Origin of the sequence: Brevibacillus sp. 7WMA2 (assembly GCF_010748895.1) — a bacterium.
GTDB classification, from domain to species: Bacteria; Bacillota; Bacilli; order Brevibacillales; family Brevibacillaceae; genus Brevibacillus_B; species Brevibacillus_B halotolerans.
Map to the genome: position 1 here is coordinate 1409118 of NZ_CP048799.1, position 115343 is coordinate 1524460.

Annotated in this window: 56 protein-coding genes, 3 pseudogenes and 1 riboswitch (1 of these 60 only partly in view); of the genes and pseudogenes, 21 read left to right on the plus strand and 38 right to left on the minus strand. The window is 41.0% G+C overall.

Annotated elements, in window-relative coordinates; genetic code table 11:
• Window positions 1–153 precede the first annotated feature (153 nt).
• Together GOP56_RS05265 and mgtA are read left to right on the plus strand one after the other, a co-directional pair.
• Entirely contained in the window at window positions 154–1311 is a 1158-nt protein-coding gene (locus tag GOP56_RS05265) for a 1-propanol dehydrogenase PduQ (RefSeq protein ID WP_121474323.1), read from the plus strand.
• Between the two features lie 62 nt (window positions 1312–1373).
• Window positions 1374–1549, plus strand: a riboswitch (M-box (ykoK) riboswitch).
• A 325-nt stretch (window positions 1550–1874) separates the two neighbouring features.
• Window positions 1875–4478 carry a magnesium-translocating P-type ATPase gene (gene mgtA, locus GOP56_RS05270; RefSeq protein ID WP_163244778.1) on the plus strand — a complete coding sequence of 868 codons (2604 nt, stop codon included), beginning with the start codon at window positions 1875–1877 and terminating at the stop codon, window positions 4476–4478.
• A gap of 199 nt (window positions 4479–4677) precedes the next feature.
• On the opposite strand, the gene GOP56_RS05275 is transcribed toward mgtA, so the two are convergent.
• The 4 genes and pseudogenes from GOP56_RS05275 to GOP56_RS05290 form a co-directional block, all read right to left on the minus strand.
• A complete protein-coding gene (locus GOP56_RS05275) occupies window positions 4678–5052 on the minus strand; it encodes a DUF423 domain-containing protein (RefSeq protein WP_003339480.1) in 375 nt (124 codons plus the stop codon).
• A gap of 320 nt (window positions 5053–5372) precedes the next feature.
• On the minus strand, window positions 5373–6242 hold the full coding sequence (locus GOP56_RS05280; protein ID WP_022584764.1) for a DMT family transporter: 870 nt from the start codon (window positions 6240–6242) through the stop codon (window positions 5373–5375).
• A gap of 187 nt (window positions 6243–6429) precedes the next feature.
• Window positions 6430–7035 carry a GNAT family N-acetyltransferase gene (locus tag GOP56_RS05285; protein ID WP_163244779.1) on the minus strand — a complete coding sequence of 202 codons (606 nt, stop codon included), beginning with the start codon at window positions 7033–7035 and terminating at the stop codon, window positions 6430–6432.
• A gap of 23 nt (window positions 7036–7058) precedes the next feature.
• Window positions 7059–7918, minus strand: a pseudogene (locus GOP56_RS05290) (effector binding domain-containing protein).
• Window positions 7919–8340: 422 nt separating this feature from the next.
• Between GOP56_RS05290 and GOP56_RS05295 the strand changes: the two are divergent.
• Window positions 8341–9060 carry a class I SAM-dependent methyltransferase gene (locus GOP56_RS05295; protein ID WP_371807982.1) on the plus strand — a complete coding sequence of 240 codons (720 nt, stop codon included), beginning with the start codon at window positions 8341–8343 and terminating at the stop codon, window positions 9058–9060.
• A gap of 272 nt (window positions 9061–9332) precedes the next feature.
• On the opposite strand, the gene GOP56_RS24245 is transcribed toward GOP56_RS05295, so the two are convergent.
• The 6 genes and pseudogenes from GOP56_RS24245 to GOP56_RS05325 form a co-directional block, all read right to left on the minus strand.
• Entirely contained in the window at window positions 9333–10523 is a 1191-nt protein-coding gene (locus GOP56_RS24245) for a collagen-like repeat preface domain-containing protein (RefSeq protein WP_163244781.1), read from the minus strand.
• Window positions 10524–10755: 232 nt separating this feature from the next.
• A pseudogene (locus GOP56_RS05305) lies at window positions 10756–11315 on the minus strand (sugar O-acetyltransferase).
• A 170-nt stretch (window positions 11316–11485) separates the two neighbouring features.
• Window positions 11486–11851 carry a glycosyl hydrolase family 18 protein gene (locus tag GOP56_RS05310; RefSeq protein ID WP_254068624.1) on the minus strand — a complete coding sequence of 122 codons (366 nt, stop codon included), beginning with the start codon at window positions 11849–11851 and terminating at the stop codon, window positions 11486–11488.
• Window positions 11852–12546: 695 nt separating this feature from the next.
• Entirely contained in the window at window positions 12547–13440 is an 894-nt protein-coding gene (locus GOP56_RS05315; protein ID WP_163244783.1) for a BclA C-terminal domain-containing protein, read from the minus strand.
• 611 nt (window positions 13441–14051) lie between these two features.
• Window positions 14052–14930, minus strand: coding sequence for a collagen-like protein (locus GOP56_RS05320; protein WP_163244790.1), 879 nt, complete (start codon window positions 14928–14930; stop codon window positions 14052–14054).
• Between the two features lie 455 nt (window positions 14931–15385).
• Window positions 15386–15820, minus strand: a complete 435-nt coding sequence (locus GOP56_RS05325; protein ID WP_163244792.1) for a hypothetical protein — start codon at window positions 15818–15820, stop codon at window positions 15386–15388.
• 411 nt (window positions 15821–16231) lie between these two features.
• On the opposite strand from GOP56_RS05325, the gene GOP56_RS05330 reads away from it, so the two are divergent.
• Window positions 16232–17056, plus strand: coding sequence for an MBL fold metallo-hydrolase (locus GOP56_RS05330; RefSeq protein ID WP_163244794.1), 825 nt, complete (start codon window positions 16232–16234; stop codon window positions 17054–17056).
• 142 nt (window positions 17057–17198) lie between these two features.
• Here the strand turns inward: GOP56_RS05330 and GOP56_RS05335 are convergent, their stop codons facing one another.
• The 4 genes from GOP56_RS05335 to fdhF all read right to left on the minus strand — a co-directional run bounded on the left by GOP56_RS05335 (window position 17199) and on the right by fdhF (window position 23484).
• Window positions 17199–18188 carry an acrylyl-CoA reductase family protein gene (locus GOP56_RS05335; protein ID WP_096885870.1) on the minus strand — a complete coding sequence of 330 codons (990 nt, stop codon included), beginning with the start codon at window positions 18186–18188 and terminating at the stop codon, window positions 17199–17201.
• Window positions 18189–18372: 184 nt separating this feature from the next.
• Window positions 18373–19572 (minus strand): dicarboxylate/amino acid:cation symporter, encoded by a 1200-nt coding sequence (locus GOP56_RS05340; protein ID WP_163246812.1) that lies wholly within the window; start codon window positions 19570–19572, stop codon window positions 18373–18375.
• A 472-nt stretch (window positions 19573–20044) separates the two neighbouring features.
• Window positions 20045–20539: a helical membrane plugin domain-containing protein gene (locus GOP56_RS05345; RefSeq protein ID WP_022584754.1), complete on the minus strand. Its 495-nt coding sequence runs from the start codon at window positions 20537–20539 to the stop codon at window positions 20045–20047.
• On the minus strand, window positions 20539–23484 hold the full coding sequence (gene fdhF, locus GOP56_RS05350) for a formate dehydrogenase subunit alpha (protein ID WP_174250703.1): 2946 nt from the start codon (window positions 23482–23484) through the stop codon (window positions 20539–20541). Before fdhF ends, GOP56_RS05345 begins: the two co-directional genes overlap by 1 nt.
• A 414-nt stretch (window positions 23485–23898) precedes the next feature.
• On the opposite strand from fdhF, the gene GOP56_RS05355 reads away from it, so the two are divergent.
• On the plus strand, window positions 23899–24291 hold the full coding sequence (locus GOP56_RS05355; protein WP_003336318.1) for a hypothetical protein: 393 nt from the start codon (window positions 23899–23901) through the stop codon (window positions 24289–24291).
• 30 nt (window positions 24292–24321) lie between these two features.
• Window positions 24322–25773, plus strand: coding sequence for an MFS transporter (locus GOP56_RS05360; protein WP_163244798.1), 1452 nt, complete (start codon window positions 24322–24324; stop codon window positions 25771–25773).
• A 150-nt stretch (window positions 25774–25923) separates the two neighbouring features.
• Here GOP56_RS05360 and GOP56_RS05365 read toward each other — a convergent pair whose 3' ends face one another.
• The 4 genes from GOP56_RS05365 to GOP56_RS05380 all read right to left on the minus strand — a co-directional run bounded on the left by GOP56_RS05365 (window position 25924) and on the right by GOP56_RS05380 (window position 79405).
• On the minus strand, window positions 25924–38529 hold the full coding sequence (locus GOP56_RS05365; protein ID WP_163244800.1) for a non-ribosomal peptide synthetase: 12606 nt from the start codon (window positions 38527–38529) through the stop codon (window positions 25924–25926).
• Window positions 38530–38704: 175 nt separating this feature from the next.
• On the minus strand, window positions 38705–75277 hold the full coding sequence (locus tag GOP56_RS05370) for a non-ribosomal peptide synthase/polyketide synthase (RefSeq protein ID WP_163244810.1): 36573 nt from the start codon (window positions 75275–75277) through the stop codon (window positions 38705–38707).
• 529 nt (window positions 75278–75806) lie between these two features.
• Window positions 75807–77597, minus strand: a complete 1791-nt coding sequence (locus tag GOP56_RS05375; RefSeq protein ID WP_163244813.1) for an ABC transporter ATP-binding protein — start codon at window positions 77595–77597, stop codon at window positions 75807–75809.
• Between the two features lie 14 nt (window positions 77598–77611).
• Window positions 77612–79405, minus strand: coding sequence for an ABC transporter ATP-binding protein (locus GOP56_RS05380; RefSeq protein WP_163244815.1), 1794 nt, complete (start codon window positions 79403–79405; stop codon window positions 77612–77614).
• Between the two features lie 1266 nt (window positions 79406–80671).
• Here GOP56_RS05380 and GOP56_RS05385 point away from each other — a divergent pair.
• Window positions 80672–81178, plus strand: coding sequence for a DinB family protein (locus tag GOP56_RS05385; RefSeq protein WP_254068625.1), 507 nt, complete (start codon window positions 80672–80674; stop codon window positions 81176–81178).
• A 193-nt stretch (window positions 81179–81371) separates the two neighbouring features.
• On the opposite strand, the gene GOP56_RS05390 is transcribed toward GOP56_RS05385, so the two are convergent.
• From GOP56_RS05390 to GOP56_RS05415, 6 genes are all read right to left on the minus strand, one after another.
• Window positions 81372–82754, minus strand: coding sequence for a ribonuclease H-like domain-containing protein (locus tag GOP56_RS05390; protein ID WP_163244819.1), 1383 nt, complete (start codon window positions 82752–82754; stop codon window positions 81372–81374).
• Window positions 82744–85026: a DEAD/DEAH box helicase gene (locus tag GOP56_RS05395; RefSeq protein ID WP_163244822.1), complete on the minus strand. Its 2283-nt coding sequence runs from the start codon at window positions 85024–85026 to the stop codon at window positions 82744–82746. The genes GOP56_RS05390 and GOP56_RS05395 overlap by 11 nt, the downstream gene beginning before the upstream one ends.
• 186 nt (window positions 85027–85212) lie before the next feature.
• Window positions 85213–85641, minus strand: a complete 429-nt coding sequence (locus GOP56_RS05400; protein WP_003336305.1) for an Rrf2 family transcriptional regulator — start codon at window positions 85639–85641, stop codon at window positions 85213–85215.
• Between the two features lie 176 nt (window positions 85642–85817).
• Entirely contained in the window at window positions 85818–86816 is a 999-nt protein-coding gene (locus tag GOP56_RS05405) for an inorganic phosphate transporter (protein ID WP_003339551.1), read from the minus strand.
• Window positions 86817–86833: 17 nt separating this feature from the next.
• The gene (locus tag GOP56_RS05410; RefSeq protein ID WP_003336303.1) at window positions 86834–87454 is read right to left on the minus strand and encodes a DUF47 domain-containing protein; all 621 of its coding nucleotides are present in this window, start codon (window positions 87452–87454) and stop codon (window positions 86834–86836) included.
• A 36-nt stretch (window positions 87455–87490) separates the two neighbouring features.
• Window positions 87491–88078, minus strand: coding sequence for a TetR/AcrR family transcriptional regulator (locus tag GOP56_RS05415; RefSeq protein ID WP_003336302.1), 588 nt, complete (start codon window positions 88076–88078; stop codon window positions 87491–87493).
• A gap of 360 nt (window positions 88079–88438) precedes the next feature.
• Between GOP56_RS05415 and GOP56_RS23770 the strand changes: the two genes are divergently transcribed.
• The 8 genes from GOP56_RS23770 to GOP56_RS05445 all read left to right on the plus strand — a co-directional run bounded on the left by GOP56_RS23770 (window position 88439) and on the right by GOP56_RS05445 (window position 93513).
• A complete protein-coding gene (locus GOP56_RS23770; RefSeq protein ID WP_068792339.1) occupies window positions 88439–88684 on the plus strand; it encodes a hypothetical protein in 246 nt (81 codons plus the stop codon).
• A 57-nt stretch (window positions 88685–88741) separates the two neighbouring features.
• Window positions 88742–89095 (plus strand): permease, encoded by a 354-nt coding sequence (locus GOP56_RS05420; RefSeq protein WP_254068703.1) that lies wholly within the window; start codon window positions 88742–88744, stop codon window positions 89093–89095.
• The gene (locus GOP56_RS24340; protein ID WP_371807988.1) at window positions 89067–89243 is read left to right on the plus strand and encodes a TIGR03943 family putative permease subunit; all 177 of its coding nucleotides are present in this window, start codon (window positions 89067–89069) and stop codon (window positions 89241–89243) included. The genes GOP56_RS05420 and GOP56_RS24340 overlap by 29 nt, the downstream gene beginning before the upstream one ends.
• 109 nt (window positions 89244–89352) lie before the next feature.
• Window positions 89353–90927, plus strand: a complete 1575-nt coding sequence (locus GOP56_RS05425; protein WP_163244826.1) for an FAD-dependent oxidoreductase — start codon at window positions 89353–89355, stop codon at window positions 90925–90927.
• Between the two features lie 492 nt (window positions 90928–91419).
• The gene (locus tag GOP56_RS05430; protein ID WP_003339562.1) at window positions 91420–92001 is read left to right on the plus strand and encodes an SMI1/KNR4 family protein; all 582 of its coding nucleotides are present in this window, start codon (window positions 91420–91422) and stop codon (window positions 91999–92001) included.
• Between the two features lie 78 nt (window positions 92002–92079).
• Window positions 92080–92484 carry a VOC family protein gene (locus tag GOP56_RS05435; protein ID WP_003339564.1) on the plus strand — a complete coding sequence of 135 codons (405 nt, stop codon included), beginning with the start codon at window positions 92080–92082 and terminating at the stop codon, window positions 92482–92484.
• Window positions 92485–92736: 252 nt separating this feature from the next.
• The gene (gene def, locus GOP56_RS05440) at window positions 92737–93258 is read left to right on the plus strand and encodes a peptide deformylase (RefSeq protein ID WP_003336293.1); all 522 of its coding nucleotides are present in this window, start codon (window positions 92737–92739) and stop codon (window positions 93256–93258) included.
• Between the two features lie 45 nt (window positions 93259–93303).
• Window positions 93304–93513, plus strand: coding sequence for a DUF2905 domain-containing protein (locus GOP56_RS05445; protein ID WP_003336292.1), 210 nt, complete (start codon window positions 93304–93306; stop codon window positions 93511–93513).
• 91 nt (window positions 93514–93604) lie between these two features.
• Here the strand turns inward: GOP56_RS05445 and GOP56_RS05450 are convergent, their stop codons facing one another.
• Window positions 93605–94945 (minus strand): globin-coupled sensor protein, encoded by a 1341-nt coding sequence (locus GOP56_RS05450; protein WP_163244828.1) that lies wholly within the window; start codon window positions 94943–94945, stop codon window positions 93605–93607.
• A gap of 235 nt (window positions 94946–95180) precedes the next feature.
• Window positions 95181–96626 (minus strand): alkaline phosphatase family protein, encoded by a 1446-nt coding sequence (locus GOP56_RS05455; protein ID WP_163244831.1) that lies wholly within the window; start codon window positions 96624–96626, stop codon window positions 95181–95183.
• A gap of 412 nt (window positions 96627–97038) precedes the next feature.
• Here GOP56_RS05455 and GOP56_RS24345 point away from each other — a divergent pair.
• Window positions 97039–97146 (plus strand): annotated as a pseudogene (locus tag GOP56_RS24345) (branched-chain amino acid transport system II carrier protein); the annotation flags it as partial.
• Window positions 97122–97322, plus strand: coding sequence for a tyrosine-type recombinase/integrase (locus GOP56_RS24350; RefSeq protein ID WP_163244834.1), 201 nt, complete (start codon window positions 97122–97124; stop codon window positions 97320–97322). The pseudogene GOP56_RS24345 and the gene GOP56_RS24350, both read left to right, overlap by 25 nt.
• A 155-nt stretch (window positions 97323–97477) precedes the next feature.
• On the opposite strand, the gene GOP56_RS05470 is transcribed toward GOP56_RS24350, so the two are convergent.
• Window positions 97478–98356 (minus strand): thiopeptide-type bacteriocin biosynthesis protein, encoded by an 879-nt coding sequence (locus GOP56_RS05470; RefSeq protein ID WP_163244837.1) that lies wholly within the window; start codon window positions 98354–98356, stop codon window positions 97478–97480.
• 176 nt (window positions 98357–98532) lie between these two features.
• Window positions 98533–101079 carry a winged helix-turn-helix domain-containing protein gene (locus GOP56_RS05475; RefSeq protein ID WP_163244839.1) on the minus strand — a complete coding sequence of 849 codons (2547 nt, stop codon included), beginning with the start codon at window positions 101077–101079 and terminating at the stop codon, window positions 98533–98535.
• Window positions 101080–101455: 376 nt separating this feature from the next.
• Here GOP56_RS05475 and GOP56_RS05480 point away from each other — a divergent pair, with 376 nt between their 5' ends.
• A complete protein-coding gene (locus tag GOP56_RS05480) occupies window positions 101456–102076 on the plus strand; it encodes a pyridoxamine 5'-phosphate oxidase family protein (RefSeq protein WP_163244841.1) in 621 nt (206 codons plus the stop codon).
• Window positions 102077–102213: 137 nt separating this feature from the next.
• On the opposite strand, the gene GOP56_RS05485 is transcribed toward GOP56_RS05480, so the two are convergent.
• The 5 genes from GOP56_RS05485 to GOP56_RS05505 form a co-directional block, all read right to left on the minus strand.
• The gene (locus GOP56_RS05485) at window positions 102214–102456 is read right to left on the minus strand and encodes a hypothetical protein (protein WP_003339580.1); all 243 of its coding nucleotides are present in this window, start codon (window positions 102454–102456) and stop codon (window positions 102214–102216) included.
• A 501-nt stretch (window positions 102457–102957) separates the two neighbouring features.
• Entirely contained in the window at window positions 102958–103287 is a 330-nt protein-coding gene (locus tag GOP56_RS05490) for an antibiotic biosynthesis monooxygenase family protein (RefSeq protein WP_003339582.1), read from the minus strand.
• A gap of 364 nt (window positions 103288–103651) precedes the next feature.
• Complete coding sequence (locus GOP56_RS05495) at window positions 103652–105034, minus strand: glycine--tRNA ligase (RefSeq protein WP_003336280.1); 1383 nt, start codon at window positions 105032–105034, stop codon at window positions 103652–103654.
• A 381-nt stretch (window positions 105035–105415) separates the two neighbouring features.
• The gene (locus tag GOP56_RS05500) at window positions 105416–106744 is read right to left on the minus strand and encodes a hemolysin family protein (protein WP_163244844.1); all 1329 of its coding nucleotides are present in this window, start codon (window positions 106742–106744) and stop codon (window positions 105416–105418) included.
• A gap of 59 nt (window positions 106745–106803) precedes the next feature.
• Window positions 106804–107202, minus strand: a complete 399-nt coding sequence (locus tag GOP56_RS05505) for a MerR family transcriptional regulator (protein ID WP_233882471.1) — start codon at window positions 107200–107202, stop codon at window positions 106804–106806.
• Window positions 107203–107515: 313 nt separating this feature from the next.
• On the opposite strand from GOP56_RS05505, the gene GOP56_RS05510 reads away from it, so the two are divergent.
• Window positions 107516–108397: a YitT family protein gene (locus GOP56_RS05510; protein WP_003339588.1), complete on the plus strand. Its 882-nt coding sequence runs from the start codon at window positions 107516–107518 to the stop codon at window positions 108395–108397.
• A gap of 112 nt (window positions 108398–108509) precedes the next feature.
• Here GOP56_RS05510 and GOP56_RS05515 read toward each other — a convergent pair whose 3' ends face one another.
• Window positions 108510–109781 carry an APC family permease gene (locus GOP56_RS05515; protein ID WP_163244846.1) on the minus strand — a complete coding sequence of 424 codons (1272 nt, stop codon included), beginning with the start codon at window positions 109779–109781 and terminating at the stop codon, window positions 108510–108512.
• A gap of 106 nt (window positions 109782–109887) precedes the next feature.
• Here GOP56_RS05515 and GOP56_RS05520 point away from each other — a divergent pair, with 106 nt between their 5' ends.
• The gene (locus tag GOP56_RS05520; protein WP_003336275.1) at window positions 109888–110769 is read left to right on the plus strand and encodes a LysR family transcriptional regulator; all 882 of its coding nucleotides are present in this window, start codon (window positions 109888–109890) and stop codon (window positions 110767–110769) included.
• A gap of 90 nt (window positions 110770–110859) precedes the next feature.
• Here GOP56_RS05520 and GOP56_RS05525 read toward each other — a convergent pair whose 3' ends face one another.
• From GOP56_RS05525 to GOP56_RS05535, 3 genes are all read right to left on the minus strand, one after another.
• Complete coding sequence (locus GOP56_RS05525; RefSeq protein ID WP_003336274.1) at window positions 110860–111093, minus strand: hypothetical protein; 234 nt, start codon at window positions 111091–111093, stop codon at window positions 110860–110862.
• 111 nt (window positions 111094–111204) lie between these two features.
• The gene (locus GOP56_RS05530; RefSeq protein ID WP_163244848.1) at window positions 111205–112068 is read right to left on the minus strand and encodes a M15 family metallopeptidase; all 864 of its coding nucleotides are present in this window, start codon (window positions 112066–112068) and stop codon (window positions 111205–111207) included.
• Between the two features lie 279 nt (window positions 112069–112347).
• The gene (locus tag GOP56_RS05535; protein WP_003336270.1) at window positions 112348–113613 is read right to left on the minus strand and encodes a Glu/Leu/Phe/Val family dehydrogenase; all 1266 of its coding nucleotides are present in this window, start codon (window positions 113611–113613) and stop codon (window positions 112348–112350) included.
• A gap of 308 nt (window positions 113614–113921) precedes the next feature.
• Here GOP56_RS05535 and GOP56_RS05540 point away from each other — a divergent pair, with 308 nt between their 5' ends.
• Window positions 113922–114260 (plus strand): histidine triad nucleotide-binding protein, encoded by a 339-nt coding sequence (locus tag GOP56_RS05540; protein ID WP_003336269.1) that lies wholly within the window; start codon window positions 113922–113924, stop codon window positions 114258–114260.
• A 101-nt stretch (window positions 114261–114361) separates the two neighbouring features.
• Here GOP56_RS05540 and GOP56_RS05545 read toward each other — a convergent pair whose 3' ends face one another.
• Window positions 114362–115343, minus strand: partial view of an MFS transporter gene (locus tag GOP56_RS05545; protein ID WP_003336268.1) — the 3' portion only. 281 nt of this gene lie beyond the right edge of the window; 982 of the gene's 1263 nt are visible here — the last part of the coding sequence; its start codon lies off the right edge, out of view — the gene reads right to left on this strand; the stop codon is at window positions 114362–114364.

Below are 115343 nucleotides of genomic sequence, written 5' to 3' on the forward strand. Positions count from 1 at the left end.
CTTTAAGTCAAACATGTGTTTATGAAAAAATGGTTAAAATAAATCAAGCTGATAAAAGACAAAATAACACTATGTCTGCTTATTAAAGGAGAAAGCTATGAAATCGGAACCCTACCTTGTGATAGATATAGGATGAGTTGAAAGGAGACAGATATGAACCATTTTCAAATAAAAACGAGCATTCATTTCGGGACAGATGCTTTATCTAGTCTTCAGCGTATAGAGAATAAACGTATTTTCGTGGTAACCGATCCCTTCATGATTAAGTCCGGGATGATTGATAAGGTAAAGCTTCAGCTAGAGGAAAAAAACGAACATATCACCATTTTTCATAATATCGTGCCAGATCCTCCCCTCGAAAACATCGTGAATGGTATACAGGTCATGAGTGCAGCCGATCCTGATGTCGTGATCGCTTTAGGTGGCGGATCAGCAATTGATGCAGCAAAAGCAATTTGTCTGTTTAACAATCGCCTGAATCAAAAAGAAGCGATTACAAAAGAGGTAACATTCATCGCCATTCCAACTACGAGTGGGACTGGTTCTGAGGTAACGAGTTTTTCGGTTGTTACAGATCGGACTAAAAATGTAAAATACCCGCTCGTTTCTGATGAAATGCTCCCAACTGAGGCAATCCTTGACCCGGAGCTCGTAAAAACTGTCCCTCCATTTATAACAGCTGATACCGGAATCGATGTGCTAACGCATGCTCTGGAAGCCTACGTATCTACGCTTGCCTCAGACTTTACGGACGCCTTCTCGGAGAAAGCCATACGACTTGTGTTTGCCTATTTAGAAAAATCATTTCGAAATGGGGAAGATCATCTTTCACGTGAGAAAATGCATAATGCCTCCTGTATAGCCGGACTTGCCTTTAATACAGCCTCACTGGGCATTAGCCACAGTATGGCGCATATTATTGGAGCCAAGTTTCATATTCCTCATGGGAGGAGCAATGGCATCGTGTTGCCGTACGTTATCGAATACAATGCTCACATTAAAGGGTATACAAATCGAAGTTTCAGCATAGCGGCCAGTAAATATGCGGAAATCGCTAAGCTTTTGAATTTGCCCGCCTCTGATACACGGAACGGAGTAAAAAATCTGATTATCGCAGTGAAAAAGCTTCGAAAGGATTTAGGAATGCCCGCGTCTCTAAAAGAAGCAGGAGTAAAAAAAGAGGAGTTTTATCAGGAGCTGGATAGTTTAGCCGAGATAGCAATGAAGGATAAATGTACAATTACAAATCCGCGTTCCCCTAGCATTGGGGATCTAAAGAATCTTTTTGAACAGGCTTTTTTAGGAAATTAGGTACCAATATTAATTTTGCTATTGACAATTTCGAATTGTACCAGTATCATTCACTATAACAATTAAGTCCTCGTTAGGTGAGGCTCCTATACAAACATAGGCCACTGCCCAGAAATATCGAAAGATGCCCATGGGTAGAACAGGAACTGTCGGATTAAGGCTTTTCTTAAGGTGGCTAAGAGATTGTGTTACTCTCTTTACGTTGTATAGTGCCAAAACTCGACTAGGGGGAGCGAAAATGCTTTTTTTGGCTATGCATATTTCCAACCCTCTAGTTATTTCTAGAGGGTTTTTCATTTTGTAAAGGGGGGATTCCACATGGAAGGCAGTCCTAGTAATCAATGTAAACAGCTATATCAATCATCTGTAACAAGAGAGAAGCATATTTTCTATGCCCTTACATGTTTGCTATGCTCTTTTTTTCGCCCTCCTTTACCAACTACGTGGGTGTATTTAAGTATGTGTACATGACATGCGAGTGCATAGAAAAATAGTGCAGCTAGCTCTCTCTTTTACAGGGAGAGTTTTTTTGTGTCTATTTTTCACACTCGGGAGGTACTACCATGAAACAACGTAAACACATTACAAAAGCATCGTTGAACCACGACATTTCTTCTCGTCTCCTTGACGCATCTACCTCGAATATCGATAACCTTATGGAAGCCTTGGCTACATCTATGACAGGATTATCAGAATCTGAGGTCAATAAGAGATTAAATCAATACGGTCAAAATCAAATTGCCCAAGAAAAACAGGCAGCCTGGTACATTCAGCTCCTGTTATGCTTCAAGAACCCATTTATTCTAATATTACTCGGGCTAGATATATTCTCTTATTTTTCAAATGATCTAGAAGCGTCCATCATCATTAGTACGATGGTTTCCATTAGCGTACTTATCACTTTTACCCAGGAGTTCCGTTCCAGACGGACAGCAGAAAAACTAAAAGCGATGGTCAAAACCACCGCAACTGTAACTCGCCAATCCATAAAACAAGAGATCGACATGGAGAAGCTAGTACCAGGAGACATCATTCATCTATCAGCTGGTGATCTTGTTCCAGCAGACGTCCGAATCCTTCATTCTAAAAATCTGATTGTAAGTGAATCGGCTCTCACTGGAGAAGCTTTCCCCGTTGAAAAACAAGCTACTGTTGAACCATCTCTTCACGCATTAGAGTGTTCCAATCTTTGTTATATGGGAACAAATGTGATAAGCGGAGCCGCCACTGCCCTAGTGATATCAACCGGTTCTTCTACTTACTTCGGCTCCATGGCAAAAACATTGGTCGATAAGCGTCCAATGACAAGCTTTGATAAAGGAGTCAACAGTATCACCTTTGTCCTGATTCGCTTTATGCTGATTATGGTCCCTATTATTTTCTTCATTAACGGCTTTACAAAAGGGGATTGGTTGGAAGCCTTTTTCTTTGGATTATCCATCGCTGTTGGCTTAACACCAGAAATGCTTCCGGTTATTGTAACGGCTAATCTAGCCAAAGGTGCAATTAGCATGGCACGCAAAAAGGTAGTCGTAAAGAAACTCAATGCGATTCAGAATTTAGGGGCTATGGATATTCTATGCACCGATAAAACTGGAACACTTACACAAGATAAAATCGTTGTAGAAAAACACGTTGATATTCACGGTAATGATGATGAGAATGTATTGAAATATGCTTATTTGAACAGTTACCATCAAACAGGGTTAAAAAGCTTACTGGATGCTGCCGTCGTAGAGCATGCAATCCATAGTGATGTTACGGGGATCGAGGAAAAGTATCAAAAAATAGATGAAATCCCCTTCGACTTTCATCGTCGTCGGATGTCAGTGGTATTAAAAAACAATGAAGAACGTATTCTCATCTGCAAAGGAGCTGTAGAAGAAGTTCTGGATCATTGCTCTCAAGTATCTAGTAACGGACAGCTCATGCCCCTCACATCACAAGTAGCGGATAACATAAAAAAAACGGTGCATGTTTTAAACACAGATGGTCTACGTGTCATCGCCGTAACCATCAAGTCTTGTGATTCTCGGGATCATGTGTATAGCATGGAGGACGAAAGTGAATTAATTCTGGTTGGATTCCTCGGATTTTTAGATCCACCAAAGGAAAGTGCCGCAAGCGCCATCCAAAAGCTACATGCTAGCGGGGTCAATGTTAAGGTCCTTACAGGAGATAATGCAGTGGTTGCTCGTAAGGTTTGCACAGACTTAGGCCTGCAGGTTGATCAGGTAATTGTCGGGAGCCAAATTGATGATGTAACGGATGAAATGTTAGCTGATTTAGCCGAAAAGACAACGGTGTTTGCCAAGCTGAATCCGTTACAGAAGGCAAGAATCGTTCGTGTGCTACAATCCAAAGGGCATACGGTAGGGTTTATGGGGGATGGAATCAATGATGCTGCATCCTTGCGCGAGGCAGATGTGGGAATTTCTGTAGATTCAGCAGTCGATATTGCAAAGGAATCAGCAGACATCATTTTGTTAGAAAAGAGCTTGTTGGTATTAGAAGATGGAATACTGGAAGGACGTAGAACGTTCGGAAACATTATTAAATATATCAAAATGACAGCTAGCTCCAATTTTGGTAATGTCTTTAGCGTATTAGGGTCAAGTGCATTTCTCCCCTTCCTTCCGATGTTACCCATTCATTTATTAATTCAGAATTTATTTTACGATATTTCACAGCTATCCATTCCTTGGGACAATATGGACAAAAAGTTTTTGCAGACTCCAAGAAAATGGGATGCGAAATCGGTAGGGCGTTTCATGCTTTTCATTGGCCCTATTAGCTCAATCTTCGACTATGCTACTTATTTCGTCATGTATTATGTATTTGCAGCCAATACCATTGCCGATCAATCTTTATTCCAATCCGGCTGGTTTATCGAAGGCTTATTGTCGCAGACGCTTATTGTGCATATGATTCGTACAGAAAAAATACCATTTATTCAAAGCCGAGCTAGTTTACCCGTTTTACTTTTAACTAGTATCGTGATGATAGCAGGTATCTATATTCCATTCTCTACTTTTGGAGCAAGTGTTGGATTACAGCCGTTACCACTTGAATATTTCCCTTGGCTGGTAGGCATCTTACTTTGCTATGCACTTCTCACCCATCTCATAAAAAAATGGTACATTCGTACTTTTAATGAATGGCTATAAGGTAAGTAAATCATTCTGGCAAAGCTACTTACTTCGCTTTGGGTCCACAGCTACCTGTCAACTGGACCCAAAGCAGATAACCTACCTAGTACGTAAATTATTTACGAATATCATTCATTTGAGGAGCTTCTGGTCATTCATCTATTATGTTAGCAGTAAACGAACGTTTGATGAAAGACAAGCTACACCGGTGCTCCTCTTATGATTTCTTTCTCACTGCCAGAACCACAAACAACCAACCTAACAAGAAACAGACACCACCGATTGGAGTGATAGCACCTAGCATTTTGACTCCTGTTACACATAAGAGATACAAGGAGCCTGAGAAAATGAGAATCCCAGCCAATAAAAAAGTACCAGCCCATTTCAGCATAGCAGTTTCCCCTACTTGCTTCCCTAACAGCCCAATGAATAACAAGCCTAGGGCATGATACATTTGGTAACGTACTCCTGTTTCAAAAGTGGCTAAGCTTTTGGCATCTAGCATCTTTTCAAGTACATGAGCACCAAAAGCTCCTAAGGCTACACCTAACAATGCTAGTATAGCGCCCGCTGTTACGTAACGTTTTAGCATAATGTCCCCCTTACTTTTCTCTAACACTTCTCATTTTTTGTCAGAAAGCATGCTTGATCCTATCATAGCATCTCTTCTTGTATGGAAAAAACAGAAGGGACCCATAATCCATGGAGAAAGCGTGACGAAAAAAGAAACTGATTTTGGTCAGCTCTCTTGTTTTATGCATCATAATGTAGTGCATCTCGACATTCGTAAAAGTACCAGTACATCCATTTTACATAGAAAGCGTTTTTTTCTGTATACGTAAGGATTAAAAAGTTGATTGTACACAAAAAAGCTGATCAGCAAGTGACACCGATCAGCTTTTTTCCTGATGTCTATTCTTCACGAATGACTAATAGTACACCAATAAAAATTAATATCGTACCTATCCAAAAAGAGAAACCAATCTGTTCACCTAGTAATAACCACCCTAAAAAAGAACCGACGATTGGTTGGAAAAAGAAAAATAAACCGCCACTTGAAGCATTAAGCAGCTGCAGTCCACGATTCCACAGCAAAAAGGCACATGCAGTCGAGATAAGCCCCAAGTATAAAAGCCCGCCCCAAATAGTTGGATGCGTCATGGTTTGAAAATCGAGCTTAGCTAATCGGCCAATCGTAAAAGGGGTTAGAACAACAATCGCAACAAGAATGGCATAGCTCGTTACGACAATTTGTGAATATTGCTCCGGTACACGTTTAATCAAAACAGACATAAGTGACCACGTCAGTGCAGCAATAAGCAGCGATAAGCCCCCAAGCTGGTGAGACGAATCAATATGTCCATTTCCAACAATAATACAAACTCCAATCGTTGCTAAAAAAATAGAGATTGCCTTTTTATACGTAATTTTTTCTTTTAAAAAAATACGCGCAAATAGCACCATAAATGCAGGTGTGGTTGAAGTGATAATGGCCCCTGTTTGTGCAGTAGAAAGCATCGTACCAACTTCCTGTGTCACGATTGAGAGGGTATTTCCAATAAGGCCAATGATGATAATTAATGGCCAGTCTCGTTTTTCAATCCGCCATGATTGTTTTGTTATAACACCGATCATTAGCAATGCACACATGGCAATTACATAGCGAAACCATACTAATTCAAGTGGTGGCACGAGGTCTACCACTGCTTTTACAACAACATACATCCCGCCCCAAATGCTAGCAGCGAGTGATAAATATAAAGAGCCTAATAATTTTTTCATGTTGTACCCTCCGTTTTAGATGGACAATTCTGTCCTTAACGGAGATGGAATTATTCTACCGTTAAGGAAGAATAACTACAGGTACATCATTTTCAAATAATGGTGACCACATCATCAGCTAACAACTCCCTTTCAAAGCGTTTAGCTTATCGTACAATACTTTTGTTGCGGATGGAATCCGTAATTCTCAGTAATCCTCTTCATTTGAGGTATTCCTTTTGCTACGATTGATGTAGTCCTCCTTTAGTAAACCATATATCTCCAAATCTACTACACCTTTACCAGACCATAAAAAAGCTTGTCTTACTAACCCTTCTTTTATAAATCCATTTTTTACGATAACTTTCTTTGAAATCTGATTTGCAGGCATGATCTCTGCTTGGATTCTATTAACATCAACCTCTTCAAATAAAAATCTTACTAATTCCGCAACAGATTCAGTTGCAATACCTTTTCCCCAGTATTCCTCTGCCAAAAAATAACCAATCGAAACCATATTCACTTTTTGATTAAAATCCATACATTCCATAATTCCAACCAGCTTACTCGCTTCATTTTTTTGAAAAATCCCCCATTTAATTCTGCTTTTCTTATGATAATCCCTATCAAAATGGTCAATCATTTTCCTTACAGTTTGTAAATTATGCTTAGGAATAATCCCACAATACGTAAACACTTTATCATTGTCGTAGATTGTAAAGACCTCTTGTAAATGCTCCTGTTCTATTTTTTTCAATATGAAATGATCAGACTCCAATACTGGAAAATCCCCAAAAATCTTTCCAAAATTCATTTTATTCTTCTCTCCCTAGATTTCTATTTGATTGGTATATATATTTTCATTTTCATGTCATTTGGATATATGGAGTTCAAGACATCTGTAATCTCAAAATCCGGCCCATCTCCTCTCTCATATTTGGAGTTAAGGAACCATGTACCATAAATGTATCTTCTCGTATTTTGGACTAATTCAGCGGGTCCATTGACCTTGAATTTAGCATATTTACCCTCCGGAATTTCAAGATTCACAAAACCCTTTTCTAATGTTGTATTCATCTCCTTCACTTCTTCACCAATAATAAAAGAAAATTGACCTTCATCATGAAAATTTGTCGATATACCAAATGACATAATAGGTGAACTTCTTCTAGGTATCTTATGATAATATCTGTTTTTCCCAAAATCTATATAGAATGTAGGAATTTCCTTAAAATATTGTTCATGATTTAAACTCGTTTTGTACTCATAACCAATAATATGTTTCTTATTTAAAACAACAATTTCAGGTTTATTCATAATTAGATCACCTATCATCTTATTTTTGTCATCCAAAAAGTTTGTTGTTTTATAATAGTTCCCCCTCTTCGATAGTTAGCTGGGGTCAATCCAAAATGATTTACAAATGCTCGGGTAAATGCTTCCTGGGAACCATATTGAAAAAATAACGCTATTTCCAATATGTTCTTTCGTGTTTCCTTTAGTAATACAGCCGCTTCTGAAAGTCTTCTGCTTCTTATATACTCCTGTACAGAAAAACCTGTAATGGCTTGAAAAATTCGTTGGAAATGAAACGCTGAAAAACAAGATTTCGAGGAAATTTCAGTAATTTTTACTTCCTCTTGTAGATTTTTTTCGATAAATTCAATTGAATCTTGTATTCTTTCGAAATAATCCATTCGTCAACACCTCTTGGATATTAATCATACACTTCCTGTAAAAATATTTTTGATAACTTGTGCTATCTTTCAAGGTAAGGGGATTCTTTTTTTATGTAAAATAAAATGGACCCTCTAGGGCTGATAGTTCCCCCAACTCACCCAAAAGAGGTAAGATCGAAACGTAGATCTTAACGGGTTACCTCCGTGATCAGGTCCAAAGGATTCGTGAATTTTGGTACGAATCAAAGAAGAGTGGTACCTCGAAGGTAGAACCTATCGCCTCTTTGTAGGTGATGGGTTTTTTTATTTTTCCAAAAAGGAGGGGAAGAATGTGAACGACGTTATTGAGTATTATTCTAATTTTGATGAGTGGAGAAGGTTGGATAGGGAACTTCTAGAGTTCACTATAAATTGGCATTACTTGAGAAAATACTTACCCTTTGTCCTGTTATTTTCTAGATATTGGCGCTGGCCCCGGTAAATACTCATTTGAATTAGCGAGAAATGGATACAACGTGACTCTTTCCGACATAACCCCCAGATTAATCGATATTGCAAAAGAAAAGGCAAACGAGTTAGGATTAACAAATAAATTTCGGGGGTTCCATGTGCTAAACGGAACTTACTTGGATGGAATTTCAAGTAACTCCTTTGACGCTTCTTTAATGATGGGGCCGTTATATCATCTTCAGAAGGAAGACGATCGAGAAGCTGCGGTTAAAAAGTTACATCGAGTTACCAAGTATAACGGTACCGTTTTCGCGGCCTTCCAAAGTCGAATGAGGATGCTCCTTACATCTTTGATCTACCCACGATTCTGGAAACCAAATGATAATATGGTATCAATAAATAAGTTTATTGAAGATGGAACTTTTAAACATAATGATAAAGGTCGATTTACAGGAGCATATTATTACAATATTGAAGATATAAAACCATTTATGGAGAACAATGGGTTCGAAACCATTGACTTGATTGGATCTTCCAATATTGGTGCATTATTGAACAACGAACAAACACAATATTGGATTGAACAAAGAGAGAAGGATAAATTGGTTAATTTACTTATAAGGATATCTAATGATCCATCAGTCTTAGGGGTATCCTCCCATTTGCTTTATATTAGGGAGAAAGAAATAATCAGTGATTTGCTCAACTAACAGGGTTCGATAGTTCAGGCTGCCTTTCGGCAGCCTGAGGATGACGAGAAATCCATGATCTCCTTGCGGGGCTGGACAAGATTCACGTCGAGTTCGGGATTGTGGCCATGGCCCACAATTTACTGAAAGTGGCAGGCATCCGCCTCGCTACTTTCCTGCAAAAGCAAACGCAGAAAAAAGTTGGGGACTTATTGGACAGCCTCATTGGAATTATAATCTATTTTCATTATAATTCGGTTTTAAATCATAGAACATCAGAACTTTAAATCTTATCACCCCACTCTGACAAAAGTAATATATGCTGCAGCACCTGCAACCTGCGTTAAATTAAAGCTATTGGTACCATCGTTAATAATTCTCACTGTATCCCCTGCTGCTAAAGGTAGCATAGAACTATTAGTCATCCAAGCATCAAGACTGGAAGTAGTTCCACTTTTAAGGGTCGTATCACTACGACCGAATCCACCTGTAAATATAATGGTATTAACCGGCAATAGCGTAGTTGATGCAACGGTATAGTGTATCCCGTAAATGATTAAATAGGTGCCGGCAGTAATGATAGTAAATGTGTCAGATCCTGCTGCATGAGAAACACCAACAGGTGGCACAGGGTTTTGATTAAACGGTATACCCCCACCAACTGGTATAGTTACTGTACCATTTGCTGTGTTAAGGGAAAAAGATGCAAAACCAGCAAGTGAACTAATTGATGGACCAGTGGCTCCGGTTGCTCCGGTTGTCCCTGCCACACCAGTAGCGCCAGTGGCTCCAGTGGCTCCGGTGGCTCCAGTGGCTCCAGTGGCTCCAGTAGCCCCAGTTGCTCCAGTGGCTCCAGTGGCTCCAGTAGCCCCAGTGGCTCCAGTTGCTCCGGTGGCTCCAGTGGCTCCAGTTGCTCCAGTTGCTCCAGTGGCTCCAGTTGCTCCAGTTGCTCCAGTTGCTCCAGTGGCTCCAGTGGCTCCAGTAGCCCCAGTGGCTCCAGTTGCTCCGGTGGCTCCAGTGGCTCCAGTTGCTCCAGTTGCTCCAGTGGCTCCAGTTGCTCCAGTTGCTCCAGTTGCTCCAGTGGCTCCAGTTGCTCCAGTTGCTCCAGTTGCTCCAGTGGTTCCAGTGGTTCCAGTGGCTCCAGTGGCTCCGGTTGCTCCAGTGGCTCCAGTAGCCCCAGTGGCTCCAGTTGCTCCAGTGGCTCCAGTGGCTCCAGTTGCTCCAGTTGCTCCAGTTGCTCCAGTGGCTCCAGTTGCTCCAGTGGCTCCAGTGGCTCCAGTGGCCCCCGTAGCTCCGGTGGCTCCGGTTGGACCCGTTGGACCTGTCGGGCATTCAATACAGGTAATAAACGTAGATCTGCAAGTGGTAGAAGAACTGTGGCTACAATGTTTATGCGCAAACAGTGGATCTTTTCTTAAATAAATATCTAACTCCGATTGAATAATGCTGTCGTAAATCTTGTCAATTTCAAAACGATTGTCCAACGCAATAACACCTTCCTTTCTCCTTTACAGTATTCAAATTAGTAAAAAGTGTATGGTGTAAATAAACTATTTTTAGAAAAATGTGCCTTTTCGTTGTACATGTAAAGGTATGTTCATCACCCTTTAGCCAAAAAAAGAAGCGTCCAAATTCATCATTTAGACGCTTCTTCCCTTATGTATTTAACTCTGTAGCAAATCGTAATGAGGTATTTTAATTTCTATCCTGTAATTTTTAAAGTACAATCTCTTTACTAATCACAGCTGGGTTTCCTCCTACGACAACGTTATCCGGCACGTTTTTCGTTACGACAGCTCCTGAAGCGACTACTACATTATTTCCAATCCTAACCCCTGGATTAATGATAGCCCCCCACCAATCCATACAAGATTGCCAATTACAACTGGTTTCCCATATTCCAAACCACTTGCCCGCTCTAATGGATGGAGAGGATGCATAGCCGTATAAATATGAACACCTGGTCCCAGCATACAATGCTCGCCTATACGTATTTCACAAACATCAAGCATGATGCAATCGTAGTTAGCAAAGAAATGCTCTCCAAGATGAATATTGTATCCATAATCACATCGAAAGCTAGGCTGTATAACACAATCCTCTCCCTTCGTACCGAATAGCTGAGATAATATGTCCTTTCGTTCTTCCTTTTCGGTTTCTAACGACTGATTGTACAATCTCGTCAGCCTACTAGCTTGTTGACGCTCCTTGCTCAGCTCTATATCGGAGGCATCATATAATTCATCGTTTATCATTTTTTGTTTTTCTGTTTTCATAACGCCATTCTCCTTATTCACACATCAACTACAATTACAGCTATGTTAACATGCATAAAAGAAATAATGGTATAACACTTAAGGTTAATAGAGACATAAAAAAATCCATCCCTTCAATGTGAGGGATGGATTTAGCGATTATACATTCCATTTGATAAAAGGATGTACCGTTACATCGCTACAGCCTTTTTCATTTCTAAATAAGTAGGCTCTGTAATTAGCCCTAATCGCCATAGAGAACTGCCCATAGAGATACCTAGGATCAGCTTCTCTTTTGGCACCTGCTTTAACGCAAGCTGGATAGCCTCATTTACTTTGTCCAAATTCTCCGGCTGTCCCTTTTGTCCATAATCATACGCCATGATAATCAAATCGTCTGCCATAGCACTTAATTGTGCATAATCATAGCCTTTATAGGAACCGTTTGGCGAATGCAAGATTAGTGACAGCTTTTTACCTTCCTGATGTAACACAGGAGCTAACTGTCCAATAAATTCCGTGTATAGACGTTTCTCAAGCTCGACATCTCCGCTCAAGCCCAATCCTTCCATATCTGTTAATCTAATCTCTCAGCATTATTAATAGCCCTCAATAAATCTTCTTTCGTTAAAACTAGCTCACAAAGCTTTGTATCGTTAACGTCATTACGTTAATCATTATGTACTCACCATCAGACATCTGGGCTGATGTACTATCAAATTGAAGCCATCTGTTAGACACCTTACAAGGAACAAATCCACGTTGGCATGATAATTCCTCCCTGTTTTTCTCATTCCACTAATCTTAGTGTTAAAATTATGATTATTACTCCCTTAGAAGATGATATTTATATAACTTGCCTTTGAGCTAATAACAGATTATGCAAGTAAATTAGGTATAGTACTTGATTTATACAAAATAAACTATTATTTATGTACATGATAATAAGTTCATTCTATTATTTCTGGGTTCACCGATATTTCCTATTTGTCATATTTAGCTATTCCAAACATAATATTTTGAATGAAAATGACATTCGATATAAAGATTGCAAAAGAAAATCGTTTCCTTAATTCTCAGGGAACGATTTTCTTCATTTTAACTCATCTGTCTTTTCTTTGATTGCATGGATTTGTAAAAAGATAGGTACATGTTTCATTTACCTGACAAGCTTATAACGGGTATGTTCATTGCTAGGCATTAACGGTTTTTTAGTGATCCGAAAAGTTGATTTATTTTTCGAATTTTCTTATCATTCTAGCCGTTGAATGGTTAGAAAAGCCCCTTCTATACCGTTTCCTAAAAAACTAACAGCGACATTATCACCCATTACCTGAAGGGTAATTTTATCTCCTTTGATTAAGTTTTCCTGAGTTTCAGCCCCAAACGTATTTGTCTGTTTTCCTCCACTTTTAGAGGTATTAATTTCAACTGTATTATTTCTTACTAATCGGGTAATAAGAGTAAAAGAACCGGACGTGGTGATATTATATCTGAGAATATAACGTCCATCTTCTGGAACGATGAAGGCTCTGTTCGCATCTTCAACTGTGAAACTATCCAATTTTTGATTGTCAGGAAGAGGGAGATTTATCCCTTCTGGTGGTACAACAATAACAAAGGGATTAGTAGGGGGTGTTAAAGTGGCAGTCATCGTGTTGACGTATAGATTTGGTCCTATTGCTCCTGTTGGACCTGGTGCTCCTGTTTGCCCCATTGATCCGGTAATTCCTGTCGCCCCTGTTGGTCCTGTCGCTCCCGTTTGACCAGGAGGACTAAAAATTCCTGATTGTGTTGGACCTGTCCATCCTCTGTCTCCTACGTCTCCAGTAAAGCCCGTTGCCCCTGTTTCTCCTGTTTCTCCGGTAGAGCCTGTTACCCCTGTTGTCCCAGTTGCTCCAGTAAGTCCCGTTGCCCCCGTTGTTCCAGTTGCTCCGGTAGGTCCCGTTGCTCCTGTTTTTCCAGTTGCTCCGGTAGGTCCCGTTGCTCCTGTTTTTCCACGTATAAATGTACAACAAAATGTAGAAGATGAGGAGGATAAATGACATGAACGCTTCATGTGTATTGGATTTTTTTTAGCAAACTCATCGAGATCAGTATGTTTAATTTCATCCCATATTCTTTTTATATCGTGTAATTCTTTCACGATCTACACCTCACTTTTTATCTCAAGATATTCTACACATAGGAAATACTCTTGTACAAAAAGAACCCTAGCTTAAAATGGTTGTTTTATACAGTAAGTAGTACAACTATCTGCAATTAAAAGAAATCTTCTTTTACAAAATTATGCACTATCTCATATATAACTAAGACTAAGTAGTTTGCTGTTTTTGTTCCACTGTTAATCACTGTTTGTGATATTATTAGCTAGATTGACCTTCAATCAATACAATTAACTTAACTGAATAGTCATAATTCGTTTCATATCCTTCCTTATGCTTAACATGGCATCTCAAACATCACAACTTCTATAAAATAATGGTCTTCATTAAAAATATATCATTTTAATTCTTTTTAATATATGCAGTTTGATTCCTCTTTTCAAATAATCGTTTATAGAAGAAAAATCGTTTCCACATTTCTTAGGAGACGATTTTTCTTCATTTCATCCTTGTTTTAGCTCATGTTGCCAATCGTGTCATTTATCAAGCTCGTAATTGATAGATTTTTGAGATTTCCAATATCTCAAGCTCTTTAGCATGTTCACTCGAAGCATATAACGTGATCTGCTAAACTAGCATCTAAAATTTTTGATTATTCTAGACGTTGAATGGTTAGAAAAGCCCCTTGTATACCGTTTCCAGCGAAATTAAGAATAACATTTTCTCCCATTACCTGAAGAGAAATCTTATCTCCTTTTATTAAGTTTTCCTGAGTTTCTGCAGCAAACTTATCAGTTAATTTCCCCCCACTTTTAGAGGCGTTAATTTCAACTGTGTTATTTCTTACTAATCTGGTAATAAGAGTAAAAGAATCAATTGAGGTGATGGTATATCTGAGTGTATAACGTCCATCTTCTGGAACTATGAAAGCTCTGTTCTCATCCACAGCGATAAAACCATCTAACTTTTGATTGTTAGGCAAAGGAAGATTTATCCCTTCCGGCGGTACAAAGATAACAAAAGGACTAGTCGGGGGTGTTAAAGTAGCAGTCATGGAATTGGCACTTATATTTGTCCCTGTTGCTCCGGTCTCTCCTGTCGCACCAGTAGGTCCCGTTGCTCCTGTTTTTCCTGTGGCTCCTGTAGGCCCAGTTTCCCCCATTGGCCCTGTATTTCCTGTGGCTCCAGTAGGTCCCGTTGCTCCTGTTTCTCCGGTAGGTCCTGTTTCTCCGGTAGGTCCTGAGGCTCCTGTAGCTCCGGTAAGTCCCGTTGCTCCTGCGGCTCCAGTAGGTCCCGTTGCTCCTGTGGCTCCAGTGGGTCCCGTTGTACCTGTGGCTCCGGTAGCTCCTGTTCCTCCAGTGGGTCCCGTTGCTCCTGTTTTTCCACGTATAAATGTCCAACAAAATGTAGACGATGAAGAAGACATACCATATGGTCTCTTCATGTATATTGGATTTTTCCTAGTAAACTCTTCAAGATCGGTATTTACAACTTCGTCCCATATTTTTTTTATATCGTGTAGTTCTTTCACTATTCACACCTCGCTTTTACTACCAAAATATTCAATGCCTAAGGAATTTTCTTGTACAAACAGTACCTCGTCTTAAAAATTGGCACTTTTCTAAAAAACACTTCTTTACCAGGTTTCTCTAACGTAAGACGTACTGTTTAAGACTTTCTACATTAACAACATCTTCTACAGTCATCCATCAAAAATCCTCATCGTTTCTATCTTGATTCATTTAATTTATGTAACAGTGCTTTCAAACTTATCTACCCATCTTATCTTCTAGCGGATCCTATCATGCCTTTACTCTCTTTTGTCTCTTTCTATCGGACAATTGAAAGGCATAATCATACTGTAGAGAGTCAGATAATCTTTGACAAAATTCAGCTAGCTCATCCTCATCAATAATAGGTTTCTCGATCGTTTCTAATCTTCATGAAGCTACTGGAACATCCTTGATCTAGGCAAAATAAATTTTGTTAGTCCTTAGTCATTTTTTTAAAAATAATCATTGTGGCAAGAGATATATGATAGAAAAGTAGTGATCCACCTATATAAACAATATAAGCTTTATAGCAACATATTTTTTGTAGAATATCCCCTTTAGTTAATCCGAAGAAAATCAAGGCTATGGAAATACCTGCTAACGAATATAATCCAAGATGTACAAAATAAAGCTTACTTTTGTTCGATATTCCCATTCTATTTGTAATAAAATCGATTAAGATCGTGCATGGAATTCCAATAAGCAAAAATATTGGAATGGAATACATTAGATAGATAATCAATAAAGTCACAAAAGGAAAATAATAGGTATTTGGCTTGCGTGCTATCATTGGGGTATATTCTGCTACTGCAACAACTAGACAAAAAAGCATTGCTGTAACGACCCCAGCAAAGATTCTATGTAGCATTGCACTTCCTCCCTTTTTACTAGCCTACTAATAGTTCCTATTCATTAGTTTTACTATGGTGTAAAAACTGTGGTTGAAGGGCTCCCAGTCTTTCAGTCTTTCAGTCTTCAAGATTTCAAGATTTCAAGATTTCAAGCTCTGATGCTCCTCAAATTGTCGCGAAAGTCTCTGCTACCTTTTTTCGTTTTTATGTAACAAATAAACAAAATTTATAAGCCCAAATTATATATTAAAATAAAAATCCCGTAACGCAACAAAATAAACTTACTTTTATGATTTTTCGATAACTTTGTGAAAGCTAGTTTTTTTTAAAAGCACTTCAGCTCAAAAAATAAGTCTCCTTTGTCTAGTTTCATGTATAGTAAGTATAGAATATACCGAAAATACTAACATTTAATCAGGAGGGTACATATGCAACATTTCATCTGCACTACCTGCGGAGTTCAATATTCTAAATGCAAGGAAGCACCGCTTTTTTGCCGTATTTGTAAGGAGGAAAGACAATTTGTGAATCCTCTTGGGCAGGCATGGACAACTCTCGGGGAGCTACAGCAAAATGCAGACTATACGAATGAAATTGTAAAAAAAGAAGACGGATTATTCAGTATTACGACAAAGCCAAAGTTTGCTATAGGACAGAATGCGTATCTCTTACAAAGTCATGGGTTCCAGCTTTTATGGGACTGTATTACCTATTTGGATCAATCAACCATTGAGCAAATACAGGGTCTAGGTGGTATCCAAGCAATTGCTCTTTCCCATCCACATTATTACTCTACTCAGGTAGAATGGGCTGAAGCCTTTAACGTACCCGTCTATGTGCATGAAGATGATAGAGAATGGATCACCCGTCCTAGTGAACATATCGTGTATTGGTCAGGAGAATCTCATAGTATAACGAATCAATTGACTATTCATCGCTTAGGCGGACATTTTAAAGGCGGGTCTGTCTTACACTGGAAGGATGGGAATAACGGAAAAGGTGTTCTTTTAACAGGAGACATCATTCAAGTAGTAGCGGACAATTCTTGGGTGAGCTTTATGTATAGCTATCCGAATTTAATTCCATTACCAGCTAAAAAAGTAAGAGAAATAGCCGCTAAAGTACAGGGTTTACCATTTAATCGTTTATATAACGCGTTTCATGGAATCGTTGCCGAAAATGCTAATGAATCCGTACAAAAGTCTGCAAAACGCTATATCAAGGCTTTAGAAGGAAGCTTATTTGAAACCTGATACGTTCATATAAAAATGCAATACAAGCAAGACTGTTGGGATTGCCAGCCTTGCTTGTTTGTTTTTTTGACAAAATAGAGGAACCTAAAGCTTTCACATAACACCTAACTTATTTTTTCCTAAAATATGCACTAAGGTTTTACTACAATTTCACTATCGTCCGTCCACGTATCTGCCCCTCTAAGATCTGTGAAAGCGTCTTAGGCAATTCCTCCAAGGTAATTTCCTTAACCATTTGATCTGTCAAATGCTTGGGTTTCATATCGGATGCTAGACGTTCCCATACCATTTTGCGTTGATTCATCGGGCAATAGACGGAATCGATGCCAAGTAGATTCACGCCACGTAAAATGAAGGGATATACACTTGTAGACACATCTGTTCCTCCCGTCAAGCCACTTAGAGCAACAGACCCCCCGTACTTCATGGTCGAAAGGAGATACTCTAATGTTTTCCCTCCAACAGGGTCTACTGCTCCAGCCCAAAGCTGCTGGCGCATTGGCTTGTCATCCACGGCAACAACCTCATTACGGTGTAAAATAGTAGTGGCGCCTAGTTCTTTTAGATAGGCATGCTCACTTTCTTTGCCTGTACTAGCCGTCACTTCATATCCATTTTTCGCTAAAATATCAACTGCAACACTGCCTACACCACCTGTAGAACCAGTCACCAGAACAGGTCCCTGCTCTTTCGACAAACCATTCTCCTCTAGTCGAATAATAGATAAGGCCGCTGTAAAGCCAGCAGTCCCCAAAATCATTGCTTCCTTCATTGTTAAACCATCGGGTAGGGGCACAACCCATTTAGCCGGAACTCTAGCTATCTCACTAAATCCCCCAGGATGAGATACACCTATTTCGTAGCTTGTAGCGATTACCTGATCACCTACTTGATATCGTTCATCCGTCGAGGCGATTACTATGCCCGCCAAATCAATTCCTGGAACCATTGGATATTTGCGAATGATCCGATTCGGAAGTGTTGCCATGCCATCCTTGAAATTAACACTGGAATAGGCAACACGAATCGTCACTTCTCCCTCTGGTAAATCAGCTATGGACCGTTCTTGTATCTGCATGTTGGATTGACCATTTACAACATCCAGCACAAGTGCGCGATAGATATCCTGCATGAAATCCACTCCTTCCCTGATTGCTTTCCCTATGAAGTATAAATTGAATTACCTTTTATGAAAAGAAAACATCTAGCAAACTTTTATGTATCAATTCATTTTTTCTAGTCTTCCCAATAAGAGTTTGAGCAATTTTCAAAGCAAAAAGGACTCTACCTAAATAAAGGATAGAGTCCTTAGATTTTTATGCGATGGGTTCCATCTGTTCTACTGGCTGATGTGCCTTTCCATTACCTTTAATACGATCCACGATAATTGCAATGGCTCCATCTCCTGTTACGTTACAGGCTGTCCCAAAACTATCTTGTGCAATATAAAGGGCAATCATTAATGATGTCAGTGATGGACTAAATCCAAGCATTAATTGCAATAAACCAATTGCTGACATTACGGCTCCACCTGGTACTCCTGGGGCGGCCACCATGGTAATGCCCAGCATGAGGATAAATGGAAACATAATCCCAAAAGTAGTAGGCATACCATTCAGCATCATTACAGCCATGGAACAGCTAACCAGCGTAATCGTACTTCCGGATAGATGAATTGTTGCACATAGGGGAACTACAAAATCTGCAATCTGATCGCTTACTCTATTTTTCTTCACTTGACGTAAGGTTACAGGTATTGTAGCTGCTGAAGATTGTGTTCCAATCGCTGTCATATAGACAGGAAGCATATTCTTCATTAAAGAAATATAGCTTTTACGTCCCAATTGTCCAGCAATAAAATACTGCACGAAAAGATACAAAATATGCAAAGCAATAATAATGATAAAAACTTTAAAGAATACAGATATAATCAGTTGTACTTGTCCAGCATATGTGAGATTGGTAAACACACACATGATATGCACAGGCAATAAAGGTACGATTACAGATGAGATTACTTTTTCAACAATTGTTCTGAGATCAACCAATACGTTTTGGAGAGAATCTCCCTTGAGGGAAGCAGCCCCCAATCCCAAGGTAAAAGCAAGAACAAGCGCGCTCATAACGCCCATGATTGGCGGGATTTCAATCGTAAAATAAGCCTTAGTTAACGCTTCCTCTGGATTTTTGAAAGCACTGGTTAACGTCCCAACTTCTAAAATATGCGGGAAAAAGTTGGTGCTTACGAAATAGGCGGCCAAGCCTGCTACAATCGTAGAACCATATGCGATTGCTGTCGTTAATCCTAAAAGCTTTCCAGCACCCTTTCCAAGCTCCCCAATACCAGGAGCAATAAATCCGATAATAATTAATGGAATAATAAAGGTAAGAAAATTACTAAAAATACCGCTAAATGTTGCAAATCCTTTGATGATCCATTCAGGCGAGGTAGAGCCAATAATTACCCCTAAAATGATACCTAGAATGATTTTGGGTAAAAGACCTAATTTCTTCATCATTTCACTTCCTTATGTTTCTTGGTGTTGAATTGTACACGTCAGGCGCACACTATTCCGCCAGGTATGGATTACTGCTAACGTACCACAGCAGCTTAGTTTTGTCATCCGCAATTTTTATAATGTAACTCTTGTGAATTTTCTGTCGTTTGTCAAAAAACCTTGTTAATAAGCCTTTTTTAACCGTAACACAAAAACACTTACACATTCTTCATACAAAAAAGATGGCTTTTTTAATAAAAATAAATTTTTGTAAAGGCTTTCATCAGCTTATGGAACGTATGTTTGTTTTTCTCAGGTGGATATTTGTCAATTTTAGAAGAATCACTGAACTACCGTTTTTCTGTTCTACTCTTGATAATTGCAGGCAAACTCCCTTTTTCTTCCTTTCCTATTTCCCATTGGGCTGATAGTAAAAAAAGGCGGTTGGATTCCGCCTCTTTTACTTTTCCTTCCTATTACTTCCCTATCTTTATTTCTGTTTCTCTTGCTCTCTGAGATTTTCTCCTATTCCCTTTAGCATATGTATGCCAAAAGAAATCGCACGATTGATATCAGGGTCTTGTAGTGCTTTGAATAGATCAAACATACCCATTTTATTCTCTTTAGCACTGGCTTCTTCTGCTTTTTGCAGACCATGTGTAAGACTTGAGACCAACTTTTTGGTCATCTCTGGCTCTATTTGGCCTAACGCTTCTGTTAATGCCATGACGTTATTAATGGATTTCGTTACATTTGGCTTTACCAACTGCTTAACAGCAATGCCAGCCATCTTTTCCTTGCTTTGAACCATAGATTGCACAGTTTCTAGGACACCCGCTTGGTGTAGCTCATCCAACAGTTTCACGGATTGACGAATACTTTGTGCATGCATGGCGATCTCTTCTTTTAATTGAGTAAGATGTAGCTGCTGGTGCTCCTCATTTGTGATGGTTGGTTTCGCTATTTTTGTAATGGGTCTGGCCATTATTGCTTCCCTCCTGCTACATTCACATCGGCGATAGGCTCATAATCAGCCCGTGCCCACTTGCGGTCTACCTGAACACCTAGCTGTGGGTTTCGTTTGGCATTACGTGGATTATTTTTTGGCAATGGATTTTGGCCGCTATGTTCAAGTACTTCCAAACGTACCTTGGTTTGCTTATAAGCTGGTGTTTGCGTACGAATATCGCCTACATTGCCTGTTAGGATATTAATAGCATTGTCGCTGCTGACGGAATTCATCGGGACATACAGTTCTTTTCCTTGTACACGATTCGTTACAACTGCTCGTAATTTGATAGCTCCATATGGTGATACTAGACGCACTAAGGAGCCGTCCTTGACCCCGCGTTCACAAGCAAGCTCAGGTGACACCTCCACAAATACTTCTGGTACTTTATATTGAATACCTTTTGACTTATTTGTCATGTTCCCTTCATGGAAATGCTCTAATAAACGCCCGTTATTAACCACTAGATCAAATTCCGCTGAATAAGAAATAGGTGGCACATATTCTACTAAGGACAGGCGTGCCTTACCATCAGGAAAATTAAATCGATTGATATAGAGTAACGGTTCATCTGTTCCATCAGGCAATACAGGCCAGATTAGACTGTTCCAATTTGCCAACCTTTCATAGCTAACCCCTGAGAAAAGCGGACTTAAGCTGGCAATTTCGTCCATAATATCACCGGGGTGAGTATATCTCCAATTAGCGCCAAGGTGGTTTGCAAGCTGTGTAATGATCCACCAATCTGGTTTGGATTCCTCCCATGTAGGCAATGCTTGATAGAGCCGTTGAATCCTTCTTTCGGTATTGGTGAATGTACCGTCCTTTTCTAAAGAAGGTGCTGCTGGCAAAATGACATCTGCAAATTGTGCCGTCCGTGTAAAGAAAATATCCTGTACGACAAAGAAATCAAGCTTACTTAAGGTCTCTTGTACATGATTCGAATTGGAATCAACCCAAGCCATATCCTCCCCAACCAGATACATTGCTTTTAATGTACCTGCTTCTACTGCCTCTAACATCTGAATGTTCGTATATCCCGGCTTATTAGAAATTTTGACATCATACGCCTTTTCAAATTTTTGACGCGCCTCATCATCAGAGATGGACTGATAACCCGGTAGCCAATTTGGCAATGAGCCCATATCACAAGCTCCTTGAACGTTATTATGTCCGCGCAGTGGATACGCACCTGCACCATGCCGGCCAAAATTTCCTGTGACTAATAAAAGATTGGCAATTGCTGCGGATGTATGAGAACCTCCTACGTTTTGGGTAACTCCCATACCCCACAGTACGCATGTACCATCTGCCTCACAAATCATTTTTGCTGTTTCTTTTAGTTGCTCTTGAGAAATTCCCGTCACTTTTTCAGCATATTCGAGTGTATAGTTTTGGATGGCTTCCTTATACTCTTCTAGGTAATTGACGCGTTTTGCTAAGAAGTCAACATCATGCCAGCCCTGATCAATGATATATTTGGCTACCGCTGTTAACCAGACAAAATCTGTCCCTTGATTCGGATGTAAATACAAATCCGAACGTTCTGCCATTTCATGCTTGCGCAAATCTGAAACAATTAGTTTTTGACCATGTAATTTCTTTGCACGCTTCACCCGCGTCGCCAAAACCGGATGACCTTCTGTTGGATTCGCTCCAACGATAATGACTAACCCGGCAGCAGCAATATCACTAATTACACCTGAATCACCGCCATAACCAACAGTTGACAATAACCCGTCTGTAGCTGGAGATTGGCAATAACGTGAACAGTTGTCTACATTATTTGTTTCAAAGACCTGTCGGGCCAATTTCTGTACCAAATAAGCTTCCTCATTGGTTGTTTTTGATGAGCTAACGAAACCGAAAGCGTCTCCTCCATACTTTTGCTTCATCTCTTTCCACTTAGACGCAATCAATGTAAGCGCTTCCTCCCAGGTAGCTGGAACAAACTCATCTCCCCGTCGAATTAATGGTGTTGACAGCCGTTCATTGCTGTTGACGAAATCCCAACCGAACTTGCCTTTAATACAGGTCGAAATGCTATTGACTGGTGCTTCCTCAGATGGCTCAATTTTTAAAATTTGGCGTCCTTTCGTCCAAACCTCAAAGCTACAGCCTACCCCGCAAAATGTACATACCGTTTTCGTTTTTTTAGTTCGAGTTTCACGCATGGCTGCTTCTGCTTCAGAGATGGCCAATATTCCACTGTAACCAGGCTCTACTTCCTTGACCAATTCAATCATGGGATCAAGCAATTCCTTCCCCATCTTTGTCATGAAACCAGCTTCACCTAGCATAGTTTTTTCCATTAAAGCATTACATGGGCATACAGTGACGCAATGCCCACAGGAGACACAGGAGGATTCATTAATGGGTTTATCCTGATCCCAGATAACCCGCGGCATTTCTCGTTCCCAATCAATGGTTAGTGTCTCGTTGACTTGTAAATCCTGACATGCTTCTACACAACGCCCGCACAAGATACATTGATTCGGATCATATCGGTAGAAAGGATGAGACATATCTACCTCATAGCCCTTCTCTCTAAACGGTCGCTCCTGATGCTCCACTTCCATCAGATCTACAGTATTATGTACACGACAATTGCCATTATTATTATCACACACCGTACAGTACAGCATATGGTTTTCGAGGACACGATCCATCGCTTGTTTTTGCGCTTCCTTTGCCGGTGAAGATGCCGTCTGGATACTCATTCCTTCCTCCACAACAGTAGAGCAAGCTCGCATCAGTTGACCGTTAATTTCGCAGGTACAAGTATCGCATGTTTGAATTGGGCCTAAAATAGGTGAATAGCAAATATGAGGATGCTTGATGTCTTGCTCAAGCAGATAATCAAGAATTCTAGTTCCTTCTTTTGCTTGGTGTAACGTATCATTGATGGTAAATGAAATCATTTTGTTCAAGGGTTATTTCCTCCGTTTCCTTCTCCATCTGCTTCAAAAAATAAAAATAACCCACCACAAAACAACCAGCGCAAACGTAAAACGTTGCCCAAGCTGTTTTATGGTGGGTTAATACTTAGCAGTGGTATATACCAGTTATCAATCCCTCCATACTCTGTACGCGTATGCGTAAAAGCACAGGATGAATAGTATGACTGTAATCAGCCAGACTTAGACATCAATGAACTTCTTTTTTAATGATAACCAAACTTTCAGAAATTGCAAGAGAAGAGCCCGTTTTTTTCAATTTTATGCTAATTCAACAACAAAAAAATAAACTTTTACATTTTTTGAAAAATAAATATATTGCCTAATTTTGGAAATGAGTTTATATTTTTTGTAGAACAAAAAAGGGTGGAATTATTTATGGATAATCGATACAGCTCTTTTCAAGAATTCGCTCAAGCATTTGAGAAAAAATGGGTAACCATAGCAATAGAACATGGATTAGTGAATGAGCCAATGGATATATATTTAGCTAAAGTCCGCAAAAAAGCACTTTTTGTCTGGAAGAAAAATAAAGGGGATGAATGGATAGAAAGACAGGGATATACCATTGTTGACAGAAACCTCGACAAGGAAGGAATTTTCGATAAAAAACTAGGGCGTGGTCGTCCACGAAAGCATGAGGATGATCGGCTACATCATGCCATCCATGTCAGACTAGACGAGGAAACATATCAAAAATTACTATCGCTGTGTCAAAAAAATAACCTTGACCTCTCTGAGACTATTCGTATGCTCATAAAAAAAGGGTAAACCGTTTCGCTATGTAAAGGAGGAATTAAGATGAGTCAGGAAGGTCAATTGCCTACTATCAGGACTACACTTCGCTGGTGGATACTTGCTAATGTGTCTTTGGGAATCTTTATGTCAACATTGGATGGCAGCATCACGAATGTAGCTCTCCCTAGTATTTCGGGTACATTAGACGTCCCCCTGCATATTGTACAATGGGTTGTAACAGCTTATTTATTAGCGATCGCTTCCCTTTTACCCATTATTGGAAAATTATCGGATCTTTTTGGACGTGGGAACTTATATAATCTGGGATTTTTAATTTTTTTGATTGGATCTGCTTTATGCGGTTTATCAAAATCCATTTGGATGTTAATTGGCATGCGTGTCCTACAAGCTGCTGGCGCCGCACTGCTGATGGCTAATAGTCAAGCGATCATAGCTGCCACTTTTCCTAAAGAAGAACGTGGTCGGGCCCTCGGAATAACCGGTATGGTGGTATCACTTGGTTCATTATCCGGTCCAGCCATCGGTGGCATTCTAGTTGATTCGTTTGGCTGGGAATCTATTTTTTGGATTAATGTACCCATCGGTTTAATCGGATTTATCGCAGCATTACGTATCATGCCAAAACAGCACCAAAAACGTGTGGGAGAGCCTTTCGACTATCTTGGTTCTATTATGTATATGACAAGTATGATTACCTTCCTATATACCATTTCTAATGCTGAGGAACATGGATGGACAACGGGAATTACATTAGGTGGTCTTCTCTTTTCATTCATCATCTTTGTCATGTTTTATCGACGTGAAACTCGAATCTCACATCCTATGCTTGACTTCTCACTATTTAAGATAAGGACCTTCCGTTCAGGAAGCTTTGCGACTCTCCTGTCTTTTCTCTCTCTTTTTTGCATAACCATTCTCATGCCGTTTTATATGCAATTGGTGCTAGAATATCCCCCAAATATCGTGGGTTATGTGATGATGGCAAATGCTGTGATGATGGCGATCGTTGCTCCGTTCTCTGGTTGGCTGTCTGATAAAATTGGCTACTACTATTTAACGATCTCAGGCTTGGTGATTAATGCAATATCCTTTGTTCTGCTAACAAAGCTTACAACAAATGAACCGGCATGGCTTGTCGCAACACATATGGGCATATTTGGAATTGGCACTGGTCTTTTTTTATCTCCAAACAATGCAAGTATTCTCGGATCAGTTCCGCCCACACTATTAGGAGCAGCAGGCGGCCTAAATGCATTAGTCCGCAATATTGGGATGGTATTAGGGACGACATTTGCTATCTCACTATTCTCTTTTCAATTGAATAGATTAACAGAAGATCAATCTGAATCTAGTAGCACTGATATCCTAAATGTGGAAGCTTACATGACTGCTCTTCATACTGTCTTTTGGGTAGCAGCCGTGATTTGCCTTTTTGCTGCCGTACTTTCTTCTATGCGTGATAAGCCTCAACGACAGAAAAGGAAAGTGGCGTAGCTGTTCTCTCAGTAAAGTTGGGTCACCATATGTTGCAAAAAAATACGGGCATGACGCTCACGAATTCCGATTCGCGACGTCATGCCCGTAGCTTTTATGATTCTAGCCTATGGTTTTATTTGCGACAAAAAGATTCTTTTACCGCGGCCTTTAACGAAAATCATTTGTTGCATGGGTAGAGACAGCATACATTTCATCGATGATTTTCTGTAAGATCATGCGGACTATGCTTGCATTCCCCTCAATCATTTCAGGATCAAGCAACTCTTCATGGGTTCCCACCGCTTGATATTGCATATGATTTCCATGAGTTGCCTGTTTCCATGACCAAAAAGATTCTACTGTCGAGCCCACTTTCTGAGAATCGGATGCTAGTAATTCATGGATATTGGCTTGAACCATCCCCTCATTAACAAGCTGATTCCGATATCTAGCGTACGAATAGATTCTATTTGTATAGGAAGGCGTCACAAGATGCTTGTACTGTTCAGGTGTATCTTCTAAGAGAGTAGCGATTTCCTGTAAGGCGTCCTCTTTTGAAGATACAGAATCCCCACTTCTGATAATGGAATCTAGCAAGATAATATCTTTTACTTCGTAGCCTCTTGATTCCATTGCTTTTGCCACTTCAAATGCCAAATTACCACCTATTGAATAACCTAGGAACACGTACGGTTGATTTCCCTGTACATCAGTGAGGAGTTTGACATATTGCTCCATTAATTCCTCGTCATTTGTATATTCCTCAATAAAATCCATACCATACAATACGCACTGGTGTTCAAGTAATTTTGCCATTTCGATGTATGCCATGCCATACCCAATTGCTGGCGGGAAGCAGAACACATGTAAGCGTCCATGCTCGTTTAATTTTGTGATTGATTTACTATTATTTTTTGTAAACATAGATCGTACTATTTCTTCGGCCATCGCTCCTACAGTTGGCATCTCGAACACTACACGTATAGCGATCTCGACCCGAATATCTGTGTAGATTTTCCTGATTAATTCAAGTACATGTAAAGAATGCCCACCCAATTCAAAGAAGTTGTCATTCTTACCAATTTTAGAAACACCCAATACCTCCTGCCAAATAGTAGCCAATTGTACCTCCGTTGGTGTCTGTGGAGCGATGTACTCCACTCCTAGATGAATATGACCTTCTGGAGTCGGGAGTGCATTTCGATTCATTTTGCCGTTTGGAGTCAATGGCATCTGTTCAAGCTGGATAAAAAATGATGGAATCATATAAGTAGGTAAATCTTGTGACAGCGAATTTCTGATTTCACCTACTGTAAGCTGTTGATTTGCCACAAAATAAGCACACAACTGCTTCTGTCCCGCTTGCTCCTCTCTTGCAATAACTACCGCTTCCTGAACAGAAGGAATTTGTAGGAGTAGGGCTTCAATTTCACCCAGCTCAATGCGATAACCTCGAATTTTTACCTGGTGATCCATTCGTCCCAGATACTCAATGGTTCCATCAGGGAGCCATTTTGCTAAATCTCCTGTGCGATACATTTTTTCCCCGGTTATAAATGGATTCTCTACGAATTTTTCTGTTGTTAGCTCAGGACGATTCCAGTAGCCTTTTGCCAATCCTTCTCCTGCAATGCACAGTTCACCTGCTATCCCGATCGGTTGGAGGTGGTTTTCAGCGCTTAAAATATAGAAGGAAGTGTTTACAAGCGGTTTACCAATTGTTATCGGTTCTCCGTCTATCAGTTCTCCCACCGATGACCACACCGTTGTTTCAGTTGGGCCGTACATATTAAACAGGCGTGCCTGGGTGGTCTCTTGCAGGGCTTTGATCAGGGAAGCGGGAAGTGCTTCTCCACCGAGCATAATTTCTTGTAATCCCTGTAGGCTGTGAATGTGCTCCGAGGATAACAGCATTTGCATCCGAGAAGGCGTCATTTGGATCATGTCCACCTGCTGTTTTTCAATCACATCACACAATGCTCTCGGGTCAGTTTGCTGAAGGCTACTTGCTAAAATTACCCTTACACCTTTACACAGCGGCAGTAGAGTCTCTAACACAAAAATATCAAATGAGATCGTCGTCACGGAAAGAAGTGCTTTTCCTTGGGTAAAGTCGATCTGGTCGGTTATGCCTTGTAATAGGTTAACGACTGCACGCTGTAAAATCATGACGCCTTTTGGCTTACCTGTTGAGCCTGATGTATAAATAACATAGGCTAAATCAGTAGGTCCACTAATAGGTTCAAGGTTAGATTGCTCATGCTGATCATCCGCAGACTCTTCATCCATAAGGATCAAGCTTCCTGCAAAAGCTATCCGCTCCTGTAAATGACTCTGTGTCACTACCCAATTCGCTTTCGAATCTTCCAGCATGTAGTGAATCCGTTCGTCCGGATAATCTGGGTCAATTGGAACATAGGCGGCTCCAGCTTTCAAAATCCCTATTAACCCAATCATCATGTCTAAGGAACGGTCCACCATAATTCCAACTAACTGATTGGCTCCCACACCTTCGGATCGCAGGATTCGAGCCAGTTGATTTGCCCGCTCGTTTAATTCCCGGTAGGTGAGCTGTTCATTTTCGTAAACGACAGCTATCTGCTCAGGGGTCCGTTCCACTTGACTCTCAAACAATTGATAAATGGTTTTCTCTCTTGGATAATCTCCTGCTGTATCATTAAAGGTGTGCAATAGCAACTCTTTCTCTTGCGTAGTAGCAATCTCAATGGTAGACAGCTTTGCAGTTGGATCATCCACTATGCTGTCAATGACCTGTAGGAACTGCTCTGACATTCGCTTGATAGTGTCACGCTTAAACAATGAGGTAGCAAACTCGAAAGTACACACAATGTTTTTATCATCTTCATTGGCGTATAAGCTTAGATCAAATTTAGAGACATTATGCTCTCCTTCAAATGGTCTGAGCTGTAAACCTTCGATGGTCTGATTACCTTGCTCCACGTTTTGTAAGGCAAACATTGTATCAAACAGCGGATTGCGACTAAAATCGCGAGCTACCTGTAATTTTTCTACTAGCTCTTCAAACGGATATTCCTGATTTTCATAGGCTTGTAGTGCATGCTCTTTAACTTCTTTGACATATTCGTAGAATGTTTTTGTTGCCATTGGCTGAGTACGAATCGCTAGTGTATTAATAAATATACCAATCAGGCTTTCAAGATCTGCATGCGGTCTTCCCGCTATTGGAGTTCCTACAATAATATCCTCTTGTCCACTGCTTTTGCCCAACAAGGTGGTATATGCAGCCATTAAGACCATAAACAAGGTAGAACCTGTTTGTGCAGCAATTTGTCGGAGTCCTTCACTTCTTCGTTGATCGATGACAAATTCAAAGATATCCCCCTGATAGCTTTGCAAAGCAGGTCTTGGATAGTCCGTTGGCAAATTCAGAACCGGAATTTCATTTCCATGAATGGTCAGCCAGTATGCTTCTTGATTTCGGATGCGTTCGCTTTGCACTTCTTCCTGTTGCCATACGGCGTAATCCTTATATTGAATTCGGAGCGGTTCTAGTTCCTCGCCTGTGTATAACTGAACCAAATCTTGAAGCAAAATACTTAATGAAGCCGCATCAGAAATGATGTGATGCGTATCAAACATTAAAACATGTCGATCCGTTTCAAGTTCAATCAAGCCTACCCGTAAAAGTGGAGCTTTTGCAAGATCAAACTCACGCACAAATGCTTGAACGATGCTAGCTATCTCTTCCTCTTTTGCCAGCGTGTATTCAATCTCAAATGTCACATCACGATAAATCTGTTGGACTGGTTCCCCATTTATCATCGTAAAGCCTGTTCGTAAGGTCTCATGACGATTGATTACCTTCTGAAATGCATCTTCAAGAGTTTTCCGATGAAGCTGTCCCTCTACCACTAGGACGGTTGGCATGTTATAACTGAGCCCTCCACCCTCAATCTGATTTAAAATATATAATCGTTTTTGAGCAGAGGATACCGGATAAAACTCTCTGTCGAAAATGACAGGAATTGAGAAATGCGCCACGTGATCAATCTCAGATACTCGTTTGGCCATCTGTTCGATCGTAGGATATGCAAAGACATCTCGCAGAGGAAGATTCACTCCCATTTCTTTATGCATCTTGGCAACGAGAGTCGTAGCTCGCAAGGAATGTCCACCACTATCGAAGAAGTTATCTCTCACCCCGATATCAGTAATTCCTAGAACCTCCTGCCAAATACCAGCGATCTGCACTTCCCACTGTGTCTGTGGCGCTACGTATTCCACTCCCGTTTGCAGGTTCCCTTTTGGTACAGGTAATGCTTTACGATCAATCTTTCCATTTGGTGTTAAAGGCATTTGCTCCAACTGGACAAAGTAGGAAGGAATCATATAGCCAGGCAGCTTTTGCAGCAATGTGCTTCTTACATCGCTTACAAGTACTGGTTGATCCGCTACAATATATGCGCATAAATGCTGTAGCCCGGCATGGTCTTCCTGTGCGATTACCACTGCTTCTTCAACCTCTTTTATATTCCTTATCTGTTCTTCTATTTCTCCAAGTTCAATGCGATAGCCCCTCACCTTTACCTGATGATCGATTCGACCTAGATACTCAATGGTTCCATCAGGTAACCACTTCGCTAAATCACCCGTTTTATACATCTTACTTCCTGGTAGGAATGGATTTTCGATAAACTTGTCCATCGTTAGTTCGGGACGATTCCAGTATCCTCTTGCAAGTCCCAAACCAGCAATGCACAGCTCCCCAGCTACTCCTACTGGTTGAAGATGACCTTCCATACTCAAGATATAAAATTGTGTATTCGTTATTGGTTTGCCAATTGTAATAGGCTGGCCCGCTGTCACTGATCCAATTGATGACCATACGGTTGTTTCAGTCGGACCATACATATTAAACAAGCGTGCCGGTGTATGCTCATGTAGCGCATTGACTAAGGAAATCGGAAGCGCTTCGCCACCAAGCATAATTTCTTGGACATGCTGCAATTCTTTGAACGGCTCTGTACTATCTACTGAAGATAAAAGCATCTGCATGCGAGAAGGCGTCATTTGGATCATATCGATTTTTTGCTCAGAAATGACGTTTCGTAAGGCCTGTGAATCCGTCTGTTGAATTTCACTAGCTAATACTACTAGTATCCCTTTACTAAGCGAAAGGAGCGTTTCTAGTACGAAGATATCAAATGAAATGGTAGTAACAGAAAGAAGAGATTTTCCTTCTGCAAAGTCAATCCGATCCGTTATGCCATGTATCAGGTTGACAACCGCCTGATGAGTAATCATAACGCCCTTAGGCTTACCGGTCGATCCTGATGTGTAGATGACATAGGCTAAATCAAGCGGGCTGCTTCCTGGTACAAGATTAGATGCATCCTCCTGATAAGAAGCCTCTTCCTCTATTACGATACATTTTCCCTGATATCCATCGAAGCTAATCTGATCCTGCAAATGACTGTGTACAACTACGAACGTAACCCCCGCATCCTCTAGCATATAGCGAATGCGATCTTCTGGATATCCTGGATCAATTGGTACGTAAGCTCCACCAGCCTTCAGGATGCCTAACAGTCCAACTAACATGTCAAGAGAACGCTCCACCAAAATACCGACTAGTTGATTCGAGCTTATCCCTTCTGCTCGCAGTGTTCTAGCCAGTTGATTTGCTCGTTCATTTAACTCACGGTACGTCAGTTGTTCACCCTCATAAACGACTGCTGCTTGATCCGGTGTACGTTCGACCTGCATCTCAAATAATTGGTGAATGGTCTTGTCTGCTACCTCCTGCATTGCTGCATTGTTAAATGTTTCGAGAATCAACTTCTTCTCATCCGTTGTCAGCATCTCGATGGCTGACAGCTTCGCATGCGGTTCACTTACAAGTCCATCTACCAATTGGATAAAGTGCTTCGCCATACGCTCGATCGTTTCTCGTTTGAATAGTCTTGTCGCATATTCAAAGCTACACAGGACTGTATCTGCATCCTCCATCGCATGTAAGGTCAAATCAAACTTGGATATGGTTTGTTCATTTGCATATGATGAAATGCGTAAGCCCTCTAGCTCCTGCTCTTTCTTTTCTAGATTTTGCAGGACGAGCATTGTATCAAACAATGGATTACGACTCATATCCCGATTTACATCGAGCTTGTCTACCAACTCTTCGAATAAATAGTCTTGATTCTCATATGCCTTCAAGGAAGCTTCTTTGACTTCCCGTAGATATTCGTAGAATGTTTTTTCACCAGCTGGATAGTTACGTATCGCAAGCGTGTTTATAAATATACCAATCATATTTTCTAAATCTGGATGAGGTCTTCCTGCTATCGGAGTTCCAACAATAATATCCTCTTGTCCACTATATTTACTCAGTAGAGTCGTATAGACAGCCAATAACACCATATACAGCGTAGAACCGGTTTGGGCTGCGATTTGCCTTAATCCATCACTGCTTTTTTGGTCAAGCACAAATTCAAACGTACTTCCCTCAAAGCTTTTCATAGCTGGACGGGCATAATCGACTGGCAAGTTGAGTACAGGAATCTCTCCCTGGAAAACTTCAAGCCAATAGGCTTCTTGTCGCTTGATTGCCTCGCGGTGAACGCCTTCTCGTTGCCAGACTGCATAATCCCTATATTGAATACGAAGCGAAGATAACTCTCCCCCCGTATACAGGCTGATAAATTCTTGCATCAAAATCCCTGTGGAAACACCATCTGAAATTATATGGTGCATGTCTAACATTAGAACATGGCTGTCTTTTTCTATCTTAATAAGCCCAACACGGAGTAATGGAGCTTGCTCAAGGTTAAACGGACGGACAAAGCCTTGGATAATGGCTTCGAGCTCTTCTATACTGGCTTCAGCGTATTCTATAGAAAAATCTACATTTGGGTGTACTCGTTGCATCGTTTCTCCGTTTACCAGCTCAAAACTAGTTCGTAAGATTTCATGACGCGAAATCAGCTTCTGGAAGACTATTTCTAAACGTTCTTGATCGAGCTCTCCATCTATCCTTACCACGTTCGGCATATTATAACTAATTTCTCCACCAATTAATTGACTTAAAATATATAATCGCTTCTGGGCTGAAGAAACCGGATAGAATTCTCTCTCTTCAATAATGGGAATGGAAGTATAGGCAATTTTTTCTCTTCCTATTAATACTTCTGCCATTTGCTCAATAGTCGGATTTTGGAAAACATCCCGTAGCGGCAGGTTTTGATTTAATTCTTTATAAATTCTGGAAACCAAATGAGTAGCTCGCAAGGAATGACCACCAATATCAAAGAAATGATCCTTTACCCCGATCATGGAAAGACCGAGAACCTCTTGCCAAATCTGCACAAGCTTCGATTCCATCCATGTACGTGGCGGTACATATTCTGCTCCTGTTTGGATAGTGCCATCCTCTGGGGCAGGTAAAGACTTTCGATCGAGCTTTCCATTTGGTGTATGCGTGATTTTGTCTACCTGTATGAAATAAGACGGTACCATGTAACTAGGAAGCTGATGGGCCAGTCTGCTTCTTAGCTCACTAATCATCAATTGCTTTTCCGATACAATATATGCGCATAAGTGCTGTAGTCCAGCATGGTCTTCCCGAGCGATTACCACTGCTTCTTGGACCTCTTCCATGCTTACGATCCGTGCTTCTATTTCTCCTAGCTCAATCCGATATCCTCGGATTTTAACCTGATCATCTGTTCTTCCCGCATATTCCATATTTCCATCTGGCAACCATCGTGCAAGGTCCCCGGTTCGATACATTCTTTCCCCAGGCCTAAAGGGATTTTCTATAAATTTTTCCGCGGTTAGCTCGGGGCGATTTACATACCCTCTGGCAACCCCATCCCCTGCAATGTACATTTCTCCAATAGAGCCGATTGGCACTGGACGCAGCGCTTTATCTAATACATAAATCCTTACATTGTCCGCTGGTACACCAATTGGTACGGAGTCCTGAGAGATATGATTCGGATCAAATGTATAGAGCATGCAGCCTACTACTGTTTCGGTAGGTCCATATTCATTCATAATTTGGACATTCCCACCAAAATTTCGATGGATTTTGCTAGCCAGTTGCGTGTGCAGGTTTTCGCCGCCGACAATAAATCTTTTCATGTTACTGTTCGTGCCATCGTAGTCTTCTATTAATTTAAGATGGGTAGGAGTTAGCTTGATAATCCCAACCTTATTGTCTGCAAGGATGTCCAAAATGACCTGTACCTTGTCTTCTCCTCTATAAATATAGATCGTATTTCCAGAAATCAGAGGAGTATAAATGGACGTGACAGTCAAATCAAACGAAATGGACGAATAAAGCGGGAAATGAACGGTCTCATTTTGCACATACACCTTTTTAGCCCACCAAATATAATTGACAAGCCCCTGATGAGTGATCATAGCTCCCTTCGGATTTCCAGTTGAGCCTGAAGTATAAATGATATATGCTAGATCATTCATGTTATTTACGTGTTCAAGATTAGTGGTATTTCCCTGATAGATCTCTTGATTGTCTAGGTAAAGAATCTTTTTGTTATAAGTAAGTTTTTCAGAGAATTTTTGCTGCGTGAGCAAAATAGTTGTTTGACTATCCTCTAGCAAGTACTGAATTCGATCTTCTGGGTAGTCTGGATCAATCGGTACATAAGCCCCCCCAGCCTTTAAGATACCGAGCAATCCAACCATCATATCCAATGAATGCTCCATCAAAATACCGACTAGCTGATCTGAGCCTATTCCTTCTGCTCGCAGTGTTCGTGCTACTTGATTCGCTCGCTCATTTAACTCACGATATGTCAGATGTTCACCTTCATAAACAACAGCTACCTGATCTGGTGTGCGTTCGACCTGCATCTCGAATAATTGGTGGATGGTTTGCTCCCCTACACCCTCTACTGTCGTATTGTTAAACGTTTCGAGAATCAACATCTTCTCATCTGTTGTCAACATCTCGATGGTCGACAGCTTCGCATGCGGATCGCTTACAAGTCCATCTATCAATTGGATAAAGTGCTTTGCCATACGCTCGATGGTTTCTCGTTTGAATAGTGTTGTCGCATATTCAAAACTACATAGAAGCGTATCCGCATCCTCCATCGCATGTAGAGTTAAATCGAACTTGGAAATCGTATGCTCACTTACATATGGTGTGATGCGTAGCTGCTCTAAGTCCTGCTCCTGATTTTCTAAATTTTGCAGGACAAGCATCGTATCAAACAATGGGTTACGACTCATATCCCGGTTTACATCTAGCTTATCTACCAGCTCTTCGAATAAATAATCTTGATTCTCATATGCCTTCAAGGAAGCTTCTTTCACTTCCTGTAGGTATTCATAGAATGTTTTTTCACCCACAGGATAGTTGCGGATTGCGAGAGTGTTTACAAACATACCAATCATGCTTTCCAAATCAGCATGGGGTCTTCCCGCAATCGGTGTTCCAACAATAATATCCTCTTGTCCACTATATTTACTCAGCAGGGTTGTATAGACCGCCAATAGCACCATGTACAACGTAGAACCGGTCTGGGCTGCAAGCTGCTTTAGGTCCTCACTTGTGTGTTTGCCAATTCTAAATTCCAACAGACCTCCGTCAAAGCTTCTAATAGCAGGCCGTGTGAAATCAGTAGGCATTTGAAGGACAGGCAGTTCTTTTGAAAATACTTGTAGCCAATAATTTTCTTGTTGCTGATACCACTCACTTTTCATCTGCTGCTGTTGCCAAGAAGCGTAGTCCTTGTACTGGATTCGTTGTGTAGGCAATTCCTCTCCCTGATACAAGCTGGCAAACTCTTGAATAAGAACATTCATAGAGGTTCCATCAGAGATGATATGGTGCATGTCAAACAATAAGACATGGCGATCATAGGCTAACTGGATGAGTCCTACACGCAACAATGGGGCGCTTTGCAAATCAAACATTCTTGTAAAATCACGAATAATTCCTTCCGCCTCTTCTTCATTGGCAACCTGTACATATTCCAAGGCGAAAGGAACTTCTTTATGTACGCGTTGAATTGGTTCACCGCCTACTAGCTCAAAGCTGGTTCGTAAAATTTCATGACGCGCAATGAGTTGCTGAAACGTTTTTTCTATACGTTCTCGATCGATCTCTCCATCCAGCAACATAGCATTCGGCATATTATAGCTGATTTCCCCACCTGCTAGCTGACTTAGGATATAGAGTCGTTTCTGAGCGGATGAGACGGGGTAATAAGGTTGTTCCTCAATATTGGGTATAACTGAATAAGCCGTTTGCTCGATATTCTCAATGAGCTGAGCCAGTTGTTCGATCGTCGGATGTGAAAACACATCTCTTAGCTGAATATTCTTTTGTAGCTCCTTCTGAATCGTAGATACCAGAGCTGTTGCTCGTAAGGAATGTCCGCCTCTTTCAAAAAAGTTGTCTTTTATTCCAACCTTAGATAGCCCTAAAATCCCCTTCCAAATTTCCGCTAATTTTTCTTCCAGCAAGGTGCCGGGGGCTACATATTCTTCAATTGGCATTGTCTCCTCAACAGATGGGAGCATTTTTTTATCAATCTTTCCGTTCGGAGTAAGCGGCATTTGGTCAAGGGGTATGCAATAATCAGGAACCATATATTCAGGTAATTTATCGGACAGATTTTTGAGTAATTCTCCTGGTTGAATAGACTCTTTTCCCACGTAATAGGCGGCTAAATATTTATTTCCTTCCTTTATTCCATCCACCACAATGGCTTCGTTGACCTCTGGGAATGCTAAAAGAGCATTTTCAATTTCTCCTAGCTCAATACGGAATCCTCTGATTTTTACCTGCTTATCTATCCGATCTAAAAAATCAATATTTCCATCTGGCAGCATCTTGACTAAATCGCCTGTACGATACATGGGTGTACCTGGCACAAACGGATTATCAACAAATTTTTCTACATTTAACTCTTCTCTATTGAGATATCCATTCGATAAGCCCTCTCCTGCGATGCACAATTCACCCGGAACCCCAATCGGTCTGAGATGATTGAATTGATCCACTACGTACACCAGTGTATTGGCTAGAGGTTTCCCAATCGGAACTGTTGCAACATCTTCATCAAAAGAAGTATTAATGGGATAGAAGGTGGTAAATACCGTACTCTCGGTAGGACCATAGACATGAATGAGTCGTTCTGGCCCTAAATAATGGAATGCCTTGCGAATATGAGTAACAGATGCACGCTCTCCCCCAAATAAAACCTTGCGGACATTTGTAAAGCATGTCAGCTGATTGTCAACAAGCGTATTGAAGAAGGCAGTAGGTATAAAGAAGATCGTTACATTCTGTTGCTCGATTACGCTACTAAGCTTAGTAAGGTCAAGCATATCTGTTTTTTTCATGAGGATCAGCCTTGCCCCATTTAACAAAGCGCCGTAGATGTCAAAAATAGAACCGTCAAATACATAATTAGAAAGCTGTAATAAGGTATCGTCTTCTTTTATTTCGATGTAATTGGTTTTGAGTACCACTCTTGTAGCACTGAAGTGTCTGATTTGCGTGCCTTTAGGTGTTCCAGTCGATCCAGAAGTATATATGACATAAGCCACATCAGTTGCTTCTGCTACTGGCTCTACGTTTGAACTGTCTTCACTGTAAGCCTCTGAATCATCTAGGAGTACGCACGTTCCCGCGAAATCTGCTCGATGCCGTATGTGACTTTGTGTAACAAATACTTTTGCTCCAGAATCCTCCAGCATATAACGAATCCGATCATTCGGATATTCTGGATCAATCGGTACATAGGCTCCCCCCGCTTTTAAAATCGCGAAAATTCCGATGATCATTTCTAAGGAGCGTTCAACCATGAGTCCGACTAATTGCCCTTTAGTGACTCCTTGGTTTCGTAGCGTTCTTGCTAGTTGATTAGCCTTTTCATTTAACTCTTGATAAGTTAGTTGCTCACCATGTAATACAACCGCTACTTGATTTGGTGTACGCTCTACCTGTTCCTCAAACAACTGTTGAATGGTTTTCTCTCGGGGATAGGCGGTAGCCGTGTTATTAAACGTACGCAGAAGCTGTTCCTGCTCTTTTTCTGATAACAGTTCAACCTGTTCTAGTGAAAGGTCTAGATCAAATAAGACAATGGATAAAATGTGAGATAAGTGCCTGCTGACTTGGTTAATCAGCTCTTGATCATAACGATTTTCGTTATAAATGGTGTTTAATTGAAGAGAGCCATTTTCCAGACCAAATTGAAAATGGATGTCATAAACAGCATGTTCCTCGAAATCTAGTGTATGGAGCTCCTTTAACGACACGATCGTATTAATGATCGAGACTCGATTCGAATCGTAATGTACATTCAGAGTATCAATAAAATTCCAAAAAGGCAGACTCTGATGTTTCATTGCTTCACTAATGGAGGATTTGATTTGGTTTAATAAGGATTTAAAAGTATTCTTGCTATGTACTTCATTTTTTAAAATGATGAGCTGATTTGAAAGGGGTTGCGCATCAGGTGAAGTACGAAATCCCGGGACACCCACAATGATGGTTTCTTGGCTCGTATATTTGGACAACAAGCTTTCTAACCCTGCTAATAAAATCATAAAGATAGCGATATGTGACCCGCCTGCAATGGAACTGATTCTTTCGAAAATCTGAGGCGGCAATGTACTGGAAATGCTTTGGTAGCTGTCGGTATTTCTATGAATAGAGGAAGTTCTGTTATACGGGAGAATTACGATTTGATCATCGGCATCAAACTTGCTGCTCCAAAAAGCTTTTTCTTTTTCAAATAGAGCTTTCAATTACATCACTCCAAGTTTTTAGTCACATTTGAACGCTAAACAACAGCGAGGTGTCTTCTATTGCATCCACACCTCTAATCGAATTGACATCTAGAAAAATGAATGAGTGCAAAAATGAAGGGTGAGCGTGTGCAATGGAACCCGCCCAAAACACACGCTCGTAAAGCTTTTTTTCTTAGAAATCAAATGTAATAGATTCTACTAGGTCTTGATTGCTAGCTGTATTCTCTACTAGCTCGAATTCCCCTAGCTTTCTGTCTGGAGTGCTAACAACCTCAGATAGGATCCGTACGAAATCATTTGCTACCTGTTCAATCATGTTTTTATTGAAAAGTTTTGTGCAATATTCGAATGCTCCCCTGATCTCTCCCTCTTCTGTACTCATTGACAAGGTTAGGTCAAATTTAGCTACAGTATGGTCTTGTACATAAGGAGTAACGGATAACGATCCAATGGTTGCTTCCTGATCCTCCGTATTTTGCATAACAAACACTGTGTCGAAGAGTGGATTTCTGCTTGGATCCCGCTTCACATTCAGCCTTTCCACTAATTCTTCCAATGGATACTCTTGGTTTTCAAACGCTTGTAGCGTGCGCTCTTTCACCTCTTCAAGGTATCCTTGGAACGTCTTATCCTTCTGCGGATAGTTACGAATTGCTAAGGTGTTAACAAACATACCGATAAGTGGTTCTAATTCGGCAGAAAGTCTTCCACCAACAGGAGTACCAACAATGATATCCTCTTGTCCACTGTACTTAGAAAGCAAGATCGTATAGGTAGCCATGAGAAGCATATATAAAGTGCTTCCGCTATTTTCAGCCAATTGGGTGACTTGGTCTGCCAAAGCACGGTCAATGACAAATTCATGCTCAGCGCCCTCAAAGCTGCGTACCGCAGGTCTCGGATAAGCAATCATTAAATCCAAGACAGGCAATGGACCAAAGAACTCACCAAACCAATAGTTTTCTTGCTGTTCATAGAGCTCGCTCTTCGCTCGTTGCTGCTGCCAAACCGCATAATCCTTGTACTGTAGCCGCAATGGGGACAATTCCTTGCCCTCATACAACTCGGCCACTTCTTGTATAAGGATACCCATCGAAATTCCATCAGAAATGATATGGTGCATGTCATAGAGTAGGATATGGCGATCTGGCTCTATTTCTATTAGGCCAGCTCTGATCAACGGTGCTTGTTGAAGATCAAATTTCCGCACAAAGCTGTTAAGATGTGCATCCACTTCCTCTTCTCTTGCTTGTATCTTCTCTAAAGTGAACTCCACATCTTTGTAGATCCGTTGAACTACCTCTCCATCGACCATTTCAAAACCTGTGCGTAATGACTCATGACGATCAATCAATTGGCGGAATGCTGTCTCTAGCTTCATCCAATCAAGCTGACCTTCAATTCTCATCACTCCCGGCATATTGTAGCTAAGCTCTCCACCATCGACGTGACTCAAAATATAGAGACGTTTTTGAGCTGAAGACACTGGATAGTACTCTTTTTCCTCTGCAAGAGGAATGGATATATAAGCTTGCTTCTCTGTAGTGGCAATGTGCTCAGCCATCTGCTCAATCGTTGGCATTTGGAATACATCTCGCAGTGTAATGCTTGTGTCCAATGCTTGATGTATTTTGGCTACAAGGGTCGTAGCACGTAAGGAATGTCCGCCAATCTCAAAGAAGTTCTCTGTAATCCCTACTTGCGATAGACCTAGGACTTCCTGCCAAATCTGAGCTAGCTTCGCCTCCACCCGGGTTCTAGGGGCAACATATTCTCTACCTGTTTGCATGCTTTCTTCTGGTGTTGGCAACGCTTTTCGGTCTAATTTACCGTTTCCAGTCAGAGGCATCCGTTCCATTTGGACAAAATAAGCTGGAATCATATAGTCCGTTAACTGTTGTGACAATGCTTTTCTTAGCTCTGCTACAGTCAGCTCATGATCTGCAACAAAATACGCGCATAAGTATTTGTCACCGCTTGCGTCTTCATGTGCTATCACAATCGCTTCTTGCATGGATTCGATGTTTAGAAGCTGCGTTTCAACTTCTCCCAGCTCAATGCGATAGCCGCGAATTTTGACTTGATGATCAATTCGGCCTAAATACTCAATATTGCCATCTGCCAGCCATCTCGCTAGATCGCCAGTCTTATACATACGTTCACCAGGTACAAACGGATTAGGAACAAATCGCTCATTCGTCAACTCTGGACGATTTAAGTAGCCACGGGCTAATCCTTCACCAGCAATATACAATTCTCCCTTAACTCCTACAGGTTGAAGGCGTAAATATTCATCGAGAATGTAAGCAGATAAGGTTGGGATTGTTTTACCGATATTGCTTTTCGCTTGAGAAATTTCTACTTCGGTAATTTCCTTGTACGTAACATGGACAGTGGTTTCTGTTATTCCATACATGTTGATTAGCTTGACTTGTGGGTATTTCGCCTTCCAATCCTTCAATAAAGCTGGACTTAACGCTTCCCCACCGAAAATCACATTTCGTAGAGACAACTCTTTTCTATTATCCTTCGCTTCTTCCTGAAGCAATTGATAGAAATAGGTTGGTGTTTGATTTAATATCGTCACTTGTTGATCCTGAAGTAACTGAAGGAATTGCTTCGGACTCTTCGCTGTTAACGGAGGCACGATAACCAATTTTCCACCGTATAAGAGTGCTCCGTACATTTCCCACACAGAGAAATCAAAGCAGAACGAATGGAATAGCGTCCATGTATCAGAATCAGTAAAATCAAACAAATTTTTGCTGTTAAATAACAGACGAACCACGTTCTTATGCTCGATCAAGGTACCTTTTGGCTTACCTGTAGTCCCTGACGTATAGATCACATACGCCAGATTCCTTGGTCCAGAGCGCAGCTCCAGATTAGAGTGATCAGTCTGGTAGGATTGTTCGTCATCTAGTAACAAGACCTGTTTATCAAAAGCTACACGTCCTAGTAAATGGGACTGCAACAATAGCAGATTCACATTCGAATCCTCCAGCATATAGGCAATACGATCTTCTGGATACTCTGGATCAATCGGTACATAGGCTCCTCCTGCTTTGAGGATCGCAAGCATTCCTACAACCATATCCAAGGATCGTTCAGCCATGATGCCTACTAACTCATCAGCCTGAACACCTTGAGCTACTAATGATCTTGCAAGTCGATTTGCCTTCTCGTTTAGATCACGATAAGAAAGCTGTTCCCCCTCAAAGAATACTGCGACATGATCTGGAACAAGTGCTGCCTGCTCTTCAAACAACTGATGAATTGCCTTCTCGCGTGGATAATCCGCCTCTGAATCGTTAAATGTGTCAAGAATGGCAGTCTTTTCATGTGACGTAATCATCTCAATAGAGGAAAGGAGTGCATCTGGATTTGCAAGAACAGAATCAATCACCTGCATGAAATGTTCAATCAGTCGTTCTATGGTTTCGCGCTTGTACAGGGAGCTTGCAAAATCAAAGCTGCAAACGATGCTATCCTCAAGCTCTTCCGCATTTAAGGTCAAATCAAACTTAGCTACTATTGGTTGTTCCCCATAAGGTTTTAGTTGCAAGCCTTCAATGGACAGATCTCCTTGTTCCGTGTTTTGCAGCACAAACATTGTGTCAAACAGCGGGTTACGGCTTAGATCTCGTTTCACATCCAGCTTTTCTACTAATTCTTCAAATGGATAGTCCTGATTTTCAAAAGCTTGTAACGAATTGTCTTTGACCTCTTGTAAGTAAGTCAAGAAGGATTTATCCGCTTCTGGGTAATTCCGAATGGCTAAGGTGTTAACAAACATACCGATAATGGACTCCAGATCAGCGTGTGGTCTTGCTGCAATCGGCGTACCTACAATAATGTCTTCCTGACCGCTCTGTTTAGCAAGCAATGTGGTATAGACTGCAAGTAACACCATATACAAGGTGGACTCATGATCGGCTGCGAGTTTTTTCAAGCCTTCGCTTCTCTGTTTATTGATTATGAATTCGACGGCTTCTCCCTCAAATTTTCTGTTTGCAGGTCGCTGATAATCAATTGGCATGTCCAGAACAGGTATTTCACCAGCAAAGACTTTCATCCAGTATGCTTCCTGCTTGCTCATCCACTCGCTTTGCATGCCTGCTTGCTGCCAAGCGGCATAATCCTTGTATTGAATTCGTAGTGGAGAAAGCTCTTCTCCTCGATATAACTGGACAAATTCTTGCATGAGAACGCCCATAGATACACCGTCAGAGATAATATGATGCATATCAAATAGCAGAATGTACTTATTCACATCGACTGAAAGTAAGCCTACCCGCAATAGCGGAGCCTGTTTGAGATCAAACGCACGTACGAACCCTTCTATAATTGGTTCTGCTTCCTCTAAGTTGGTTTCCCAATACTCCAGCTTAAACGACACCTCATCGTGTACTCGTTGCATTGGTTCCCCATTTACAAGCTCAAAGCCTGTGCGTAATGTTTCGTGACGTTGCGCTAATTGTTGGAAAGCTGCTTCTACACGATCCTTATCTAGCGAACCCTCTAGCATCATAATGCCTGGCATGTTGTAGCTTAGCTCTCCACCTTCAAGATGACTTAGAATGTATAGTCTCTTTTGAGCAGAGGAAACCAAGTAGTACTCACTGTTCTCTATGACAGGAATAGAAGCGTACGTGTTATGCTCCATACTGGCTATCAGCTGAGCCAACTGTTCAATCGTCGGATATTTGAAAATGTCCCTTAGTGGTATCGCAACATTCATCACTTTATGAATCTTGGCAACTAAAGTAGTGGCACGTAGCGAATGCCCTCCCACATCAAAGAAATTCTCTGTCACTCCAACAGTTGAAAGGCCAAGCACCTCTTGCCAAATCAATGCCAAAGCTGTTTCCACTGGTGTCTTAGGAGCAACATACTCGTTTCCAGTTTGAATGCTTTCTTCTGGCACTGGCAAAGCTTTTCGATCAATTTTTCCATTTGGAGTAAGAGGCATTTTCTCCAATTGTACAAAGTAAGATGGAACCATGAATTCAGGCAGAACCTGATTTAATGCTTTTCGCAGTTCACGTACCTTCAACTGATCTTCAGAAACAAAGTAGGCGCATAACTGATTTTGTCCAGCATCTCCTTCTTTTACAATGACGATCGCTTCCTGAATAGGAGCCACCTTCATTAGCTGTACTTCCACTTCGCTAAGCTCAATACGATAGCCGCGAATTTTCACTTGATGATCAATTCGGCCTAAATACTCAATGCTGCCGTTTGGTAACCATCTGGCCAAGTCACCCGTTTTATACATCCGTTCGCCGGCTGCAAACGGATTCTCCACGAATTTCTCCGCTGTTAGCTCTGGTAGGTGCAGGTATCCCCTAGCTAAACCACTTCCTGCCATGCATAGCTCCCCAGCTACTCCAATTGGCTGAAGCTGATTGTGAACGCCAATGATATAGACCTGTTTATTTGCTATCGGGCTTCCGATAGAAATTTCCTGTTCTGGATTCGTAATCATTAGAGATGTAGAGACTACACTGCTCTCTGTTGGACCGTATTCGTTGCAGATTTCAATGCTTGGCTTCATTTCCATCACTTTGTTAACTAACGACGAAACGATCTTTTCTCCCCCAACTACAATATTCCTTACAGACTTCAGATCCTCTGGATTCATCGTATCCACAATACTCCATAAGAAACTAGGTGAGCTTTGCAGATGTGTAATGCTCTCTTGCGTAATAGCATTTTTAATAGCAACAGGGTCTTTGCTTTCTCCATCCGGCAACAAATACACCGTTGAACCAGATACCAATGGACCAAACAAGTGTGTCAGGAATGGATCGAAGACAAATGGAGTAACCATCAGCACGCGGTCGTTTTTCGTAAACCCGAATGCATTAGATTTCCAATGGATCGTATTTGCAATACTTGCGTGTTCGACCATAACCCCTTTTGGTTTGCCCGTTGTGCCTGAGGTATAGATCACATAGGCTAAATCACTTTGTCCATGGATTGACTCCAAATTGGAACGCCCAGCCTGATAATTCGCAGAATCATCAAGAAGAACAAGCCTTTCTGTAGCAAAGAAGGAAAGCTGATCTAGCAAAGGTTGTTGCGTAACAACCAACTTCGCATCTGCATCCTCTAGCATGTAACGAATGCGATCCTCTGGGTATTCAGGGTCAATTGGTACGTATGCAGCGCCAGCCTTCAGGATTGCCAGTATGCCGACGATCATTTCTGTGGAACGTTCAGCCATAATGGCCACCAATTGATCAGCTTGCACACCTTTCAATCGTAATGTTCTTGCTAGTTGGTTTGCTTGATCATTTAATTCACGATAGGTCATTTGCTTATCCTGGCATACAATGGCTAGCTGATCTGCCGAGAGTTCTGCTTGCTGTTCAAACAATTGATGAATCATGTACTCCTGTGGATAAGGGACTGCTGTATGGTTGAATTCCTTGATAATCTGCTCTTTTTCCTGCTCTGTTACTACTTCCACCATATTCACAGCGATGGCAGGGTTATTGATCACTTGCTGCATAACATGAACGAAATGCCCCAGGATTCTCTCAACACCCGCTTGATCGTACATAGCCGCATTGTACTCGACATGAATTCTAATTTCTTCACCAGGAATTACGATGAGATTAAAGTCATAGTTGGTTTGTTCGACCATCTTGACGTTTGTAACCTCAAATGCCGTTTCGTCATCTTTTCCTACCTGCTCCATCTGCTCTTCAACAGGATAGTTTTCAAACACCATAATATGGTTGATCAAATCCTGTTTTTGTTCTGTCAGAGCTTGAATTTCGTAAAGTGGATGCGTGTCATATGCATGAGATGCCAAAGCTTTTTCTTGATTCTGCTTTAATAAATCAGCGAAAGAAATGCCTTCCTCGCAATGGATACGAACAGGAATTGTATTGATAAACAAGCCGATCATATTCTCAACGTCTCGAATATCCGCTGGTCTACCAGAAACTACACTTCCAAACACGACATCATCCGTTCCATTGTATTTTTGAAGCATGATGCCCCATACCGTCTGCATTAATGTATTGATTGTCACCTGATTCTGTCTTGCTAGATTATTCAACTGTGCCGTCAGATCTTTATCTACATCGCAGAAGCTCGTTCTAAAGATTTGCTCCGCTTCTTTATCTGGCGACTTCGCTTTTGGAACGATTGTTTGTTGCTCATAGCCTGCCAAATAATTGCTCCAATAGCTAGAAGATTCCCTACTGTCTTGGTGCTCCAGCCATTCAATATAGGCACTATAAGGTGAGACTTCAGCCAATTGTGGGGCTCTTTGCTGCAACATGGCAAAGTAGCATTCAAACACCTCTGATGCAACTAAAGATAAGCACCAGCCATCCATTAAAATGTGATGGGAGCTCCAAATCATTTTGTATTCGTCTTCCTCTGTCCGAAGAATAGAAACGCGCATCAATAAATCCTGGCTTAAGTCAAAGCCTGTTTCCCTGTCCTTCTTGATAAAGGAGGTAACGTAAACATCCCGCTCTTCTACATCCATCACCATCAGGTTCTCATAATATAGAGAGCTATCTTTCTCTCGATATACGACCTGCAGCGGCTGCTCCTTCCATCCGTTGTAGAAATTCGTTCTAAATATCTCATGTCTTTGGAACAGCATACGTAAGCTTGTTTCAAAGATGTCTACATGGAAGTTTCCACGGATGTCAAAAGTCGTTTGTTCAAAATAAGCTCCAGACTGCGGGTCCATCAAGCTATGGAACCACATTCCCTTTTGCATCGGTGTCATCGCATAAATGTTTTCCACTTCACCTACATGACTGGTCTGTTCAACAATCTGTTCCAATTCATCAACAGTCAGTCCACGTAACAAGACATCACTTGGCGTTAATTCTGGCCGCTCCTTGGCTACGCAGTGATTTAGGACTTCTTGGAGGCTGGCTTGTAGTAATGCTGCTAGCTGCTCCATCGTTTCTCTCTGGTACTCTTTTTCACTGTACGTAATTTCAAAGGATAGAGCGCCTTCTGAGATCAAACCATTCATGTCTAATGTAAATGGCATTGCTGCATTCGGGCTTGTCTCTGCACCACTTGCATACGAAGAGAGCTTAATGTCATTGTTTTGCAAATCCTGGTCAAATTGTCCCAGATAGTTAAAGCTAATCTCAGGATCCGTAAAAGCACGATCCTCGTTTCGCTTAGACAAATATCTGTGAATGCCGTAACCAATTCCCTTTTGTGGGATATGGCGAAGCCCTTCTTTAACACTCTTGATTTGCTGGGAAACATGTTTTCCTTCATGTAGTGTCAGTACTACTGGATATTGACTTGTAAACCAGCCGACAGTTCGGGTAATATCCATGTCTTCAATAATAGATTCGCGACCATGACCCTCTAGGCTCACATGGATTTGTTCTATTCCAGTCCAAGAATGTATAGCCATGCCAAGTGCTGTGAGCAGCAAATCATTCACTTCTGTATTGTAGGCACGATTCGCTTGTTTCAGCAGTTGCTCTGTTTCCTCTGCTGTCCAATGCACCATAATAGACTGGCTGTCTTTCATAAGTGAAGTAGCTTGGTCATTATCTTTTGGCAACGGAGTCATCGGAATTTGTTCAAGGTGTTGCCAATACTCTCGCTCTTGCTCCATCGCATCTGACTTCGCATAAAGAGCCAAGTGTTCTGCCCACATCTGGAAGGAGTCTGTTTTGTGCGGAAGACTAATGTCCTCTTTGTTCTGCGCTTGTTCATACCCATTCGCAATATCTTCGAATAGAATGCGCCATGAAACCCCATCTACTACTAGGTGATGAAGTATGATCAACAAATGATCACCTTGCTTACAACGGAACAAGCCCAGTTTCATAAGCGGTCCTTCGCTTATGTTCATGCTGCTTTGCAGCTCACTTGCTTTTGCTTCGACCGCTGTCGCTTCGTCAGATACATCTCGGAAATCAACAACCTCTAGGCTGTAGAGTTCGCCTTCCTCAATGCCACGGTTCCGTGCTTTATACCCGTTATCCGTTGGGATATATACGGTTCGCACAGCATCATGGTGTTCAGCAATCTTTTGCATCACCTTGCGAAGCGCTTCTTCCTCAAAGCCTTGCTCTTTAAACAACATAACGGACTGGTTATAGTGATGTTGTTGTGTGTATGCTTGCTCAAAGAACCAATGCTGAATCGGAGTTAATTCCACCTCGCCTATCACTTCACCTTGGTCCGCCAATCTGGTGATCGATTGAATCCGTTTGCTCAATTCGGCAATGGTTGGATATTGGAACAAGTCCTTCATTTCCAGCTTATAGCCTGCTTGGAACAAGCGTGATGATACCTGGATGGACTTGATAGAGTCCCCACCAAGATCAAAGAATTTATCCATGATCCCTATTGCATCCGTTCCAAGTACTTCTTGCCAGATAGACACAAGCGTCTTCTCAACCGGTGTACGTGGGGCTACGTAATCTGCACCTGTTTGTACACTTCCTTCTGGGGCAGGCAAAGCCTTGCGGTCAATTTTACCGTTTGGCGTTAGTGGCATCTCATCCAATTGAATAAAGTAGGTTGGAATCATGTACCCTGGCAATTCTTGAGATAGTGTGTTGCGAAGTTCGCTTAGGGTCAGGGTTTTCGTCGCTACAAAATAAGCGCACAACTGCTTAACCCCAGCCTCATTTTCTTGAGCAACTACGATAGCCTCCTGCATGAATGGCGTCTTCAAGAGCTTGGACTCAACTTCCCCTAGTTCAATCCGATTACCGCGAATTTTTACTTGGTGGTCGATTCGGCCAACATACTCCATGTTTCCATCCGACAACCATCTTGCCAAATCTCCAGTTCTGTACATTTTCTCTCCCGGAACAAACGGGTTATCCACAAACTTTTCTGCCGTTAGCTCTGGTCGATTCAAATAGCCTCGCCCTACTCCTTTTCCGCCAATATACAGTTCACCTAGAACACCTATCGGCAACATAGCATGGTTCTCATTTAACACGTACAGATTGACGTTAGGCAATGGCTTCCCAATAGGTAAGCTCACTGAAGGTACAATCGTTACTTGTTCGAAATAACTAGAATCGATGCACGCTTCTGTAACACCGTAACTATTTAAAATACGCATTTGTGAACCAAATCTACTCACCAATTGAGCAAAGGCATCTGAAGGGCATTGATCTGATCCTACAAGTAATGTTTTCAAAGAACGAATGTCCAAGCTGTTTTCATACACGTACTCCATAAGTGGAATAACGATGGCTGGTGTAGATTCAAAAATGGTGATTTTGTACTCTTTCATCAATCCGTAGATACGAACAGGATCTAATCTGGACTGACTCGGGCAAATCACTAATTTTCCGCCATGTAACAATGCTCGAACATAATCACCTGTAAATACGTCAAATGAGAAGCTTGCCCATTGCAGCAATCGAACGGCATTCTCTTCTAATCGGTACGCTTTGTTCCAAGCAGCAGCGATTGAAGTAACCTGCTTGTGCTCAATCATGACACCTTTAGGCTTGCCTGTTGTTCCTGACGTATAGATGACATAAGCAAGATGTGCTGGGCTCGATGCTGCTACTAGATTCGTTCCATCTTGATCGTAGCTGTCGGAATCATCTAACAGTACGAGTTTTCCAGTAAAGGATACGCGCTCTACTAAATGACTCTGCAAGACCAATAGTTTCGCTTGAGCATCCTCTAGCATATAGCTGATACGTTCTTCTGGATATTCAGGATCAATTGGTACATACGCACCGCCAGCTTTGAGAATTCCCAAGATCCCAACCATCATTTCCACCGATCGATCAACCATTATGCCTACTAACTGATCGGCTTCAACACCTTCAGCTCGCAATGTTCGGGCTAGTTGATTCGCTCGCTCGTTGAGTTCGCGGTAGGTTAATTGATCGCCCTCATGCACAACCGCTACTTGATCTGGAGTACGCTCCACTTGCTCTTCAAATAAGCGATGTATCGTTTTTTCGCTTGCATAATCTATAGCTGTAGCATTAAACACATCTAAAATTGCTTCTTTTTCTGCCAAAGTAATCATGTCGAAAGACCCTAGTGTATTTTGAGGATTTTGGACAATGGCAGAAATGATTTGTTTGAAATGCCCCACTATGCGCTCAACAGTCTCTCTCTTGAATAGAGCTGTAGCATATTCTAACGTGCATACAATTCCTTCTTCTCTCTCCATAGCTTCTAGCGTTAGATCAAATTTAGCCACGGTATTTTCACTTGGATAAGGCTTAACATGTAAACCTTCCATCTGTAGCTCGCCTTGCTCCAATGTGATAAATTCAAACATCGTGTCAAACAGAGGATTTCGACTTAAATCTCGGTTTACTTTCAGCTTTTCTACCAATTCTTCAAATGGATAATCCTGATTTTCATAAGCTTTGAGAGCATTTACCTTCACTTCTTGCAAATATTCATCGAAGGATTTGTCTTTAGACGGATAGTTGCGAAGTGCTAAGGTATTCAGGAAAACACCAATCATGTCTTCAAGGTCAGCATGTGGTCTTCCAGCAATCGGAGTTCCCACAATGATATCCTCTTGTCCTGTATATTTATGCAGGAGCGTAGTATAGGCTGCTAGCATGACCATGTGTAAGGTAGAACCTGTTTGGGCCGCGAGTTTCTTTAAGCCCTCTCTATCATGATCCTCTATCACAAATTCAATCGTTTCACCAGCAAAGCTTTGTAGAGCCGGTCGAACATAGTCGGTAGGCAGATCTAGTACAGGAATCTCTTTGCGGAAGGCATCCAGCCAATATGCTTCCTGCTGTTGCATTTGCTCACTGTGAACATTTGTATGTTGCCATGCCGCATAATCCTTGTATTGGATGCGAAGCGGTGATAGCTCTTCTCCTGCATATAGTCGAGCGAATTCTTGAATAAGATTGCCCATTGAAACCCCATCAGAAATGATATGGTGCATATCAAATAGCAAGAGGTAACGATCAGGGTTGGTTTCAATCAAACCAACACGTAGCAATGGTGCCATTTTCAAGTCAAATTCGCGGATAAATCCACGGACATGCTCTTTTGCTTCTTCAAGACTTGCCCGTACATGCGAAATAGAGAAGTCAACCTCCTGATGAACTCGTTGTACTGGTTCTCCATTTACCATTTCAAAGCTGGTTCGTAAGGTTTCGTGACGCTCGATCAGCTTCTGGAAGGCTTCCTCCACCCGCTGTTTATCCAACGAGCCTTCAATCATCACGATATCTGGCATATTGTAGCTAATTTCGCCACCTGTGAACTGACTTAAAATGTATAAACGTTTTTGTGCTGAAGATACAGGGTAATACTCTCGCTCCTCAGTAACTGGAATTGAGGTATACGTACTTTGCTCCTTACCAGCTATTACGTTGGCCATTTGCTCGATAGTCGGGTATTGGAATACATCCCGAAGAGGAAGATTTTTGTTCATTTCTTTATAGATCCTCGCTACCAAGTTGGTGGCTCGTAAGGAATGCCCACCGATTTCAAAGAAGTTATCTCTTATTCCGATGGTTTCTAGTCCTAGTACCTCTTGCCAAATTTGTACCAGCTTAACTTCCATCCAAGTACGAGGTGCCACGTATTCTGCTCCAGTGTGAATGCCTCCTTCTGGGGCAGGCAGTGCGTTACGATCAATCTTTCCATTTGGTGTAAGTGGCATTTGTTCCAATTGAATAAAGTAGGACGGAACCATATAGCTTGGCAATTCCTGAGACAATTGGGCTTTTAGATTATAGACAGTTAGTGGCTGATCTGCTACAAAATAAGCGCATAGCTGCTGCTGACCCTCTTGATCTCCACGTGCAATGACCACTGCCTCCGCTACCGAGCTTACATGTAATAGCTGTGTCTCTATTTCACCTAGCTCGATTCGATGACCTCTAATTTTTACCTGATGGTCAATCCGACCAAGATACTCGATCGTTCCATCTGGTAGCCATTTGGCCAAATCTCCTGTTTGATAAATTCTTTCTCCTGGTACAAACGGATTCTCAACAAACTTCTCTGCCGTAAGCTCAGGACGATTCCAATAGCCTCTTGCCAATCCTTCACCTGCGATGCACAGCTCCCCTGCAACCCCGATCGGTTGTGGCTGACCCTCAGCATTTAACAGATAGAAGCGTGTATTGAGAAGCGGCTTACCGATTGTTATTTGCTCCTCATCTGTCACATCTCCGACTGACGACCATACAGTGGTTTCCGTTGGTCCATACATATTGTATAGACTTGCAGATGTATTCTTGCGTAACGCCTCCAGCAAGGAAGTAGACAGTGCTTCTCCCCCGAGCATAATTACTTGTAGCTGTTGCAAGCAATCCAGATCGTTAGACGATAGCAACATCTGCATCCGAGATGGCGTCATTTGAATCATGTCTATTTGTTGTTCGACCATCACATCACTCAATGCTTTTGGATCTGTTTGCTGATCTGTGTTAGCTAGAACGACTCTTACTCCTTTACTTAATGCTAGGAACGTCTCTAACACGAAGATATCAAACGAGATCGTGGTAACAGATAAGAGGGACTTGCCTTGAACAAATTCAATTTGATCGGTGATACCTTGTATCAGGTTTACGACCGACTGATGCTGAAGCATAACCCCTTTTGGTTTACCTGTTGATCCAGACGTATAGATGACATAAGCCAAATCATCGGAACTACCCAACGCATCTAGATTTGAGCCATCATGATGATAAGAGGCTTCTTCATCTAATGAGATACGTCTGTTTACAAAAGTAAGGCGATCGTGCAATTGATTTTGCATGACGACCAGTTTGGCTCCAGCGTCCTCTAGCATGTAACGGATACGTTCTTCTGGATATTCCGGATCAATCGGTACGTAAGCCCCGCCGGCCTTCAAGATACCTAATAATCCGACCATCATTTCTAAAGAACGATCCACCATAATACCGACTAGCTGATCTGGCCGAACACCTTCAGCACGTAGTGTGCGTGCCAATTGGTTAGCTCGTTCATTTAGTTCACGGAATGTCAACTGCTGTCCTTCATAAACCACGGCCACTTGATCTGGTGTACGCATCACCTGATCCTCAAATAACTGGTGAATCGTTTGTTCACGAGGATATTCCGCTGTTGTATCATTAAACGTTTCAAGAATGAACGCTTTCTCTCTAGCTGTTATCATCTCAAGAGTAGCCAGCTTTTCATGTGGATCATTAATAATACCATCGATCACCTGTAGGAAATGTTCTGCCATCCGTTCTATGGTCTCACGTTTGTATAGTGAGGTAGCATATTCCATTCCACATCTGATGCCCTCTGCTTCTTCCACTGCATTCAATGTTAAATCAAACTTGGCAACACCATGCTCATCTGCATAAGGAGTAAATGTCAAGTCTTCAATAGCAAACTCCTCATTCTCCGTATTTTGCATGATAAACATTGTGTCAAATAATGGATTTCGACTGAAGTCACGAGCCAGGTACAATTGTTCAACCAGTTCCTCGAACGGATACTCCTGATTCTCAAATGCTACTAACGCATGTTCCTTGACTTCTTGCACGAACGCATAGAAGGATTTTTCTTTTGCAGGCTGAGTCCGGATCGCTAATGTATTAATAAACATACCAATTAAGTTTTCTAAATCAGCATGAGGTCTACCAGCAATTGGCGTTCCGATGATGATATCTTCTTGTCCGCTATATTTGTGAAGCATCGTGGAATAGCTAGCCAGCAAAACCATAAATAAAGTAGAACCAGTCTGAGCTGCGATCTCTTTTAATCCCTTACTACGTTCTTTGTCAATGAAGAAATCAAAAGTATCTCCCTGATAAGTTTGTATCGCAGGTCTGACAAAGTCCGTTGGCATATCCAAGACTGGAATTTCTTCGTGGAAAACATCTAGCCAATATTCTTCCTGCTTGTTCATTTGTTGGCTTTGTACTTCCTCTTGTTGCCACACTGCATAATCCTTGTATTGAATTCGAAGCGCTGGCAGCTCCTCACCTTTGTATAATTGAACGAACTCATGTATCAGAATGCTTGAAGATGCACCATCAGAAACAATGTGGTGTATATCAAACAGGAGAAGGTGTCGATTTATGCCAAGCTCGATGAGTCCGACTCTGAGAAGCGGCGCTTTTTCCAAATCAAATGCGCGAACAAAAGCTCTAATCAGATGCTTCGCTTCTTCTTCAGTTGCCTGGGCATACTCTACTTCAAACTCTACTTCCTGATACACCCGCTGAATCGGCTCTCCATTTATCATTTCAAAGCCAGTTCGCAGTGCTTCATGTCGTTCAATCAATTTTCTAAAGGCTTCTTCTAAGGATGTTCGCTTAAGTGGACCCTCTATTAGAAGGACGCTCGGCATATTGTAGCTGAGCTCTCCACCTTCCATCTGACCTAAGACATACAATCGTTTTTGAGCGGATGAGACAGGATAGTAATCTCTTTGCTCAACAATAGGTACAGAAGCATACGTAGCTTGAGAGTTTGTATCTGTAATTTTTGCTGCCATTTGCTCAATCGTTGGTGAGCTAAATACGTCCCGTAACGCTACGTTTAGCCCCAACTCTTTGTGTATTTTAGCCACTAAAGTTGTCGCACGTAACGAGTGGCCTCCAATATCAAAGAAGTTGTCCTTCACTCCAATGTCTGATACGCCCAGTACCTCTGCCCAAATCTGCGCTAAGGAAAGTTCCAATGAAGTGCGTGGTGCTACATGCTCTACTCCCGTTTGCAGACTACCCTCTGGGGCAGGTAATGCTTTTCGATCAATTTTTCCGTTTGGTGTTAGTGGTAGCTCCTCAAGCTGCACAAAGTACGAAGGGATCATATATGCAGGTAGCTCTTGCATAAGCGTTGCTCTCAAATCGCTCACGATAAGCTGATCGTCAGCTACAAAGTAGGCGCATAGATGCTTTTGTCCAACTGAATCCTCCTGAGCTATCACCACAACTTCTTCAATCTCATGTATCTTCAATAGCTGTGCTTCTATTTCACCTAGCTCAATTCGGTTTCCACGAATCTTAACTTGGTGGTCGATTCTGCCTACATATTCGATATTGCCATCTGGTAGCCATCTGACTAGATCACCTGTTCTGTACATTCTTTCGTTGTCGACAAATGGACTGTCTACAAATTTTTCTGCTGTCAGATCAGGGCGATTCAGGTAACCACGCCCCACACCTATTCCAGAAATATACAGCTCACCTGGAATTCCTACAGGCTGTATTGCACGATTCTCATCCAAAACGTACATTTTCACGTTAGGCAACGGCTTTCCTATCGGTAGATTCAACGATAAGAGATTTGTCGTCTGCTCATAGAAGCTTGAATCAATGCACGCTTCTGTCACACCATAGCTGTTAAGAATGCGCATCTGGTCACCAAATCTACTGAGCAACTGAGCAAAAGCTTCTACAGGGCATTGGTCTGAACCTACAATCAGCGTTTTTAATGTATGGATATCTAGCTGGTTCTCGTAGACGTAATCCATAAGAGGAATCACGATAGCTGGTGTTGATTCAAAAATGCTAACCTGATGCTTACGAATTAGCTCATAGATATTAGCAGGGTCCAATCTGACATGACTTGGGCAAATAACTAATTCCCCGCCATGTAAGAGAGCACGTACATAATCACCTGTGAATACGTCGAAGGCAAAACTAGCCCATTGCAAGACTTTTGGATGTTGTTCATGTAACCCATAGGCTACTTTCCAAGCATGGGACATAGCAGTCAATTGCTTGTGCTCAATCATGACACCTTTTGGCTTACCAGTTGTTCCTGACGTATAGATGACATAAGCCAGATGATTTGGTGCTTGTATCGGTTCCAGATTTGAGCCATTTTCACTATAAGACTCTGGCTTATCCAGAAGCACCATGCTTCCCATAAAGGCAACACGATCTTGTAAGTGGCTTTGTGTAACAATCAGGCTTGCTCTCGCATCCTCTAGCATGTAGCTGATACGTTCTTCAGGATACTCAGGATCAATCGGAACATAAGCAGCACCCGCTTTTAGAATTCCTAAAATCCCAATCATCATCTCAACAGAACGCTCCACCATGATCCCTATCAGTTGATCAGCTTGTACGCCCTTACTTCTCAAGGTTCTGGCTAACTGATTTGCTCGTTCATTCAGTTCTCGATAAGTCAACTGCTCGTCTTCGCACACAATTGCCACTTGATCTGGTGTACGCTCTACCTGATTCTCAAACAATTGCTGGACAGTCTTCTCTTCCTGATAATCAGCTATTACGTTGTTTGATTGAAGTAAGATTTGTGCTTTTTCTTCAGCGGTTACCAGTTCCAGTTGATCTACAGATACCTGCGGATCATTGACCACTTGCTGCAGCATGTGAACAAAATGGCCCAAAATCCTGTCAATTCCTGCTTGATCAAAGACAGACGCATTGTACTCGATATGGACTCTAATTTCTTCCCCAGGGAGAATATTTAGATTAAAGTCATAGTTTGTCTGTTCTACAATCGAAACGTTAGCAACCTCAAAGGCTTCCGGATTATTACCACCGACTTGCTCCATCTGTTGTTCCATCGGATAGTTTTCAAACACCATAATATGGTTAATCAAATCTTGTTTTTGTTCAGACAAGGCTTGGATTTCATAAAGTGGATACGTGTCATACGCATGAGATGCTATTGCATGCTCTTGACTTCGTTTCATCACCTCAGCAAATGTATCACCAGCCTCAGAACGAACACGAATCGGAATGGTATTAATGAACAGACCAATCATGCTCTCTACATCTGGAATATCAGCCGGTCTTCCTGAAACAACGCTTCCGAAAACAACATCTTTACTACCATTGTATTTCTGAAGCATCAGACCCCACACGGTCTGCATTAACGTATAGATCGTCACCTGATGTTTTCTTGCAAGCCCATTCATCTGCACAGTCAGTTCTCGACTCAAATCGCAGAAACGATGGTCGAAAACTGGGAGTTCTTTTCTTGGAAGTTTCTCTTTTGGCACTGTCGTTTGTTGGTCATACCCAGCCAAATAATTGCTCCAATAGCTAGATGCTTCCTGCATGTCCTGACGCTCTAACCATTCGATATAGGCACTATATGGCGGAACCTCAGTCAATCTCGGTTCTCTATTTTGCATGATGGCAAAGTAGCATTCAAACACCTCTTGAGCAACCAGAGATAAGCACCAGCCATCCATTAGAATATGATGGGAACTCCAGATGACTCTGTATTCCTCCGTACCTGTTCGTAATACGGATATCCGCAACAGCGTATCCTGGCTAAGATCAAATCCTGTTTCTTTATCCCTTTGGATAAAGTCTTTCAAATACAATTCCTGTTCAGCTTTATCCATTCCCAGCAGCTCTTCATAATGAAGAACATGGGCTCTATTTTGGAAGACAACTTGAACTGGTTGATCCTTCCAGTCATTGTAGAAGCTTGTTCTAAAAATCTCGTGGCGTTGGAACAGCATTTGTAAGCTTTGTCCGAAAACGGTAGCATCAAAGCGTCCAAGTACATCAAATGCGGTTTGTTCAAAATAAGCTCCTGATTGCGGATCCATGAGACTATGGAACCACATTCCCTTCTGCATTGGCGTCATTTCATAAATGTTTTCAATTTCACCAATGTGTTTGGTTTTTGCTTCAATCTGTTCAAGCTCTTCTACCGTCAATCCTTTTAGTAAAACATCACTTGGCGTCAGTTCTGTACGTTCTTTCGATACGCAGTGTTCAATTACTTGACCTAGACTCTCTTGTAAAAGCTTAGTGAGCTGCTCCATCGTTTCGCGATGATACTCTTTGCCACTGTAATGGATTGTCATTGACAAGGCGCCATTCGAAATCATGCCATTCATATCCATGGCATATTGCATCGTCGCATTTTCACTCATGTCTGAGCCTTTTGAATATGGAGATAGCTCAATAGCATTGTTTTGCAAGTCCTGATCAAACTGACCGAGATAATTAAAGCTAATCTCAGGTTCAGATGTGAATGCATGCTCCTCACAGCTGTCAGATAAATATCTTAGGATACCGTAGCCAATTCCCTTTTGAGGTATTTGGCGAAGACCTTCTTTAGTTGTTTTTATTAATGTTGACATCTGTTTGCCTGCATTCATCTGTAGCAGGACAGGATATTGACTCGTGAACCATCCTACGGTACGTGTGATGTCGACATCTGAAAGAATAGCCTCTCTGCCGTGTCCCTCCATATTTATCAGCACTTGTTCCATTCCTGCCCAAGAATGAAGCGCTAAGCTTAAGGCTGCCAGCAATAGGTCATTTACCTCTGTGTTATAAGCTCGGTTTGCTTGTTTTAACAATTGCTCGGTTTCCTGCTCTGTCCAATGAACAGTGACAGACTCAACATCCTTCATCAACGAAGCAACATGTCTGTTATCTTTTGGTAATGGGGAGGTTTTTGTTTGGTCGATTTGCTGCCAGTATTTACGCTCTAGCTCGATTTGTTCGCTATTCGCGTATTGGGATAACTGCTCTGCCCATGTACGGAACGAGTCTGTTTTATATGGGAAGCGAATAGCTTCTCCCTTCACAGCTTGTTCATAACCACTTGCAATATCCTCAAACAAGATTCTCCACGAAACCCCATCTACAACTAGATGATGGATCACAATCAGCAGATGATCTCCATCCTCGCATTGGAATAACCCAAGCCTTAGAAGCGGTCCTTCACTCATGCTGATGCTCGCCTGCAACTGAATTGCTTTCTCTTCAATCGCTTGAGCGCAGTTGCTCACGTTTTTGAAATCAAAAACATCGAGACTATAGGCTACCCCTTCACCTACTCCACGGTACCATGCCTGATATTCGCCTTCAGATTCGCGAATGACCATCCGTAGTGCATCATGGTGTTCCGTGATTTTATCCATTGCTTTATGAAGGGCGGTTTTATCAAAGCCTTCTGCCCGGTATAGCATCATCGCTTGGTTATAGTGATCTGAGTCTGCATAGGATTGCTCAAAGAACCAGCGTTGAATCGGAGTTAACAACGCTTCCCCTATTACTTCTCCTTGATCAGCTATTCTTGTAACCGAATGAATATGCTTGCTTAGTTCAGCTATAGTTGGATAGCTAAATAAAACTTTCATCTCCAGCTTATAACCTGCCTGCAATAAGCGTGAAGAAACCTGTATAGATTTGATCGAGTCACCGCCAAGATCAAAGAAATTATCCATGATCCCGATTGCTTTTGTACCCAAAACAGCTTGCCAAATGGAAACCAGCATTCTCTCTGCCGCTGTGCGAGGTTCCACGTATTCGATTTCATTCTCGATATTTCCATCTGGAATTGGCAACGCACTACGATCGATTTTTCCATTCGGTGTAAGCGGTAGTTGCTCTACTTGCATGAAATACGAAGGAACCATGAACTTCGGAAGTACTTGTGACAAAGCTTCTCTTAGCTCACTTGAAGATAGTTTTTGATCTGCTACGAAATAAGCGCACAAATACTTTCTTCCTGCTTGGTCCTCTTGTGCAACGACAACATTTTCTTTTATCTTCGCGATTTTTAGGAGCTGTGTTTCTACTTCTCCTAATTCAATTCGGTTCCCGCGGATTTTTACCTGATGATCGATCCGACCCAGATATTCAATATTGCCATTCGGTAACCATCTTACCAAGTCGCCTGTTCGATACATCCGCTCTCCTGCAACAAACGGATTCTCTACAAACTTCTCTGCTGTCAGCTCTGGACGATTCAAGTAGCCACGTCCCACACCTTTTCCAGCTATATACAGCTCGCCTGGTATCCCGATAGGCTGCATCACGTTGTTTTCATGTAAAACGTACATGTTAACATTAGGCAACGGTTTACCAATCGGTATATTCATAGCGAAAAGAGAGTCAGTCTGTTCAAAGAAGCTAGAATCAATGCACGCCTCAGTTACCCCATAGCTGTTAAGAATACGCATGTGCGAGCCAAATCGAGTTAGCAAGGTCGCGAAGGCATCTGGCGGACATTGATCGGAACCAACAATTAGCGTTTTTAAGGAAAGCACGTCCAATTTGTTGTCATAAATGTAATCCATGAGCGGTACGACAATGGCTGGTGTTGATTCAAAAATAGTAACCTTATGCCCTCTGATTAGCTCATAGATACTCGCAGGCTCTAATCTGGAATGACTTGGGCATATAATCAATGTTCCGCCATGCAGTAATGCCCGGACATAATCACCTGTAAATACGTCAAAGGAGAAGCTTGCCCACTGCAATACTGTTGGTCGCTCTTCACCTAATCCATAGGCTACTTTCCAAGCATGGGCCATCGCTGTCAATTGTTGATGCTCAATCATGACACCTTTTGGCTTACCTGTTGTTCCAGATGTATAAATCACATAGGCTAAATGATCTGGTCCTTGAATTGGTTTTAGATTGGAATGATCCTGACTATATGCTTCTGCATCATCTAGCATAACGATGCTGCCTGTAAAAGCTACACGCTCCCGCAAATGGGTTTGCGTTAGCAGCAGTTTGGCTCCCGCATCCTCGAGCATATAGCTAATGCGTTCCTCAGGGTACTCAGGGTCAATCGGTACATAGGCTGCGCCGGCTTTTAAAATCGCAAGAATACCGACTATCATTTCTACTGAACGTTCAGCCATGATCCCTACCAATTGATCAGCTCGTACTTCAGCAACTCTCAATGTATGGGCCAGTTGATTTGCCTTTTCATTTAACTCACGGTATGTTAGCTGACTTCCCTCATAAACAACCGCTATCTGATCTGGTGCACCTTCTACCTGTGCCTCAAATATCTGTTGAATGGTCATTGCATGAGGATAATCCATGTCAGTGTCATTAAATACTTCTAGGATTTGTGCCTTTTCTGGTACTGTTATTAATTCCAGCTCGTTGACACGAATGTGTGGATTCTGCGCAATTTGCTCCAAAATGTGTACAAAATGGCCTAGAATCTGTTGAATGCTATCCTGATCATAGACAACTGCATTGTACTCGGAGCAAATATCCATATTTTCTCCTGGAATAATAGATAGGTTGAAATCATAGTTGGTTTGTTCCATTATTTGGATATTAGAAATCTCAAAGCCCTCATCATCGCCATTGCCCAACTGCTCAATTTGTTCGCCCATTGGATAATTTTCAAACACAATAATATGGTTGATCAAATCTTGTTTTTGTGCAGATAGTCGTTGGATGTCGTATAGCGGATAAGTATCAAATGCTTGAGATGCTAAAGCCTGCTCCTGACCACGAATCATTACATCCGCAAAAGATTCTTCCTTTATGCAACGAATACGAACAGGAACTGTGTTGATAAATAGCCCAATAATGTTTTCAATTCCAGGAATTTCGGTTGGTCTTCCAGAGACAACACTTCCGAAAACAACATCTTGGCTATCATTATATTTTTGCAAGGTAACTCCCCATGCTGCTTGTACCAGCGTATTAATTGTTACTTGTGTTTGTTTTGCTATCTGATGCAAACGGTCGGTTAGCTCCTTGCCAAGCTGATGAGTGAACTTCGAAGCGGAATAACCCTCAGGTTTGTTTGACATCTTTCCTTTTGGCAGTAAGGTTTGCTGGTTATAACCAGACAGATACTCACTCCAGTAATCTGATGCCTTATCCTCATCCTGATTTTCCAGCCACTCGATATAGTTGCTATAAGGTGTTATATCTCCAAGCTCAGGTTGCTTATTTCCTCGAATGGCGAAATAGCTGCCAAACACTTCTTTTGTCATAAGAGATAAGCACCAGCCATCCATCACGATATGATGGAAGCTCCAGATCAAGTGATACGCTTTTTCATCTGTGCGTAAGATTGACACCCGAATGAGTGAATCTTGGGCCAAATCAAAACCTTTCGCCTTATCTTCAACAGCAAAATTAGCGAGATATGCATCACGCGTTGCCTTTTCCATTTGACGCAAATCTTCATAATAAAGCTCACTGCGTTTGTTTCGATAAGCCACTTGTACGGGTAAGTCCTTTAAGCCATTGTAGAAATTTGTTCGTAATGCAACATGTCTTTGCGTCAAGATTTCTAAACTTTTTCCAAACGCAATTACATCAAAGCTTCCTTTTAAGTCAAATGTCGTTTGTTCAAAGTAAGCTCCAGACGATGGATTCATCAAACTGTGGAAATACATACCCTTTTGCATCGGTGTCAACGGATAAACGTTTTCAATCTCACCAAGGTGTTGTGTACCCTCCACTAATCGTTCCAGTTCTTCAATCGTTAGGCCTTTTAATAAAATATCACTTGGAGTCAATTCTGCACGTTCCAAAGCTACGCAGTGTCTAATGACCTCTTGCAAGCTAGAACGTAACAGATCAGCGATATGCATAATCGTTTCGTACTGATATTCCTTGCCGTTAAAGCCAATCGTAAGCTCTAATGCACCTTTGGTAATCAAACCATTCATATCCAGAGTGTATCTGCGTTCCTTATCCTGGCTGACAGCTTCGCCACTTGAATAAGGCGAAAATTGCATTTCATTACGCTGTAAATCCTGATCAAATTGTCCCAAATAGTTAAATGTGATCTCAGGCTCCGCCATGAATGTTATACCGTCTTTAGGTTCAGATAGATATCTGAGAATGCCGTAGCCAATACCTTTCTGCGGAATTTGACGCAGTCCCTCTTTAATAGTCTTAATCCGCTGACCGATATGTTGGTTCGCACTGGTTTGTAAAACAACTGGGAACTGACTAGTAAACCAGCCAACTGTACGTGAAATGTCAATATCTGGAACGATAGATTCCCGACCATGGCCTTCTAAATTCACCAATACTTGTTCCGTACCAGTCCACGCATGAATAGCCATTCCAAGCGCTGTTAATAACAGATCATTAACTTCTGTATTGTAGGCACGATTTGCCTGTTTTAGGAGCTGTTCTGTTTCTTGCTCTGTCCAGCGTATTGTAACGATTTGTCCATCTCGTACATATGACTTATCCAGAACCTGATCTTTCGGTATCGGTACCATCTTACTTTGTTCAATTTGATTCCAATAGGCTCGCTCAGCTTCCATCGTCAGACTGTTGGCATAATGAGACAACTGTTCAGCCCAAGTTTGGAAGGAATCAGTTTTTTGAGGGAGACGAATCTCTTGTCCATTCAATGCTTGTTCGTAACCTGATGCAATGTCCTCAAATAGAATTCGCCAAGAGACACCATCAACGGCCAAGTGGTGAATTGCGATCAGCAAATGATCACCATCTGAACATTTGAAAAGTCCAAGCTTCAGTAGTGGACCTTCCGTTATGTTGATGCTGCTTTGAATCTCATTTGCTTTCGCCTCAATTATCTGGGCCACTTCACGTTCGTTTCTCACATCAATTATTTCAAGACTGTATAGCTGTCCTTCATCTATCCCGCGATTCCAAGCCTCAAAACCAGCTTCGGTCTCTTTGAAAACCATTCGCAAAGCATCGTGATGCTCTACAATCTTTTGTATTACTTGACGCAGTACCACTTCATCGAATCCTTGCTCTTGATACAGGGTGACTGCTTGGTTAAAATGGTGCGGCTCAGCCGATTTTTGTTCAAAAAGCCAGTGATGAATTGGCGTTAGCTTTATTGAACCAACTACTTCCCTTTGGTCTGCGATTTTGCTAACCACTTGAAGATGCGGACTTAACTGAGCTACAGTTGGATATTTGAACAAATCTTTAATCTCAAGCTTATAGCCTGCTTGAAGCAATCTGGAAGATACCTGAATAGCTTTGATAGAGTCTCCCCCAAGATCTAGGAAGTTCTCTAAAATACCAACTTGTTGACTTCCCAAGACAGCCTGCCAAATCGAAACCAATGTTTGTTCAACCGGTGTACGCGGCTCTACATACTCAACTCCTGTTTGCACGCCACCCTCTGGTGCAGGGAGTGCCTTGCGATCAATCTTTCCGTTTGTAGTAAGAGGCATTTGTTCTAGTTGTATAAAGAACGCGGGAATCATAAAGCTAGGCAATTCCTGAGCCAGTACGTTTCGAATCTCACCCACAGTTACCTGCTTATCTGCTACGAAATACGCGCATAGGTACTTCTGCCCCTCTTGCTCTTCACGCGCAACCACAATAGCCTCTTGCACAGAATCGATTCGTAACAGGTGGGCTTCCACCTCGCCAAGCTCGATCCGATACCCACGAATTTTCACCTGATGGTCAATACGCCCTACATATTCAATATTTCCATCCGGTAACCATCTCGCCAAGTCCCCAGTCTTATACATCTTCTCTTCTGGAGTAAACGGGTTGTCCACGAACTTCTCTGTTGAAAGCTGTGGAAGATGCAAATATCCTCTAGCCAATCCTGTACCTGCAATGCACAGTTCTCCAGCTACGCCTACTGGCTGAAGCTGATTGTGCTGATCTAGGATATACACCTGTTTGTTTGCAATTGGTCGGCCAATTGATAGCTCCTGTTCTGGCTGCGTTATGGATAGTGATGTCGTAACTACACTGCTTTCAGTAGGGCCATATTCGTTGCAAATTTCAATGCTCGGGTTCAGTTCCGCCACTTTTTTTACAAGGGAGGCAACAATCTTCTCTCCACCAACTACAATGTTTTTTACTGACAGTAAATCTTGAGGATTCATTGTTTCGACAATTGCCCATAAAAAGCTAGGTGAGCTCTGGAAATGTGTCATTTGGTGTTGAGTAATTGCTTTTTTGATCGCTTCCGGGTCCTTACTTTCTTCGTCACGCAATACATATACGGTTGAACCAGATGCCAGCGGTCCAAATAAATGGGTAAGGAATGGATCGAATACAAATGGAGTTACCATAAGCACGCGATTTTCTGGTGAAAACTGATAAGCGTTCGCCTTCCAAAGTATTGTGTTGACAATGCTGGCATGCTCTACCATAACACCCTTAGGCTTGCCTGTTGTTCCAGACGTATAGATAACATAAGCCAAATCTTGTGGTCCATGTATCGCTCTAAGATTAGAAGCTAGTGTCTGGTAGGATGTTTCCTCATCTAACAATAGGATTTTACCTGTAAATGATACTCTCTCCTGTAGATGACCCTGTGACAGGAGTAAAGTAGCTTTCGCATCCTCAAGCATGTAGCTGATGCGTTCCTCAGGATACTCAGGATCAATTGGAACATAGGCCCCGCCAGCTTTTAAGATGCCTAACACACCGACAATCATTTCTAGCGAGCGTTCAGCCATAATACCAACTAATTGATCGGCTTTTATCCCCTGCTTACGCAATGTTCTTGCTAATTGATTAGCTCGTGCATTTAGTTCACGATAGGTAAGCTTCTCATGCTCGCAAACAACCGCTATCTGGTCTGGTGTACGTTTTGCCTGACGTTCAAACAATTGATGAAGCATGATGTCCTGCGGATAAGTCTCTTTTGTATCATTGAACACTGTTAAAATTTGTTCTTTTTCTGCCGCAGTAACCAGTTCTAATTCGTTCACACGCAATTGTGGGTTAGACGTAATTTGCTCTACGATATGGACAAAATGGCCCTGGATTTGTTCGATGCTGGTTTGATCATATACCAAGGTATTATAGCCGTAGCAAATCCCCAGCTCTTCCCCAGGCATAATGATCAGGTTGAGGTCATAGTTCGTCTGTTCCACTGTCTCGATATTTCCAATTGCAAATTTGGATTGTCCAGTGCTTCCCAATTGCTCAATCTGCTGTTCCATTGGATAATTCTCAAACACCATAATGTGATTGATTAAATCCTGTTTTTGTTCTGTGAGCGCCTGTATATCATAGAGTGGATAGGTATCATACGCATTCGATGCCAATGCTTGCTCCTGAATTCTTCTCATTACCTGTGCAGCCGTTTCCTCTGCTTCACAACGAATACGGACCGGGATTGTATTAATAAACAATCCAAGAATGTTTTCAACGCCAGGAATGTCAGCCGGTCTTCCAGAAACCACACTGCCAAAGACGGCATCGTGGTGATTATTGTATTTCTGGAGCATAATTCCCCATGCAGTCTGCATCAACGTATTGATTGTTACTTGATTCTGCTTAGCTGCTTGATCCAATCTCTTCGTAAGTTCTTTACTAAATGTGAAGTGTAATTTGGTTGCCGCATAAGCTTTGTCTTCATTACCCTGCTTTCTATCATGTATCAGTAGGGTTTGTTGTTCATAGCCAGCTAAATACTCGCTCCAGTAACTAGCTGCACTCTCCTGATCTTGGCGTCCTAGCCATTCAATATAATGGCTATACGGTGTTAGGGCAGTATACTCAGGTTGTCTATTTTCCCGAATTGCATTGTATCCACCAAATACTTCCTTGACCATGATAGACACGCACCAGCCGTCCATCACGATATGGTGAAAACTCCAAATAAGGCGGTACTTTTCTTCCTCCATACGAAGAACGGATACACGAATCAAGGAATCCTTGGCTAAATCAAATCCTTTTGCCTTGTCTTCTCTCTTATAATTGGCTATATAGGAATTACGGGTTGCCGCATCCATTTCGCGTAGGTCCTCATAATAAAGTTCACCATTTTTATGACGATACACCACTTGTATAGGCTGATCTTTAAAGCCATTGTAAAAATTTGTCCGCAGTGCCTCATGCCGTTGTACCCATGCATCTAAGCTTTTAGCAAACGCGGTGAGATCAAAGCTTCCTGTCAAATCAAAGGATGTTTGCTCAAAGTATGCACCTGAATGAGGATTCATCAAGCTGTGGAAATACATTCCCTTCTGCATCGGGGTTAATTCATATACGTTCTCGATTTCACCCGTTTCTTTCATTCGTTCTACTAACTGATCAAGCTCTTCAATGCTTAGACCAGCTAATAAAACATCACTTGGAGTAAGCTCTGTGCTTTTTCTCGCCACGCAGTGTGTAATCACATTCTGTAGCGAAGACTGCAATAAGTTAGCTACTTCTTCCATTGTTTCTTTCTTGTATTCTTTCTTACTGTATCTGATGGTCATCTCCAAGCGTCCATTAGAAATCATGCCGTTTATATTTAAAGCGGTTTTCATTTCTAGCTGTTCACTTACAACATCTCCAACAGAATACGGTGATAATTGCATCTCATTATTTTGATAGTCCTGATCAAACTGCCCCAGGTAATTAAAGCTGATCTCAGGCTCTAGCTTGAATATTGGATTACCTTGCAGTGCTGATAAATACCTTAAGATGCCATAGCCAATTCCTTTGTTAGGAATCTGACGCAACCCTTCCTTTACTCCCTTAATTTGTTGAGACAGATTCTTATTGGCTTGTACCTCTACAACTACTGGATACTGACTTGTAAACCATCCTACTGTACGAGTGATATCAATATCCCGAACGATGTCCTCTCTACCATGCCCTTCAAGATTTACGAAGATTTGCTCCATACCTGTCCATGCATGGATTGTCATACCAAGTGCAGTGAGCAGCAGATCATTTACTTCTGTTCCATATGCGCGATTTGCTTGCTTTAGCAATTGTTCCGTTTCCTGTTCGGTCCATTGAACGGTAATCATTTCACTATCGCGAACCAGCTTCTTGGCTTGTACATGATCCTTAGGAAGTAATTGCATCTCCATTTGCTCTAGTCGCTGCCAGTACTTTTGTTCGTTCTCCATAGCCGCACTATTCGCATAAAGTGATAACTGTTCAGCCCATGTTTGGAACGAATCTGTTTTTTGTGGTAATTGAATGGCTGCCCCATTCATTGCTTGTTCATAGCCTGTAGCAAGGTCTTCGAATAAAATACGCCATGAAATTCCGTCTACTACCAAGTGATGAATAACCATTAATAAATGGTCTCCATCTGAGCAATGGAACAAACCTAGTTTCAGAAGCGGTCCCTCATTTATATTGATACTACTTTGAATTTCGGTTGCTTTCTTTTCAATCGCTTTGGAGCAATCCGTGTTTCCTTTGAGATCAATCACTTCTAGGGTATATAAATCCCCTTCATCCACTCCACGGTTTCGTGCTTCGAATCCACTCTCGGTCTCTTTAAATACCATTCGTAAGGCATCGTGATGAGAGACCAGCTTTTGCATAACCTCGCGAAGCGCAGACTCTGTAAAGCCTTGCTTACGATATAACATGTAGGCTTGATTGAAATGATGCGGTTCAACTGGCATCTGCTCAAAGAACCACCGCTGTATCGGGGTAAGTTCTACTTGACCTACTACTTCCCCTTGATCCGCCATTTTGCTAATCAGTTGGAGACGTGGGCTTAACATCTCTACAGTTGGATATTTAAACAAATCCTTCATTTCCAGCTTATATCCGGATTGAAGTAGGCGAGAAGAAACCTGGATTGCTTTGATAGAGTCTCCACCCAGATCAAAGAAATTATCCAAGATACCAACCTGCTGACTGCCTAAGATTGTTTTCCAAATAGATGCCAACAGTTGTTCGACTTCATTGCGTGGGGCTACATACTCAACCCCAGTGTCTACGTTTCCTTCTGGTGCAGGTAGCGCTTTGCGATCAATTTTTCCATTTGAGGTAAGTGGCATTTGCTCTAATTGCACAAAGTAGCTTGGTATCATGTAATTAGGTAATTCATGAGATAATTCGCTTCTAAGCTTGGCCATACTCAGCAGGCTTTCAGCAACAAAATAGGCACATAAATGCTTTTGTCCTGCCTCGTCATCTCTTGCGATGACAATAGCTTCTTGAACCGTATCTACCTTCAGTAGCTGCGCTTCAACCTCACCCAGCTCAATACGGTACCCACGGATTTTTACCTGATGATCAATTCGACCCAAATATTCAATGGTACCATCTGACATCCATCTAGCCAGATCGCCCGTTTTGTACATTCGTTCCCCTGCTCTAAAACGGCTGTTCACAAATTTTTCTTCAGTAAGCTCTGGGCGATTCAGATAACCCCGTGCTAACCCAACACCAGCAATGCATAGTTCGCCTGCAACACCGATAGGTAGCAAATGACCTTCTGCATCAACAATGTAGATGCGATGGTTCTTAAGAGGTCGACCGATAGGCACAACGTTTTCTGACATTGACTCGCGATCATAAGACCATACGGAAGAGCAAATTGTATCCTCAGTCGGACCGTAGGCATTGAAATACGACACGTGGTCTTTCCATTTCTGTACTAATTCAACAGAGGAAGCAGACCCAGCAGTGATCAGTGTTTTTAAGCTAGGCAGATTGCTTGGCTCCAGATATATTGCATAAGTAGGAGGCAATGCCGCGACAGTTATTTGATTGGAAGTAATATAGTCCTCGAACAAACGATAATTCATAATGATTGAGGTAGAAGGTATATATAGGGTTCCGCCACAAATAAAGGCTTTGAAAAATTCTGCGCACGCTGCATCAAATGACACGCTGGCAAACTGCACGATTCGATCATCCGCGCTAAGTCCCAAATTGTATTCAAAATACGTTTTTAAATTGCACAGACCATGATGCTCTACCATAACACCCTTTGGTTTACCCGTAGTTCCAGATGTGTATATGACATAAGCCAAATCATTTGGTCCAGTAATCGATTCAACATTGGTATCGTCTGCGTTATACACTTTCTCATCATCTAGCATTAGGAGTGTTCCATTAAAGGTGATTTGCTCCTGTAAATGGCTTTGGGTGAGCAACAGCTTAGCCCCGGAATCCTCCAGCATATAACGAATCCGCTCTTCTGGATATTCTGGATCAATAGGAACGTAGGCGCCTCCAGCTTTTAATACCCCAAAGATACCTATTATCATTTCTAACGAACGTTCTACCATGATACCGACTAGTTCGTTTTTCTGAATTCCCTCTGCTCGCAGAGTTCGAGCCAGTTGATTAGCTTTCGCATTCAATTCACGATAAGTTAATGGTTTTTCTTCATAAACAACTGCCACTTTATCAGGGTTTTTCGCTACGTGCTCTTCAAATAACTGGTACACGGTCTGCTCACTAGGATAGTCAGCCTGCGTATTATTGAACACATTGAGAATCTGCTCCTTCTCAATCGGTGTAACAGCTTCCAATTCATTTATACGGGCATCTGGATTTTCAATAATCTGCTCCAGCATTTGAACAAAGTGCATCGCAATTCGCTTAATGCCAGCTTCATCAAATACCTGTGCATTATAATCCAGCATAAGCTTCATCTCTTCGCCCGGCACGACAGCTATGTTTAAATCATAGTTTGTTTGTTCTGTTACTTTTACATCTGCAATTGTGAAGTTGGATTGTTTTCCAATCCCCAACTGCTCCATCTCATGATCGATCGGATAGTTTTCGAATATCATAATATGGTTAATTAAATCTTGTTTTTGTTCCGTCAGCCCTTGAATTTTATAGAGCGGATGCGTATCGTAAGCATGCGATTGCAGAGCTTGTCCTTGTACCTTTCGCAATACTTCACTTAGCGTATCTGTTCCCTCGCAACGAACCCGAACCGGAATGGTGTTAATAAATAAGCCAATGACACCTTCAATTCCTGCTATATCAGCTGTTCTTCCTGAAACGACACTGCCAAAAACAACATCGTGATTACCATTGTATTTCTGTAATAAAAGCCCCCATGCAGTCTGCATGAACGTATTAATTGTTACCTGATGCTGTTTAGCTACCTGATCCATTCGCTCTACAAGCGTCTTATCAAGAACGTTGATCACTTTCTTAGCAGAATAGCCTTCTTTATTTGGATGTTTTTCTTTGGGCAAAATCGTTTGACCCTCGTATTCTGCCAAATACTCACTCCAGTATCTCGTTTTCTCTTCTTCATTTTGATGCTCTAACCAATCGATATACTGGCTATATGGCGTTACAGCTTCCCATTTAGGTTGTCTATTTTGTAGGATAGCAAAATAGCCTTCAAACACCTCTTTGGTCATAATTGGCAGGCACCAGCCGTCCATCACGATATGATGGAAACTCCAAACAAAATGGTACGTATCCTCTGTCAATCGCAAAATGGATACCCGCATCAAAGAATCTTCTGCTAAATCAAACCCTCTGCTTTTATCCCTTTCGGCAAAGCTACTCAGATGTTCCTCACGTTCAGCTTCGCTCATTTCTCGTAAATCTTCATAATATAGTTCACTATTTTTCTGACGGAATACAACCTGAATAGGGTCATCTTTTAAACCATTATAAAAATTGGTTCTTAGCGTCGCATGCCTTTGGGTAAAGGTATCTAGACTCTTCCCAAAAGTGATGACATCAAAGCTGCCCTTTATAGTAAACGTTAATTGCTCAAAATACGCCCCTGAGTATGAATCCATCAGGTTGTGGAAGAACATTCCCTTCTGCATTGGTGTTAAATAATAAACATTCTCAATTTCACCAATATCTGCTGTCTGTTCTACTAATCGCTCAAGCTCTTCAACTGTCAGGTCTTTTAATAATAGGTCACTTGGTGTTAGCTCTACCTGTTCTTTTGTCACGCAATGGGCAATTATCTGTTGTAGGCTGGCTTGTAAGTGTTTTGCTAGCTGCTGCATCGTTTCGGTACGATATTCTTTACTGCTGTAACTAATCGTAAGCTTCAACGATCCATTGGTGACCATCGCATTCAAGTCAAGAGTATAGTTTCTCTTGGCCCGCGGACTCACAAATGCTCCACTTGAATAATGAGAAAGCTGAAGATCATTATGCTGTAAGTCCTGATCAAATTGCCCCAAGTAGTTAAAACTGATTTCAGGCTCCAAATTACTTATGTTCTGCTTCTCGGATTTATCCAAATATCGTAAAATGCCGTATCCTAAACCCTTCTGCGGAATTTGGCGCAACATTTCTTTGACCTGCTTAATACGACGAGAGATTTCCTGATCCCCATCCATTTGGAGCATGACAGGGTACAAGCTGGTAAACCAGCCTACCGTCCGAGTAACATCGATATCTTGATGAATCAACTCGCGACCATGGCCCTCTACATTCACCAAAAATTGATGATTGTCCGTCCAATCGTGTAATGCCATTCCTAACGCAGTAAGCAATAAGTCGTTAACTTCCGTGTTGTAGGCACGATTTGATTGTTTCAATAATTGTTCTGTATCTTGCTCAGTCCATTGAATTTCTACAATTTCACTATCCGCAATGACCGATTGTTCTTGGATAAAGTCCTTTGGCAAATCTATAGTTGTAACTTGTTCGATTTGCTTCCAGTAAGCTTTTTCACGCTGCAATTCATCACTTTTAGCATAATCAGAGAGTTGCTCTGCCCACTTTTGGAAGGAATCTGTCTTTTTCGGGAAGCTGATGGTTTCCCCTCGAAGTGCTTGTTCATAACCGCTCGCGATATCTTCGAATAAAATTCGCCAAGAAACTCCATCAACTGCCAAATGGTGAATAACAATCAGCAGGTGATCTCCTTCTTGACACTGGAATAGTCCCATTTTTAGTAATGGGCCTTCAGTCAGAGAAATACTGCCTTGAATTTCATTTACTTTCGTTTCGATGAGTCGGGCGCAGTCTATTTCACTTCTCAAATCTATTACTTCAAGACTATACAGCTCGCCCTCCTCTACCCCTCGATGCCACGTTTCATAACCATTTTCTGTTTCGCGAACAATCATTCGTAACGCGTCATGATGAATGGCGATCTTTTCCATGGTCATCCGAAGCAATGTTTCATTAAAACCTTTTTCCATGAAAAGCATGAAAGCTTGGTTATAATGGTGTTGTTCAACTAGTTTTTGCTCAAAGAACCAGTGCTGAATTGGAGTTAATAAGGTAGCCCCCACTACCTCACTCTGATCAGCAATCTTCGTAACTAACTGAATATGTTGGCTTAATTGGGCAATGGTTGGATAGGTGAACAAATCCTTCATTTCCAGCTTATAGCCTGCCTGAAGCATCCTAGAAGAGATCTGAATAGACTTGATAGAGTCTCCTCCCAGATCAAAGAAATTATCCAATACACTAATTTTCTTAGCTCCTAGAACAGCCTGCCAAATGGATACCAATGTCTGCTCTATAGCAGTGCGAGGTGCTACATACTCTACACCCGTTTGGATACTCTCCTCTGGTGCTGGTAGCATTTTACGATCAATCTTGCCATTTGGAGACAGTGGCATTTTATCCATTTGAACAAAATAGGATGGAACCATATATGTAGGTAATTCTCGGGAAAGGTCGGCTCTTAGCTCACCTACAGTCAGCTGCTTGTTCGCTACATAATAGGCGCACATTTGCTTTTGACCGCTTGCATCTTCTCTAACAATTACCACCGCTTCTTGTATCGCTTCTATTTTCAATAGCTGCAACTCGACTTCGCCAAGCTCAATACGGTAGCCACGGATTTTTACTTGGTGATCAATCCGACCCAAATATTCAATATTTCCATCTGGTAACCATCTTGCTAAGTCTCCCGTTCTATACATTCGTTCTCCTGGGGCAAACGGATTTTTCACAAATTTCTCTTCCGTAAGCTCCGGTCGATTCAGGTACCCTCTAGCTAAACCGACCCCAGCAATGCATAGCTCACCTGCTATCCCAATCGGTTGAAGGTTCACAGAATCAGCTTGGACGATGTAAAGTTGGGTATTATATATAGGTTTACCGATTGGAATTGCAGCTAGTTCCTCATCTGTATCACAATCAAAATACGTAACATCTACAGTAGCCTCAGTCGGTCCATATAAATTGATCAATCTAGCTTGACATACTGAAGAAATTGCTCGGCGGAATCTATCTACATGCTGTGGCGGCAATGCTTCCCCACTCGCAAAAACCTGACGTAAAGATTGAAGCTTTTCTTTTACAATCTCAGGTGATTGTTGCTCAACATAATCCAAGAAAGCGTGCAACATTGCCGGAACAAAATGCATTGTTGTAATGCGATGCTCGGCTATTGTCTTTAAGATTTGCTCAGGGTTCTTTTCTCCTCCTACAGATAATAGGCACATTTTGGAACCCACCATCGACCACCAGAATAGCTCCCATACTGATACGTCAAACGTAATCGCTGTTTTTTGCATAATGATGTCAGCGGATGAAATAGGGTATTTTGCATGCATCCACATCAGTCGATTTATAACTGAATGATGTTCTATCATAACTCCTTTAGGCTTGCCTGTAGAACCTGATGTATAAATAACATAGGCTAAGTGATTCGGACCATTTATCGCTTCCAAATTCGAACCATCTTGGTGATAGCTTTGAGCATCATTGATATCTACTATTTTCCCGGCAAAAGTTACTCGCTCCACCAAATGATTCTGGGTCAAAAGTAGCTTTGCATTTGAATCTTCTAGCATATAGCGGATTCTTTCCTCTGGAAATTCCGGATCAATCGGCATATATGCACCGCCAGCTTTTAAAATCCCAAAAATTCCAATCATCATCTCTAATGATCGTTCCGCCATGATTCCAACTAATTGATCGGCTACTACTCCTTCAGCACGTAGCTTTCGCGCTAACTGATTCGCTCTTTCATTTAGTTCCCGGTAAGTGAGTTGCTTCCCTTCGAAAATTACAGCCGCTTCATCGGGTATACGTGCTGCTTGTTCTTCAAACAGCTGATGAATCAACTTTTCCCGCGGATAGTCAACTAACGTATTATTAAATTCAGATAAAATGACATTCTTCTCTTCTTCACCAAGCAGGGAGATGTCTGCAATTTTTGAAGTAGGATGATGAATGATTGTTTCAATAATGGTAGAGAACTGTTGAACTAGTTGTTCCATCTCTTCATCTGTAAACAACTGTGCTCGATAGTTTAGTTGAAGATTAATCTTTTCATTATCTAATTCAATCACGTTCATCTCAAAGTCATTGATCACGTCTCCACAAAAATTTTCAACAACTTCGACTTTCACATTTTCATATTGCGGATAATCCATCGCCCGGTACTGTACAGATACGCCAAAGAGACGTTGAAGATCCTTATGCTGATGCGTTTCTCGCACGTCTTGCATCATTTGATTGTATGGGAACCTTTGATGGCGTAGGATCGAAATCTGCTCTTTAGATACGGCTTGCAGAAGCGCTAGTAGGTCCATGTCAGGATCTACAAATACTCGTGTAGGTACTGTACTAACGAACATTCCTACCATTTCTTTTTCCTTTTTGGTTGTTCTATTTGCATAGAATGTACCAATAGAAACATCATTCTGCGCTGTCTTTTTATGCATATAGATGTACATCGCAGTCATAAAGACTGTTAACATACTGCTATTTGTTTGTTTGCAAAAATCGTACAGGCTATGATACAAACTGTCTTCCAGGATTATATTTTTTCGTATACCAGCAGTGCTTTGAGTAAACGGATTATATGATTTAAACCCTATCACTTCAGGTAAAGTGCTAAATTTATCAACCCAATACGTCTTATCCTTTTGATAACGCTCTGATTTCTCGTAGTCCTGCTCCGTTTGTATAAAGTCGAAGTAAGCATGATTTGCAGCTATTTCTAAAGGCTCACCATTTGCAATCTGAGAATAGCATTTGTTCACTTGATTCATGAACATATTTGCAGAGATTCCGTCGCAAACAATATGATGAATTTTGAGGTTATACCAATATTCTTGATCGCTAATCTTGCAGATGGTGAATGTATACAACTCCGAATGGAAAAGTTCAAAAGGTGTACGATTATGTTCATCCAGCCACTTCAATGCTTGAGCTTCCCCGTCAACACCAGAAAAATCTAAACATTCGAACTCTTTATCACTATGCTCCTCCACATATTGCTGAGGAAATCCATTTTGAGAAGTTAATTGAATCCGGAGGGAATCATGCAGTCCAATAACTGTATTTAGAGCTTGTTGCAGGGCACTTAGATTGATATTTCCTCTCAGTTTAGTGATCGATGAAATCGACGACACACCCGTATTTGGAAAAAGTAATTCGGAGTACCAAATCCTTTGTTGAGGCTGAGTCAACGAAAATAATTGAATCAAATCCTTATTCATATTGCTGCACCTCTTGTTAGACATTATAGTTTCTTATAAAAAATACTATGATTGCTTACTATGTGGATGCGACATGCTGCAGGGTTTGACTGTATGTTAGGAAAAATTAACGTAATCTCTATTACGGGAGTTATGTCTTGGGATGTAGGAAATGTTTGAGGAAAAATCGTAAGTTATGAAGAGGAACCATCATGATGTGAAAGATTTTTTATTTATGGATAAAGTTAATACATATGCACCATCACCTCTTTGTTCAAGGATAATTGAAACGGTAGTATGCTACCATAATTAGCCTCCTCTCTTTATACATAACATATTTTTTCAGCAAAAAACGTGAAACTACTGTATATAGCACAATCGCATATTTCACAAAAATATATTTTAATAACAAATAAACATTCGAAACTTATTATAACATATCAGTATTATTCTTCCATCTGTTTTTTTGTAAATTTTATGAACTTCACTTAATATCTCAATGAATCCTAAGATGAAAATATGTAGAAATCCTAAACATGATCGCACTGTATTAGTAGATCGTGATAGCTTCGTTAGAATTGTTTTCCTCTGCAAATAAACGTTGGTACGGGCCTTCTTTCGCTTTTATCTCATTAGGTGATCCATGATCCACAATAGCCCCCTGTTCCATCACAAAAATGACATCTGCAATTTCTGCTGTTTGCCTTTGATGTGTTACGATCATCACCGTACGTTGCCCCTTTAATGCACGAATCGCTTCCCGCACACATGTTTCTGAATGTGAATCTAGAGCAGACGTAGGCTCATCAAATAAAACAATGGGAGTTTTCGATAGTAAAGCCCGGGCAATGGCAATTCGCTGGCGTTGTCCTCCTGATAAACGTGCCTTGTCCTCTCCAATTCTTGTTTTGTATCCATCAGGTAGCTCCAGTATAAACTCGTGCGCAAATGCCGCCTTAGCTGCGTCAACAAGCTCTTCCATTTCTGCATCTGGTCTCCCGAATCTAATATTTTCTTCAATCGTGCCTTCAAATAAATGCGGTTCCTGAGGAACGTAGGCTATCAATTCCCTCACCTGTGTAAGCGTGTGAGCTTTTCCATTTTTAGCAAAGTAATAAATATCCCCTTCCGCAGGGGGATAAAATCCTAAAAGCGCTTTTAATAACGTACTTTTACCAGAACCACTTGTTCCGACAACCGCAGTTAGTTCACCGGCCCCAACCGAAAGAGAAACATGATTTAATACCTGATTCATGCCGCGTTGTAGGACAACATCGTGTAACGAGAATGCCTCGGTAGATGAGCAACTTTTGACATGATTGGACTGTTTTTCAGATTTTTCACGAGAGATGACCAGATCAATTTGTTCAACAGGGTGATTCAATAGACCATACACTCTAGCTGAGCCCGATAAGGAATGTTGCAGGGAAGCAATAATTCTGCCAAACTCTAGGAAAATAAACACCATAGTCGTCTGTAACTGCACTAGTTGTCCCAAGACACCTAATTCATTTTTGGTATAGATAAACAACCCAACAACTAACATACCGCCGAACATCACAAAACTAAACAAAAAATTGATAGCATCTAATAGCCCTGTCTTAAAGCCCTGGCTATTTGCGGTTTGTGTTAGCTCCTTATTTGTATCAGCTAGGTCCTCTCTAACCTTATTCCCGGCAGAAAAGGTTTTAATAATAGGCAATCCTTCTATAAAACCGGCTATCTTTGCTGTTATTTCTCCCAATGTAGCCTGAAGTCGATCATTTGTCTCCCTCAACGGCTGAACAAACCGAATATTTACAAACGTGATGCCAAGTCCTAGCACGATAAAAATGAGAGAGAATCTCCAATCCATGATCAGCATTGTGGTAGTTACCATCACCAAAGTCATCACATTTTGCAAAATATTGCGCATACTTTCTCCATATGCCTCTTCCATGTTGTGTGCATCGTTAATGATACGTGATACCATTTCACCAGGATGATTAGCTTCAAAATAAGAAACGGGCAGTTTGGTAAGATGTTCGTACAGCGTTACTCTAATATCGGCCATCGTCTTTTTTATGATTCGTTGCAGACTATAGTGAATAAAAGGAACTGCTGCACTAAAAAAAAGAAAGGTTAGACTTATCAGGATGGAGGATCGAACCAATGACTCTACGCTGCCATTTACTGATGCCGTAATTAGTTCGTTGAGCGCAAAGCTGATCGCGACTGGTAATGCCCCCATGATGGTGCAGTCAGCCAGTAAAGCGAATAGATAAGCTCGCCGTCGTGATTTTAGAAATATTAGCATATCCTTCCATTCCAAATAGGCCTTTTGAAGTCCGTGTAATCCCATTGTATTCCTCCCATTTACTTCACTGAAAGGCTAGGCTGTATGAGATAGTGATCCTGAACCTGTGGATCGTAGAGCTTTCGATACAATCCGTTTGCCTTCATTAATTCGCGATGGGTTCCCCGTTCTACAATATTTCCACGATCCAACACCCAGATTTCATCACAATGTCGAATGGAAGAAAAACGATGTGCCACCATCACAACGGTCTTTTTTTCTAAAAGCTTTTTAAGTCCTTCTTGGAACAAAAACTCTGATTGAGCATCCAAAGCCGAAGTAGGCTCGTCCATGATAATAAAGGGCGCATTCTTTATAAAAGCGCGGGCAATGGCTATCCGTTGTTTTTGACCACCAGATAATTGGAAGCCTCCCTCACCCACAACAGTTTGATAACCCTGAGACAATCCGGAAATAAATTCATGTGCATTCGCTAGTTTAGCTGCTTCTACAATTTCTTCAAGGGTTGCATCTTCTTTTCCAAAGGCAATATTTTCTGCAATTGACTTAGAAAACAAAAAGACATCCTGTGGGACATACGCAATAAAGGATCGAAGCGAAGCGATATCCCAATTTTGTGAATAAGAATTATCGCCTTTGACCCGGAAGTGTCCCGTATTTGGAACATAAAGGCCGCAAAGTAGTTTCACAATCGTTGATTTTCCGCCTCCGCTTGGCCCAACAATCGCGATATGCCTGCCCGTTTTTAGCTCAAAATCTAAATGATGTAACACGGGAGGTTTTTGTTCATCATATGTAAAGGAAATTTGGTTGAATTGTAAACAAAAATCTTTCGCTACATGATCCTTAGGTATCTCTGTGGGAATGATTTCCTCTTCAGGTAAAGACAGAATCTCCCCCGTACGTCTATACGATCCTAGTGCTTGTTGAAATTGAATGATTAATTCGGGAAGCACTGAGACTGGCTGTATAATATGTCCCAAGAAATAAATAAAGGCGATTAACTCCGCTGGTTTCAATTCCTGATGGGCAATTAGATAAGCTCCAAACAGAATACAAAACACCAGCGGACTTGACATAAATATAATATGCAGCGGATTTAGCCAAGCATGTCTGCGTTCAATTTTTAAATTCAGATGTAGCATTTGTTCAATTGCCGTTTTGAATCTTCGAAAGAAAGCTTCATATAAATGAAACACTTTAATGATTGGAATTCCTGAGATAGTATCTTTCATAATAGAGGCTGTACGACCGACCTGCTGTTGTAGTTCGTAGGAGTAGGCATTTAGAGGTTTGCTTATCATAGCTGCAAAAAGTAATGCAAATGGAACCAAAGACAAGCTAAAAAGGATAAGTTTCCAGCTAATCAAGAAAAGGTAGACAAAAGCAGCGATAAACATAAGAGGCTCAATGATTAGTTTTGGAAAGTGTTCAGTCAAAAATCGTTGTACAATCGTTAAATCATTGGAGAATCGGGATAAAAGATCCCCAGTGCTGTATTTTTCTACAGAGGCAAAGGAAGCACGCTCTAATTTTTCGGCAAAGCGATTTCGCAAATCTCTGATAATGGAAGCACTAAATTTCGTAGACAACCATTTCACAAAAAAGTGAGCAATCATCCCGATCATGACACAAATCCCAAACACATACAATAAAGTGCTCATATGATCCTGAGTGTCAACGATAGAATACGAAACCATCTGCTGAATATTGTATCCAATCACAACTTCTACAAGAACAGCTACAATGCTACAGATCACAATTAGTACCAGTAAATACCAATATGTAAAAATTGTTGCTACTATTTTTCCCCACATTGATTCTTGTAATTGACTACGTATTCTTTTTATCAAGTTGTTCTCTCCCCAAGATTTCCCTGATTTTTGTTACCTGTAAATAAGAGTACACTATTTTTTAGCAGTTGTTTAGTTAATTTTTTACAAACTTTCTTCAAATTTTAAATTAAGCAATTTTTTATACCTACCCTTCTTTCCTTTCAAAAAGGTTTATTGGTAAAAAATAGTTACCTAATGTTAGTAATGTTGCATAGTCGTAAAGTTGGCTAACTCAGATTAAGGGGAGGATGTTGGCAAAGAAGGTTTACTTATCGTGCCTATGCTTGTTTCATTATTTGAAATTTGATTCTCTCGGTCATGCGCCTTTTCGTCACAAATTATACCGGCTTCATCCAGTTGAAGTAGAACAGATTATAGAAGATAACGAAGAAGAACAGTTTATAGCTTCTTCGCTATCAAGCATGAGTGCTGAACAGATTTGTCACACATAAAATCTTGCTCGTATTGCAGGTCATCATGGAAAGCTGTATGCCAGGAAAAAGTGACAGTCTACTCGTAACAAAATAAGCTACGATGCCAAAAAAAGCCCGGCCATCATACCAAGCTTCTCGACGTGAACAAACTCTCATTTCTTTATGACCTGTTATGGGTTTGTTTTTATATTGCATGCTTTAAACCATTCTTTACTTATAAAAGAAATAAAAGAAAATTCCCAAAAAAATAACGGTGCATATGACGTAAAACATTGTTAATCTGGTCAAATTTCTTTTTGTCTTCGTACCATAATTATGATCCTTTGGCTTTATCCCTACCAGGATAGTCCCAATGGCAGCTACCAATACGATCAAAAAAATGAAAGGTATGAGATAAGTCATTCGTTTCAACTCTTTCTGCCGTTTTATTTATCATAACTCATGATTGTAATAGTCGCGACCATCCACTTTCCGTTTATTTTGCCCATCCAGTTCATTAAGCTTGTGATTACTTGTTTGATTTCTTTTGCTTCTATTGTTACATGATCGAGTCTGAGAGCGATTTTGAAGCCACTTCTTATCTTCCTCTGCTAATTTCCTAACGAGTATTTTTCGCTTTGCAAAATCCCTCTTACGGATTAGACACAGTATTATCGCAAACGAATACATGCCTTGTAAAACTGCACCGCACCTTCTATGGCATCACATACCCAATATTCCCCCTGAAATTCTGCATAGTTCTGATGATTTATTTCAAATTCCGAATCAGACCAAAGAATTTGCGGAAACCACTAAAAACGATGGAAAGACGCCCTGACTTAGCTATATAATTGAAAAGAGGAAATGTTGAATGAAAGGGGTAGATTATATGATACCGAAAGACGATTTACTATCAAATTTCGAAGGTGTTCGTAAACGAACCTTGAAATCTTTAGCGGCAATACCTGAGCAAGTCATCGATTGGCGTCCAGACGATCACAAATTTTCTTTTGGTGATATCGTCCGGCATTTGGGCTCTGCAGAATTAATGTTTTATCATGCGATTATACATAATGAATGGAAGTATTGCGGGCATGAACCCGATAAAGGTCGGAGTATGGAGGAAGCTATCGGTTATTTACAGAATTGTCACAATACCGTTCTAGCAGGTCTTCATCAGTTAGAGCCTGAGCAACTAACCAGAAAGGTGAAAAACCTCTTAGGCTATGAAGTCAGTGCCTGGAGAATCATAATGGCAATGGCTGAACATGAAATTCATCATCGAGGTCAGCTTTCTGTATACATGCAGGTAAATCATATTGATCCCCCACAAATATTCGGCTTGAAAATCGAGCAGGTCCCTAACCCAAGAGATTAGAAAGTGTTATTCCTTAATAACCTGATACCCTCGTAGGAAAATAACGAAATGAAAAATTGAGGTTGCTATAGCATTGGTCTTCTCCATCTCATAAAAAAAGACATTCCCACCAGTGCAATTACAGCCGACTGAGGAAACGTCCTTTGTTAAACCATATAAATTGATAAAATGACAGCACATTCCTAGCCCCAATTCATCTTGTAGCCTCTTCATCAAACAAGCTCTCGCTCACCTGCTCTAGCTTTTTCTCTAAGCGCAAAAGCCTTTTTTCATACATTTCGCGTTCTGATTTATTCCTTTGCCGCAGATATGACGTTTTCTTTTGCCAGCGCTCGAAGGCCATTTTGGTATACGCATATGCCTTGTCATATTCTTTTAATTGATGCTCACAAATCTTGGCTGCCTCGATACAAATCTCTTCAGTACCCCATTCTTTGTCCTGTAAGCAGGCGTCATAGCAATAAAGAGCCTTACTCCATTCCTTTTGACGCTTAAATATATGTCCTAGCGCAGCTTTTGCCCGCCCAGCATAAGGATGCTTGCTACGAGCCACTTCCTTGTAATGTGACAGAGCCAATTGCTCTGATCCGATCGCCTCATACCAGCGTGCCACTTCATATCGCTCTTCCATAGACATCGTAACAGACTCTGCAGACAACAGCATATAAGAGATATGAATATAGAGGGTAATAAGGGATAGTACATCCACTTCATTATGCTGAAGTACACCAGCAATATGTTCTGGATTCTGCTCTCTGACGTACTCAAAATATAGCATTGGAGCTAGTGAGCCAGGTATGTCTTCCAAGCGCCTGATTCCTAGCTTTTGTTGTTCTACGATCGATAAGCGACAAGAAACGAGTTCATTTTTCCATAGTCTTCTCGCCCCATGCAACAAATCGATGTGACCAAACACAGGTAAGGCTGGCACATCGTTTCGTACCAGCGTATGTCGTGTTTTTACCTGAGGCCAATCAAACGCTTTTCCATTATAGGTAACAAGTTGCTTGGATTCTTTTACATCTGCTAAAAATGACTGATACAACGTAATTTCCGAAAAAGGATCGGTTAAAAAATGCTGACGAACGACCACCTCGTCCTGTTCCCATTTACTATAACCCAATAAGAAGATGGTATTACCCACCCCACCATGTAAACCAGTTGTTTCTGTATCAAAGAATAGTAAATCCTCTGGGCGTTTGTTAGCAGCAGACAGAGGATGCTCCATGCCGCTTTCGTTCCATTTGTCAATAACATCAAGTAACGCCGAAAATTCATAGTTCCCGTGAATCATGTCTAAGGGATAACGAACTTCTCGTACCATAGCGTACTCCTCTTCGCCAAAGAATGGTTTGGCTTGAAGACGTCGCCATGTATCTGCATAAGGTATCTGGATTTGGGGTGATTCATAAACGCTTCGTTTACAGTCCGACTGCTCTGGTCTTTGTAAGCTGGACGCAGATATATCACTCTGTTGTTTGGGCTCTGCCTGCTTTTCCTGCCGATCTGCTTGCTCGTTATTACTTTCGAGTGTCAGATGCTTTTTCATTCGTTGCAATTTATTTTTAAGAGACAAACGCTACTCCCCCTTGCGCCACTCGCAATAGAGATAGTGCTAGCTCTTTTCCATCCCGCTCCACATAGCCAATACACGAAGGACATCCCGACGCACATGGACATGAGCTAATCATCTCTTCTGCTTTAGCAAGTATGGTTTCCATCTGGTGATACACCTGTTCGCTAAGGCCAATGCCACCTGGATATCGGTCATAGAAGAATATCGTTGGTTGATTCGAATGGACAGCTTTTCTCTGTGAGATTACATGCAAATCTTTCGGATCACACATCACCCATAAAGGAGCAACGTGTTGCAGCACATGTCCTGCCCCAACCAGCCCAAGCTCTACCTCCTCTTGACCAATCGTTTGTAAAATAGATTCCGGAAAACTAATCCAAGCTGCATTCGTGTGCAATTCTTCTTCTGGTAAATGTATCGGCCCGGATCCGATGTTCTCATGGGTCTCGAACTTAATTTTCTTAAAAATCGTAGCCATTGCATTAACCGCTACTTCCCCATAAGCCAATTCAGTCTCGTTCTGCTTCCGTGTAAAATCTGACTCTAGAACCTTTAACTGGACCGCTACATTCGCATCTGTGTAATAATCGACCTTCACCTCGCGAATATAGGCCTTTTTCTCTTCATAATCCAGCTTTTCTACTTGATACTGCACCCCCTGATGCAGATAAATCGCTTCCTCATGCAACAATGTCATCGAACTGAAACGATCCATTTCTCCAATGACCTTTTCCTGTCCACGCTCGGTAATATCGACAATCACCACATTCTCCTGTGAAGCAGATCGCAAGCTGATGTTATGAGCTGGAAAAGAATCGTTCATCCAGAACCACTTCCCCTTTGAGAAGTGCAAGATCTGCTCCTCCGTTAAAAATTCTAGAATTTCTGCTATTTCTGCCCGCCCAAAAGTATCTCCTGTCGTAAAAGGCAGTTCATATGCTGCACACTTCATATGATCCACAAGAATGATTAGATTGTCAGGATTAATACGAGCTGACTCCGGATTTCGTTCAAAGAAATACTCTGGATGCAAAATAATGTACTGGTCAAGTGGAGAAGAGCTTCCAACCATAACCACGACAGACTCATCCTGCCGACGTCCGGCTCTTCCTGCCTGCTGCCAGGTACTAGCCACGGAACCAGGATATCCTGTAATCACACATGCCTGTAATTGGCCAATGTCTACACCTAGCTCTAGTGCATTTGTGCTAACCACCCCGACAATATCACCTTGTCGCAATCCTCGTTCAATTTGTCTCCTTTGTGTTGGTAAATATCCGCCTCTATAGCCTTGAATTGTTTTGGGCCCCAGTTTTTTTCTAATCAGCTCCTGTAAATAGGTCAAAAGTATCTCTACACGCACACGGCTTCTCGCAAATAAAATTGTTTGCACTCCATTTGTTAGAAAAGTAGATGCTATGTCCCGCGCTTCTAATGTTGCACTCCTACGAATATTTAGCTGATGATTTACAATAGGTGGATTGTAAAATATAAAATGCTTCGTTCCTGCCGGAGCTCCATTGTTATCTACAAGTTCCATCTGTTCCTCTGTGATTTGTTCTGCTAATTGCACTGGATTCGCAATAGTGGCAGAAGTACAAATGAATTGTGGATGAGAACCATAATATGCGCATATACGTTTTAACCGTCTGATCACATTGGCAACATGGCTCCCAAATACACCGCGGTAGGTGTGTAGCTCATCAATTACCACATATTTCAAATGTTCAAAAAAAGCGACCCATTTCGTATGGTGAGGCAGGATCGCAGAATGTAGCATGTCCGGGTTTGTAATGACAATATTGCCGGCCTTGCGGACCATTTGCCGTATAGCAGCAGGCGTATCACCATCATAGGTCTCCGATTTAATGCTTAGTCCCATATCATTGATCAATTCATGTAACTCACTCTTTTGATCCTGAGCAAGGGCTTTAGTAGGAAACATGTATAGTGCCCTCGCTTGCGCATCATTAGCCAACGTTTGCAAAATTGGCAGGTGGTAGCACATGCTTTTTCCTGAAGCGGTTGGAGTCACAGCCACAATATGCTTCCCATCCTGAATATGGCGAAAGGCTGTTGCTTGATGTGTATATAAAGATGAAATCCCTCGTCTACTCAAAGCTTGAGCAATCCGTTCATCTATTTGCTCTGGAAATGGTACTACCTGTGGATCGCGAGGCGGAATCGTTGTCCAGTTAACGATGTTTTGTTTCATCCGCTCATCAGAGCGAAACTCTTCTAAAAGTTCCGCCATAGTTTTCTTTCGTAACATGTATTGATCACCCTCTTCTTTTCTATTGTACGTAGAGTGTCAAGGGAAAAAAAGCTCTCTGCCCTTCCTGATATGTGCAGATTTCGCTGATTAGAAAAAGCTAAAAGCTAACAATCTTTCTCTTCAGACCGATCGCTAGCTTTCAATGAACAATATATTGAGACTCCTCATACTCGACGACGAGGTCTATTCTGTCACATTTTTACCCATACCCATTCCACTTAACACATCTGCTACGGTTTTGTTTGCCAATTCTTGCTCCATCGCCTGCTGGGCACCTAAAAAAACATCAGTCAGGGTGTGTTGAATCTGCCTTCCGATTGGACATGCTGGATTGGGCTCCTCATGAATTGCGAATAGCTCATCAGGGCTTTGTACTGCTTTGTAAACATCAAGAAGAGTTATTTCTTCTGGACTTTTGGTTAACGTCGATCCTGGGGACCCGACCTTAGACTCTATCATTCCTGCTTTTTTTAACATGCTGCTAATACGGCGAATTACTACAGGATTTGTATTTACACTCCCAGCAATATAAGCTGATGTAGCCTGTCCACAGGGAGTGGAGGCTACTATTGAAAGGATATGAATAGCTACTGCAAAACGACTATTTACCATCTGCGTTTTCCCCCCTATTCTATGATTAGATAGTCGCTACCCCTACTTTATACCTTTTTTGCCACAAAAAAAACACCTAAAAGATATACCTCAAGGTACATGGAGAGGGTAGCATTCAAACAGACTCTGTCCTTGATGAACATGATCGGTTTCCTTTATCTTTTAGGTGTATTCTTTTACACAAATAGCATGACTACCTTGTATAAACATGCTGACAAGAGTGCGGTAATCGGCATAGTGATTATCCAAGTAAACACGATCCGTCGTGCTACTCCCCACTTTACGTCTTTCACACGCTGTGCTGATCCTACCCCCATAATGGATGAAGAGATGACATGTGTTGTACTAACAGGCAAGTGTAGGAAAGTAAATCCAAAAATGATAAAGGCTGACGACAAATCTGCTGCCGCACCGCTAACCGGTTTCAATTTGGTAATTTTGCCTCCAACTGTTTTAATAATTCTCCATCCGCCTACCATGGTACCAAGTCCCATTGCTAATGCGACAGAGACACGAATCCAGGTTGGAATGTCTGTAGTTGTCTGGAAGCCTGCTGTGATCAAAGCCATCGTCATAATCCCCATGGTTTTTTGTGCATCATTAGTTCCATGGCTAAATGATTGCAAAGCAGCCGTCATGATTTGAAGAATGCGAAATCCCTTGTTCGTTTTAGCCAGATTAGAATTGCGAAATACTACCTTGAATAAGGACATAACTAAAAATCCAATAATCAGTGCTGCAACAGGGGAGATGAGCAATGCTTCCAATATCCGAATAAACCCTGAGTAATTTAAGCTCCATAAACCTTCTGAAACGATAGCAGCACCAGCAATCGAACCAACTAGCGCATGGGAAGAACTACTAGGTATGCCATAGTACCAGGTAATTAGATTCCAAGCTATCGCACCAATAAGGGCGCATAAGAGGACGATCGAACCATTTTCAAGAGAAAAAGGATCGACAATATCTTTTGTAATGGTTTGAGCTACACCTGTAAACAATAAGGCACCAAAAAAATTCATCAATGCTGCCATCACAATTGCTACTTGGGGAGGCAATGCTCTTGTAGAAACGGAAGTGGCAATCGTATTGGCTGTATCGTGAAACCCATTAATAAAGTCAAAAGTTAAACCCAGGATGATGATGCAAACCAAAATAAAAAGTACACTATCCATCATGGAACCCCTTTTCTTTAGACATTTCTCATGATGATCGTTTCCAGTGCATTGGCTACATCCTCACAGCTATCTGCAACGCCTTCGAACATCTCATAAATCTCTTTATACTGCATAATGGCAATCGGGTCTTTTTGAGAAGCAAAAAGCTGACGAATACTTTTATCTAATACGGCATCCGCTTTTGATTCTAGATCGTTTATTCTTACTACATAAGGATGAATCTCGTTCATTTTCTTCTGGAACAACAGATCGGTCGCTCCTGCAATCTCCTTAGTAGCTGCCAGCAATAGAACCGTAAACTCCTTCATGTGCTCGTCCCACTTCTGGATATTATAAATCTCCAAGCGAGAGGAAAGCTCCTCAAAACCATCTAGTACGTCGTCTAGCTTCACAGCCAATGCCAAGATGTCTTCGCGCTCAATAGGTGTGATAAATGCCTTGTTTAACTCCATAATTACTTTATGTATGTGTGTATCTGCCTTATGCTCGTAGTCTTTCATGACACTAGAGAAGGTAACCAGATCTCCATCGTTCTTCTCAGGAAATTGAGCAAAATACTGAGCAGACTCCTCAATTATACTTACAATCTGGCTTAACGTACTAAAAAATTTATCGTCCTTTGGTCTAAAAATCATAAATGCTCCTCCTCTTTCTCCAAATCTCGTGCAAAACTATTCAGAAGGAGTCCCAGGTGATATCCCTCGGATGAATGTGTTTATAGTATGGTGCATTATTTCTTGCTCATTCAACGTAATTAACGAACGACACAAACTGAATCGCATAAAAAAGTAGCCCGTCGTGAGACAAATAAATAATTCTGCCGTAGCAACACAATCAATATCAGCTATCTTACCCTTTTCCTTCATTTTAGCAAAATAATCAGTCAACATTTGTTTAAACTGATTTGGCTGGATCGAGATTTTTTTCACAAGCTCAGCAAACACAGTCGGGTCACGAAAACTAATTGAAATAATATCCTGCATCTCAGTAAGTTGCCGCAAAAAATATTGGCCGATATGTAACAGGTCCACTTCCAGTTCCCATGTGAAGTAATCTCTTATGATGTCCATCTGAAAAGTGTGCCTTTGCACGATCATTTCCATAATTTTGTCTTTACTGCCAAAGTTCCTAAAAATCGTCACTTCATTGACTCCGGCTTTTTCGGCAATTGCTTTTGTAGTCGTAGCTCTGTAGCCCTGTTCCTTTAACAAGTCTATCGTAGCCTGCAGAATTTTATCATTTGTCGATTCTTTCCTCATCTCTTTTCACCCTAATTTTATGAATGCAAGCACTTACTTGCAAAGAAAAGTATAGTTCACAGACAGAACAGATGTCAATTTGTTAGAAAACTTAGCTGTGTCAGAAATGAAAAAGATAGAATTGGCTTTTATACAAACAGTTTTTTCCCCCTCAAAATAGTCTTCGCGAGCTCCGAACCTATTCCCTTCTGTACCAGCTTATATGCAGAAAAATTTTCCGAAAATAAATCGTAATGATTTCGATTTATCTGGTATAGTTATGACTATGAGCAGAACTGAACATGTCAATGAAATATTTATGTACTTATGAATTGTTGGATGGATGTTCCTTCGCAAAAATACCTGTACAGGAGGTTTTACATGCTCGCAAAATTTCGTACGATCACATTGGAATTAGGCTTTGTGCTCATCATCGGAGCCTTTTTATACCTATTTTTGTCGGGTGATCAGCTCACTCCCTTTCTTCCTGCCCTACTCTCTTCCCCACAGCTATTAGATGTAAAAACGCTTTTCTTTAGCATTTTGCTAGAAGCCATTCCCTTTGTGTTGATTGGTGTGTTTTTTTCTGCATTATTACAAACCTTCGTTCGTGACGAAACTGTTTGAAACTGGACACCTAAGCACCCATTAATAGCTATCCCTTTCGCTACCCTGCTAGGATTTATTTTTCCTGTCTGTGAATGTGCCATTGTACCAATTGTGCGCCGGTTGATTCATAGAGGTATGCCTGTTTATGTGGGAATGGTTTTCTTATTAGCAGGTCCAATCATTAATCCTGTTGTGATGGCAGCAACATATACAGCATTTCCTATTGATCCGCAGATGGTATTATATCGAACGCTGTTTGCCTTTATCGTTGCGACAGTGGTAGGTATTGTTCTCTTTTTCACACAAAAAGTCACCTTCTTAAAGCTAGGGAGGGAATATGAGATAACTCACGAACAATGTATCCTGCTGTATAGCAGACGCACAGGTATCCGGAATTCTTATCCAATCGCCCACTGCCAAGGAATTTAAGACAGATAGCTGGGTAAAGGTGGAGGGAACATTAGGCATGACAACATTTGAAGGCAATGAACTTCTCGTTTTACAGGCTCAGCAAATCTCACAGGTACCAGCACCAAAAGATCCTTACGTCTACTATTCTGCTCTCCCTAACAGCTAGATTTATGAAATATTTTATTTTTTACAATTTTTAGGTTTCATTTACCTTTTTCTGTGTTAAAACCAATATATACCCTGTTTTTTCATATACACTAAAGGAGGTCGTTTAGATGCATAAGGAATTAGAAACAGAGGTTGCCATTATCGGTGGCGGTGTAGGTGGATTTGCAGCAGCTTTAGGCGCCGCACGGCTTGGAAAAAAAGTAATACTTACAGAGGAAACAGATTGGATTGGCGGGCAATTTACTAGTCAGGCCGTACCACCTGATGAGCATCGTTGGATTGAGCAGTTTGGTTGCACCCAAACCTATCGTCAATTTCGTAATCAAGTTCGGGACTACTACCGTTTGCACTTCCCATTGACGACAGAAGCACGTTTAAAATACAATCTTGATCCGGGTAATGGTAGTGTTAGTCGACTATGTGCTGACCCCCGCGTCTATTTGTCCGTAATGGAAGAAATGCTAGTACCTTATGTGCATAGTGGACTAGTTACGATTTTAACTCGCTTTAAACCGATTTCAGTTGAAACACACGGTGATACCGTTAATTCTGTTACGCTTTCCCAATGTGACAACGAGAATACCCTGACGATAAAAGCCCCCTATTTCCTAGATGCTACAGAATGTGGTGATCTTTTACCTATGGCTAATGTCGAATATGTCACTGGGGCTGAGTCTCAATACGAAACGGGTGAGCCTCATGCTATAGACGGGGATGCAAGACCCTTTGACATTCAGGCCTCGACATATGTGTTTGCGATGGACTATGTGGAAGGAGAAAATCACGTTATAGATAAACCAGCAGACTACGAGTTTTGGCGGAATTACAAGCCTGACTTTTGGCCAGCTCGTCAGCTAAGCTTTACGGCAGCCGACCCCAGAACATTACAGCCAATTGAATACTCCTTGTTCCCTGATTCACAAAAATTTTCTTTATATACGTATCGAAGAATCATTGATCAATTAAATTTTGTTCCCGGTACTTTTTCTACAGATATTACCCTAGTAAACTGGCCACAAAACGATTATTGGCTGGCCCCTATTTATGACCTTCCAGAAGAAGCGGTCTCGAAGCATTTAAATCAGGCAAAGCAGTTAAGCTTGTCGTTATTGTACTGGATGCAAACAGAGGCACCTCGACCAGATGGAAAGGAAGGATATCCTGGATTACGATTACGTCCAGATGTGATGGGAACAATGGATGGATTAGCTAAGTACCCATACATTCGAGAATCTCGCCGCATTAAAGCAGCATTTACTGTTCTGGAGCAGCATGTGAGCGCAGAATGGAGAGGTGACGAGGGCGCCGAGCGTTTCCTTGATACAATTGGCATTGGCAGCTATCGCATTGACTTGCATCCAACCACGGAAGGTACAAATTATATAGATGTAGCCTCCTTGCCATTTCAAATCCCATTGGGTGCGCTCATCCCTATTCGTGTAAATAATCTTTTGCCTGCTTGCAAAAATATTGGGACCACTCACATCACGAACGGTTGTTATCGACTACATCCTGTTGAATGGAATATTGGAGAGTCAGCAGGAATGCTAGCCGCTTTTTGTGTTGAAAAAGGATTTCAGCCTAGAGAAGTGTGGGAGGATACTGCCAAGCTTGCTGATTATCAACAATTGCTCACCAAGCAGGGAGTAGAGCTGTACTGGCCTAAGCTCTCAGCTGTTTAAGCATTTTCGCGTTCAACCACCGGTCCAAAATTACATTCCATTTCGAAATAAAGCTCGGCTATTAGTCAGCACAAGCCCCTATTCACTCATCACTCAGGGAATTGTTTGCTACACTAGCCGAGTTTTTTAATAGATCGGTGTCCCCTATTACACAAGCTATTTACTAATCAGAATATAAGAAACGTCCTGATCGTACTCTGTTTAAAGCCACAGAATCTGCAACACTAAAGTTGATGATCCTTTTCAAAGTCGTACATCAATCAGCAACGAGAATGTTAGCAAAATACTCATGGAACCCTTACTCAATCCATCAAAATAGGATTACAAACACTAAACAAATTACGCTCTTTTTAAACCAGCGTATCTTCAAGTATAATTAGTGGGTATTACATATCCTCGTATGAAAGCTAGATAATGATACGATTCGAAAAACCACGTCCTACCTGTCAATCCTGCAACCGTAATATTATATACAGAGGTGGAATGAGCCCAATGAAAACACGAATTGAAGAGCTTGAACGATTGTTATCGAGTAAGGTCGGCGAAGATGTACAGGAGGAATATAACAATTATCTCTCTTTACAGGGTGCTTCCGAAGAAAACCTGCAGGAGATAGAAACGCTCTTTGATATCAAGCTCCCTGAAGATTTCAAAGAATTTTATCGCTATAAGAATGGGAGTGGTTATCATTTTCATATTCTATATCCTGAATATAGCGAAGGCTGTATTGAGCCCTTTTATCTATACTCTCTTGACGAAATGATAGAAACAAAAGAATATTTCTGCAAAGAGGATGAACTCCTCAGTGAATATTATGATGAGCAAGAGATTTCCGAATTAGATGCTAGAATTAAACCTTATCTATTCAACAAGAAATGGTTCCCCTTCGCTCAATTAGCAGGTGGCAGTCTATATCTTATGCTAGATTATGATCCAGCCCCGGACGGAAGAGCTGGGCAGATTATCGCGTATGTTCATGACCCAGATTTTATTTATTACATTGCCTCGTCCTTTACTGAGCTATTATCAGAATCAAATACGAATTTACAGGATTGGGAAGAGATTGACTACTAAGATTGATTTGTTACATAAGGAGCGATGGTCACGTTTTAAGCTCACTTGCAAAACAACATCTAGTTATAGGAGAATGTTATGAGTCGAAAATATGTTCATCATATTTGTATCCAAACCAATACGTATAAAGAGTCCCTGCGGTTTTATCAAGAAGCTTTAGGATTTGAGCTGATTCAGGAAACACCTCATTTTCACCAACGTGATTTTAATACCTGGTTAAGACTAGATTCCTTCTATATCGAGCTCCAAACTGGGAAAACGGGAGAATTACTTGATCCTCCTAACGCCAATACCCAAGGACTTGTACATCTGTGTTTATGGGTAGAAAATTTGGATGCAGAGCTTCAAAGAATGAAGCATTTAGGTTATCGCCTTAAAATGAAGGATGGACAGGAAATCTATACAGTTGAAAATGGGCGATTACTGAAATTGCTCGCTCCTGAAGGGACAATTGTTGAGCTTAGAGATAATCAAGGGATCTAAAAAATAAACAAGAGGCTGTCCTTCCCATGTAGACAGTCCCTTGTTTATTTTCTGTATTAGCCTTTATAGGCTTCGCATAGCATCTTTAATTAGGTAAATTACCTATCAACAATAGTAACCCTTTCCCTAACAAGCTAATAAAACGTATAATATGAATAAATACATAAATTTACAGCCCTTTTGTAAAACAAGTACTGTAAGCCCTGAAAAAAACAATATAAGAAGACCGAAATGGAAGGATTGATTTTTAACATGGCTGAATTGATGATTCGAAAACTGGGTGATCCTGTGCTGCGCAAGGTATGTAAGCCGATTACCAGTATCACAGATCGTGAACAAAAATTATTACAAAATTTAATCGATACTCTATATGCTGACCCTGGTCGAGCAGGCTTGGCTGCGCCACAAGTGGGCTATTTGAAACGAATAGCAGTCCTAGACTGTGGTGACGGATTAGTTGAATTAATTAATCCAGAAATGATTTCTCAATCGGGAGAAACCTTTGAATATGAAGCTTGCCTCTCCCTGCCTGGAATGTATGGAGCTGTGAAGCGAGCTGAATCAATCGTAGTAAAAACATTAAATCGTCAGGGTGAAGAGCAAATCATCGAGGCTTCCGGACATAAAGCACGTTGTATTCAGCACGAAATGGACCACTTGGATGGAATATTGTACATTGATCATGTAAAAAATGGGCATCTTTTTCAAGAGAAAACAAAAAAACCAGTGGACGTGTATCAAATGATTCAGCTTTCTAAGCAAAACGCTTTGTAATTGGGAATAATTCCGAATCGTTATGGTGCAAATAAAGGAGTACATATGGGGAAAACCTTAGTCGTGATTGGTGTTGTCTTGATTGTAGTTGGCTTACTCTGGCAAGTTGGGGGCCGCTTTCTGAATCTAGGGCGGTTACCGGGTGACATCGTAGTAGAAAAGGAGAACTTTCGTTTTTATTTTCCTGTAGTTACATGCATTATTATTAGCGTTGTGCTATCACTAATCATGTATGTCATTCGTTTTTTTAAATAAATGATCGTAAATCTTCGGCAAGTTACCAATGAAGTTTGGCATTGTGTAACTTGCCTGTTTTATTATATGTCGTCTTTGTCAGATTAAAGCGCTATCTGTTGCCTTGTTGCTCTAATGCTTCTTGTAACTGATTTAATGATTGGGCTGATTCAGAAACTTTATGGGTTGAATTCCCTATCATTTCGACATCTTCAATGAATTGTGCCATTTTCGCAGTAGCTCGGTCAATCTCGGTTATACTTGTTTGCATGGAAATTACAATTTGATTAAGTGCTGCTTCGGTTTGATCTGACTCTTTCTGTCCCTTGTTTACTAGGAGTTGGATGTGACGGATGGAGGAGACTACTTCTTGCATAAATTGACTCGATTGGGCAATAAGTGAAGATACATCTTGAACGGATTGTCTAGTTTGTTCGGAAAGTTTACGTACCTCTTGTGAGACGACAGAAAAGCCACGTCCATGCTCTCCAGCTCTAGCTGCTTCAATCGCTGAATTTAACGCAAGTAGATTTGTCTGTTCTGCAATTTGTTGTACAAGATTTACAATTTTTTGAATTTCATTCGATGAGTGATTAAGCTTTTCAATCAACTCTTCCATATCAATCATACCATTATTGATATCTCGAATACGTGACTCCAATTCTTTCATTCGTTGCTGTCCTTCACTCGCTAATTGAAGGGTTTCTTTAGATTTGTCTGCACTATGCTGAACCGCTATATTCATATCTTGACCGCTAGAAATCAACTGTTCTACAGAAGTAGTGGTTTGCTGGCTTAATGAGGCAAGCATAAGGCTTATATCCGCCATTTTGGTTTGAATTTGCTCCCGTCCCCGATACTCTTGCTCACGTCGCTTATTTTCTTTTTCATACGCTTCAATGACAACCTGCTGCTCAAAATTAAACATCTTTGAAATAACACTACTTGCTTCTAATAATTGCTTTTTATCTATAATTTGCTCAAAAATAATTCGCAATACATGCTCTTGAACGTTTTGAAACGCTGCAATATACCATTTTGGTTCCAAACCAATACGTACATGTACCTCTGCCACTTTGAAACGTTTTTGTAAAAACACATCATCTATATGACCATCAAACATATCCATCAAATGTAATTCCAGACTTTTTGCGAGACGCTCTACTGTACTATGCTTGGTCAATATTTGCTTAAGGTGAGGGACACTGAGAATTGTTTTATAAAAGGTTTTGGCAATCTCATGGATATGCGTGGCAATCATTGGTTGCAATGCTTTCGCTATCTTTAAATCCTCTTGGCTTAGTCGAATCATATTCATCTGAGTTTCAATTTCAGAGTGCTTTATATTCATGCTGACTTGGCTACTTGCAATCTGTTTTTTAAACATTTTTGTTTGTGGAGATTCTTCGATCTTTGTGCGAAACCAACTCGAAAACAAAAAGCTTTTTCCCATATTATGTTATCACCTTTGTTAATATATTTTTGATAAATAAATCAAACAATCACAAACCATCACAATTATACAAACCTTATACAACATTGTAAATCATTGACCAGTCCCTATTCGTTAAAAGCCTGTGAATTATTTTTGATAGGAAATATTTATTTGTTTTACAAATCTAAAAAGCCCCTATAGTTTCCTACAGAGGTTTTATGTTAAGGAAGATATTCATTGTATTTCGTACCATTTATAAGTCCATATGTCTGACAAGTTTCTCTAGGAAAGGCAGCGCTTCTGACACCTTATTCAATTTAGGCATAGGCACGTTATAATACGAAGAAAGGCCTTTGATCATCCCATATTGTAAATCATTTAAAGGAAGCTCAGAAGTAAAAGTCTCAATGGCATAAATTGGCCCCAGCACAGGACAATCCTTTCTTGGCTCTTTTCTGGTTAATACTTGGCTAATATCAACAGCAGCTCTATCTCTCTCTGTTAAGTTTCCTAACCCCCAACGGTTTGTAATCGTCTTAATAATAGAGGTATGGTCAAGTGGTACATCATGTTCCACGCCGCCTAGTATTCTCTTCGCTCGAAAAACAGTTCCCTTTTCAATATAGGGAGAAATAAGTAATGTACAAACTCTTACTCCCAAGCGGTCAAAGGTAAATCCTTTTTCTCCTGGCTTTTGGTTGATCGTGGGAGGAACAGCTTTTGGAGGAGCAACATGATCATAACCCCCCCCGTGTTCGTCATACGTAACAATCAAGAGTGTTCGATCCCACCTCTTACCTTCTCTTACTGCCTGATAAACTTCCGATATAAGATTTTCCCCAAGTAAGACGTTATGAGGGGGATGCTGATCATTCGCATCTAGTAAAAACCTAGGTTCTATAAAAGAATACGATGGAAGCTTCCCTTCTTTCGCATCTTTTTTAAACTGCTTCATGTACGAAAAATGACTTTTCCGATAACGTGAAAGCCTTGGAAAATGAATTAACAACGTTAAGGACACCATATCAAGCTTATCGTAATACACTCTCCATGTGAGATCTTTCCTATTCTGTGCAAGTATACGATCAAAAATGGTCTCAGCATGATTTCCCAAGAGCCATTTTTCATAAGGAGTATTATTTACCCAACCACTAGAGGAAGCAGCATGTAGAAAAGAGCGATTCGTCCACGTTTGGCTAGGAACAGAACAAAACCATTGGTCACAAATCGCAAATTCGTTAGCAAGTCTGCTTAACACGGGTAACATCGTAGGAGTGTATCCCGCCATCACCTGACGATATAGTCTTTCATCTACTGGCTTGTTTTTTTCTCGTAGTACATGAATATAGTCCGTAACAAAACCGTCCATTGTCGCTGATTGTGGTAAAGATGCAGTCTTAGAAGATAATGGTTTGCCATAAAGCTGGAAGAAAACATGTTCAAAACTTTCCCCTGGATCTATCTCAGGGGTAGTATATGATCCGGCTTTTCCCACCGGTACCTTTTTGTGATCTGCCCCTGTTTCTCCAACTGAAATCGGATTAGATAAATTTTTCCCAGCCAGTCCTTCAAAGGGTTGATTTCGAGGTACTTTATTAAAGGGAGCTGGATTTTGAGGATCATATAGTCTTCCAGCCATGGAATCAAAAGAACGATTTTCCAACATCAGTACCACAATATGATCAATTTTACCCAACATTTTTTTATCCTCCCGAATTTAAAAGAATGGCAATAAAGTCACCATTCCTCCTTATTAGGAAAAACATTCCCTTTTTGCGGTCCAGCTTAATACCATACAGCCTAAACAACCTAATTGTTCCTTGAAATGTTATAAAATCATTTATCGAAAAACAGACACGTAGAAATCTAGTAGCTTGTTCCTGTAAAAAAGCTCATACGAATAGCAGTAGCACTTAAAATAATCTCTACAAAGTCGGGATTTGGAGCCAATATAAGGAGATATAGAAAGTCACGCAAATGCTCCTCAAAACTATACACATTTAGAAAATGCCGAAAATTGTATTGTTAAGTTGCATGATATGACAGAAACCTCTTAAAAATGACTCAAAAAAACGAAACTATCCGTCTCCACGTTACCAAATTTTGGTGCTTTATTTGGTAAACCTGGCGTAATATTACTAGGTCTTGTATTTTCTTTGGCATGCTTAACTACATCGGTTGGACTTATTACTTCATGCAGTCAATACTTTACAACCCTGGATTAACTCCACATGGGTTACGGCATAGTTTTGCTTCCAAGTATATTGAAAACCAAGACTCTACTCTCCCCCCACTACAAACTCAACTTGGGCATAGTGCAATAACTACAACTCAAACATATACCCACACATCAGAAGAGCAACAAAAAGCTTCGATTGATTGTGTAACAAGATAGAATTAAAAAGGAGCTAGTAAGATTACTAGCTCTATTAACTTAATAATTATTATGTAAAGTTTGAAGAGAGAGCTTTCCTTGGCAAATCAAAACAAGCCTCCTGCTCACTTGTGATTAGTAATAAACAGGAGGCTTGTTCAATGTTGAAAAGCTCGTCATGATTTCCCAACTGCAGTGAGTAATGCACCTAGATATGCTTCCTCCATAGGCCATATACCCAAACGATTATTCATCATATGAATATAATGGAAGGCAAAATGAGAAGCTGGTAAACGTATTTGCTTCGAGCCTCTAATCTGTTCAAACACATCCTTCAGGTGAAATCGATAATCATCCATCATTTCAGCTATAGATTCGTTTTGTTTATAGTTTTGTAGGCTCCTTTGCAAGGATTCTATTCTTTTTGTAGCGGCGTTTTGGAAACTTTCTTTATAATGAACTCCCTCAGGATAATCGGCACCGCTCCAGAAATGTAGGATGCGATTCCATAGCTCTTTTTGTTCCGAGGTAGTTAATTTTGCTTGTTTGGCTGTCTCATCCATTAGTAACAACGCTAAATGAAATCGGTCGATAACCTCATTTCTTTCTGCTTGAAGTCCTGCTAAAGCCAGTCGGCTTGAAGACTCGAAGCATATCTCTGAGAGCGATACCCCTAATGTACCGCCGTATTTTTCATATTCTGGCTCGTACTCTTCTCGTCTTACAGCACTCTCCCTCTCTGATTCATTCTTATTATTCCTCATAGGGAGTAAACGGCGAATCTGGGGTGCAGAACTCGACAAGATCGTATCCATGAGCGTGTGGATTCGACTTTCTAATTTTTCTGCATACAGATCTTCTGCGGCATTATCTACTTGAAAACGAAGTCTTACATGGTACCCCTCGAAATCAACATAACGAATAAAAAACCATCGATGGACACTTTGACAAGCGGTAAGCTCACGAAACGTATCACCGACAATCTTCGTGACGACTTCATCTAAATAAGCCTCTTTTCCCGGATACACACTGTAATAAATCCATTTCTTGCTCATGAGAACCTCCTTCTTTCTCATATTTGAGAAAAATCACACTTTATCAAAGACACAAACTCACTTGCACAAATTTCTCCTCTTTCATTTTCGAGCCAATGCTCTGTGATACCGAATAAAAAAAACCTATCTTCCCCCATATGGGGGAAAGCAGGGTGGAAAAATGGTAATTTTTGCATTTAATCTAAAAAACCCTGTTCTTTCGCAACTGACGCTGCTTGTACCCTATTAGATACATCTAGCTTTCTAAAAATGTTATTTATATGAGTTTTAACCGTTTCTTTTGAAATGCACAACTCCTTGGCTATTTCTACATTGGTAAGACCTGTGCTCAAAATACGTAGAATAGCCGTTTCTTGCTTGGTAAGTATGTTCTCCTTCTCGTTAAGGGGGATTGTCTCTTTAAACTGTTGTAATAATGTCTCCAGGTAGGTAAGGGATAGGGGGGCATTTGAGCTACTGAGAGATTTTTTTCTCATCGTTACGTAACGTTGCAATAATTGTAATATAGGCTTACCTTCATCCAAAATCATTCGAATACATCCCTCTTTTTCTACCTCAACAAGCACATCTTCCAACAAATGAAAGGCCTTTTTCATTTTACCGATTTGGAACATTACCCTAGCATGTGTAAGCGTGACGGTCATTCTTTGCGTTTGCCGCAATTCACTCACAATCATTAGTACCTTTCTAAGCAAGCGTAACGCCTGTGTTGTTTTTCCTTTCGCTAGGAAACATTTGAGCAATCCAAGGTAATCCATGACAAGTTGTGGATGTATATCGTCGTCGGCACTTATCTGTACTAGTTGCATATACTCATTCGCTTTCCTTGCATCTTCCTGTTCTAACCAAATCATCGCCATTTGGCTGTACACCTTTCTAATCACATTCGGATGGTCAATCGCTGCCTTTTCTATGGATTCCTGTAGGATATCGATTGCTGCTTCACAGCGTCCTTCTGCCAGATGTATCTTCGCTTGTATGAGAGAAGAATAGATGAAGAGTTTTAACATATGGAAACGATTCGCATATTCATACCCTTTATTTACGTATACTTGGGCTTCATCTAGTTCATTGCACTTATACTTCATATCCGCCCAATATGTATACAAAGTCCCTAGATGTGGAGTCTCTTTGCAATACGCTGATCTCTCTTCAATTTCAATGAACCGGGATATAAAATCCATTACTTCTTTTAGTGAATCATTTGGACTAGCCGTCACCTTTATCTCTCGATCATCGTATAATATACCTAAAAACTCAAATGCACGTTGATCAAAACGCTCTATCTTCTCTTCTACTAGTTGCAAAAATTTGTCTGCCTCTCCCTTGAACAGTGAAACTAATCCTCTGCATCCTAATAGTTGAAATTCGTACTCGTTTATATTTTCTCTTGAAAGTGTACACTTTATTGTTTGATAGTGCTTGGAGACATTCTCCAAATACTTATCTGCTTTCTGTACGCCTTCCTGTTCTATGATAAGAGACGTGCTGATGAGATGTAGACTCGACCTATCTAGTAGATACCTTTCTGGCAATTCCTTAATCCATCCGGCCAGTAAGTGATATCGGCCTTGATACAATAAAGGCATCAATTCCTCGATAAGCCGGGACGCATCGAGAAAATGTTCTCCTGCTAGATAATAATCTACCGCTTCCTCAAAGGAATTGGACTTTTCCATCCACCTCCCTGCTGCTTGATAAATCTCAGAGGCCTTTTCTGGATACTTATATGCGAAATGATTTCTCAAAAATTCAGAGAATAACATGTGAAATCTATACCAGGAACGATTGTCATCAAGCGGAGTAATAAAGAGGTTCATTTTCTCTAGCTTTTCCAGAATGCTTTGACTGTCTGAACGTCCCGTTATCGTATCACAGAGGCTACTGTTCATATTTTTCAATAAAGATATTTGCAATAAAAACAATTGCAATTCATCGGGTAAAAGTTGAAACACTTCATTAAATAGGAAGTCAGAAATGTCTCGATGTAAGCCATTAATTTGATGTATCCTTTTTGAAAAATCGATTTTCTCTGTCATTGAGAGAGCTATGAGATTCATTCCCCCAATCCAGCCTTCTGTTTTACTTACAAGAATCTCTATTTCCTGATCCGTTAAGTGAAGATTCGCACATTCATGAAAAAACACCCTAGTTTCTTCTTTTTTAAATTGCAAATCATGTACGCCTAGCTGTAAAATATGACCTCTTGCCCGCCATTTCACGATTGGCAGCGGAGGCTCGGTTCTAGCTGTGATGAGTACGTGGACATGGTGAGGGAGATATTCTATCAGCCATGTAAGTGACTCCAAAATATCATTTCGATAAATCAAATGGAGGTCATCAAGAACAAATACCACTGTCTTTTTTACGAGCTGCATGTGCTCAATTAAAGTTTTGATTAGTGAAAACGAATCTTGATATCCTTTATCTAAAATGTGAGAACATTTCTCAGTTAAACCTGGAAGCACTACTTCCAATGACGCGATCAGATGGCTCCAAAAACGAATATATTCATTGTCTTGCGTATCTAACGAAAGCCATCCTACACACTTTAGATTTTCTTTAATCCACAAACCTACTGACGTCGTTTTTCCATAGCATGCTGGTGCGACAATTAGTGTGATTGGGAGCGATAATGCTTGGTCCAATCTTCTAAAGAGCTCCTTTCGTGAAACGAAGGCCGATGTTGTTCTTGGTACAAGTAGCTTAGTGCCAATTACCATTTTCTAACCCTCCATCCATTTGTAACTTAATAGGTGTCAACTTTAACAATTACCATCAATATTATATTTTAGTATATTTATCCATTTATTCCCATATATAACAATCATATATATGAATCCTATACATTTGTTCTTTTTCTCCATACAGCAGTTACTTCTTCCTCCAAAATGAACGATGCGGACGCACTTGTGGTCGTTGTCTAATCCTAAAACCGCTTCAATAATTTCAACGAGGCTCTGCCATTCCAATCCACTTGTTCTTTTACGCCAACCACGCCAAAATATTTAAAATATGATATGATTGATACTGCTTATAAAATTTAGCGAACATTATAATAATAATTTGCAACTATTTTCAAAAGAGGTGTCTGATTAAATGAAATCCTTTCAACATACTATCGGATCTGAAGAAGAACTGCTTACAATGATTGGTACACCAAGTCCTCTAGCCAAAAACAAGGTTATTCCGTTCATAGATGCGCATTGCCGTTCCTTCTTAGCGAAAGCACCTTTTCTCGTTTTATCTACAAGCAATAAAGAGGGGCTTTGTGACGCATCTCCACGTGGAGACCATCCTGGCTTTGTGCATGTACTAGATGACCACCATCTTCTCATACCTGAGCGCCCTGGCAATCGTCGAGTAGATTCACTGCGAAATATTTTATCTAATCCATACGTAGGCTTGCTTTTTGTCATTCCAGGACTTGAAGAAACATTACGTATTAACGGAAAAGCCCAGATCATTGCAGATCAGGAGCTGCTCGAACCATTGCAAGTGCAAAAACGAGTACCTCAATTGGGAATTGCGGTAGAGGTAATGGAATGCTTTGTTCATTGTGCTAAAGCTTTTAAACGTTCTGGCCTCTGGCAACCAACTAGCTGGCTACCTCAGGAAAACCTCCCCAAACCAGCGGTCATGTTGGCCGAGCATGCAAAATTTTCCCCGGAAGATGTAGCTGACTTATTACATGATAGCTACACCAAACGCTTATATTAAACCCTCGTGAAAAGAGCTGGTTTCACAACCCTTTTCCAACGTAATAAGGCTGCCGGAATGTATCCGACAGCCTTTGGGAGCTCACTTATTCACTTTTCTGCATTAGATTGTCCAATTCACATGCATGTAAGATACTTCTATGTTCCACTATTGTTGCTCTTGTTTTTCTTCGATTTCATTTTCAATTTTTGCTTTACATCTTTATAGGTGGCATCATCCATTTTTTTCAATAGTTTATGATGTTCACTTACGTCCTGAATACTTGCCTCAACGGTTTGTGTGCGAAGATCTTTGCGTACCAAAACCGTAGAGAACCAGAAGCCGATCATAGCCATCGATAATAAAACAGGTCCAGTAAAATATGAAATTTCATAAGACATGCTCTTCGCTCCTTCCTTGGTTTTGTGATCTCTCCCTCGCTGTTTTTTATTCTACTAGAAAAATAAAGAAATAATATGGAAAACTAATAGAAAAATCATCACATTTTTATTATATTCTACCGCACAAAAATCTCTTTCGTATGCGTAGCAAGTAGCTATTTCTTATACCTGAAAAAAGCTGATTGCTTCGCTAGATTCTGTTTTTTCAATGACGAACTACCCTATTAGCCTAAAATCAATTTGACCTTTTGCTCGGTTTACTCTGATATTTTGCATACGATGCGATCTTTTTTCCGTTTCATCTTCTGTGTTAATAATAGGAAATTAATCCTTTTATCTATTAATATGGTAGCATATCTGCCTATAAGTTTATAGCGATATACCTTAAGACTCACTTAATTTTTCCTAAAAATTACCTTAAATAGTATATTTAGGTGCAGAATCACAAGTTAAACAACATGAAAAAAGACGCTATATGAGCGCCTCTTTTCAACATCCTAATTATGATTGTACGATGGCAGATTTACTAGACTTTACGTCATATACACCATGGGATGAACTTACGATATGATCAGGTTTTGGTTTCCCACGGCTTTGGCGATGTCCTTCCAGATGAGCTTCACTGGTTTCCCATCTTTTCCAAGCCTCTTCTGATTCCCAGCGAATTAACACGATAACTTCCTCATCATGTCCCTTACGAGTTCGTTTTACTAGTACGCTTAAATCGATAAAACCCTCAATCTTTTCGATTTCGCCTTCCCCAGTAAAATGCTTCACGACTAAATCTGAAGTACCCTCTTTTACAATAATCGTTTTTGTTTCGATAAACATAAAATAACACTCCCCTATTATGTATCGTAATAGCAGTTATTTCTATACTATTTAGACTCATTCTCTCTTCATTTTAGTTGATAAAGATTATCATAGTCAATTGTTGAATCCTGTAAATTGTAAAACAGATATTAGGTTTTAGATTATTGTCGAAAAAATATAGGCAGGACGTAAAAAAGCAAACAATCTCCGAGTATCTTGTTAACCTGCTATCGTATAAGCTCCGCATGAAAAAGCCGTTCTCTCCACACTGTAGTGAGAACGGCTTTTTGTAGCAGTAAAAGGTTTGATAAAGAAATGTTTTTTGAATAGAACTCAAGCTCTTACAGAGCCATTTATCATATGATGCTACAATTGTACAAGCTTAAAAAGAAATTTTAGCTTCAATGAAGGCTTTCAAATCTGCAATCGCTACACGTGTTTGTTCCATTGTATCACGATCACGTACCGTTACCATGCCATCCTGCTCGGACTCGAAGTCATACGTAATGCAAAGTGGTGTTCCAATCTCGTCATGACGGCGATAACGTTTACCAATAGAACCTGACTCATCATAATCTACCACAAAATCCTTGGACAAGTCTGCAAACACTTTCATAGCTGGTTCAGACAATTTTTTGGACAATGGGAAAATAGCCGCTTTATACGGCGCTAACGCTGGGTGGAAACGTAAAACGGTACGGCTATCCCCACCTTCAAGTTCCTGCTCCTCAAACGCATCGATCAAGAATGATAGCGTTACACGATCTGCACCAAGAGATGGCTCAATGCAATACGGTACAAAGCGTTCATTTGTTTCAGGATCAAGATATGAGAAATCTTCCCCAGAATGCTCCATATGCTGCTTCAAATCGAAATCTGTACGGTTCGCAATACCCCAAAGCTCTCCCCAGCCAAACGGGAATTTATATTCAATATCGCTAGTGCCTTTACTGTAATGGGATAATTCATCCTCATTGTGATCGCGAAGACGAACATTCTCTTCTGTTATTCCTAACGACAACAACCATTGGAAGCAGTAGTTGCGCCAAAACTCGAACCATTTCATATCCTCGCCAGGTTTGCAGAAGAATTCAAGCTCCATTTGTTCAAATTCACGTGTACGGAAGGTAAAATTACCTGGTGTAATTTCATTACGGAAGCTTTTACCGATCTGTCCAATCCCAAACGGCATCTTCTTACGCATCGTACGTTGGACATTTTTAAAGTTCACGAAGATACCTTGTGCAGTTTCGGGACGCAGGAAGATTTCATTCGTACTAGATTCTGTCACACCCTGGAATGTTTTAAACATCAGGTTGAACTGACGAATATCCGTGAAGTCTTGGCTGCCGCAATCCGGGCAAGTAATGCTATGTTCTGAGATAAGCTCTTGCATTTTTTCAAAAGGAAGACCATCAACAACTAGCTCGATGTTTTTTTCTGCAAGTTTATCTTCAATCAGCTTATCCGCTCGATGACGTGCCTTACATTTTTTACAATCGATCATTGGGTCGTTGAAATTGCCCACGTGACCAGATGCAACCCATGTTTTTGGATTCATCAAGATCGCCGCGTCAATACCAACATTGTACGGAGATTCTTGAATGAATTTTTTCCACCAAGCCTTTTTAATGTTGTTCTTTAACTCGATACCAAGCGGACCGTAATCCCACGTATTCGCAAGACCTCCATAAATTTCAGATCCTGGAAATACAAATCCTCTGTGTTTAGCAAGAGCGACGATTTTGTCCATGGTTACACTCATTCTCTAAAACTCCTTTTTATCCAAATAAGTATTGAAAAGCTCTCGCCCCTTTTAAAAAATACGGGATGAGAGCCTATGCTTCACTTAACAGTCAACAGCAAAACGATGCTCTTGACCAATGTGTATGTATGACCTGCTCGGTTTGCGCTTACCCTGTAAGATAAGGCACCAGAAGTTTAGCCTACATAAACTCTTAGGTATTGTAAACCATGTATTACATGTTACATGGTTTACGTCCAAAATTCAATTGAGAGTTCATATAAATCCCAGATAATCTTTGCAATGCTTTTTAGGATAATGATTAGAAGGCATTTCCGGAATAAACGAATCCAGAAATGCCTTCTTTGCATGTTATACTTTTTTGGCTAATTCACAGGTAGATTATTCCTTCTCAACGCAATCTTCTTTTTCTGGCTGAGCAGCAGGCTTAATCTCCACACGTTTGATGTGATTAACATCCTTTTCCAATATGCGGAACTCGTAGCCCTCGTATACAATTGGGTCGTTTTTACGTAGATCGGGATTTTGCATAAGCATCCAGCCCGCGATCGTATCTACATCTTCATCATCCATGTACAGATCAAACATCTCATTTACTTCACTGATCAGCACTTTTCCATCAATAATTTTATGGTTTAATCCCACCTCTTGAATGCGTGGGCGTTCATCCTCATCATATTCATCACGGACTTCACCGATTATTTCTTCAATGATATCCTCCAATGTAACCAACCCAGCAGTGCCTCCATATTCGTCATACAAAATAGCCATTTGAATGCGTTTCTTTTGCATTTGAACTAAGAGGTCATGGATTGCTATCGTCTCAATTACTTTTAAGACAGGACGAGTAAATTCTTTCAAGCTGGTGATCTGTAGCTCACTCTCACCCAAGCTATGAATGAAGAAATCTTTAACGTTTACAATCCCGACTACATCATCCTTATCCTCGCCAAAAACTGGGTAACGTGTATATTGTTCCGATTTTAAGGTTTTGATGTGCTCTTTTATCGGGTCATCTAGATAGAGACCAACCATTTCGGTGCGCGGTACCATGATTTCTTTAGCAATCCGGTTATCGAATTCAAAAATATTGTTCACATATTTAAATTCAGTTTGATTGATTTCACCGCTATGGTAGCTTTCTGATAAGATCAGTCGCAGCTCTTCTTCTGTGTGAGCCATTTCGTGCTCGGAGGCTGGTTTTAACCCGAACACCCCAGTAAGAAAGCGTGCGGAACCGTTCAAAGCCCAGATAAACGGATACATCACTTTATAAAAATAAATTAATGGTTTTGAAAATAACAGAGTCACTCGCTCTGCCTTTTGAATAGCAAAGGTTTTAGGAGCCAATTCTCCTACTACCACATGCAAATATGTCATGGTTCCAAATGCAATAATAAAAGAAAGGGTATTGGCCACTCCACCTGAAATATTCATGCTTTCAAAAAGTGGCTGTAGCATATGATGTACAGTAGGTTCGCCTAGCCATCCCAAACCCATCGCTGTAATCGTTATTCCCAACTGACATGCTGACAAATACTCATCCAAGTTGGTAATTACTTTCTTTGCGGCTAATGCACCTGGTTTCTTTTCCGCGACTAATTGATCAATGCGACTGGTACGAATCTTGACTATCGCAAATTCTACCGCCACGAAAAATCCAGTAAAGGCAATTAAAATAAACACCATGACTAAATTAAATATCTCCAACCAGTTACCTTAATCCATCGCTGAATTAAGGTGTTCACCTCCATCGAGTCGTTCTCTCTCTAATTTTTTTCCTGCTTGTAAGGCAAAAGTAGCAATAAAGAGTGTAAAAGCGTGGTTCCTTGTACCGACAGTTTTTGTCGAACTTCATGTTGCTCCTCTTCCGACAGAGAATTAATCTGGCTTATCAGCAAACTCATCTCCTGCTCGAGCTGTTGCATACGTTGATTAACATCCTTAGTCAATGCCAACAGTTGTTCAGCATTGGGAGCCTCCCGTTTATTCCTTACCAATTCCTTTATTTCACAGAGCGGCATGTGTAATGACTTGCATTGTTCAATCATCTGCAAAATTTCCAAATCACACTCATCATAATAACGATAATTGGAAGAAGACCGCTTCGGTTGCAAAAGCCCCAAGTTCGTGTAGTAATCCACAGTCCGTTTTGAAATGTTTGCCAAAACAGCCAATTCTCCTATCCGATACACTGTCCCATCACTTTCCCTCCTTTCTGCTACTAATGATGTCATATCAAAAGCGTACAGTCAAACGTGATGGTTGTCGAATTTGGAGAAAAAGGAGCATTTTTAGCCTATATGCGAATGTTACCAGCCTGACAGACATTGTTGCTCTCTGTCACGCAAGCTCTCACAAAAAATTCATATCATTGCCTTGTTAAAACTCTCAATCGTTATTGAATCTTGGCATAGCTTTAGGTAAAATCATACGAGTATTACAAACTAGAAAAAATAATGGAGAACGAGACGAAACGACATGAGTACTGCTGACATTCCTGAGAAAACAAAACGCTTTTTTTATCATCCTGTTTGGTGTGTTTGTCGTGATCTACTAGGCATTTTAATCGGTTGTGCAGTATTTGCCTTTGGAGCCAATACGCTAATTGCCGCCCATCAGCTTTTACCTGGTGGTTTAACCGGAATCTGTACGCTTCTATTTCGACTGACAGGGATGAGTGTTGGTACTTTATATTTTGTACTAAACATTCCCTTATTGATTCTCGGTTATCTTAAAATCGGCAAGAAATTTATTTGCTATACCATTTACGCAGTTATTTGTATCTCAATCTTTCTCAATGTGATTCCACAAAAGCAATTATGGACCCACAATATTTTACTGGGTGCCGTTTTTGGTGGGCTAATTGCAAGTATGGGAACAGGTTTTATCCTTCGCGTAGGTGGCTCAACTGGCGGAACGGACATTTTAGGCAGAATCGCTGTGAAGTATTTTCAAATCCCGATGGGCGTTTTTGGACTGTGTATAAATGCACTAATCGTGATAGCTTCCTCCTATTTTGGTAATCCGGAGTTAGGGATGTACACCATCATTTCTATGTACATTGGATCTCGTACAGTTGATTTGGTTCTCAATCATATCGATCGGATCACAGTTACTATTATTTCCAAAAAAGGAGACGAAGTAGCTGAAGCGATCACAAAATCAGTTGTCCGACGCGGTGTGACGATTTGGAATGCGAGCGGTGCCTATACTCATCAGGACAAACAGGTACTAATGTGCGTTATTGTAAAACACCAATGGTCGGAAACCAAAAAGATAGTGCTTACCACTGATCCAGAAGCTTTTATCACAGTGGCACCAATTAAACGTATTGTAGGTAACTTTAAAGAGACTTGGTAACCTTTCTTCCTTCATTAGATCTATAGGTACATACTATAGTAAGACCCACGAAGCACTGGCATTCGTGGGTCTTTTTGCTGAGAGAAAGAATCCTTAAGCATCTGACGATGTTTTATGCAGATTTGCCCTGCTTTTTATCAAAGAAAAGCACTAATAGAAAAATACATATAGGGTACAAGCCACCCCACCCCAGAAAAGGATATAAGCACAGGGTGACCACTAGAGAAATCCATGCAGAGACATGTCCCATTTTGTTGCCGCGCAAAAGCTTGATTCCAGCAAGACACCCGCCTAGATATGTAGCCATAAAGGTAGCATTCGGTATCTGAATTAGCTTCTCTAGTGAGATCGCTCCACTTGCGAGTAACAGTAGCGTTAGTACAAATCCACCACTAAGAAAAAGCAGTCCCCCTAACGGAGCTTGTGTACATGAATGCAAGGTACCCATCCAGGCAGGAGCACTTTTTTCCTTAGCTAACGCAAAAGCTATTCGGGCGGCTGCATTTACATAAGCATTGGCAGTAGCTAGACAAATAAATAGAGCGGTAATCGCAACGACCCAGCCCCCCACTTGACCAAATGTTAACTGAACCATCGTGCTGAGTGAAGCTTTGATACCTGTACCATAGCTAGAGGTGGCGATCGTCATGATCGCTACACCTACATACAGCAGAGCTATTAGAGCGGAGCTAATCATGACCCCCTTCATGGCATTTTTCTTTGGATCAATAAACTCTTCTGATAGGTGAGTTACTGCTTCCCACCCAATAAAACACCAGAACAATAAGCTAGCCGATTGAAAAATAGAAAGCCAGCCATGAGGAACAAATGGTGTGAAGGCCTCAATCTTAGCGTGTGGTACAGCAGAAGCAATGGCTACTACTAACATGGCCAGAATAAAGGAAACCACAATCGTCTGTAAACGTCCTGTCACCTGCATCCCCAAAAAGCTCATGCCTACAACAACAGCGATTATTAGGCCTGCCATTAGATATACACGGCTATGCTCCCAGCCTAGCAATGTGGTTACATAGGTAGCACCGGTTACTGCCAAAATTGGTGCGCCAATGGGAACTGACAATAAGAAGAACCAACCAACTAAATTGCCAAAGCGATGACCATAAACGAGTCTGACAAAATGAGAAACGCCCCCGGCGCTAGGATATATGGCTGATAAGAGTCCCATCGTGATCGCCATTGGTATCATGACCAATGACATCGTTATCCAAGATAGTAAAGACGCGGGCCCAGCCATTTCAGCAGCTATTCCAGGAATTAGCAGGATTCCTGAACCAAGCACTGCTCCAATGTATAAAGCCACAATTTGAGGTAAGGTCAACGTCTTCTGTAAGGTTTGAGCTGTTAGACTTTGCGTTGTCATCATGAGTCCCCCTGAAATTAGTTGACCTCACTTTACCATATACTTTTCTATCGGTGTTATCTATAATATTTGATAAATTCAATCGATAATTTTGATGGGAAGGGAAAATATGGACATCTATTATCTTCGAACCTTTCGCGAGGTGGCCAGACAGCAAAGCTTTACACGAGCCGCAGAGATACTAGGCTACGCCCAATCAAGCGTCACAACTCAAATCCAACGGCTGGAAGAAGAGTTTCAAACCAGTTTATTTGAACGCTATGGTCGAAAAATTAAATTAACAGACAGTGGTGAAGAGCTCCTACATTATTCTTCACAGATTTTAGCTCTCTTAGATGAGGTAAAAGAAAATTTATCCGAGCAAACCCAGTTAACTGGCTTGCTAACGATTGGTACAGTCGAGTCATTAGCGGCATTTTATTTGCCTCCTCATCTACAAGCCCTTCGTCGGATGCATCCACGTCTAAAGCTGTTTCTACAGCCAGGAATTTGCCGTGATCTGGTTCAGGGTATCAAAAATGGCACTTATGATATTGCAATCATCATGGACAGACAGCATAATGATCCCGATTTGATCTGTCATGTCTTAACAGAAGAACAGCTTGTCCTAATTGGCAATCCCCATCATCCCTTAGCCTCTCTAGAACAAATCAGCGTTCATGATCTTGAAGGGGAAACCATGATAGTGACTGAAGAGGGCTGTAGCTACCGAGATATGTTAGAAAGAGTAATTCAACAGAACGGTGTCAAAACGGAGCTATCCTACGAATTTGGCAGCTTAGAAGCTATCAAGCAATGTGTTTCGTATGGTTTAGGGGTCTCGATTTTGCCAAAGCTTGCAGTGATTGAGGAAGTAAAGCAAGGAAAGCTCAGCATCCTTCCCTTTACCCATCCAGATATCCGAGTATTTCGTCAAATTGTATATCATCGTAAAAAACGTATTTCTAAAGCCTTCCAGTGTTTTTTAGATTTATTGGAGGGCAATCGATAATCCTTTTGAGTACATCTTTCAGGCTTTCGATAAAAAAGGCGAGTGTGCCTTCTTTTGTGCACACTCGCCTTTTTTGACTTAGAATACAAATCACCTTTTATCGGATTGAATGTTTCCACGAGTAGACTTTTTCATGGAAGCATTTTTTGGTTTTCTTATCTTTTTTTGAATGTTTGATTGTGTTTTCTCAGGTGTTTGTATGGTCACAACTTCTTTGCTTTTGGTTTGCATGCTGCTTGTCATTTCTTCTGCCCAAACCGGACTTATGGACAGCATGCTCGCTGTTAAAAAGCTAGCCGTGATCGATTGTAACTTCATATTCATGTAACTCACTCCTTACATAGGGGGCACTCCCCTATCTAGTAAGACGAGTAACAATCCAAAAGGGTCACATTTTTACCCAACAAAACGTAAAAAAATATTTCATTGATGAGTTTATGCAGTTGGAGTATTTGAATATTCTTCAAGTGTTATACCTTTATCGTGAATCTCACCTGCTGCTTCTTTCCCAACATAACGCAGATGCCACGGCTCATATTGATAGCCCGTGATGGCTTCTTTGCCTTTTGGATAGCGAATAATAAATCCATATTCGTGCGCATGATCAGCTAACCAGGCGGCCTCAGGAGTACCCTCAAAACAGTCCTCTGCCGCACATTTTCCTGTGCTTCCGGAAACATCAATGGCAAGTCCAGTTTCATGTTCGCTGTGACCTGGCTCTGCGCTGTACTTCTTGGCCGCTTCTTCCCCATCCTTTTTCACATAACGATTAAATAGGTTTGTTTGAGTTGTATGCGAACGATATGCGGATACGCCCGCAAGCATGATGCCTTCCTGCTTCGCACCAGCAAACAATTGCTGAAGCGCATCTGCTGCTTCCTGACGCATCATACGCTTTTCAATTTTTTCTTGAAACAAAAAAGGAACATCCGGATAGACGAGATCTTGAGGTTTATAGCTGTCTGGTAGCTTATACTGTTTATTAACTAGTACCTGTATACTCTCTGGAGACACTGCTTGTGCTTTGTTTCCTGACTTTACTGTTGTCCCTTCCGATGAGGTAGCCGGTGCTGAAGTATTTCCTGAGGATGCCCCTTCAGTCTCATTTCCGGTACTTTCCTTCTGATCTGTCAATGGTTCAGTTGGCTGACTTGGCTGCGTTCCCTTAGTCTCAGCCGTTTGTGCATTTTCTGAGCCTGTAGATGGTGTTTTATTCGGTGTTCCCTGACACCCAGCAACCAAAGAAGCAGATAGTGCAACGAGCATTGCTGTAGCTGAAATAGTACGTACACTTTTCATAAATTCCTTTTATCCTCCTCTTTCCAATCACAAGGCTTTTCCAACTGCTTCATGAGGAAAAAATTTTGTACAACGTTAGTGACGATCCTGATAAGGAAAGGGTTTCCTTATTGCATAAAAAAGGCGACTAAATAAAACACGCTGACCAACCTGATCAACATACTATAGAAGCACCTACAGGAACGTGGGGGAACAGCAAAACCCGCCGGGTATAGTTTCCGGCGGGGAACAATATATCATACAGATATCATAAGAAAAATCGCTTGAGTTAGCAAGGAATTATATCCAGCCTCTCGCTTTCATTCCTTCTGTGATGCGAAGTAAAGAGATCATAAAAGCGGCAGTTCTTCTGTCTGTTTGATATTGTTTAGCAATCTGACCTACTTCCTGATAAGAACGCACCATTACATCCTTTAACTTGTCATTTACTTCTGTTTCAGACCAGTAAAAATTCATGAGGTTTTGCACCCATTCAAAGTAAGAAACCGTCACTCCGCCTGCGTTTGCTAAAATATCTGGAATGACCAGAATCCCTTTTTGCTGCAAGACCTCATCTGCTGCTGGTGTTGTTGGGCCATTAGCGGCTTCTGCAATAATTTTAGCCTTTATCTGATCTACATTAGCTGTTGTAATCACATTTTCCAATGCAGCAGGAATTAAAATATCCACTTCTACTTCTAACAGTTCATCATGGGCAATGAGACTAGCTCCGGCTACACTTCCTAGGGAACCTGCTTCCTTGGCTGTAATAACATCAGGTATATGCAATCCTGCTTTTGCATAAATAGCCGTTTTTGAATCACTCACTGCCACTACCTTCGCCCCTATTTCATGCAAAAGTCTAGCGGCGATTTGTCCAGCATTCCCAAAGCCTTGAATTGCTACTGTGGCATCCTTAGGGGACATGCCCTTTTCATGTAAAGCTTCTAGGATCGTATACACACAGCCACGCGCTGTTGCCTCATTTCTACCCTTTGACCCGCCGAGAATAAGAGGCTTCCCGGTAATAACCCCCGGCGAAACAGCTCCTTTTAGACGGCTATAAGTATCCATCATCCAGCCCATTACCTGCGCATTCGTATAAACATCAGGGGCAGGAATATCCTTTTCAGGTCCAACTATATCGTGAATAGCCTCCATAAATCCTCTGCTGACACGCTCTAATTCTCCCTGACTCATCGTACGCGGATCACAGATGACTCCGCCTTTACCACCACCATACGGTAAATGCACAACACCGCATTTAAAAGACATCCACATAGACAGAGCCTTAACTTCATCAAGAGTTACTTGTGGATGGAAGCGAATTCCTCCCTTAGTCGGACCAATGGCATCATTATGTTGCGAACGATACCCATCAAATACACGAACAGTTCCATCATCCATCTTCACTGGAAAAGATACACTGACAACACGTTTGGGCTTTTTCAAAATCTCTACCGCTGCCCGAGGAAGATCAAGCAATTTTGCAGCATTCTCAATTTGCTTTTGAACAATTTCGTACGGATTTAAGTTTTCCGTCATTTTTGTCGCCTGTTGTGCCATGGTTTCCCCCACTCTCTTTCTCTACTAGGATAAAGGATTTCTAACATTGTAAAGGAATATTACAAAAAATGAAATATAAAATGCCCTATGTTTTTGATTTTACTGAGAATTTTCGCACTCTTGTAACAAATTCCCTCTCTATTTAGTATGTATGATTTTGCTATTTGTATTCATAATAAGTTGGATTTTTGCCTCTTTTTGCGGTTTCCCAGAAAATAAAGCACTGAATTAGGAAGGAAACTAGTAAATTCACTGGAATTTTACTACAATAAGAGGAAGAATATTAAACTTTGAGAGGAGAATTTTAGATGGATTGCTTATTTTGTAAAATTATTCAAGGTGAAATCCCTTCCAAAAAAGTATACGAGGATGATGATGTCTACGCGTTTCACGATATTAATCCGATCGCACCTGTACATATCTTAGTCATCCCTAAAAAACATATTTCCTCTGTTATGGGCGTGGATGAATCAGATAAAGAACGAATTGGTAGTCTCCATTTGGCAATTCAAAAAGTAGCAAAAGAAGCCGGTTTGGAAGAAAACGGATTCCGTGTGGTGACAAATATCGGAAAGCATGGACAACAAACGGTCTTCCACTTGCATTACCACATTATCGGCGGCAGACAATTAGAATGGAATATGTAAGCTAATCCTTTGCATATAAATAAAAAAACACACAAACCAGTAAATCAAGCTGACTTGTGTGTTTTCTTTATTCAACTCTCTAAAAAACGATGCATATCCTACTATTCCGGCTGTGGTTCAGAAGCTGGCTGAGACGTATTCTGTGTAGGCTCCAGCTTTTGTAGCTGAAGTTTAAACAGCGGAATCACCGCACAGACCCCGATGATAAAAAACAATCCTGCTAGCTGGTAGCTTCCCTGTAACGTAAAGGTTTCTTTTACAACACCAGATACGCTCATCATTACGACCATCATTCCGGAAAATAAAGGGCTAAGCACGCCATTGACCCGACCAACAAATTCTTCTTCCGCAGACATTAGGATCAACGTATTGACCCCAATGTGAATACAGGGGAAAAACAATCCATTAATAAATTGAAAAGCAAGGGCCAGCATAAAATTTTGTGAAAAACTAATGCCAATTACCGAAATTGCACTGCTAATCATCCCGATAGCTAATAGCTTTTGAGCAGAGATTTTTTTAGAGATCGCCATAACTAATCCTCCACCTACCAGCATAGCCGCACCATTAGTCATCAAAAACCACTGGAGGTTCTCTTTAGGCAATCCTAGCTGCTCCACTACAATAAATACACCCAAAGGCTGTAATAGCCCCACTGCTAAGCCTGCCATCATAAAGCATAAGCTGAGCGTCCGTAATACATTTTTTGACCAAACGTAACGGAATCCATCAGTCATCTCTTTTAAAATACCAGTGGTAGCATCAATCTTCTTCGGCTTCAGATCAGCTGGTAATCTATAAAGCACCGCTGCTGAGAGTAAAAAGGCAAGTCCAGTCAGGGCGATCGAAACGTCGATACCGAAGCTCTGAAATACCATGGTACCAATAGCTGGTCCAACAATCATAAAGATTGCCATCAGGGTTTGAAACATCGCCATTCCCGCTTGCAATTGTTCTGCTGGAACATGCTGTTTAAATAGCTTCATTGCCGATGGTTGCGAAAATTGAGACAGGATAGCAGAAAACAGCGTAACAAAGAATATTGCTTTCCAAGACCCAAACATAAGAGTCAATAGAACACCA

Excerpts from the sequence above, each read along its gene's own strand:
- mgtA (WP_163244778.1), top strand. The coding sequence starts at position 1,875 with ATGAAACAACGTAAACACATTACAAAAGCATCGTTGAACCACGACATT.
- fdhF (WP_174250703.1), bottom strand. The coding sequence starts at position 23,484 with ATGATTTCATTTACCATCAATGATACGTTACACCAAGCAAAAGAAGGA.
- GOP56_RS23770 (WP_068792339.1), top strand. The coding sequence starts at position 88,439 with ATGCTCGCAAAATTTCGTACGATCACATTGGAATTAGGCTTTGTGCTC.
- GOP56_RS24350 (WP_163244834.1), top strand. The coding sequence starts at position 97,122 with ATGCAGTCAATACTTTACAACCCTGGATTAACTCCACATGGGTTACGG.
- GOP56_RS05425 (WP_163244826.1), top strand. The coding sequence starts at position 89,353 with ATGCATAAGGAATTAGAAACAGAGGTTGCCATTATCGGTGGCGGTGTA.
- GOP56_RS05265 (WP_121474323.1), top strand. The coding sequence starts at position 154 with ATGAACCATTTTCAAATAAAAACGAGCATTCATTTCGGGACAGATGCT.
- GOP56_RS05470 (WP_163244837.1), bottom strand. The coding sequence starts at position 98,356 with ATGAGCAAGAAATGGATTTATTACAGTGTGTATCCGGGAAAAGAGGCT.
- GOP56_RS05415 (WP_003336302.1), bottom strand. The coding sequence starts at position 88,078 with ATGAGGAAAGAATCGACAAATGATAAAATTCTGCAGGCTACGATAGAC.
- GOP56_RS05340 (WP_163246812.1), bottom strand. The coding sequence starts at position 19,572 with ATGAAGAAATTAGGTCTTTTACCCAAAATCATTCTAGGTATCATTTTA.
- GOP56_RS05510 (WP_003339588.1), top strand. The coding sequence starts at position 107,516 with ATGAGTACTGCTGACATTCCTGAGAAAACAAAACGCTTTTTTTATCAT.
- GOP56_RS05430 (WP_003339562.1), top strand. The coding sequence starts at position 91,420 with ATGAAAACACGAATTGAAGAGCTTGAACGATTGTTATCGAGTAAGGTC.
- GOP56_RS05285 (WP_163244779.1), bottom strand. The coding sequence starts at position 7,035 with ATGAATTTTGGAAAGATTTTTGGGGATTTTCCAGTATTGGAGTCTGAT.
- GOP56_RS05400 (WP_003336305.1), bottom strand. The coding sequence starts at position 85,641 with ATGGTAAATAGTCGTTTTGCAGTAGCTATTCATATCCTTTCAATAGTA.
- GOP56_RS05375 (WP_163244813.1), bottom strand. The coding sequence starts at position 77,597 with ATGGGATTACACGGACTTCAAAAGGCCTATTTGGAATGGAAGGATATG.
- GOP56_RS05530 (WP_163244848.1), bottom strand. The coding sequence starts at position 112,068 with ATGAAAAGTGTACGTACTATTTCAGCTACAGCAATGCTCGTTGCACTA.
- GOP56_RS05355 (WP_003336318.1), top strand. The coding sequence starts at position 23,899 with ATGGATAATCGATACAGCTCTTTTCAAGAATTCGCTCAAGCATTTGAG.
- GOP56_RS05475 (WP_163244839.1), bottom strand. The coding sequence starts at position 101,079 with ATGGTAATTGGCACTAAGCTACTTGTACCAAGAACAACATCGGCCTTC.
- GOP56_RS05435 (WP_003339564.1), top strand. The coding sequence starts at position 92,080 with ATGAGTCGAAAATATGTTCATCATATTTGTATCCAAACCAATACGTAT.
- GOP56_RS05540 (WP_003336269.1), top strand. The coding sequence starts at position 113,922 with ATGGATTGCTTATTTTGTAAAATTATTCAAGGTGAAATCCCTTCCAAA.
- GOP56_RS05360 (WP_163244798.1), top strand. The coding sequence starts at position 24,322 with ATGAGTCAGGAAGGTCAATTGCCTACTATCAGGACTACACTTCGCTGG.
- GOP56_RS05410 (WP_003336303.1), bottom strand. The coding sequence starts at position 87,454 with ATGATTTTTAGACCAAAGGACGATAAATTTTTTAGTACGTTAAGCCAG.
- GOP56_RS05325 (WP_163244792.1), bottom strand. The coding sequence starts at position 15,820 with ATGCTACATAGAATCTTTGCTGGGGTCGTTACAGCAATGCTTTTTTGT.
- def (WP_003336293.1), top strand. The coding sequence starts at position 92,737 with ATGGCTGAATTGATGATTCGAAAACTGGGTGATCCTGTGCTGCGCAAG.
- GOP56_RS05515 (WP_163244846.1), bottom strand. The coding sequence starts at position 109,781 with ATGATGACAACGCAAAGTCTAACAGCTCAAACCTTACAGAAGACGTTG.
- GOP56_RS05405 (WP_003339551.1), bottom strand. The coding sequence starts at position 86,816 with ATGGATAGTGTACTTTTTATTTTGGTTTGCATCATCATCCTGGGTTTA.
- GOP56_RS05445 (WP_003336292.1), top strand. The coding sequence starts at position 93,304 with ATGGGGAAAACCTTAGTCGTGATTGGTGTTGTCTTGATTGTAGTTGGC.
- GOP56_RS05345 (WP_022584754.1), bottom strand. The coding sequence starts at position 20,539 with ATGGCCAGACCCATTACAAAAATAGCGAAACCAACCATCACAAATGAG.
- GOP56_RS05275 (WP_003339480.1), bottom strand. The coding sequence starts at position 5,052 with ATGCTAAAACGTTACGTAACAGCGGGCGCTATACTAGCATTGTTAGGT.
- GOP56_RS05480 (WP_163244841.1), top strand. The coding sequence starts at position 101,456 with ATGAAATCCTTTCAACATACTATCGGATCTGAAGAAGAACTGCTTACA.
- GOP56_RS05535 (WP_003336270.1), bottom strand. The coding sequence starts at position 113,613 with ATGGCACAACAGGCGACAAAAATGACGGAAAACTTAAATCCGTACGAA.
- GOP56_RS05455 (WP_163244831.1), bottom strand. The coding sequence starts at position 96,626 with ATGTTGGGTAAAATTGATCATATTGTGGTACTGATGTTGGAAAATCGT.
- GOP56_RS05280 (WP_022584764.1), bottom strand. The coding sequence starts at position 6,242 with ATGAAAAAATTATTAGGCTCTTTATATTTATCACTCGCTGCTAGCATT.
- GOP56_RS05370 (WP_163244810.1), bottom strand. The coding sequence starts at position 75,277 with ATGAATAAGGATTTGATTCAATTATTTTCGTTGACTCAGCCTCAACAA.
- GOP56_RS05395 (WP_163244822.1), bottom strand. The coding sequence starts at position 85,026 with ATGTTACGAAAGAAAACTATGGCGGAACTTTTAGAAGAGTTTCGCTCT.
- GOP56_RS05385 (WP_254068625.1), top strand. The coding sequence starts at position 80,672 with ATGAAAGGGGTAGATTATATGATACCGAAAGACGATTTACTATCAAAT.
- GOP56_RS05495 (WP_003336280.1), bottom strand. The coding sequence starts at position 105,034 with ATGAGTGTAACCATGGACAAAATCGTCGCTCTTGCTAAACACAGAGGA.
- GOP56_RS05450 (WP_163244828.1), bottom strand. The coding sequence starts at position 94,945 with ATGGGAAAAAGCTTTTTGTTTTCGAGTTGGTTTCGCACAAAGATCGAA.
- GOP56_RS05520 (WP_003336275.1), top strand. The coding sequence starts at position 109,888 with ATGGACATCTATTATCTTCGAACCTTTCGCGAGGTGGCCAGACAGCAA.
- GOP56_RS05335 (WP_096885870.1), bottom strand. The coding sequence starts at position 18,188 with ATGCAGGATATCTATCGCGCACTTGTGCTGGATGTTGTAAATGGTCAA.
- GOP56_RS05490 (WP_003339582.1), bottom strand. The coding sequence starts at position 103,287 with ATGTTTATCGAAACAAAAACGATTATTGTAAAAGAGGGTACTTCAGAT.
- GOP56_RS05330 (WP_163244794.1), top strand. The coding sequence starts at position 16,232 with ATGCAACATTTCATCTGCACTACCTGCGGAGTTCAATATTCTAAATGC.
- GOP56_RS05525 (WP_003336274.1), bottom strand. The coding sequence starts at position 111,093 with ATGAATATGAAGTTACAATCGATCACGGCTAGCTTTTTAACAGCGAGC.
- GOP56_RS05485 (WP_003339580.1), bottom strand. The coding sequence starts at position 102,456 with ATGTCTTATGAAATTTCATATTTTACTGGACCTGTTTTATTATCGATG.